Origin of the sequence: Succiniclasticum ruminis DSM 9236 (assembly GCF_900112895.1) — a bacterium.
Lineage (GTDB): Bacteria > Bacillota > Negativicutes > Acidaminococcales > Acidaminococcaceae > Succiniclasticum > Succiniclasticum ruminis.
In genome coordinates, this window is record NZ_FONL01000002.1 from 1 (window position 1) to 115343 (window position 115343).

Below are 115343 nucleotides of genomic sequence, written 5' to 3' on the forward strand. Positions count from 1 at the left end.
CACAGCTCCACTACGTTGCTGGGCTGGGACAAGGCTGTTGCTCCCAACTGGCGGGCCGGTGCGTATGCCGGTTACAGTAAAACGGGTTTTGCGGACAATACGGCAGGCAACGAGCTGAAAGACACACGCATTGGCCTGTACGCCGGTTACAACAAAGCCGGACGGGAAGGTCTGGTGTTCCTGAATTATGGCTGGATGCGCAACAAACTGCACAGGGGCGTTATGGGCATGACTGCCGGTGCGGATTATCACAGCCGCATTCTGGAACTGGGCGGCGAGTATCTGTACGACCTGCATGCGCGGAAGGATGTCCCCTGGCATGTCCGGCCTTATGTGAACATACAGCTGTCCAGGCTGTGGCAGAACGGTTACAGCGAAACGGGTGCCGGCGTATTCAACCAGGTCGTGGAGAGCAAGCACAACGATTATTTCGGCGCAGGGGCCGGGGTAGAGTTCAAACGCTACCTGGCCGGAGGAAATTATGCCGTCCGGGCCGGCATCCGTCACGCCTTTGCCGGCGCGGAACCGGGACTGCGATACAGTTATATGGGCGATCAGGCGAACAGCTACGATATGCGCAACGTGCAGGACAGAACGCACTTTGTTTTATCCATCGGCGGTGAGACGGAACTTGGCAAAGGCTGGAGCATCGGCGGCGATGCCGGCTTTGTGCGGGGCAGTCACGACAAAGACTGGTCCTGCTCTGTAACGGTAAGGCGCATGTGGTAAAACGATAAATAATAAACGTAAGAGGTATCGGATTTTGTCCGGTGCCTCTTTTTTTTAAACAAACTTTATGGTAAAATTATTGGAAAGATATCTTATAGCTGCCGGGTGGTTTGGCAGTTATAAGTTACGGAGGAGGCAGTTTTATGAAACCCAGATATTCTGCTATGCTGTTGGCGTTGTCTCTCGGCATTACGGCATCCGCGTTTGCGTCGACGCCTTATGACGATGTTCCGCTGGATCACTGGGCCTATGACGCGATTGAGACATTAACGGTTCACGGCGTCATCGACGGGTATCCGGACGGTACTTTCAGAGGGAATCAGCCGATTACCCGTTTTGAAATGGCCAAGATGATCCGTAACGCAGTGTTAAGTCAGGATGAGATCCATGACAAAGACAGAAAGCTGCTGGATAAATTAGCCAACGAATATAAAGAAGAACTGAAAGGATTTAACGTCCGTATCGTTGAATTAGAGCGCAGGGTCGGTAATATCCAGTGGAAAGGAAATATCCGCTACCGCTATATTAACGACCATACGTCCGATGGCGGCGGCGGTATGATGGCTCTCTTCGGCGGTGGAGACGGCGGTTCCCGCAAAAAATCTACGCTTCAGTATCTGACCGCTACATTGGAACCTGATATCAAAATTGCCAAAAACTGGACCGGCCATCTGCGTATGAATTACAATCTTGACCTGCAATCCGGCGGCAATTCTACCAATGACACGTTTGGCGGCGGTGGCGGCAACGATATCATGAGCATGTTCATGGGCGGCGGCGGAGGCCGCAAAGTGAAAGAATTTTACCTTGACCGCGCCTTCTTACACGGTGATTATAAGAATCTGCAAATCAATATTGGCAGACTTCCGTATACATCATTTGCTGACAGGGGACTGGTCGTGAATGACAACGTGACCGGCGCCCAGGTTGTGTATGGAACTAAGTATAAAGCCGCTTTAACTGCGGGCCGTGTCAATGCGGATCCTAATGGAACGAAAAACAGCGGTGGCTTCATGGCCATGTTCGGTGGCGGCGGCACTTCCCAGAAAACGCATTATTACGGTGTAGAAGTCTTTACAGCGCCGGGTAAGGCAACGTTTGGCGCGGGTTTCCACCGGTTCGGAAACAGGAATTTTGATGACGGCGGCGGTATGATGGCTCTCTTCGGCGGTGGCGGAACAGAGAAACAGCATGCCAACATCTATTCGGTCGGCGCAAGTTATCAGTTTGACAATATCTTCGGTCTGAATGCCGCGGCAGCATGGAACACCATGAAGGACATGGGTTATGACGGCTCCAAACGTTCCTGGCAGGTTGAAGCCACATTTGGTAAGGAAGATCAGAAGAAGGCGGGTAATGTAACCGGTTATGTTGCCTACAGACATTTGGGCAATTCCGTAAGCTGGCGGCCTGATTATGAAGTGATGAATTCCGGACAGAAGGGCTGGGATGTCGGTGTTAAATATGTAATTTACAAAGATATCGTAGCATCCCTCCGGTACTTCAGAGGCAAGTCGATTAAAGATAATACCGATGAAAATACCTTGTTCGGTGAAGTGTATTGTTACTTCTGATTTAATCCTTTGAGGTGAATCAAAGCCTTATGCTTTCGTGTTCAATCATATATTAAATTCAATAACACGCATACACATTAACAGATACATTATGTAAAAGATACCGGAACTGTTCCGGTATCTTTTTTTGCGTCCTGCACAGGCTACGCCTTGTGGAGCATACAATAAAATAGCGGTTTGTAACTTTTATGTAGATTTGCTATCATAAGTTAAATAATAGCATTGGAATATTTCATTCTTTTGACTTAGCCTGTCGGAAATATTCCTTTGCCTGTTATTTACCGATTTACAACGCGGTCTTACGCGTTGAGAGAGTTTCCCTGATACAGGTCTGTAGCGGGCACCTGTGTTACGGGTCTATTCTCCGGCAGCAGCTTTAAGCGGTTGTTGCTGCTTGTAATTGCCAGAGGAATAATTTTGGGAAGATTTCCTGACATTAATGAGGCACTGCGGCAATTACAACTCCTCTTGCAGGCACTCCGCCATTTTACGGCGGAGTGCTGTTGCGGGGAATTTTTCAGCAAAGATTTGCTGTCAGATATAGTTTTGTTTTGATCTTTGGTATTTAGCACGGAGGTAAAATTCTGCTGCTTGTTTTATCTCCTGCACTAAATATAATCTAAAAGAGGAGGAGTTATAATGGCTCAGTCCACAAAGTGTCTCATTTTGTTAGCCGTAATTGCCTTATTCTTCGTTACCGAAATCATTCCTTTGGCAGTTACCGCTATGGCCGGCTCTATTGCCTGCGGCCTGCTGGGATTTATCCCGGCTAAGCAGGTGTTCAGCGGCCTGTCCAACTCCACCGTTGTTCTGTTCGCCGGCATGTTCGTTGTAGGCGCTGCTATGTTCTACACCGGCCTGGCCCAGAAGATTGGTGAAACTGTAGTAAAACTCACCGGTACCGGTGAAAACAGCCTGATGATCGGCGTTATGCTGGTCGGCGCGGGGTTATCCTCCGTTCTGTCCAACACCGGTACGGCTGCCTGCTTACTGCCTGTAGTATTAGGCGTGTGCGCGGCAGCAAAGATTCCTGCTTCCACCGAGTTAATGCCTCTGGCTTTCGCCTGCGGCCTCGGCGGTATCATCACCCTGGTAGGTACGCCTCCTAACATCATCGCGTCCGGCGCTATGACCCAGGCCGGTTACCGCGCTTTCGGATTCTTCGAATTCGCGAAGATCGGTATCCCCCTGACCCTGGCAGGCCTGATTTACATGATGTTCATCGGCAAACACCTGCTCCCGAAACGGGTCATTTCAGAAGATACGGAAGTTGAACAGGAAATCGAAGCGAACGAAACCTCTTCCAGCAAGATGGTTGTTTCCGGCGTTATCCTGTTAGCCGTAGTTCTGACCATGGCTCTGGGTATCAAAGGCGTTACCCTGGAAATGGCAGCTATCACCGGCGCTATCGTTGCTGTACTGACCGGCTGCTTAACTGAAAAACAGGCCTATGCCTCCATCGACTGGGTAACCATTTTCCTGTTCGCTGGTATGATGCCTGTATCGTCCGCTATGGATAAAACCGGCGCCGGCAAGGTTATCGCTGAATGGGCAGTAAGCCTGATGGGCGGTTCCCCGTCCCCGATGATCGTGACCGCTGTGTTGTTTATCCTGTCCTGCGGCCTGACCCAGTTCATGTCCAACACTGCATCCGCAGCTCTGCTGTGCCCGATCGGTATCGCAATCTCCAAACAGCTGGGCGCTGATCCGGCAGCCGTTCTGATGGCTATCGCCGTTGCAGCATCCTGCGCATTTGCTACTCCGGTAGGCACGCCTCCGAACACCCTGGTATTAGGCCCCGGCGGATTCAAATTCATGGACTACGTAAAAGCAGGTACCGGTCTGGTACTCGTCTGCTTCGTTGTTTCTCTGATCCTGATCCCGATGTTCTGGCCTTTCTTCCCTGGCAAATAATTTGAAAATCAACAAAGCAGCGTAAATTAAATCAGGACGTCGCTTCGTAAGAAGCGCGTCCTGACTTTTTATTTGTGCGTTTATCTGTCTTACAAACCTTTCTTCTGAAGGCAGAGGTCGATAAAATCCTGCAGCGGTCGGCTGATATATATGTTTTTCAGAATGGCAAGCCGGATCATCAGCCTCATATTGATAGGGATGCACAGCAGATGGGAAATATCTTTTCCGGCGAAAATCTTGTCTGCCATCTGTTTCGTACAAAAGCAGGCTCCCTTTCCGGTCAGGCACAGATCCAGCAAAATCTCCGTGCTTTTGGAAATCAGGGCGACATGAGGTATGATATTGTGCTTTTCAAAAAACGAGTCTATCAGTATTCTGCTTTTACTGCCTGACTCCGATAACAGGAAGGGACAGGCGGCCAGCGGACTGAAATCTCCCCGGCCCATCTGTTGTTGTTTCTCCGGTGAAAGCAGTGCGATAGGAATATATAAATAGGGTTCTTCCTCTAAAAAGGGCATGGTCGTGATCAGCGGAATCTCTTCGGGGATGTTTGCGATGAAAAGCTCGATGCGCTTTTCCAGCAGCTGGTTCAAAAGGTCTTCATTGGTAGATTCCGTTATCCGGATACAGATGTTAGGATGCAGTGTACGGTATTCCTCGAGAAGATGCGGCAGCAGGTATCGGCCGCGCATGGGAGTGATACCGATACGAAGCTCTCCCCGGTCATCCATGGCAATGTCATGGAACTGTGTCTGCATGGAACGGTAAAGCCTGTCGAACCTGCCTGCGTAATCGTAAAAGACCTGCCCGGCATAGGTCAGCTGGAAGCAGGGTCTTCGCAGGAACAGTGTGCAGCCCAGTTCTTTTTCCAGCGCGTTCATATGTCCGCTGAGGGCCTGCTGGGTGATGTGCAGTTGCTCTGCCGCCCGGCTGATGCTCTTTTCATTTACCACTTTAAGGAAATATTGCATGGGAAGGATGTTCATAATACATTTTCACCCCTTTTGTTTCACTCCTGTACAGTTTTCTTCTTGTATAATATTTAATTTTTCAACAATTTGCAAGATGGTTTTATAAAACTTTTCCAGGAAATATACTTACAGAACGAAAGAGGGCGTTTGTTTTTCAGATAAAAAGAGAAACCGGCATCCGTTTTAGCGGGTGCCGGTTTTATATGTAAAGATTGTATCCGTAAAGAATTGCTGATTACAGTATTTTGAAGCCTGCCAGAGTTATTTACTTTCTGCTGCTTTCTTAAACGCAACGTTCGCTGCCGCTACAGTCTTTGCGAAATCTTCGTCGCTGTGAGCAAGGGAGATGAAATTGGTCTCAAACTGGGAAGGCGGCAGGTAGATGCCCTGTTCCAGCATGCTGTGGAAGTAGATGCGGAAAGCGTCCTGATCGCAGGCGGTGGCGTCCTCGTAGTTGGTGACTTCCTTCTCGGAGAAGAACACGGTGAACATGGAACCCAGGCGGGGAACCTGCACCGGAACGCCGGCTGCATCGGCAGCTGCTTTCAGCGCGTCTGTCAGTTCCGCATTCCGTTTTGTCAGGGTGGCGCAGACATCATTTTCTTTCATATACGTGAGAGCCGCGATACCGGCAGCCATGGCCAGAGGGTTGCCGGAAAGCGTGCCGGCCTGGTACATGGGGCCTACAGGGGAGACCCAGTTCATGATTTCCCGTTTGCCGCCGTACGCCGCCACCGGCAGACCGCCGCCGATGACTTTGCCCAGGCAGGTGATGTCCGGCTCGATGTGATATAAGGACTGGCTGCCGCCCTGGGCGGAGCGGAAACCGGACATGACTTCGTCAATGATCAGCAGGCTGCCGTATTTCTTTGTCAGCTCGCGGATGGCTTGTAAGTAACCGTCTTTCGGCAGTACCAGACCCATGTTGCCGGGGGTGGGCTCCATGATGACGGCGGCAATCTCTTTGCCTTTTTCCGAAAATACTTTCTCCAGCGCAGGCAGATCGTTGAAAGGAACGGAGAGGGTGGTCTCCGCCGTGCCTTTGGTCACGCCGGGGCTGTCGGGCACGCCGAAGGTGGTGGCGCCGGAACCGGCATGTACTAACAGGGCATCGCTGTGGCCGTGGTAGCAGCCAATGAATTTCACGATGCAGTCCCGTCCTGTATAAGCCCGGGCCAGACGGATGGCGGACATGGTAGCTTCTGTGCCGGAGTTAACCATGCGCACCATATCCATGGAGGGAACCAGTTCACAGACCAGTTTGGCCAGCGCTACTTCCGCGCCGGTAGGAGCGCCGAAGCTGGTGCCTTTGGCAGCCGCTTCCTGCACGGCTTCCGTAACGACCGGGTGGGCGTGGCCTAACAGCAGCGGGCCGTAGGATAAAACGTAATCAATGTATTCGTTGCCGTCCAGGTCGTATAGCTTGCTGCCTTCGCCTTTTGCAATGAAAGGAGGATTGCCTCCCACGCTGCGGAAGGAACGCACCGGGCTGTTGACGCCGCCGGGGATATACTGTTTGGCTTCCGCAAAGACGGAAGAAGATTTGGATAAGGTATTCATTCGCATTCACCTGCTTTTCCAATTTAACTCATATAACATTGACCGGAGCATTCGCAACCGGCCAATTTCATTTTTACTGATTCTCTTTATTGTTCTTTCAGCCACCGCGCCACATCTAAGGCGTGGTAAGTGATGATCATCTTGGCGCCGGCCCGTTTGAAGCTGAGCATGGTTTCCATGACGATGCGCTTTTCATCGATCCAGCCCCGTTCCGCTGCCGCTTTCACCATGGCATATTCGCCGCTGACGTTATACACGCAGAGAGGACGGTTAAAGGTTTCGTGGGCTCTTCTGGTAACGTCCTGATAAGCCAGGGCAGGTTTTACCATGACAATGTCCGCGCCTTCTTCAATATCCAGCGCGATTTCCCGCATGGCTTCGTCGCTGTTGCCCGGGTCCATCTGATATCCTTTGCGGTCGCCTTTGCCGGGAGCGGAATCCGCCGCGGCGCGGAAGGGTCCGTAATAGGCGGAAGCAAATTTGGCGCTGTAGGCCATAATGGCTGTGTTAGTGTAGCCCGCGTCGTCTAACGCTTTGCGCATGGTGGCTACGTACCCGTCCATCATGTTGGAGGGGGCGATGATATCCGCGCCGCACCGGGCCTGGCTGACAGCCAGCTTGGCCAGGTTGGGCAGGGTCTTGTCATTGTCCACGGAGGCGCAGTCCGGGGTCAGAATGCCGCAGTGACCGTGGGTGGTGTATTCACAGAAGCAGGCGTCGGTGATGACCACCATCTCCGGATATTTCGCTTTAATGGCTTTGCTGGCCCGCTGCACCGGTTCGTTGTCGTCCCAGGCGCTGCTGCCTTCTTCATCTTTGTAAGAGGGGAGGCCGAACAGCAGCACGGCGGGGATGCCAAGTTCCACTGCTTCGTCTACGGCTTCCATTACCCGGTCCACAGACCACTGGTAATTGTTTTTCAGGGTTTCAATTTCGTTCTTTACATTTTCGCCCGGTACCACAAACAGGGGGAAAATCAAATCTTTTACGCTGAGGCTCGTCTCCCGGATCAGGCTGCGCAGGTTTTCGGTAGCACGCAGGCGGCGGGGACGGTAAATGGGAAATCCGGTCATGATGTAAACACTTCCTTATCTGTAAAATTTATTCAACGCTTCCACCAGGCCATCGATGGTGTAGGTTTCGGCGCATACGGTCGGTTTCAGTCCGTTCTTCTCCATGGTTTTGGCTGTGATGGGGCCGATGGCGGCCAGGGTAACGTCTTTCAGCAGCTCTTTCTCGCTGTCCAGCGCTTTTAACAGGTTGGTCACGGTGGAGGAACTGGTGAAGGTGATGCAGTCTACCGCTTTATTCTTTAACGCGTCTACCAGTTCTTCCTTGTTTTCGCAGTCGCTGACGGTCTGATACACCGCAACCACATCCACGTCGGCGCCGGCCGCTTTTAAGGAGTCCGGCAGCACGTTGCGGGCTTCTTTGGCCCGGGCCAGCAGTACCTTGCTGCCTTTGTGAAGCTGGGGCAGCAGGGTGTCAACCAGGTCTTCCGCTTTGTAGGAGGCGGGGATCAGATCGGCTGTCAGTCCGTAGGCGTTCAGCATGTCAGCCGTTGCGGAGCCGATGGCCGCGATCTTGCAGTTGGCAAAGGCGCGGGCGTCCTTGCCGTTCTGCAGCAGCCGGTCAAAGAACAGGTCTACACCGTTGGCGCTGGTGAAGATGACCCAGTCATAGGAAGCCAGGTTTTTCTGTGCCGCATCCAGCGGCGCGAAGTCGTCCGGGTCCGTAATCCTGATGGCAGGCACTTCCATCACCCTGGCGCCTTCCATTTCCAGTTTTTCCGTCAGTACGGAAGCCTGGGCCCGTGCGCGCGTTACTACAAAAGTTTTTCCAAAGAGAGGTTTGGTCTCGAACCAGCTGAGGGAGTCCCGCAGTTTTACTACTTCGCCTACGATAAAGATGGCAGGCGGTTTCATGCCGGTGCGTACCACATCTTCATACGCGTTGCCCAGTGTGGTAACGAGGGTACGCTGTTCCGGGTGGGTGCCCCAGCGGATCAGGGCGGCAGGGGTATCGGCCGGCCGGCCGTTTTCGATTAATTTGGCCGCAATGTTCTTCAGGTTTTCCACGCCCATGAGGAAGACCAGCGTATCGACGCCGGTGGCCAGGCCTTTCCAGTTGATGCCGGATTTTTCCCGGGACGGGTCTTCGTGGCCGGTGATCACGGCGAAGCTGGCGGCTACCTTCCGGTGGGTAACCGGGATGCCGGCGTACTCCGGTACGGAGATGGCGCTGGTGATGCCCGGAACGAACTCAAAGGGGAGGTTGTTTTCTTTCAGCAGCAGGGCTTCTTCGCCGCCCCGGCCGAAGACGAAAGAGTCTCCGCCTTTCAGACGGGCTACGGTTTTGCCTTCCGCAGCCAACTTTACTAACAGTTTGGAAATGTCTTCCTGCTTCATCACATGGTTGCTGGAGGCTTTGCCTACGTAGATGCGTTCCGCTTCCGGGTTCACCCAGCTTAAAATGCGGGGGTCGGCCAGACGGTCATACACCACCACATCGCAGGCGGCCAGGCAGTCCCGGCCTTTTAAGGTCAGCAGGCCCGGGTCACCGGGGCCCGCGCCGATCAGATACACTTTACCGGTTTTGTTCATTGCAGTATTCCTTTCATAAAATTTCATCCAAAATCTCTTTGCCGCCGTTGTCCAGCATGCGCTTGCCCAGCGTCTGCCCCAACGCAACAGCGTTTGTTGCGTCGCCGTCGATTTCATCCCTGAGCAGGGTGGAGCCGTCCAGGGAGGCGATGATGGCGGTTACATGCATCTTTCCATTTTCAATAATATCCGCGTGTACGCCGATGGGTACCTGACAGCCGCCTTCCACCAATCCCAAAAAGGCGCGCTCCGCGTCGGTACAGCTTTTGGTAGCAGGGTGGTTCAGGAACTCCAGCATGGCCCGGACTTCTTTGTTATCGGTACGGCATTCGATGGCTAACGCGCCCTGGCCTACTGCGGGAATGCAAAAATCGCAGGGCAGGGTCTCTTTGATCCGGTCCCCGTAACCGAGACGGGTGAGGCCTGCCGCAGCTAAGATGATGGCGTCGTACTGGCCTTCATCCAGCTTGTGCAGGCGGGTGTCCACATTGCCCCGCAGGTCCCGGATATCCAGGTCGGGACGTTTTGCCAGCAGCTGTGCCTTACGCCGCAGGCTGGAAGTACCCAGCACCGCGCCCGCAGGCATCTCTGCAAAAGAATTGTACTTGTTGCTGACAAAAGCATCGCCCACAACAGCACGCTCCGTAATGGCGGTCAGGCAGAGACCGTCCGGCAGCTTTGTGGGCATATCCTTCAGGCTGTGGACGGCCAGGTCAACTTCACCGTCCAGCAGCGCGGTTTCGATTTCTTTGGTAAACAGTCCCTTGCCGCCGATCTTGGACAGGGGAACGTCCAGGATCTTGTCGCCTTTGGTGACGATCTTCTGCAGGCGGACTTCACAGTTGGGATATTCTTTTTCCAGACAGCTTTTGATGTAATTGCTCTGCCAGAGGGCCAGCAGGCTTTTCCTAGTTCCAATAGTTATAATTTGTTTCATCGTCAGGATTATCCTCGTCTTTGTCATCTAACATAAAAAAGCGGCTGATATCTGTTTTCACATGTTCTTCTTCTTCCGTGCCGGCGGCCTTGTTGATGTTGATCATGGGGTCCCGGAGGAACTTGTACATGAGCCGTTCGCTCATCACTTCAATCTTGTGCTGCTGTTCTTCCGTCAGTTCCGGCATCTTGCGCAGGGTCTTGGCCAGGATGCGCTCCCGCAGGAAGTCGAATTTGTCGTGGAGGCGTACCATGACGGGCCGCATGGAAAGATAACGCAGCCGTTCCTTCAGGGTTTCGATGTCTTCTTCAATCAGGAACCTCGCTGCTTCCGCGTCCTGGTTCCGCAGCTCTTTGTTGGTATCCACCACGTTCTTCAGGTCGTCGATGTTGTACAGGACCACTTTGTCCAGGTCCGTAACTTCCGGATCCACGTCACGGGGCACGGCGATATCAATGAGCACCAGGGGATTGGGCTTCACCCGTTCCTCCAGGGCCAGGGCCAGCTGGTCGTGATGGATGATGTAGTGGGTGGCTCCGGTGGAGGTGATGACGATGTCGGCGTTGATTACGTGATCGATAAAGTCATCAAACCGGATGACGGAACCGTTGAACTTGTCTGCCAGTTCCTTTGCGTGATCGTAGCTGCGGTTGGTGACGAAAATGGAAGGGGCGCCTTTGTCCATCAGATGCCGGGCGGTGAGTTCGCTCATCTTGCCGGCCCCGATGACCAGGATATCGGCGGCGCTCAGGTCGCCAACCACTTCGATGGCCAGGTCTACGGCAGCGGAAGAGACGCTGACGCTCCGGTAGGCAATCTGGGTCCGGGTGCGGATCTTCTTGCCTGAGGAGATGGCCTGGTTAAAGATCGTATTGAACATGACAGAAGTGGTGCCTGAGGTACGGGCCAGATGATAGGCGTCCTTTACCTGGCTCAGGATCTGTCCTTCGCCTACGATGAGGGAGTCCAGGCTGCTGGCCACCAGAAACAGATGACGGACGCAGTGGACACCGGTGAGGGTGTAAAAGTATTCTTTATTAAAGGCTTTGCCGGCAATGCGTTTCACCGCATTGTGCAGCGCTTCCATGCCGTCTTCCGGTTCCTGGGCCACCAGATAAAGCTCCGTGCGGTTGCAGGTGGAAAGCAGGACGGCTTCGGAAAAGTCATCGGACTCTTTCAGCAGCCGCAGCACGTGCTTGATCCGGCTGCGTGAAAAATTGAATTTTTCACGGATTTCCACAGGGGCGCTCTTATGGTTCAGCCCCAATACGATTAACTGCATCTAAAATGTTCTCCTTTGCCTGCTGCAGACGGCCTTGCTTGACCAGTTGCAGCAGCTGATTTGTGAGAGTATTTCTCCAGAATTCCTGTCTGGCCCGGGGACCCGGCAGGCGTTGTTTGACGGTTTCCCGCTGTTCATCCAGAAACGCGGCGAAGACGGCCATATCGTCGCCGTACTGTTGCCGCAGATCCTCCAGCAGCAGGTGGGTGAGGCGGGGGTTGCCTCCCGTTGCGGCGGAAAAATGCAGGCTGCCGTTGTCATAGGTTCCCGCTACGGTAAAGTTTCCCGCGTCCGGGTCATCCGCAACGTTCAGCAGGCAGTGGTTTTCCTTCGCTTCCCTTACGACCGCTGCGTTGACATTGCGGTTGTCTGTGGCCGCTATGACCAGGAACGCGTGTCTGATATCGCCTGTTTCGTAATCACGCCGGCACAGGGTCAAAGCAGGAAATGTACTCTGTAATGCTGCGATTTCAGGAAGAATTTCCGGCGCGATGACGGTGACCGCGGCTCCGGCTTCCAGCAGGGATTTTGTTTTGCGCAGCGCCACGCTGCCTCCGCCTACCACAACGCAGCGGCGGTTTTCCATATTCAGCTGTACTGTGTAACGAAACTGATTGTACGCCATACACACTCCGGTCAGATTATACTTCTTCCGCTTTGTCCTAATTTCCGCTTTGTTATAAAAGCAAAACAGAATTGAACTTAAAAAATGTATGTATTCTGTATATAGAAATAGTCATTATATTTTACCACAAAACTTATATTATTGTTACCTGTTTTTGAGCATTTCTTCATAATTTTATAAGGATTTTTTGTGAAATCATTTAAAACAACCGTTCAAACTCATTTCTTAACAAATAACCCGGCGGTGTGTTATAATATAATGAAATGCGGATTATTCATTTCTGTACCTTACTCTCACGCAATATGACTCTCACACAAGCGCGTTTAATCCGTGTTTTCAGTAATAATTACATTTCGGAAAGGACCCAAAATCATGAACATTATTTTCAAACGTAAGAGCGTGCGCACGTATCTGGATATTGACGTGGATGATGTAACAGTGGAGCAGATCATCCGGGCAGGCATGGCGGCTCCTTCCGCCAAGAATCAGCGGCCCTGGGAGTTTTATGTGGTGCGCAATAAGGAAACGCTGGCCAAACTGGCAACCTGTACTCCTTACGCAAGGCCTGTGGCAAATGCTCCTGTAGCCATCGTGGCCTGCTACCGTACCAAGGGTATTTTTGAACCGATGATGACCCTGCTGGATATGAGCTGCTGCTGCGAGAACATGCTGATCCAGGCTGCGGCTTTGGAGATGGGCTCGGTGTGGCTTTCTTTCGCGCCCCATCCGGAACGGCAGGAACCGGCCAAAAAGGTCCTGAACCTGCCGGAAGATCTGGAAGTGTTCGCTGTCCTGCCGGTTGGCTATCCCCAGGGACAGGGCAAGATCATTGACCGTTTTGATCCGGCCCGCATCCACTGGGAAGAGTAAGAAGGCTGCGTGTCTGCCGGTTCACTCACAGAGTAAGCGGCTCTGAGTCTGCCATTTTTAAGACACAAGACGGTGTTATAATTCATATCACAGGAAACAATATGGTATGATGGGAGGTAACCTGTATGAAAAAGAAGATTGCTCTCGCGGTTCTGGCTGCGTCCGTCCTTTTCTCCGCATCCGCTTTCGCGTCGGAGAACGTTCTTGCTCCTTCACCGGTGGGACAGCAGCAGCTGGTTCCTTACGGCGCTGTCAGTAAGGACGGCTATTTTAAAGGCATCCGCCTGGCCGGCAAGGTGAAAGTTGTAAAGAACTTCGGCGATATCAAAGTGCAGGTTGTAAAGAATTTTCCTGACCTGAAAGTGAAAAAGGTATCCAATTTCCCCAACAAGATCGGTGAATGGCAGTTTGTGGAGAATTTCCCTGACTTCACCGTCCAGTTTGTTGACAACTTCCCGGATATCAAAATCCAGTATGTGGATAATTTCCCCGGTGTGCCGTGATAAAGGCCTGAATAATGAACAGTAAGATTTTTAATTTTCATTCTTGCAGATATTTGTTTATAGCGGCTGCATTTGTTGCCGTACACAGCGCGCAGGTGTGGGCTGCTCCTAACGTGCAGGCGGATTCCGCGATCCTGATCAATGCCCGGAACGGCGCTGTGATTTATGAAAAGAATGCGGACACCCGCCGTTCTCCCGCCAGTCTGACCAAGGTGATGACCTGCATCCTGGGCCTGGAAGAAAAAGGCACGGACTCCATCTTCAATATCAGCATGGCTGCTGCCGCTACGGAATACTCGGACCTGGGTATGAAGGGCGGGGAAAAGATAATTTCCGGCGAACTGATGCGGGGCATGATGATGGAGTCTGACAATGGCGCCGCAGTAGTGGTAGCGCAGAATGTCTCAGGCAATATCCTGAAGTTTGCGGACCTCATGAACGCAAAAGCGAAAGAGCTGGGCTGCCGGAAGACCCATTTCAGCAATCCCCACGGGCTGACGGCGAAGTGGCATTACACCACCGCAAGGGATATGGCGAAGATTGCGGCCTATGCCATGAAGAATCCTGATTTCCGGGATATCGTCAGCACTAAGAGTTCGGTCATACACTGGGCATCTCCTTCAAACAAAACATATAAGGCGGATAACACCAACCGGCTGCTTGGTTTCTATAGCGGCGCCAACGGGATCAAGACCGGCTGGACCAGCGCTGCAAAAGGCTGTCTGGCTGCCGCGGCGAAACGTGATGATATCGAACTGATTGCCATTGTACTGAAATCGCCTGACGGGAACTCCCGTTTTGCGGATGCCAGATCGATGCTTGATTACGGTTTTTCCGTAGGCGGGAAGGGCAGAATCGTTGTTGAGAAAGCAGCGAAACCGGCTTCCCAGCGTGTCCCGTCAGTAAAGAAACCAGGGGCTTCGTCCGCGCCTTCCGTATCGAATAAGCCAACAGCGACAAATCAGCCGGTAACAGCGGCGCCTTCCACAACAAACCGGCCCGCTTCCGCAACGGTTCCTGTCGCAACAAATAAGCCGGCGACAGCAAAACCCGCTGTTGTTTCCGGGAAACCGGTACGGATGCCCATAGTACGGAGACCTGGCGCGTAATCCCATTAGAGGTTTAAAGCATGGATAACCAGCAGATTGCCCGTTCCATTCTCGCTGCAGTCGGGCCTGAAAACATAACAGAGGCCTATAACTGTATGACGCGGCTCCGGTTGCGTGTCAGCGCTGTGACCGTGACGAAAGAACAACTGAAAAAGATTGCCGGCGTGAAAGGCGTGATTCTGAACGACGGGGAGATTCATGTAGTTCTGGGCCCCGGCAAAGCGGAAAACGTGGCAAAGGAATGCAAACGGCTGTTGGCAGAGCAGGAGAAGACAAAAGCTGCGGCCCAAACAGTTGGCGCAGAGCCTGCCGCTCTTTCTGCCAGTCATTCTGTCTCTGAAAATCCAAAACCGGCTCCTGCAGAAATACAGAAACCGGAGAACAAAATCGGCGACGGCAAAGCGCTGCATGCCGAAATCAAAAAGAGAAACAGCCGGTCTGTTTTGAAACGCATGCTGCAGCGGGTGGGGCATATCTTTATTCCGCTGATCCCTGCTTTCATCGGCTGTGGTCTGCTTACCGGACTTGTCAGCCTGTTGCTGAAGATCAGTCCTGAGCTGGCAGGCAATTCCTATATACAGTATCTGAAACTGGCGGGCGGTTCCATTTTTACGGTGCTGAATGCTTTTATCGGGTTGTACGCCTGCAAGGAATTTGGCGGCACCCCGGCTTTAGGCGGCGCCATGGCGGCGCTGCTGACTGCTCCCGGTCTGGCGGATATTACCTTTATGGGAAGTCCGCTGATTCCCGGACGGGGAGGCATCTTTGCTTCTCTGCTGGTTGGCGCGGCCACGGCCCTGATTGAAACAAGGCTGCGCAAACGCATTCCCGAATCTCTCAGTCTGTTCCTGACGCCGCTGGTTACGATTACAGTGGTTGCCCTGGCCGGCCTTTTCGTTTTTCAGCCTCTGGGAGGCGTCCTGTCAGATGTGCTTAGTTATTATACAGTACATTCGATCCAGACAGGTGGGGCGGTCACCGGTTTTGTCATCGGCGGTCTCTTCCTTCCCATCGTCATGGTGGGGGTGCATCACGGACTGACCCCGATCCATGCGGATATGCTGGCCTCCATGGGCATGACGATTCTGTTGCCCATCGCGGCTATGGCTGGCTGCGGGCAGGTAGGGGCATCCTTTGCCGTATATCTGAAGAGTAAAAATAAAATGCTGCGGCGCACCATTTTAAGTTCGCTTCCCGTTGGCATGCTGGGTATCGGTGAACCTTTGATCTACGGGGTTACCCTGCCGCTGGGCAAGCCTTTTGTCTGTGCCTGTATCGGCGGCGCTTTCGGTGGCGCCTGGCAGGCGTATCACGGCATCGGTTCCTATGCCCTTGGGATTTCCGGCATCCCCCTGGCAGCCGCTACCAATCATGTACTGTTGTATTTGATTGGCGTTTTGATTGCTTATCTTGCGGGTTTTGCCGCAACCTGGGTGGCAGGCTTTGAGGATCCGCCGGAAGAAGAAAAGTAAAACGAACAAAGCCCTTACGCAATTTGCGTAAGGGCTTTACTTTTATTTAAGCGTTAATTAAAACAGAAAGATTAGCAGGGCCGGGTAAGGCTTTACTGTGCTTCTTCCTCATTAACAATGAACCCGATCCGGCGGTTTGCCGCTTCCTGCTTCTCGTCATCCTCCGGCAGCTCACCGTCCTGGGGCGGTTTCTTTAAAGTGATCAGGCACAGGGTGAACTGGGAGATGTGCTGGATCATCTTCAGGGCTTCCCCGGTGTTGGGGTCGAAGCCGTAAAGCACAATAAGATCCGGGTTCCAGTATCCCAGCCGTTTGATGATGATGGGGCGGTTGGAGAAAGAGGCCAGGCTCATGGCAGCCACTTCGTCCGGGGCCAGGCTTTTTTCAAAGTTGCGGATCAGCTTATTGATCCGTTCGCACATATTGGCAGCCGCGTTTTTACTGATAACGGGATTGTTCATGGCAGGTCCTCCTGTATTTGTATGATTGTCAATATAATTATAGCATGAAAGAACGTAATTAAAAATGTATACATGTATACTTTGCCCTGAAATATAGATTAGTTTTCGTAAAAGTGGTAAAATACCTTTAAATTTAAAAGAAATGAGGGGTAAACGTATGAATCTTTCTGTCCAAATTTTAATCGCGTTAGTGTTGTCTGTATGCGCAGGCCTGGCTCTCGGGCCGGACGGGCTGCCGTTTGTTAACAAATGGATTGCGCCTGTTGGTACTATCTTCATCAACTTCATCAAGATGATGATCGTGCCTGTCGTAACCTGCTCGCTGATCGTAGGCGTCACCAGCCTGGGCGGCGACAGCAAAAAGCTGGGCCGTATCAGCGCCAAGACCATCTGCCTGTATCTGATTACCACCGCCGTGGCCATTGTTCTCGGTTTTGCCGTGGCCGGCATCATCCAACCCGGCGTAGGCCTGGATATTGCCGGAAAGGTTGCGCCTAAGGTGAAAGAAGCGCCGACCTTTATGCAGGTTCTGGTGAACATGGTGCCTACCAACCCGATTGACGCCATGGCTAAAGGCCAGATTCTGCCTGTCATCGTTTTTGCGTTGCTTGTAGGTATCGGCATCACTCAGTTGGATGAAAAGCGTTCCCGTTTCCTGATGGATTTATATGATGCGGGCGCGGAAGTATGCTACAAGATCATCGCCATGGTTATGAAGTTCGCTCCCATCGGCGTGTTTGCGCTGTTGCTGCCGGTTGTCTGCAAAAACGGCCCCAAGGTGCTGCTCCCGCTGTTAAGCGTAATTCTGGCTGTTGCCATCGGCTGTGCCCTGCAGTGCATCCTTGTTTATTCCACGCTGGCTTCTACAATGGGCGGCGTGAACCCGGTGAAGTTCTTCCGCGGCATGTCCGAAGCCATGATGCTGGCTTTCACCACCTGTTCCTCCGCGGCGGCTCTGCCCGTTAACATGAAGAACTGCCAGGAAAAACTGGGGCTGTCCCGTGAAGTGACTTCTTTCGTACTGCCGCTGGGCTGCACCATCAACATGGACGGCACGGCGCTGTACATGGGCGTTTGCTCTCTGTTCGTGGCTAACGCTTTCGGCGTGAACCTGACTTCTTCCGATATGATCATGATCGTCTTCACCGGTACCCTGGCTTCCATCGGTACCGCCGGCGTTCCCGGCGCAGGCCTCATCATGCTGGCTATGGTGCTGCAGGCAGTTCAGCTGCCTATGGAAGGCCTGGCCCTGGTTGCCGGTATCGACCGTGTGCTGGATATGTTCCGTACCTGCGTTAATATCACCGGTGACGGCGCTGTCTGCTGCGTAGTAGATAAGAGCGAACGGAAAAACGCGGCGTAATTGCGGTCAATCATTCTGAATCATAGAATCATAATTTATAATAAATGAATGGGGCGGCGCCTAAAAAACGCCGCCCTAAAATTTTACTGTTTTATATATTTGCATTTTACGTTGGATGTGGTACAATACAAAAATGAGCAACCAACTTTAAAGGAATAAGGAGAGAGAAGTATCCATGCGTATTATTTATAAAACAAATACAACATACAGTGCGGCGGAATTCGGCAAGATGAATCTCGAGATTCAGAAGCACGACAGCAAGTTCAGAAAAGCGCAGTATATTATTGCGGCTATTATTGCGGTGATCATTGCCATCTGCCTGTACAATGCCTGGTATATTGCGGCAGCAGCCATGGTAGCGGTGGGCTTTGCGGTCTTCTTATATATAATTCCCCATAATGTACGCAAACAGGCGGAAAAAGAATTTGGCAAGAGCCGTCTGGAAGGTACGCCCAGCAATATGACGTTCTATCTGGATCATTATGAAGAGGTGAACAAGATGGGCCGTTCTGCCTATAAGTACGTACAGTTGCGCCACATTTATGAAACGCCTACCAATTTTTACCTGATGCTGAACGACAAACAGGGCGCCATTGTGGAAAAAGCCAACTGCAAACCGGAACTGATAAAGTTCATCGGTAAGATTAAGGCACAATATAAGCTGTAAGAGTTAAGAGCAACACCCTCTGTCGGCAAATATGACAGAGGGTGTTTTTATCAGAAAAAGAGGGGATGGAAGATGAAAAAACGGTTGACAGCCCTGGTAATATCATTCCTGTTGGGGCTGCTGTTATTCCATTTCCGGATTCCTATCCCGTTCATGCTGAGCGGAATCATTTCCGCCTCGGTATTGAAATTCTTCATCTGGACGGATATGCGCTGGCCTCTGTTGTGGCGCAATCTGGGACTGCTGGCTGCCGGTTATGGCATCGGCCGGAGCTTTACCCATGAAACACTGGTTCAGATGTCCCAGCATGTTTTGGGTGTCTTTGGGGCTTCCTTTGTGGCCATTGGCATATCGCTGCTGGTGGCCTGGTTCACATATAAACATACCTTTGCCAATCTGCTGAGCTGCATTATGGGCATGCTGCCCGGCGGGCTGAACCAGATGATGCTGCTGGCGGACGAAGATCCCCGGGTGGATGCCAATGTAGTCGTTATGCAGCAAACCATCCGTCTGTTCGGGGTAGTTATCTCCGTTCCTTTTCTGGTGATCCACCTTCTGGGTGCTACAGTAGTTCCTCAGGGGCTGCTGGCGCCTGTGGGGGATAATACGGGACTAACCTGGCTGATTCTGATTCCTGTGGCCGGGTTCGGCTTTGTGGCTGCCAAAAAGCTGAAAGTTCCTACGGCGGCTTTGATTGGTCCGATTATAGCCACGGCGGCTTTTTCCATTATTTGTAACGTACATCTGCAAAAGCCGCCGCCCATCCTCATGAACCTGGCTCAGATGAACATTGGCCTGTACATGGGGTGCATGCTGGACAAGGAACGGCTTTACAGGACAAGGGTGCTGCTGCCTTATGCCATCATTGGGACCCTTCTGATTATCGGCGGAAGCATTGCAGTGGCGGAAATACTGATACGCTATTACGGAATCCCCATTGTGACAGCGTTTCTGGCCATGGCTCCCGGCGGTATGACGGAGATGTGCCTTGCCGGCATGAGCATGGGGGCCGATGTGTCCATTATACTGACGTACCAGATTGTGCGCCTCCTGATGATGAACCTGACGGTTCCGTTTTGTTTAAACAGGTATTTTGATGAGAATTATAAAGGGTAGGGAACCCATTAAAAAAACGCAACGTTCTGTAGATGTAAGAATCAGCAGTGAACGTTGCGTTTTTTGTTTATTAAGCTTTTAGGAAACCTGAACTACTCTTGAAAGCGTAAGAACTGAAAACAAACAATAAAACTATTCTCTCCAGGCGCAGTGTTTCAGGGCGCCTGACCACTGGTTCATCCGGAAAGAACCCCGGAGGGCGGCGTAGATAAAGTTTTCAGCCGTTTCCAGGGCCTCTGTGATAGCCATGCCTTTTGCCAGGCAGGCGGTGACGGCAGCAGAGAAGGTGCAGCCTGCTCCATGGTTATAGGAGTTGGGAACCTTCGGATGACGTTTTTCCGTAAAGGTTTTGCCGTCATAGACCAGTTCTACCGCATCGTTTCCGGGCAGGCGGTCGCCGGCTTTCATAATTACATTTTTGCAGCCTTTCTCATGGATTACAGCGGCTGCCTGTTTCATTTCATCAACGTTAGTTATGGCAGGCATATCTGCCAGGTAGGCGGCTTCCAGCAGGTTAGGCGTCATGACCAGCGCCCGCTTTACCAGCAGTTCTTTAATCGCTGCCGCAGCTTCCGGCACCATGATGGTATCGATGCCTTTGCAGACCATGACCGGGTCGATGACTATATTTTTCAATTCATATTTGTCGATGGTGGCGGCAATCAGCTCTACCAGATCGGCGCTGCCCAGCATACCGGTCTTCATGGCGTCGCAGCCGATGCCCTGCAGGATTGTGACCAGCTGTTTTTCGATGACAGCGGTTTCAATAGGATAAATCTCGTGGGCCCAGTCCGCGTTGGGATTTTGGGCTACGATGCAGGTGAGGGCGGTCATCCCGTACACGCCCAGCTCCTGAAAGGTTTTCAGATCAGCCTCCATACCGGCGCCGCCGCTGGTATCCGACCCGGCGATGGTCATTGCTTTAAACATGGTAAAATCTCCCCTCATTAAAATATTATTTAAAATTGTATTCTGTTACAATCTTTTTCCGGTTAAACAGTACATCCTGCGGATATTCATACAGGCAGATGGCCAGATAAGAACCCGCGATGTTGTACAGGTTATCAAAGCCGCAGTGCTGCAGGGCCATGATGGCATTGTAACTCCGCTGGCTGGACCGGCAGTGGAGGTAGACAGGCCTGTCTTTGGGAATCTCGTCCATACGCTGCCGCAGCTGGCTTAAGGGAATATTGATTGCGTTCAGCAGGTGACCGGCGTTGTATTCACCCGGTTCCCGCACGTCGACGATGCAGGCGTTGCTTTCCACCAGTTCCCGTACCTTGGTCAGGGGAACCTGACGGTACACGCCATGAAGCAGGTTCAGTCCCACCAGCGCGGCCATGTTCACCGCGTCTTTGGCTGTGCTGACCACCGGGGCGTAGCAGAGTTCCATATTCTTCAGGTCTTCCAGCGTGCCGTCCATGGAAATCAGGGCGGCAATCACATCGATGCGGCGGTCCGCTTCACCCTTGCCGATGGCCTGGGCTCCCAGGAGACGTCCTGTTGGCGTTTCAAAGACCAGCTTCACATGGATGGGGTGGGCATCCGGCATAAGACTCACTTTATCGGAAGGGATCACATAAGCAATTTCACAGGGAATGCCCGCTGCTTTCGCCGCTTTTTCGTTCAGGCCGGTGCTGGCAGCCAGCAAAGAGAAGATACGGATGACAGAAGAACCGATAAACCCTTTCTGCTGATTGCGGATCCCGTAAATATGATCCGCCGCGGCCCGTGCTTCCATCTGGGCGGGCCAGGCCAGGGCCAGGCGCATGGGTTTGCGGGTGAGGCGGCTGAATACTTCGATGGCGTCGCCTACAGCATAAATGGAAGGGTCGCTGGTCTGGAAGTTGGCGTTGACTTTGATGCCGCCGGTTTCACCGATGGCCAGTCCGGCGTTTTTCGCCAGGGTGGTTTCCGGACGGATACCCACGGCCATCACTACAGCGTCGGCCTTTACCTGTCTGCCGCTGGAGAGTTCGATAGCATTACTGCCGATCTTTTTCACCCCATCTTTTAAAATCAGGGTCATACCATTGTCCAGCATCTCTTTGTGCAGAATCTGGGCCATGTCATAATCAAACGGTGTCATGACCTGGTCCATGGCCTCGATCAGGGTGACTTTGTAGCCGGCATGCACCAGGTTTTCCGCAATCTCGCAGCCGATAAAACCGCCGCCTACGACAGCAATATCCTCCGCTTTGCGGTCGCGGATGTAAGCGTCCAGCTTTGCGATGTCCACCACATTGCGGATGCCGAAGACATTCTCATTCCGTATGCCTTCGATGGCGCCGGGAAGGATGGGTTCGCCGCCGGGGGAGAGGATCAGGGCATCGTATGTTTCCGTATACTCTTTACCGTCCGGGAGGTTCTTTACCGTTACGGTCTTTTCTTCCCGATTAATGGCAATGACTTCGTTTTCCGTACGCACTTCGATGTTATATTTCTTTTTGAACTGGGCAGGATCCATCATTACAAGATCTGCGCTGTCCGCTACGGTACGGCTTAAGAAATAGGGCAGGGCGCAGTTGGAAAAGGAAACATGGGGCCCCCGTTCCAACACAATGATTTCCGCGTGTTCATCCAGACGGCGGGCGCGGGCTGCCGCCGAAGCGCCTCCGGCTACGCCGCCGACCACTAAGATTCGTTTGCTCAAAACACTTCCTCCTTCTGTCCGTTCATTACGGTGTTCATGAAATTCACGAGGTATGAAACCTGTTCTTTCGTAAATGTTGCAAGATACAACCACTCATTTGTTTAAAAACCGGTATCAGTGCAAGGCTGATACCGGTGACTGCAGCAAAATAATATTACATCAATACAATCTTATTTCTTCAATGCAGCTTTTGTTGCTTCTTTCGCGCAGAAGCCGATGATCTTCTTGCAGTTGCGGGCCCGTTCTTTCATGCCTTCTTTAGTGGATTCATCAAAGGGGAAGCACAGGTCCCGGCATTCGATGGTGCCGTATTCCGTGATTACATTTTTCACATAAACGGCATGGCGGGGATAGATGCCGGTTTCGTCATGATGCAGTTCGTCAACCCGTTCCGCAAAAGTTTCTTTTGCATAAGGATTTTTGCGGCCCTGTTTGCTGCCGATAACAACCATGCCGGCGTTCACCGCGCCGCAGGTGTGTTTGGTAAAGCCCATGCCGCCGCCCATGCCGGACACCAGGGCAATGATTTCAGGGGGATATTCGCTGATCCCCAGGTCCAGGAAACCCTGCAGTACGCATTCGCCGCAGTTCAGACCGTGTTTGAAATGTTCCATGGCATTCTGGGAAGCTTTTTCAGCCAGCTGTTCAATCTCTTCTTCGGTGTAGATCTTCTTTTCTTCCATGATGATTATCCTCCTCTGAGATAATATTTTTATATCCTGACAGTTTTTTCTGCTTTGTTCTGCATTCTCTAATCTGTCTTTCATGAGTATTATATCATATAATCGGTTACATGTAGAAAGATTATAAATAAGTTAAAAAAATTCTTAAAAAGAAAGGAACCACCGGGGTGGTTCCTTAACTGTAAGATTCGGTTTAATTCATTTGTCTTTATTTCCTTGGTCCATGATGGCCGCCGCCCGGTCTGGGTCCGCCGCCGGGACGTGGTCCCCGTGGCGGGGGCCCCGGGTGATGGTGCGGGCGGTCCCAGCCCCATCCCCAGCCCCAGTCCCAGCCGACATATACAGGGACATATACGCGCTGGGCTTCATAAGCGGCGATATCCTGGCTGTCCATAACGGCAAACCGGAGTTTTTCCGTTTTCACGTAGCCGCCGATTTCCACTTCAGCCAGAACATCCGCGTATCCGCGGGCATTGCCGTTAATGATCAGCTGGCCGTTTTCCTCGGTGATTGTGGCTATGTTTTCCGTAAGGCTGGTCAGGGTAAGATCGTAGGGCAGGTTGCCGGGCACACGTACCAGAACCTTTCCGTTTCCTTTTAACGGGATGATTCCGCTGGCGCGGTAAATTTCTACTTTTTTCAGCAGTTTTTCCGTAGAACCTTCCAGCATTTCGAAGTTCCCGTTTTCCGGGAAACGGCGGAATACACAGCTGTTATCCTTCGCGATAAAGTATTCGCCTGCCAGCGTTTCCATATCCGGGGTAAACGCTTTTACATGCTGGAAATAATTGCCTGACAGGCTTTTGTCCATACGGTAAAAATAGGGTTTGCTTGCATCCAGGCCGGTCTTTTGCGGCGACAGGCCTTCCAGCATAGCGACAGCTTTTTCCAGCTTTCTGCCGCTGGTGATGTAATACTGTGACAAGGCTTTTTCTCTGGCAGCCAGACGCACGGCTTCCGTCTGGGAAGCAGGAACCACGGCTCCCTCTTTATATTCCGTATTCACTGTCAGTTTTTGATTTACGGCTGCCGCGCCGGCAGGGATGGGGCAGGCAAGACCTGCTGCCAGGATGGAAACAGCCAGAAGTCCGGTTGCGGTTATTTTCCAGTTTTTCATGGGCGTTACCTCCGTCTGATCTTCGTGATTGCATTTAAAGATACGAACATAAAAAACAACAGACTTTTTTATTCTGGAGATAGTATAATCATTATTTTTGACAAAACTATGACAATTTACTAAAAAAAGAAAATCGGGTAAAATATGTGTTAAAATATGTTTAATAATATTGTATCAGAAACACAACAGAAAAACACCGGCGGAATGTGTCGCGCGCTTGTAATAAAGCAGCCGGATTTCCGCAAAAGTCAATACAAAAGAGGTTACTATGATTGGAAGCCGCGTCATGGCCGTGGGAGATGTGCACGGGCAGTATGAAAAATTAAAAAAACTGATGCGCCGCATCAAATTCGATCCGGCCCAGGACATCCTGGTTTTTCTGGGAGACCTGATTGACAGGGGGCCGGAATCACTGCAGTGCTTCGATTATGTGATGCATCTGCAGAAACAGCATCCTGAGTCCGTTATCTACCTGATGGGCAATCACGAGCGGGAGATGCTGGATTATTTCGATGCGCTGGCAAAAGCAAAGGATGAACTTGACATCCGTCTGCTGAACCGGACCAGTCAGTGGCTCACCTACGGCGGGGACAAGACGCTTCCCCAGCTGCAGAAACTGGGAGGCAAAGCCCTGCAGAACCGGCTGGACTATGCCCGGAACCTGCCCTTATACTACCGCGCCGGCGATTATTATTTCTGTCATGCCGGTGTGGATCCGGATGTACCTCTGGAACAGCAGGAGGAAAAGAACCTGATCTGGATCCGGGAAAAGTTCTATACAGGTTATCATGGCAAAGAAACCATCGTGGTGGGGCATTCACCGATCCAGAATCTGCAATATATGTTTAAAGGCATCACCTGGGATATGTACCCTGTGATCCGGGATAATCATATTATCCTCTGCGATACGGGGTCCTATCTGGAAGGCGGACGCCTTTCCTGTATCGATGTGATTACAAAATATGTCTGGCAGGCATAGAGAAAGACAGAAAGGGATACGATGAAGCATTTGAAGAAACTCACTTTACTGCATTCAAATGATCTGCACGGCGATTTTCTGGTAGAAAACGTGGACGATAAACTGGTAGGCGGCGTGTCCATGCTCTCCGGGTACGTCAATAAGGTTCGCCGGGAAGAAGAAAACGTGATCTATGCCGTAGCCGGGGATATGTTCCAGGGCTCCCTGATCGATTCGGAGTTTAAGGGAGTATCCACCATTGAGATCATGAACCTGCTGGCTCCGGATGTGGTGACCATCGGCAACCACGAAGTGGATTACGGGCTGGCCCATCTTCTGTTTCTGGAAAAATGCGCCAATTTTCCTATCATCAACGCCAATATGTACCTGAAGTCAAATGGCAGGCGCCTGTTCCGTTCCCACCGGATCCTGGAGACCGGAGGTATGAAGGTGTTGTTTATAGGCATTCTGACAGAAGAAGTGTTGCAGAAGACCAAACTGGAAGAACTGATCGGCACTCTGGTGGACATCCATGAAGCCGCGACGGAAGTGGGGCGCATCTGCGACGCCTATCGGACGGAAGATATTGATTTTACGGTGCTGCTGACCCATATCGGCATTGAAGCGGACCAGCAGCTGGCTGCTTTACTGGATCCCCGCTGGGGCGTGGACCTGATTATCGGGGGACACAGTCATACACTGCTGGCAAAGCCTGTTGAAGTAAACGGTATCCCCATTGTACAGGCAGCGTCCGGCACGGACCAGATTGGACGTTTCGATATTATGGTAGATACCGACCGTAACACGATTGACAGTTACACCTGGCAGCTGATTCCCATCACGCCGGAGTATTGCCCGGAGGATGAAGAACTTAAAAATATTATCGGTAAATACAAGCAGATTACGGAAACCAAATACAACCGGATCCTGACCCGCTTCCCGGAACGGTATGCCCATCCTGCCCGCAACCGGGAGACCCCGGTGGGTAAAATCTTTGCTGATGCCTTTAAGGAATCCCTGGGACTGGATATCATGCTGCATGCTTCCGGCAGCCTCCGCGGCCAATACCTTGGACCGGTCATGACCCTGCAGGATTTACAGGAAATGGAACCCTTTGATGAAGAAGTGTACCGGTACGTTGTGACAGGACGTCAGTTCCGCCATATGATGGAATACATGCTGCGGGACGAAGCCTTTGACCCGAATGCCCACACGGAGTTTTATCAATTTTCTGAAGGACTGCGGGTCGTCTATAATAAAACGTTGAAAAAAGTCACCAGTTTAACCATGCATGACCGGGAGATTGGCGAAGAGGAACCGCTGCGGGTAGGCATGCACCAGTTCCATTTTAAAAATCTTCAGACCGGGCTCGATATTTCCGAATCGGAGATTACCCGGAACGGCATGCCGAAGGTTGTCGCCACGCGGAGCCTGGGTCTTTTGGAAGAGTATTTTTCATCCCATCCGCACCTGACGGCGCCGGAAGAACAACGGCTGGTGATTGAAGAGTAAGCGGGATATTTTCTTTTTAAACCCATTTGTTCACTACTTTCTTAAAAGTAAATACAGCGGCGGTAAAGTATTCGCAAAACCGTCTGTGTTTGCTGTTTCATGGACTCATTCGCCTGTGGCTCCGAAACTCGGGCTTCGCCCTCAGACAGTCTCGCCACGGCCGGCTCATTTCGTCTCATGAAACTACGCAAACGCTTCCGATGTTTTGCAGATACTTTACCACCGCTGTTATTTTATTAAGAAATACTATAAAAGGGTTATTTTAAAAACCAGAAATATCCCAGCACCAGAATACCTAAAATGATGCGATAGTAACCGAACACGATAAAATTGTGTTTTTTGATGTAGCTCATCAGGAACCGGATCACGATGATGCTGACGATAAAAGCTACGACGCATCCCACAGCAAGGATCAGGAGCTCGCTGCCATTAAATACAAAGCCCATCCGCAGGATGTATTTGATCAGTTTCAGCAGGGAAGCGCCGATCATGACGGGGATAGCCAGATAAAAGGTAAATTCCGCCGCTACGCTGCGCTCCAGCCCGATCAGCAGGCCGCCGATGATGGTGGAACCGGAACGGGAGGTTCCGGGAACCAGGGACAGCAGCTGGAAGATGCCTACCTGGATGGCTTTCTTATATGAAATATCCTCGACACGTTTCACTTTTCCGGAACCGATGTTGCGGGATTCAATAAGGATAAACAGTATGCCATAGAGAATCAGGGTAATGGCCACCACTTCCGGGGTAAAGAAATGTTCTTCCATCCAGTCATCGAACAGGATGCCGATGACAGCGGCCGGCAGGCAGGCGGCGATAATCTTCCCCCAGAGATTCAGGGTAGGCAGGTCCAGGGTAAGGGAACCGTCCTTCCGTTTCAGCGGCCAGATCTTTTCAAAGTACAACAGGATAACGGCCAGGATCGCGCCCAGCTGGATGACCACTTCAAAGAGTTTATAAAACTCGGCGCTGACGCCCAGATGGATGAATTCGTCCAATAAGATCATGTGACCGGTAGAGGATATGGGCAGCCACTCGGTGACGCCTTCGATGATGCCGAACAATACGGCTTTCAGTATTTCAAGCAAGATAAAATCTCCTTACGCAATTTAATACTTTCCTATTTTACCACATATTGCAAAAATAGCTATACCGTTTTTATTTTTTTTGGAAAAGGCATAAACCGTGTAAAGCAAAGGTTTGTTATTTTGATTGTTAGGAAACGGGAAATCAATCTGATTTCTTTAAAATGTTTCACAAAAAGTTTTAAATAGCAGGGGAAAAGGATATTGCAATTCCTAGTAATTTGGTATATATTATTATATTGAGTTTAAATGGACGGATTTGCTAACCGTATCTTTCGGTTCATGATATAATATAAGAAATACCAGAGATAATAAATGGTAAAGTGAAAAGAGGAGTCAGGTAATGAAAAACTATTCGTATACACCCCAGGGAGTCTGCTCCCGTAAAATTACCTTCGCATTAGACGAAGCGGGTAAACTTCACGATGTAAAATTTACAGGCGGCTGCCCGGGAAATCTGCTGGCCATCGGAAAACTGGTGGAAGGCGCTGACGCGAAGAGCATAGCCGCGCTGCTGCGGGGCAACGACTGTGCCGGACGGGGCACTTCCTGTGCCGACCAGCTGGCAATCGCTGTAGAAGCAGCGCTGCAGGCTGACGCATAAATTGAGTTCTGCATCAACAGAAAGAACAAATCGTGTATTCAGTGAACAACAGATAGTAAATTTGGAGAGGAACCATGCTTGAGTTAAAAGACATCAGTTTTAATGTGCAGGATGACAGTAAAGAGAAAGAGATCATCCGGCATCTGGATCTGAACATTGACGACGGGAAGTTTGTTGTCGTGACAGGTCCCAATGGCGGCGGCAAGTCCACCATGGCAAAGCTCATCGCCGGCATTGAAACGCCGACAGAAGGCAGGATCATATTTAACGGTGAGGACATTACAGGTAAAAGTATTACGGAGCGTGCCAACCTGGGCATCAGCTTTGCCTTCCAGCAGCCCGCCCGGTTCAAAGGAATCACGGTACTGGATCTGCTGCGTATTGCGGCAGGCAAGCAGCTGACCGTCAGCGCCTGCTGTGAGTTTTTATCGGAAGTGGGACTGTGCGCCCGGGATTACATCAACCGGGAAGTGAACGCCTCCCTTTCCGGCGGAGAGTTAAAGCGGATTGAAATCGCTACCGTCCTGGCCCGGGGAACCCAGCTGGCTATTTTCGACGAGCCGGAAGCGGGCATCGACCTGTGGAGCTTCCAGAATCTGATCAGTGTGTTTGAACGGATGCGCACGGCCAATACCCGTTCCATCCTGATTATCTCCCATCAGGAACGGATCCTGCAGATAGCCGATGAGATCGTAGTGCTGGCCAACGGACAGGTAACCAAGCACGGTCCCCGGGAAGAAATTCTTCCGGAACTGTTGGGGACAAGTGACGCGGTCGGCGTATGCGGCTGCCTGAAACGGGGAGGTGCGAACTGTGATTGATGCAATTCAGAAACGACTCCTGGCGGAGATTGCGGATCTCCATACAGTACCTACCGGCGCCTATAATATCCGGGCCAACAGCAAGCTGGCGGCGCGGAACACGACGGCTAATATTGACATTGTTTCCAAGGCGGATGTGAGCGGCATCGATATCCGCATCAAACCGGGTACGAAAAAGGAAAGCGTGCATATTCCTGTCGTGCTCAGTGACAGCGGACTGAAAGAAACGGTTTATAACGATTTTTATATCGGCGAGGACTGCGATGTAGTCATCGTGGCAGGCTGCGGCATCCATAACTGCGGCGTGCAGGATTCCGAGCATGACGGTGTGCACCGCTTCTTTGTAGGTAAAAACAGCAAAGTAAAATATGTGGAAAAGCATTACGGCGAGGGGGACGGCCGGGGCAAACGCATCCTGAACCCGGTGACGGAAGCCTATCTGGAAGAAGGCAGTTCCATGGAAATGGAAATGGTGCAGATCAAGGGCGTGGATTCCACGGTCCGCACCACGAAGGCTGCCCTGGCAGCTAATGCGTCCCTGGTGGTCAGGGAACGGCTCATGACCCATGGGAACCAGAAAGCCAAAAGCATTTATGAAACCTATCTGAACGGAGACGGCGCGGCGGCGGATGTGGTGTCCCGTTCCGTAGCAAGGGAAGAATCTTTCCAGGAGTTTTCTTCCCGCATTACCGGCAACGCGGCCTGCAAAGGGCACACAGAGTGCGACGCCATCATCATGGACAAGGCCCGGGTGCTGGCGATTCCCCAGCTGGATGCCAACAATGTGGACGCGGCGCTGGTACATGAAGCGGCTATCGGCAAGATAGCCGGGGAACAGATCATCAAGCTGATGACCCTGGGACTTACCCAGGAACAGGCGGAAGAACAGATTATCAACGGATTTTTGAAATGAGAAAAGAAAAATATTATTCCATTTTAAATTACGGATGCCAGATGAACGAAAGCGACGCGGAACATTACGCCGGGCAGCTGGAGGAACTGGGTTACGCGCGCACGGAAGAGTTAGTCCGGGCCGACGTGATCCTGGTGAATACCTGCTGCATCCGGGAAAGCGCGGAACTTAAGATTCTGGGAAAAATCGGTGAACTGAAACGTGTGAAGGCCCAACATCCGGGACAGATTATCTGTGTGGCAGGGTGCATGGCCCAAAAGGATGGCGCGGCGCTGGTGAAAAAATATCCCCAGATTGATCTGCTGTTAGGTACTTCGTATGTAAATTCTTTCAAACAGATTTTGCAGGATTATCTGGAAGAACGCAAAAAAGGCGTGTTCACCAGTCTGGAAGTACAGAGCAGTGAGTTTGAAGGACAGCGCGTGCGGGAGAGCGGCTTCAGCGCCTGGATCCCCATCATGTACGGCTGTAATAATTTCTGTACGTACTGTATCGTGCCGTACGTACGGGGCAGGGAACGGAGCCGCAGCATTGAAAATATTCTGGAAGAAGTGCGTTCCGCTGTGGCGTCCGGTTATAAGGAGATCACCCTGCTGGGGCAGAATGTGGATTCCTACGGCAAGGATTTTTTGCGGAACCATGAAGAAGAAAAACTGCTGTCCGTCAGCAGCGCAGTGGGAGAAGGTTTTACCGAAGCCCTAAAGGCGGAACCGTTTGCCGCGTTGCTGAAAGCGGTAGATCAGGTTCCCGGCGTGGAGCGGGTCCATTTTATGACCAGCCATCCCCGGGATATGTCGGAAGAAGTGATCCGGACAGTAGCGCATGGGACGCATCTGTGCGAGCATTTCCACGTGGCGCTCCAGAGCGGCAGCAGCCGGATCTTAAAAACCATGAACCGGGGTTACACACGGGAACGGTTTCTTGAACTGGTAAAGACGATACGTAAATACATACCTCAGGCTGCCATTACCACAGATATCATTGTAGGGTTTCCCGGCGAAACGGATGAAGATTTTGCCGAGACCTGCAGTCTGGTGGAAGAGGTGGGTTTTGATTCCGCTTTTACCTTTATTTATTCCAAACGAAGCGGCACTTCGGCGGCACGGATGCAGGATCAGATTCCGGATGACGTGAAGCATGCCCGGCTGCAGAAACTGATGGATGTGCAGAACAGGCAGTCCCTGTGCATCAACCGGAATTTGGTGGGGCAGACGGTAGAAGTGATGGCGGAAGGTCCTACGGAAAAACATCCGGAGACCTGGAGCGGCCGTACCCGGGGCAACAAACTGGTGCTGTGGCAGCAGAACTATGCAGTTAAAAATGCTGATGGCAGCGAAGAAGCTATACATACAGAAGAGGGAAGCAGCCTTCCCATTCGTCCCGGACAGCTGGTGCAGATTAAAATTGAAAACGCCCAGACTTGGCTGGTGAAAGGATCCAGAATTAATTGATTTCAGGAAATACCATGGCTTAATACATGATTGCAGGAAACACGGAAGCATTTCCGGGAGGAACTATGGCCAATGAATTAACGCCGATGATGCAGCAGTATCTCGATTTCAAAAATCAATACCGGGATGAATTGCTGTTTTATCGCAGCGGCGATTTTTATGAACTGTTTTTTGAGGACGCCAAAACTGCCTCAAGGGAACTGGGACTGACGCTGACAGGCCGCAACGGCGGTCTGGAAGAACGCATCCCCATGTGCGGCGTGCCTTATCACTCGGTGGAACCTTATATTGCGAAGTTGATCAAAAAAGGCTTTCGCGTTGCCATCTGCGAACAGATGGAAGACCCCAAGCTGGCCAAGGGCCTGGTCAAACGGGAAGTCATCCGGGTGATCACTCCCGGTACCGCTTTAAATGAGGCGTTGCTGGAAGAGTCCGGCAACCGGTATCTGGTGTATCTGCAGGAAGACGACGGCGTACTGTGTATGGCCCTGGCGGATGTTTCCACCGGGGAATGCCGCTGGTACACGGCCAATGGCAGCGAGCGGCTGATCTCTGTGGAAGAACAGCTCTTCCGGCTGCAGCCCTCGGAGATTGTGCTGAAAAGCGGTATAGACCAGTGGGACGCGCTGGAAAACTGGCTGAAATCAAAACTGACCGACTGTCTCTATTCGTTTTATGAAGCGGCTAAAGAGCCGGAAGATTATGTCAAACTGCACTTCGGTCCGCTTGAGTTAGATCCTCTGGTCCGGTCCACGGTGCAGAACCTGCTGGCCTATCTCCATGAGACTATGATGACGGATCTGTCCCAGATCAACCGGCTGGAACGGATTACCACGGAACAGTTCATGAATCTGGACGCCACGGCCATCCGGAATCTGGAACTGATTAAGAACATGCGTGACGGCGGCAAGCGGGGCACGCTGCTGGATATTTTGGATTTTACGGGAACTTCCATGGGCTCCCGCTGTCTGAAAAACTGGATCGAGTGTCCGCTTCTGGATATTGTAAAGATTCGGGAACGGCAGGACGCGGTGGAAGAACTGGTACTGAATCCCTCCCTCCGGGCCAGCCTGCAGGAAAGTTTAAAAGAAGTTTTTGATTTGGAACGCATACTTTCCCGTCTGGAAGTAGGCAGCGCCAATGCCCGGGACCTGGTGAGCCTGCGGGCTTCTCTGGCTGCACTGCCGGCGTTGAAAGAAAAACTGCAGGGTGCGAAATCCGGGTTGCTGCAAAAATTATCAGCCAGTATCCACATGCACCGGGAAATCCATGATACCCTGGAAGCGGCCATTGTGGATGAACCGCCTTTTACCGTACGGGAAGGCGGTATGATCAAAGACGGTTACGATCTGGAACTGGACGAACTCCACGACATTGCCCGGAATAATTCCCAGTGGATGGCGAATTTTGAACAGAAGATCAAAGAGTCAACCGGCATAAAAACCTTAAAAGTCGGCTTCAATAAAGTGTTCGGGTATTACATCGAGGTCAGCAAGGGGCAAACGTCCGCCGTGCCGCCGGAATTTGTACGGAAGCAGACTCTGGTCAATGCGGAGCGCTATATCGTTCCGGAACTGAAAGATTTTGAAAACAAGATTTTAAGCGCCAAGGAAAAGATCGAATCCCTGGAATATTATCTGTTTAATAAGATCCGGGATGAAATCCGGAAAGATATTCCGGAGATCCAGGACACGGCCCATGCGCTGGCCCGTCTGGACGTGCTGGCCGCGTTAGCCATGGCGGCGTTTAAATATGATTATCACCGGCCGGAACTGAACAACCGGGGGGAGATCCGGATCCTGGACGGTCGTCATCCCGTAGTGGAACGGCTGCTGGACAAGGAAATCTTTGTACCGAACAATGTAACTTTGAATTCCGCCGACGAACGGATGGTAATCATCACAGGACCCAACATGGCGGGTAAATCTACCTACATGCGGCAGGTTGCCCTCCTGGTACTGATGACCCAGATGGGCAGTTTTATTCCGGCCCGGAGCGCGGATATCTGCGCAGTGGACCGCATCTTTACCCGGGTAGGGGCCAGCGATGACCTGGCTACCGGGCAGAGCACATTTATGGTGGAAATGAACGAAGTGGCCCAGATTTTAAAATACGCCACGAAGAATTCCCTGATCATCCTGGACGAAGTGGGCCGGGGCACCAGCACGTACGACGGCATGTCCATCGCCCGGGCGGTAATGGAATACATTCAGACAAAGATTAAAGCGAAGACGTTGTTTGCCACGCATTACCACGAACTGATCACCATGGAAGACGTGCTGGAAGGGATTAAAAACTATTCTGTTGCCATTAAGGAACGGGGCAACGATATCGTCTTCCTGCGGCGCATCATCCGGGGTGGCACAGACCGGAGCTATGGTGTGCACGTGGCCCGGCTGGCCGGACTGCCCAAAAAAGTCATTGAGCGGGCAGACGAAATTTTGGAAGAGTACGATCGGAACAAAGGTTTTATCTGCGACGGAACTGCAGCCTGCAACAGTGACGGCGTCGCGCAAGGTTCTGTAAAAGAAGAACCTGCCGATCTGGGCATGGGTTCCCTGTTTACAAGCGCCCTGCAGTCGGAACTGCTTCAGCTGGACGTAATGAGCATGACACCCATTGAAGCATTGAACGAGTTATATAAACTGCAGCAGGAAGCGAAAAAGGAAAGCGGTGTAGTATGATTCAGGAAAGGGAAGTCCGGTTACTGGATACCAATACTTCGAACCAGATTGCGGCCGGCGAGGTGGTGGAAAAACCTGCATCGGTGGTAAAGGAACTGGTGGAGAACGCGTTGGACGCCGGGGCGGACAGCATAGAAGTGACGATTTTTGAAGGCGGTACGGAATATATCCGGGTAGCCGATAACGGCTGCGGCATGACGGAGCAGAACGCCCGCATGGCCTTACAGCGTCACGCAACCAGCAAGATCCGGGAAGTGGACGACCTGCGCAGCCTCCACACTTTGGGGTTCCGGGGAGAAGCGCTGCCCAGCATCGCGTCGGTGTCCCGGTTTGAACTGCTGACCAGACCGCAGCAGGAAGAACTGGCCACTTCTATCAAAGTAAATGGCGGTGAAGAGGCAGAATGCATTCAGACCGGCGGACCCGCGGGAACAACGGTCATCGTTAAAGATTTATTCTATAACGTACCGGCCCGCCGCAAGTTTTTGAAAACGGTATCCACCGAAGGCCGGTATATTACGGAAATGCTGACACGCATCGCCCTGGCCCGGCCGGACGTGCGGTTCAAACTGACCAGCAACGATAAAGAAGTGCTGGTGACTCCCGGACTGGGTAATCTGAAAGACACGATTACCGCGCTGTACGGGAAAAAAGTTTCGGACGATCTGCTGCCGGTAAAGCTGGACGGTGTGTTTGCCGGCATTCTGGTGCAGGGATTTATCGGCAAGCCCACGCTGCTGAAAGGTACCCGGGGCTGGCAGACCATTCTGGTAAACGGACGCAGCATCAGCAATCTGATGATCAGCAAGGCTATCGAACATGCCTATCAGTCCCAGATTCCCAAGCGGGGGTTTGCCTTTGCCGTACTGGATATCCAGGTTGACCCGGCTGCCATCGACGTGAATGTGCATCCCCAGAAAAGTGAAATCAAGTTCAGCGACGAAAGCGCCATTTATAAAGCAGTCTTCCGCGCCCTGACCGATGCGCTGACAAAACCGATGCATGCGGAACAGGAAAAAAGTTTGCAGGAACAGAACCGGCAGGCTTTGGCAGCGGTGCTGGAGCGGGCGGAAAAAGGAAATGATTCCATACCGGTACAGGGAAACGTTGCCGGCGCCAATGAAACGGCCAGTCAGCAGACCATGTTCGGCGACATGACGGATGCGGGACGGCAGGGCCATCTGAACCGGGATTTCGGAGAAGACATAAATCGTTACGGTAATTACGAAAACAGGGAAACGCCTTCCGGGAATCATCGGCAAGGCGGAGCCTCTTTTTCCCGTCCCCGTCATGAAATATGGAAGCGACCTGACAAAGCATACGGTGAAGAGTCGCCGAAAGAAGCGGTGTACAGTTTAGGCGAGACACGTCAGCTCATGCACGATCAGGCGCCGTTGCAGGCTGAGAATTCTGTGTCGATGCAGCTTGCAGGACAGGATACGCTGGAAACCATCTGGCCCATCGGGCAGGTGGATAAAACATTTATCATCGCCCAGTCAGAAGATACGCTGTATTTAATTGATCAGCACGCGGCCCATGAGCGTATCTTATATGACCGTCTGGTGCTGACCCATAACGATATTCCGGCCCAGCAGCTGCTGATTCCGTTGTATGTCACGCTGCAGCCGGAAGATGTTGAGCTGTTGGAGCAGCATCATGATGCGTTCTACAAATTAGGAGTGGACATTACCACGGCCGGGGAGAATTCTGTGCGGATTGCCAGTCTGCCCAGCGATATCAGAAATGAAGACGCGGAAGATTTTATCCGCGAAATCGCGCAGTATCTGAGGGAGCACCGCACGCCGGAAGCCAGTGAACTGCGGCAGGACGTACTGCACATGACAGCCTGCCGGGCTGCCATCAAAGCGGGGGAAGTGTTGAATATGCGTCAGATGCGTCAGCTGATCGTCGACCTGTGTAATACGACCCATCCCTTTACCTGTCCCCATGGGCGTCCCTGTATGATCGCCGTAAGCAGCGACGAATTATACAAACTGTTTAAACGTACCGGTTTTGATCTGCCGGGAAAAAATGATGTTCCTTATGATAAATAAATGCGGGGATTATTTTGCAAGAAATCAGATTTGCGGTAACCAGCAACAAAAATGATAATCGGGAACTGATAGAACAGGCGAAAACCTGGGCGCGGCAGTTACAGGTCCCTTATGTAGAACGCTATGATAACGGCTCCCTGGATGCGATGCTTTCGGACCATCGTCTCGATGCGTTGCTGATCGCCGGCAAAAACGGCCCCCAGCTTTATTCACGGGAAGGCATGATGCTATATCATCCGGGGCTGGGCAAGGTGCGCTGGCAGCGTGTCGTGCAGCGTAAGGAAAATGACAATTTTCTAACCGCTATGGATCTTTCTCCGGGCCAGCGTGTGCTGGACTGTACCGTGGGACTGGCGGCGGATGCGTTGCTGGCTTCCCACGCGGTAGGAGAAACCGGAAAGGTTGTCGGGCTGGAAGCTTCGCTGCCTTTGTGGTTTCTTTCCAGCCGGGGCATTATGTTATATAAAAGCAAATTAGCGGAACTTGTGCAGGACCTGCAACGCATTGAAATCATCCATGCAGAGGCTTCCGCATTTTTGAAAACGCTGCCGGAAAACAGTTTTGACGCAGTGTATTTTGATCCCATGTTCCGTCAGCCTGTAAGGAAATCATCGGAGATGGTGCCCCTGCGTCCGCTGGCATTTTCGGAACCGTTAACCTTGGAAATGGTGGAGCTGGCGCTTCATGTTGCGCCCCGTGTCGTGATCAAAGAGCGCAGCGTGGATATATTACAGGAGTACGGCTGTACAGAGTTTGTGGGAACGAAGTACAGCGCTGTCCGGTTTGGAATACGGAAGAGACAGTGAAGAGAGGGTACCAACCTTGCCAAAAGAAACTTTAGTGGTGATCCTGGGGCCGACGGCTACCGGCAAAAGCTATTGCGGTATTGAGCTGGCCCGGCGGTTCTGCGGGGAAATCATTTCCGGCGACAGTATGCTGGTTTACCGGCAGATGAATATCGGAACGGCAAAACCTTCTGAAGAAGAACTGAATACGGTGCCGCATCATCTGGTGAATATCCTGACTCCTGACGCTTCCTACAGCGTGGCGGACTTCCAGCAGCAGGCAACAGAACTGATCCATCAGATTACACGGCGGGGAAACCTTCCCATCCTGGTGGGTGGCACAGGCCTTTACATCAAGGCGCTGCTGGAGGATTACCGGTTCAGCAGCGTGGAAGAAAACCCTGAGCTGCGTCACCGTCTGGAAACCTATGCGCAGGAGCAGGGAAGTACTAAGTTGTTTGACTGGCTGCACAGGGAAGATCCTGCCGCAGCGGCCCGGCTGCACCCCAATGATATCCGCCGGGTGGTCCGCGCGCTGGAGACTGCTTTGTCCGGGGACAGTGTCTCTCAGGAAAAGCAGCATGAACTGAAATACGATGCCACGGTTTTCGGACTTTCCATGGAACGGGATTTTCTGTATGAAAGAATCAACCAACGTGTTGACCGGATGCTGGAAGCAGGTCTGGAAGAAGAGGTCCGGACTCTGCTGAAAGCTGGCGTTTCCACGGGCTGCCTTTCCATGAAAAGCCTTGGATACCGGCAGATGGCGGAGTATCTGACAGGTCAGTGCGATTTTGCCACAGCGGTTGATAATATAAAAAAAGGGACCCGCCATTTTGCGAAACGGCAGATCACCTGGTACAAAAAGATGCCGTACATTCATTGGTTTACGGTTGACAGAAGCCTGAACTATGAAAAAATTGTAGCAGATATGGCAGATATACTTGAGAAAAAAATCAAAAGGATGTAAAATCTATTTATTAACTGACGTATAATAATGATGGATATAAGGAGATTAATACCATGACAAATACAGCTAACAGCAAAAATCTGATGAACCTGCAGGACAGCTTTCTGAATCATGTGCGCAAGGAAAACCTGCCCGTTGTGATTTATCTGGTTAACGGTTTCCAAATCCGGGGACAGGTTCGCGGGTTTGATAATTTTACCGTTATCATTGAAAATGACGGGAAACAGCAGCTGGTGTACAAGCATGCGGTTTCCACGATTTCCCCGGCAGCCAACATTACCATCATGCAGCCAGAAAAAGCTGAGAAGAAAGAGTAATGTTGCTGTGAGAAAGAAGAACAGCGCGCAGGCGTTGTTTTTCTTTTTTGAGGAAGTATCATGAAGAAACAGGGCCCATTCCTGCCGGGCTGAATAAAAAACCGGACAGGAAATTATTTATTGCGTCTGCTGTCCAGCGTTAATAACGAAATACCGGGAGGGAGCTAAGTCATCGTGGATTATCTTGCGTTATTTATGGAATATCTGCAGGTGGAACTTGGCCTTTCGGATAATACCCGGCTTTCTTATGAGCGGGACCTGAGGATTTTCTGCAAGGCGCTTTCGATTTCCGAAGACAAACTGGCGGATGTGCAACGTTCCCAGATTATCGGTTACATCACCAAACTCAAACTGCAGGGCAGGGCGGCTTCGACCATTGCACGTAAGCTTGCAGCCATAAAGGCATTCTACAGGTTTATGATTACGGAGAATTATCTGCAGACTGACCCGGCAGAGGCAGTAGAAGCCGGTACCAAAGGCGTGCACCTTCCGAAAGTGTTAACGGAGGCGGAAGTAAAAGCACTGCTGGAAGCTCCCGATCTTTCTTCAGCGGAAGGTCTACGGGACCGGACGATGCTGGAAATGCTATATGCCACAGGGATGCGGGTCTCGGAACTTGTCACCGTGAAAACTGCCAGCGTCAATCTGTCCATGCGTTACGTGATTGCTTTCGGCAAAGGTTCCAAGGAACGCATTGTGCCTTTGGGCAGTGTGGCAGCCGAATACCTGCAACGGTATATAAGTGAAGCAAGAAGCACGTTTCTGATGGAGAATGAAACAGACCCGGAAACTTTATTTTTGGGTTTGGGAGGACAGGGTCTGACCCGGCAGCGCGTCTGGGAGATCATAAAGCAATACGGGAGGCAGGCAGGGATAACCAAAGCGATTTCCCCCCATGTGCTCCGTCATTCTTTTGCCACACATCTGCTGGATAATGGAGCTGACCTGCGAAGCGTCCAGGAAATGCTGGGACACGCCGACATATCAACGACACAGATATATACACACCTTACGAACAAGCGGCTGCGCGCGGTTTATGAAAAAGCGCACCCGAGAAAATAGTTAAACAGGAAATGAGGAGCATTTATGCGGGATAACGATAATTCCCAGGAAAGCAAAAGCGGCGGCGTGGGAATCTTTATTCTGTTTATTTTAATATTGTTTTTAATAGCGGGAGCTGCCGGAGCCCTCTACGGGTCCCGCATCCAGGAAAAACCGAAAGACCTGTCGGATACATCCGTTAAGTCTTTTGATTTAATGGAAGAATCTAAAATGGCCCACAAGACTGTAGACGATGTGCTTCTCCTGAAACGCGAGAACTGGCAGCTGCGGGATACCGAACGCAGACAGCATCACGACCAGCTGGAATCTACCGGGGCCGATGTTCTCTGGACGGAAAGGGAAGTTGCCGTTGGCGTTCCCGTTACTACAGAACTGGAGGGCGCCTCCCGCTGGGTGCAGGAACGTCTGCAGACTACGGATGTGATTTTTATCAGCGGGGAAGAATCCGAGTGGCACGGCATGGATGCCTGGCGTCTGAACCTTGGCATTGCGGTAAAATCCGGTAAAAACACGGAACGGAAATTTAAAACGGATACGGTTTTCTTTTTTCATCACGGCAACCTGACCAACCGCGACAGGGATATTCCAAAGATTCCCAAAGAAAACAAACACTCTGATGGTGAAAAGGAGAAAACAAAAAGCTAAAGACAGATAATAGCACAAAATTACTGTGTATACGCCATAACAGTTGTTGATAGAACTTAACAATTTGTGTTAGTTTGTAACATCAGATTTATATTTCCCTTTTTGGAGGAAACGATGAACTCGGAAGAAGTAATGCAGAAATACGAGAAATTTATAAATCCGTCCTCGACGCGGCTGTTCCGTTTTATGGGACTGTCCAGCATTGAAGCCCATGCGGAAGGCTGGACCATTACCGATACGGAAGGCAAGTCGTTTATTGACTGTCTGGGCGGTTATGGCATGTTTGCGGTAGGCCACAGGCATCCGAAAGTGTTGGAGGCGGTAGAGCGGGAACTTCATAACATGCCCATGTGCGGTAAAGTCCTGTTCAATGAGCCGGCAGCGATGCTGGCGGAAAAGCTGGCGGAAATCACACCCGGCGCTTTGCAGTACAACTTTTTCTGTAACAGCGGCACGGAAGCGGTAGAAGGCTGTCTGAAAGTGGCGCGTCTGGCTACCGGCCGTAAGAAGTTCGTGGCGGCCCACAACGCGTTCCACGGCAAAACCTTCGGTTCTCTGACAGCCACAGGCCGGGATCTGTACCGTGATCCTTTCAAACCGCTGCTGGATGGCTTTACCCATGTTCCATTTAATGATATTCCCGCGCTGGAACAGGCCGTTGACGAAAATACGGCTGCCGTGATCCTGGAACCGGTACAGGGGGAGGGCGGTATCAATGTCCCGGCTGACGGTTACATGAAACAGGCGGAAGAAATTGCTCATAAAAATGGCGCACTGCTGATTGCAGATGAAGTGCAGACCGGGATCGGACGTACCGGGACCTGGTTCGGCGTGGAACATGACGGGGCGAAGCCTGACCTGATGGCCGTAGCTAAAGCCCTGGGCGGCGGCATTATGCCTATCGGTTCCGTAATCGGGACGGAAGCAGCCTGGCAGGGCCTCATCGAAGCGCCTTTCCTGCACACGTCAACCTTTGGCGGCGGGCAGATGGCCTGCGCGGCCGGTGTGGCGACCTTACAGGTCATCGAAGAAGAAGACCTGCTGCAGCGCAGCGCGGAGACCGGCGCATACTTTAAGAAAGGCATTGAAGCTATTGCGAAAGAATTCCCTCAGGTAATTAAAGAAGTCCGCGGCCGCGGCATGATGATCGGCATGGATCTGGCAAAAGAAGGCGCCGGCGGTATGCTGATGGCGCTGATGATCGATCAGCACATTATTGTAGCATACACGCTGAACAACCCGAAGGTCATCCGGATCGAACCGCCGCTGATCATGCCGAAATCCGTGGTGGACCATGTGCTGGAAGTTTTACGTAATTCCATAAAACAGGTTGCTGAAGTGATCGATGAATTATAAATACGTGTAAATACGCACAGCCCTCCAGGCGTGTAAGAAAAGGAGTTTATATGCCGTTTGTAAAATCGGAGATTGTTATTAAAGGCGAAAAGCAGAGAATTTTTGATGTAATTCAGGATATGGCCTCCTATCCGAAATTTATGAAAAATCTTGTCAGCGTAGAAGTGCTGGAGAAGGGCGAGAACTACGATATTTCCCATTGGGTCTCCAATGTGGACGGCAGAAAGATCGTCTGGACCGAGCGGGATGACTTTTATCCGGAGTCCTTTAAGATTACCTATAAGCAGACTGCCGGTGATTTGAAAAAGATGGAAGGCGCCTGGGAGATGCATGATACGGAAGAGGGTGTCAATGTTTCCCTTGCCGTGGATTTCGAGTTCGGCATCCCCATGATCGCCGGATTGTTAAACCCCATCCTGATCCGCAAGGTACGTGAAAACAGTGAGGACATGCTGCAGGCTATAAAAGGTGAAATTGAAAAATAAAACAAAGTCTGTTATAATGAATTGATATAACTGGTTTTGACTGGAATAATCCTTTTGTTTGCCGGCAGGATGGAAGATGACTGTTTATATGGGATTCCTTTTACAGTCCGGCGATATGAGTTTTGTATAAGGAGCGTGCGAAGAACGATGAGAACAGCGTTTTTAATGACATTACTTACACTGTTGCTGGTTATGGTAGGCGATTTTGCAGGCGGTCAGCAAGGCATGATGATCATGCTTATCTTTTCACTGGCCATGAATTTCTACACGTATTGGAACAGCGATAAAGTTGTGCTGGCCCAGTACAGGGCCCATCAGGTGGATGAGAATTCTGCGCCGGCTTTATACGGCATTGTGAAACGGCTGGCCCAGCGGGCTAACCTTCCCATGCCCAAAGTGTATATTATCGATGATCAGGTGCCCAACGCCTTTGCCACCGGACGTAATCCGCAGCATGCGGCCGTAGCGGTGACCACGGCGCTGATGAATTATCTTACCCCGAAAGAAATCGAAGGCGTACTGGGGCATGAGCTGACCCACGTAAAGAACGGGGATATCCTGATCAGTACCGTGGCAGCCAGTCTGGCCGGTGTGATTACGACAATTTCCCGGTTTGCTTTATGGTTTGGCGGCGGCCGTGACAGGGAAAACAGCAATCCCATTGCCGGCTTGTTTTTCCTGATTCTGGCTCCTATTGCGGCGGCGCTGATCCAGATGGCTGTTTCCCGCAGCCGCGAGTATAAAGCTGATGAAGGCGGCGGCGAATTGTGCGGCAACCCGAACCATCTGGCTGATGCCCTGGAAAAGATTGCCCAGTATTCCACCCGCCGTACCATGCATAACGCTACGGAGGCAACAGCCCATATGTTTATCATGTGTCCTTTCAGCGCGAAAGATATGCAGAAGCTGTTCAGCACCCATCCGTCCACGGAAGAACGCGTAGCGCTGCTGCGCAGACAGGCCGAAGAGATGAGGCGGCAGGGCAAACTGGAAGACTGATTTTCATGATTGATACCGGGCATCCCGTCCGGATCGATAGATTTTGCATTGCATTATATTATTTTATTTTTAAAGGAGAGTAAAACAATGGATCAGAAATCTTTGGTATTAGTAAAGCCTGACGGAGTACGCAAACATTTAATCGGCGAGATCATTGCCCGCTTTGAACGCCGCGGCTTAAAGATCTGCGCGTTGAAAATGCTGGTTATGACCAAGGACCAGGCAAAATACCATTATGCGGAACATGTTGACAAACCGTTCTTCCCGGAACTGGAAGCTTTTATCACCGGCGGCCCGCTGGTTGCCATGATTGTAGAAGGCCCCAACGCCATTAAAGCCATCCGCACCATGATGGGCGTGACCGATCCCATCGAATCCACCCCCGGTTCTATCCGCGGCGATTTTGCTCTGGATAAAGGTGAAAACGTTATTCACGGCAGCGACAGCCCGGAAGCTGCAGAACGGGAAATCAAAAACTTTTTCAAACCGGAAGAAATTTATTAAGATTGAAAAGCTCAGACATGTTTGTCTGGGCTTTTTTCCCCGTACTCTCATTAAACCTGCGGGGATGTGATATTTTGGTTCCATTTGGGAAATGGCAGAAATCATGTCCGCGTACCGTATAAACCGGTACAAGCAAATTGTAAGGAGGTTATGAAGTATGTCGAAAAAAGCTGCAGTCTATACCCGTACAGGTGATAAAGGAACCACCGGTCTGTATACCGGCGAACGTGTATCCAAGTGCTCTACGCGCGTGGAATCCTATGGCAATCTTGATGAAATCACTTCTGCGCTGGGACTTGCCCGATCACTGGTAAAACGGGATGATGTACGAGAAGCTATATTTAATGTTCAGAAGCTGCTGATGTCCATGATGGCAGACGTGGCAAGCTTAAATCTGCCCCAGCCGTATATTACGGAAGAGCATGTGAAACTGTTTGAAAGCACCATCGACAAATTTGACTCGATGCTGCAGCCCCTGAGTCATTTTATTATTCCCGGGGATACTCCCGGGGCAGGCGCTCTGGATATCGCCCGTACTACCACCCGCCGCGCGGAACGCCAGCTGCTGCGTCTGAATGAAACGGAACCGGTAAATCCGCAGCTGCTGATCTGCGTGAACCGGCTGTCAGACCTGTGCTTTATCCTGGCCCGCGTTGAAACGGAAGTAGGCGTAGAAGAGAGTAAATAGTTTTTTGTTACAATCCCCCCCTGGCCAATCCCATAGCAACGTTGCAGTAAAACACTAAATACGTTTACACTAATTTTATGAATCACGCCTCCTGACACATAGTCAGGGGGCTTTTTCTATGGTATAATAAAATAGTTAAAGTTATTTTACCGGGTTGTTTTATGATATCTGTTCTCAGAAGCGAATTCACAGATAAAACTGTTAAACACCGCGTTGACTGAGGGTAGAAATGACACCGGATAAAACGCAGTAACGGGCAGTTCGTCTGGTTCATAGATTATTATCTGCACATACCGTTGCGTCAGTGACAGGAGGATATGCTACAGTGGGCAGGGAGAATAAACTTGTATTGGTGCTGGGCGGTGCCCGCAGCGGGAAAAGTGAGTTTGCAGAAAAATATGTGCTTCACGCCGGGAATCTCTGCGGTTATATTGCTACGGCAGAAATACTGGATGAGGAGATGGCGGAACGGGTTAAACTGCATCGCAGCCGCAGGGAGAAGAGATGGATCACCTTCGAGGCCCCCTATTTTGCAGAACAGGTTTTTCCCGAAGCCGGTGAACGTACAGACGCTATTTTATTTGACGATATCACCATCTATCTGAGCAACATGTTATATGGGAATAACGCGCCGCAAGGTACCACGGCTGAAAAAGCTGACGTAGTCAGAAATCGGATCCGGCGTTTACTGGATGCGGCAAGAGCCTGCGGCAGGACCGTTGTATTCGTTTCGAACGAAGTCGGCAGCGGGATTGTTCCTGATAATGCCATGGCCCGGGAATACAGGGATATTTCCGGCTGGGTGAACCAGCAGATCGGGGAAGCTGCCGACCAGGTTTTTTATGTGGTTGCAGGGCAGGCCGTGGATATCAAACGGCTTGCGTTTCGGTTTGAGTAACAGATTCTGTAAAAAATAAACAGGCAAAAGGAACGGTTATGTCGTTCACCCTGTGTCAGTGTTAAGCTACAGTTATGGAACGGAGCGCTTCTATGTTAGAAGATTTATATATTGAATGCCCAAATGAAAATATCCGGAAGGAAGTACTGAAAAACTGGGAATCCGTGCTGTTGTCGGGTGAAGATTTCGGTATATTGCCAGGCTTGACGGCCGATTACCTGATGATGACGGACGGCCGTGGCATCCGGGGACTGAAACCGGTGATGCTCCTCATGTGCGGCGATCACGGTATCTGTAAATACGGCGTCAGCGCCTTTCCTCAGGAAGTGACCGTGCAGATGATCAACGGTTACGGAAGAGGAACCGCAGGCGCCAATGTCATGGCCCGTCATGCCGGGGCAGGCATGATCGTTGTGGATGTGGGCACAAATTTTGATCTGCATGGCTTCTCCCATGTAAGGCAGTGTAAAATAGCCTGGGGGACGGAAGACTTCACCCAGGGCCCGGCCATGAGTTACGATCAGGCTGTCGCCGCCCTGGAAACCGGTATGCGCATTGCCGATGAAGTGATTGACAATGGATGCAATCTCCTGGAGACCGGGGAGATGGGCATCGCCAATACCACGTCTACCGCCGCCATCGCGGCAGGCTTTCTGGATCTTCCGGCAGAACTGACCGTGGGCCGGGGAAGCGGTATCAACGACGAAAGGATGAAAATCAAGACGGAAGTTGTCCGCAGGGGACTGGAAATCAATAAACCGAAACCCGGAGACGGGCTGGATGTGTTATGCAAGATGGGCGGTTATGATCATGCCGGGCTGGCCGGCATGATGCTGGCAGGAGCGGCCCGTCACGTACCGACCATGATTGACGGCGTGAACGCGACAGCTGCCGCATTGATTGCGTACGGGATCAATCCCCGTTGCGCGGACTATATGTTATGTTCCCACCTTTCTTCCGATTTAAGCGCAAAGAAGATGCTGGAAGTGCTGAAGCTGAAACCCATCGTCCATGCAGGCATGCGTCTGGGTGAAGGCACCGGCGCGTCTCTGGCGATCAGTATTTTGCGCTCCGCATTGGATACATACCGGGAACTGACAGGAGATTGAAATGCCAGAAGAAAATCTGAAGACCAAAGGAACAGAAGTGGAAGAGGAGACCGGGCTCTGGAACCGGTTAAATATTCCTTTGCCGGAACGTTCCACAGGACCCTTCCGTTACCTGCGGGATTTCTTTACCTGCCTGGAATTTTTAACGAGGATCCGGATGACGAAACGGGAGGTCTGGTTCCCGGACGACTTTGCCCGTTCCGTTCCGTATTTCCCACTCGTAGGAGGAATTATGGGCGCCCTGATGTGGGGGGCGGCCCGGCTTGGGATCCAGGCTGGCTTTTCCGGTAATTTACTGGGTGTGTTTCTGGTGCTGGCGGAGCTTTTCTTTATCGGCACGCTGATGTATGACGGCTTTATGGACACAGCGGACGGGATATTCAGCGGAAGGACAAGGGAACGAAAGCTGGAAATCATGCAGGACAGCCACGCGGGTGCCAATGCGGTGATCGGCGCGGTCATCCTGATACTGGCCAAGGTTACCCTGTTCGGTTCTTTTCAACCTGCTGTTCTGGGTCCGTTGCTGGCTGCCATGTATATTATTACCCGGACGCTGATGGTGGTATATATCCTGAGATTTCCCAATGCGCGGCCCGGCGGTCTGGGGGAAATGTTTAAAACCGGCGGCAGTCCCTTCTATATGATACTTGCGTTACTGTTTTCAGCTATCCTGCTATTCCTGTTGGGACCTGTCTGGTGTAAGCTGGCTGTTCTAAGCTGTATTCCCTGTATCGCCCTGGCATTTTACCTCAAATGGAATCTGGGAGGTCTTACCGGCGATACGTTTGGTTTTCTGACGGAATGCGGTAATGTGATCGTACTGTTTTTGGCGTATTATTTTTTAAAATAAAAGGACACGGTTATGCATATTGAAGAACTGATAACGAAGATACAGCCCCTGAGCGGCGATATCATAAAAGCAGCGCAAAAACGGTTTGATAACCTGATCAAACCGGTGGGGTCCCTTGCCCTGTTGGAGAGTATGACAGCCCGTTATGCGGGGATCCTGGGTTCATCGGATAAACAGTTGGTTGTGATCCCGGAGAACCGTCTGCTTTTGCTGTGGGGGGAAATGAAACATGCTGCTGAAATTGAAACGGCGATGTTGAAGAAGAAAGCGGTTTCTGTTTACGCTTCCCATGTCAGTGCAAAAGTCATCCCGCTTCTGGTCATCGGGGAATCCGCTTACGATCTTCTCGAAGAAGGCGCCATGCTCACTGCTGAATATATAGCGGAAGAACAATCAGGTCTGATTTGTCTCGGTACTTTTGAAAAGGAACTGCGGCCGGACTGGCAGGATCTGCCGGAAGAAGAAGACGGCCTGGCATTTCTGGACAGACTGCAATGCCCTGCGGTAGCTGCCATGACCGGCGCCATACTGCAGGCAGCAGGAATGCGTGTTCCGGTAATGCTGGACGGTGTGGCGACCTGTCTGGCCGCTCTTGCGGCCTCCAAATTTAATCCGTATGTACTGCAATACTGTTTTGCGGGGGATGAATCTGCGGAAACGGGAAGCGCTGCTTTACTGCAAAAGCTTCAGCTCCAGGCTCCGCTACGTCTTTCCCTGCATAATGCGGAAGGCGTGGGGGCGCTGACCTGTCTGCGTCTGTTCGACGCCGGTATCAAGGCCTACAGGGAAATGGAGACTTTTGAAGAAGCCGGGGTGCATAATGAAAAAGAAGACTATTCATTAAAAGTTCAGGAAGATAAAAAATTAAAGGGGTAAGGAAAACCGTACAGAAGTTTATTGGAGAAGGGAGCGTCGCGGTCCAGCGCGGCGGAAGGGGGAACATCATGGCAAAACTTTATCTGATCCGTCACGGGGAAACCGATTACAACAATGCTCTGCGTTTTCAGGGGCAGACGGATATCCCGCTGAATCAGAAAGGGATCGAACAGGCAGAAAAAGCGGCAGACTTTTTCAGAGACATTCCGTTGCAGGCAATTTACACCAGTACGCTGATACGCGCCAGAACCACGGCGGAAATCATTGCCGGGGTGAAGGGCATGGAAGTGCAGGAAACGGATGCGTTGCGGGAGATGAGCTTCGGCATCTGGGAAAACATGAACAGCAAAGATATCCAGAAGAAATATGCGAAAGAATGGAAAGATTTTTTTGCCAGTCCTGCCAGGACAACGATCCCGCAGGGCGAAAGCATGTTGGATGTGCAGAAACGAGCCTATCCGACAGTACAGGAAATTTTAGACAGGTACCCGGAAGGTGATGTGGCTTTTGTGGCCCATGGCGGGATCATCCGCGTGCTGATGTGTACCATGCTCGGTCTGGACCTGAACCGCGCCTGGCATTTACATGTGGGCAACGCTTCCATTACGTGTTTCTACTATTGGGGACGCTCTTACACCCTGGATTATGCAAACCTGACCCGGTATTGACCGGCAGGCAAAGTTTGTCCCGGAGACTTGGCGCGAAATTATAAAAATAATGTAGCAGATTTCACATTTGCTCTGCATAAATAACAACATATAGTGCTGAAATTATTAAAATAGTAAATTTTACTAAAATTGTAACCAATAATATTGCAAATATGCATTGACAAGTTTTTTATTTTTGGTATACTTCAGCTTAGGATATCTCAAGGCCGGCTTAGTTTATTGTTTCGTTTTCTCGCTTTTTTTCTAAGTACATCAAAAGGAAGAAGCGGTACAGTAAGAAGTTAGTTGTTCCTATGGGGTACAAAGAAAAAGGAGTGACAAAACCATGTTTGAAGACAAGACCCTGAAATGCGTTGAATGTGGAAATGATTTTGTGTTTTCCGCGTCAGAGCAGGAATTCTATGCTGAAAAAGGTTTCACCAATGAACCGAAGCGCTGCTCTGCCTGCCGTGCTGCCCGTAAAGCCCGTATGAACGGGACCCAGCCGCGGGAAATGTTTAAAGCTGTTTGCGCCGACTGCGGTAAGGAAACGGAAGTTCCGTTCCGTCCTTCGGAAGACCGCCCAGTTTATTGCTTTGACTGCTTTAACAAACGCAAAGCTGGTCATTAAGCGCGATAAAAATTTTTACAAAACCAGTAAAATCGCCCCTTAGAGACCCATAGTATCCGAAACCGACTGTTGAACAGACAGTCGGTTTATTTTTGTTTCTATTGAAATGCTTTTATGATATAATTAATAAGATATAAGGCTATGTTATCAAGATTCTGTAAAACTACCCGGCTGCATACAGGGTTGAATAGTTGCTGTGTTTTGTTCATGCAGTTTTGTGTTCAATTCAATAAGCAGCCACAGATGTGTCATTTCTCAGAAAGGGGTATTCCTATTTTAGAATTTAAAGAAGTTGCGGTAAAAGACCGTGACCTGTTCGAAACCTATTTGAACAAACCGGAGCATTTCGGTTCGGAATGCGCATTTACCAATCTGTACATCTGGAGAGATTATTACCGCACATGGTGGGCGGAAAAATACGGTTTCCTGCTGATCAAAGTGGAGCTGGAAGGGGAAACCTATTTCCTGCAGCCTTTCGGAGGCAGGGATGAGGACCTGCCGCTGCTGGCGAAAGAGATCCGGGAAGAACAGGGAGGTCCCTTTGAATTCCGCGGAATTTATGAGTGTTCCCTGGAACGGTTAAGCTGCCTGAAAGGCGACCGGGATTTCGTGGAGAACCGGGACAGCTGGGATTATGTGTATCTGCAGGAAGACCTGGCGACACTACGGGGGCGGCGGTATCACGGACAGAAGAACCATTACAATTCCTTCAAACGGGAGAATCCGGACTATGTATTTGAAATGATCAATCCAGAAAACTTTGCCGAGTGCCTGAATTTTGGCGAAGAATGGTGCAAAGCCCGGATGGACACGGATCCCAGTATTATCTGGGAGATTCGCGCGCTTCAGGAAGCCTTTGTGAATTTTGAAGCCCTGGGATTGCGGGGCGGGGCGATCCGCGTAAACGGAAAGATCGAAGCCTTCGGCTTTGGCAAGGCTATCAACGGGGAAGTCTGCGATGAAAACGTGGAAAAGGCCAATCCGGATATCCGGGGCCTGTACGCGGCGATTCAGACCGAATGCGCTAAATACGTATGGCCGGACATGAAATATATCAACAGGGAAGAAGATATAGGGCTGGAAGGCCTCCGCAAGGCAAAAGAAGCGCTGCATCCGGCGTTTATGGTGAAAAAATACAGTTTGCTTGTCAAATAATGATTTGAGGAATCTATGAACTGCAAAATTGTTACAGCGGCAGAACTGCCCAAGGTCATGGCGCTTTGGGACTACTGCTTTGAAAAAGAAGAAGACCCGTTCTTCCAATGGTATTTCCGGGAATACTGCCTCCGTCACAACCTGATTCTGGGCGGTTTTTCCGAAGAGGACGGGCATTTGCAGAACATGCTTCACCTGAATCCCTACAGTATTTTAATGCGGGGACAGGAAGAGCGCGTTCCGTATATTGTAGGCGTGGCGACAGACCCGGCAGACAGGGGGCATAACCTGACTAAAGCACTGTTGCAGTCCGCTTTCCGTCTGATGCGGAAAAAAGACTGCGCTTTTGCCCTTTTGATGCCTGTCCATGCCGGGATTTATCAGAAATATGACTTTGCGTTTTGTTACCGCAAGCATGTGTATGAGATGCCGTTAGGCAAACTGGCTGTGCCGGTTCCCTCCGGGAAACTGTGGGTGAAGCATTACCGTTCTTACGACAGCGCGCTGTTTGAAGATTTATACGCAGCGTTAGCTGAGGGCTATAACGGGCTGCCAATCCGGACGGACTTCCAGTGGGAAAAACTGCTGACGGTGCATCAGCTGGAGAAGGTGCAGGCAGCAGTAGTCTGTCACGGAAGCGAGCCCAGAGGCTACATGTTTTATCAGATTACAGATGACAGGACATTCCATATTCAGGAACTTGTGGCTCTGACTCCGGACGCCAAATGGGCGCTCCTGCGCTACGCCGGCGGTCATCTTTCGACAGCGGATAAACTGTATTGGGAAGCCATGGAAGACGACCTGACCTGGCTTGATTTTCCTGATGCGGACAACTCCGGACGGGTAAAGCCTTTTATGATGGCCCGTTGTTTTGATGCTGTGCAGGCACTGGAACGGTACGAAGTGCCGGAAGGCTGTCCGGAGGGTCGGATTACACTGCTGCTGCAGGACGACTTACTGGAAGAGAACAACCATCTTGTGACCTTAACCGCAGATACAGGCTGTCTGTATCTGGAGAAGGCTGCAGGCGACGCGGACGCAGTGGTTCCCATGGGCGCGTTTACCCAGCTTTATTTCGGCGCGTTTACTTTCAGCCAGCTGGTTGAGGCCGGCAAAATAAGGATGCGGACTTATACGCCTGAACTGCTTTCGTTCCTTGACGCGTTGTTCCCCAGGTGTGTTAATTTTATTAATGAGTATTATTAAGTCTTATAAACACTGTTTTAACATTTTTCTTTTCACGGAGGCCGGAAAATGAGTGAGATCAGACGTATTTATGTAGAGAAGAAGGACGCCTTTGCCGTAGAAGCAAAAGGTTTGCTGGCAGACCTGAAGAATAATCTGCTGATGGACGGACTGGAAAAAGTCCGCATACTGGCCCGCTATGACGTGATGGGCCTTACGGATGAAGAATTTGAACAGGCGTTACAGTTAGTTTTGTCCGAACCGCCTGTTGATACGGTGATGGAAGCACTGGCGACCGCTGCCGATGAAAAAGTATTTGCGGTAGAACTGCTGCCCGGCCAGTATGACCAGCGGGAAGACTTCGCAGCCCAGTGTATCCAGCTGATTACCCAGAAAGAAAAACCGCTGGTGGCTGCTGCCAAGGTGTATGTGTTAAAAGGCAGCCTGACCGATGCTGAATTTGAAAAAGTAAAAAAATATCTGGTGAATCCCATTGAAGCCAGGGAAGCGGCGCTGGAAAAGCCGGAGACGCTGGAAGATACCTGGGAAGAACCGGCGGACGTGGAACGGCTGGAAGGCTTTCTGGATCTTTCGGAAGCGGACATTGCCGCCATGCAGAAAAATCTGGGGCTGGCCATGAGTGTGGAAGATCTGCTGTGGATCCAGAAATATTTTAAGGAAGACGAAAAGCGTGTACCTACCATTACGGAAGTACGCGTGTTAGATACGTACTGGTCCGATCACTGCCGTCACACCACCTTTATGACCAATCTGGACAAGGTGGAGATTGAGCCGGGATATTACACGAAACCCATTGAAGACGCCTTTAAACAGTATCTGTCCATCCGGGACAAAGTGTACGGAAAGAAAACCGACCGTCCCATCACCCTGATGGACATGGCCTGCATCGCTACGAAAAAATTAAAGAAAGAAAACAAATTTCCGGACAATGATGACTCTGAGGAAATCAACGCCTGTTCTATCGTTGTTCCGGTGGATATTGACGGAAAGAAAGAAGACTGGCTGGTTATGTTTAAGAATGAGACGCATAACCATCCCACGGAAATCGAGCCCTTTGGCGGCGCGGCTACCTGTCTGGGCGGCGCCATCCGCGATCCGCTGTCAGGCCGTGCCTATGTGTATCAGGCGATGCGTATTACCGGCGCCGGCGATCCCCGTACGCCCATTGAAAAAACGCTGGCGGGTAAGCTGCCCCAGCGCAAGCTGACCATCGGGGCGGCGGCCGGTTATTCTTCCTACGGCAATCAGATTGGTCTGGCCACCGGACAGGTGCAGGAATATTATCACGACCGTTTTGTGGCCAAACGTATGGAGATCGGTGCGGTCATGGGTGCTGCTCCCAAGAGCGCGGTGATCCGGGAGCGTCCGGCGGCAGGTGATATCATCGTACTGCTGGGCGGACGTACGGGCCGTGACGGAATCGGCGGGGCAACCGGTTCCTCCAAGGAGCATACGGTTGACTCCCTGGCAACCTGCGGCGCAGAAGTGCAGAAGGGTAATCCGCCAACAGAGCGAAAGATCCAGCGCCTGTTCCGTAATCCCGAAGTCACGGTGCTGATAAAACGCTGCAACGATTTCGGTGCCGGCGGTGTTTCCGTAGCGATCGGCGAACTGGCGGAAGGGCTGAAGATCAATCTGGACAAAGTAACCAAAAAATATGCCGGTCTGGATGGAACGGAACTGGCTATTTCCGAATCCCAGGAACGTATGGCGGTTGTGATCCGGAAAGAAGACTGGGAAAAATTCACCAAGTTTGCAGATGAAGAAAACCTGGAAGCCACCATTGTGGCAGAAGTTACGGAGGAACCCCGTCTCGTCATGTACTGGCGGGGGGATAAGATTGTAGATATCTCCCGCAAGTTCCTGGATACCAACGGCGTGGCCCAGCATGCGGAAGTATTAGTGAAAGATATTACCGGCGCCTCTGTGTTTGATAAGACGCCGGAGGTTGTAGAAAAGGCATCGGATCTGAAAGACGCCTGGCTGAAAAATATAAGCCGGCTGAATGTCTGCAGCGAAAAAGGCCTGAGCGAACGGTTTGACTCCACCATTGGCAGAGCTACGGTGGAAATGCCGTTTGGCGGAAAATACCAGCTGACGCCGGCGGAAGGCATGGTGGCCCAGATTCCCGTATTGCACGGGCACACCGACGCGGCTTCCCTCATGACCCACGGTTACAATCCGGAAGTGGCCTGCTGGAGCCCATTCCATGGCGCTATGTATGCGGTTACGCAGTCGCTGGTGAAAGCAGTTGCCTTAGGGGCGAACCCCGACACCATTCGTTTCACGTTGCAGGAATACTTCCAGGGCATGAGAGCCAAAGCGGACTGGGGTCTGCCCTTTGCCGCGCTGTTAGGCGCCAACACGGTACTGAACAGTATGGAGGTTCCGGCGGTAGGCGGCAAGGACAGCATGTCCGGCAGCTTTATGGATTTGCATGTACCTCCTACGCTGGTATCTTTTGCGGTGAATGTCATTGACGGAAGAAAAGCGGTTTCCAGCGAATTTAAGGAAGCCGGGGACAAAGTCGTGTTCCTGAGCACGCCGTTGCTGGAAGGGGATGTACTGGACTTTGCAGCATTGCGGAAAAACCTGCGCAGGGTACATCAGCTGATTCTTGACGGGAAAATCAAAGCGGCGGCCGCTGTAGAAGAAGGCGGCATTGCCGCGGGCATTACCAAAATGACATTGGGCAACGCGCTGGGTTTCCGTTTTGTGAAACCGTTCCCCCATACAGAAAGCCTGTTTACGCTACAGCCCGGCGGCATGCTGCTGGAAGTAGCGAAAGATGCCGATCTGGATACGCTGTTCGGCGAACTGGACTGCCTGCCGCTGGGTACCGTTACGGACAACGCGGATATTACGGTAAACGATATTACCCTGACGAATGCGGAACTGGTAAAAGCTTACACCGAAACACTGGAGCCCATTTTCCCGGCCAAAGCGCCGGTATCCGAAACACCGGAAGATTTACTTGAGCAGCCGTTGTATAAACGGGAACTGCCATTAACGGCACCGGTGAACATCGCCAGACCGAAAGTGTTTATTCCCGTCTTCCCGGGACAGAACTGCGAATACGATACGGCCCGGGCCTTTGATCTGGCAGGGGCGGAAAGCAAAATATTCATCATCCGAAACCTGACAGCCCAGGCTATCGAAGAAACGATCCAGGCGATGGTGAAGGGGATCAAAGAATCCCAGATCATCATGCTGCCGGGCGGCTTCAGCGCCGGTGATGAACCGGACGGAAGCGGCAAGTTCATTGCCACCATGTTCCGGAATCCGCGCATTGCCGAAGCGGTGAACGATCTGCTGCAGAATCGCGATGGTCTGATGCTGGGTATCTGCAACGGCTTCCAGGCGTTGATCAAATTAGGACTGGTGCCTTACGGTGAAATCCGTCCGCTGGAAGAGAATTCGCCCACGCTGACCTTCAACACCATCGGGCGCCATGTGTCCCAGATGGTTTATACCCGTATCACTTCCAACAAATCCCCCTGGCTGAACATGACGGAGCCGGGAGATGTGCATGCCATTGCCGTGTCCCATGGTGAGGGCCGTTTCTATGCGCCGGCCGAAACGATTCGCGAATTGTTCCGGAACGGGCAGGTAGCTACACAATACGTGGATCTGAACGGCAATCCCACCATGAACAGTCCGGAGAACCCCAACGGCTCCCTGTATGCCATCGAAGGCATCACCAGTCCGGACGGACGCATTTTGGGTAAAATGGGTCACAGCGAACGATATATTCCCGGCCTGATGCAAAATATTTACGGTGAAAAAGAGCAGTATATTTTTGAAAGCGGCGTAAAGTACTTTAAATAATGATTATCAGTAAAGTTCACAATTTGAATTGCGCGGAGTTTTTTATAAAAAGCAAAAATTCTCAATAGAAACGTCTCAAACATGCATGGTTGTCGGTTGCGCAAACTGACGTCACATAGACATCTTTCTGTCAAAACGTGCCTTTCGAATTACAAAAGTTCACAAACTTTTGTCAAAAATGTGTTATAATGTGAACTATAGGAATATACATTTTGGAGATTTATATAAAATTGCAGTAATTGTTTAGTTGCTTTTACCTGTTTTTTTATGTATCTCAGAAATTGGAAAACAAATTATCTGAGAGGTGTCTAAATGAGTTTTAAGAAGCTTGCTACGATTGTTGCAGCTGCTGTGTTGTCCTGCTTTTCGTTTTCAACAGCGTTTGCTGATTTTGCGGTTGGTGACCGCGGTCCGGAAGTGATTGATATCCAGAAACAGTTGGCAGCTCTCCAGTTTAACGTAGGGACTGTTGACGGTGTGTTCGGTCCTGCTACGGAAAAAGCGGTAAAGGATTTTCAGGCGGCCAAAGGTTTGAATGCTGACGGCATAGTTAATGATGCTACGTACCGTAACCTGATGAATAAAGAAATGCCTCCCGACCGTTACGGTAATCACATGATGACCCGCACCATCCTTAAAACAGCTTACAGCATGCTGGGTGTTCCTTATATGTTCGGCGGTATGTCTCCCGGCGGCTTTGACTGTTCCGGTTTTGTGTGTTATGTGTTTGGCAGGGCCGGTATATCCCTGCCGCGTATGGCAGATACCCAGTATGAGGCTGTTACCCATATTTCCAGGGGAAACCTGCGGACAGGCGATTTGGTATTTTTCGAAACCTATTGCCCCGGACCTTCCCATGTAGGTATTTATGTCGGGGACGGTAAATTTATTCATGCCTCAAGCAGTAAGGGCATTTCCGTTGCGGATGTTTTCACCGGTTACTGGGGCGCCAGATATCTTGGAGCCGGCAGAGTGTACAATTGATCAGGCATATGTGTAATTACGGTTTTGAACAGGCAGACCTTTCCGGGTTTGCCTGTTTTTCTGTTTATCTGTGACGCTTTTTCGACATTTTTGTAAATCTTTTGTGAGATGAAACCGTTGGCTCTGTTTTCCGCGTCTTTTATATTGTATAATATGTACTGAAAGAAGGGGTGAAAACATTGCTTTATTTCAACAGACGCGGTCATGTTTGTTTTTTGATTTATAAACAGAGTAAAGGAGAAAGCTATGTCTAAAATTTTGATTGCGGATGATGAACCCCAGATCCGGGAGATTCTGCGCGTGTATTTTGACAAGGAAGGATTTGCGGTCGTAGAAGCAGAAGATGGGCAGCAGGCCCTGTCGATGATTGAAAAGGAAAAACCGGACCTGGTCTTGCTGGATATCATGATGCCTGTATTGGACGGCATAACGGCCTGCGAAGAGATTCGCCGTCGCTACGATATTCCGATTATTATGCTGACAGCCAAGGATGAGGATGACGACCGCATCCTCGGATTGGAAAAGGGTGCTGACGATTACATTACCAAACCCTTTAACCCGCGTGAGGTCGTAGCGCGCGTTAAAGCCGTGCTGCGCCGTTCCGGCGGTTTCCAGAAACTGAGCGACAAACGGAAGGTGGAGTACGAAGGTCTTACTATTGACAGGGAACGGATGCAGGTCACTGCATGGGGCAAACCGGTCACATTTACCACGAAAGAGTTTGAACTGCTGTATTACCTGGCATGCTCGCCGGGCAAGGTGTTTTCCCGCAACCAGTTGCTGGAATCCATCTGGGGTTATACTTATTTCGGGGATACCCGTACCGTGGATACCCACATTAAACGCATCCGGCAGAAACTGGCAATTCCGAAAGATTCCTCCTGGGATATTGAAACGGTCTGGGGCGTAGGCTACAAGTTTGAGTTGAAAAAGAAACCGGCTGAACCTGCCAAGGCATAATTTTTTTGAGGTGCAGTGTGAATAAATCCCTGAGTACCCGGCTGATGTACAGCTTTATGGCCATCATCGTTATTGTGGTGGTCGGTATCACAGCCGGTACTTCCTATTTAATCGCGGATTACTTTTTTAAAATTAAAGAAGAAGAACTGGCCCAGAAAGGTCATGAGATGGCAGATACCGTGGAATACTTTGTAACAAAAGATAACAACCGGTATATGCTGATGCGCTATCTCATCGCGGTAGACAGGCTGGTCGGCGCCCGCGTCTGGCTGTTCGATAATGATTATAATCTGCTGGCTGCTTCCAATATCGCCGCTGATGTGGATGCCGCAGGCAAAACAGAGTCCGGCAGCAACAAAGTCGGAACCGGAAAGCCGGACGTTTCCATGCCTGCCCCTGCGGACCGCATACCTGTATATGAATACACGACCCGTCTTTCGGAAGAAATCAAACGCGGCCAGGTTTCCCGTAATGTTAATAAGATATTGAAAGACATTTACCGTGGGGAAAGTGTGCGTTCCCAGATTTACCACCCATATTTTAAACAGCAGGTAATCCTTGTAGGCGTACCCTATGGGGATAAACTCCATCCCCGGGGCGCAATCCTGATGGCGGAGCCTTTAAGCGGTTTCGGCGGTTTTTTGCGCAACGTGTACATTTTCACGATTATTGTCGGCCTTTTGGGACTGCTGCTCAGTTTGTTTATGGTACGGAGCCTGTCCCGGCAGATCGTTAAACCGCTGCTTTCCATGAAAGACGCCACTATTGCCATCGCCAAAGGCAATTATTCCCGCAGGGTAGAGGTTGAAAGCGAAGACGAAGTTGCCGAGCTCGGCAAAGCAATCAATCATTTAAGTACAGAATTGAGTAATTACCTGGGCAAGCTGGCGCGTATGGAAAAAATCCGCCGCGACTTTGTGGCCAATGTGTCCCATGAGCTGCGGACGCCCATTACAATCATCCGGGGCTATAATGATATTGTCAGTGACAGCCTGGAAACCGGTGACCCGAATAAACGTTACTGCGATCTGATTGGAAGCGAAACAACCAGACTGGAAAGGCTGGTGCGCGGGTTGCTGGACATCAGCCGTCTGCAATCGGCCGAAAAACTGAAAGTCTCCGATACGGAACCGCTGCCCCTGGCCGAGATTATCCGTAATGTTGCGGAAAAACTGAAGGTGAAAGCGGAACCGAAACATATTACGTTAAAGTTGCAGTTGGAAGAAGACTTACAGATTCTGGGCAACGGTGACCAGATTGTCCAGCTGATTCTGTTACTGGGCGACAACGCAATCAAGTACTCGCCGGAAGGAAGTTATGTACGCTATGAAACAAAGCTGCAGACAAACGGCTCCGTTGAAATGAGCGTAGTGGATAACGGTCCGGGGATTCCGGAAGAAGACCTGCCGTTTATCTTTGAACGTTTCTATAAAGTGGACAAATCCCATGCCCAGAGTTCTTTAAAAGGCACGGGGCTGGGACTGGCTATCGCCAAAGAAATCGTGCGTATGCACGGCGCGCAGATCGAAGTTTTCTCGCAGATGGGTATGGGGACCCGTTTTGTAATAACGTTCCCTGCAGAGACGGTCGTCTGTGAGGAAAGGCGGTCATGATGCTGGAAACGTTAAATCCTGAATACCGGTTTTCTTCGCTGGTAAAAATCACCCCGGAGTGGATGAAAAGGCATCAGTACCAGGTCCTGCTTGCGGATATTGATAACACTTTACTGCCCCGTAACAGCAGCGTTGTACCGGAAGCGTACATAAACTGGCTGGTCAGGATGCAGCAACAGGATATTGTGGTTGTACTGGCTACCAATAACGGGGGAAAAAGGACGAACGCAATTGAAAAGCAGCTGACCGATAACGGACTGCAGATCCCTGTCCTGACTTGGGCGGGAAAACCTTTTCCCCGGGCCTATGCCGGAGCAATCCGCCTGCTGGGCAAATCTCATAAATCACTTAATGTTGATGCCGTGACGCAGTCCGCAGCTGTCCTGGCTGCCGGTGACCAGTTGTTCACCGATGTACTGGGTGCTCACTGGTATAACTTTCCTGCAGCCTGGCTGCGCCCGATTACCAGGAATGATTTCATCGGCACAAAGGTGCTCCGGCTATTGGAAAAGTGGGTTGCCTGGTATTTGACGAAAAAGGAAATTCTTCCCGAAGAAGATAAAGATATTTAAAGAAAGCAGGTTTGAAAAATGAAATTAGCGCTGGTCCAGATGGAAATCAAAGAACGGAACTGTGCGGGGAATACAAAGCATGGTCTTACGCTTCTGGAAGAAGCGGCAAGGCAGAGCGATCTGGTTATTTTACCGGAAATCTGGACGACCGGATATTCGCTGGGGCATCTTAAAGAAGAAGCTGTGTCACTGGACAGCCCGCTGGTGGAAACACTGCGCGGGATTGCCGTGAAGTATCAGTGTTCATTATTGCCCGGTTCGCTGCCGGTTCTGAAAAACGGACTGGTATATAATATGATTCCGGCGATCAACAAAGAAGGAAAGATTGTTCACCAATACGGTAAAGCGCACCTGTTCGGCATGTTTGAAGAAGAAAAGTTCTTTGCTCCCGGGGATGCCTTTGATGTGTTTGACCTGGACGGTGTCTGTTGCGGATCTACGATTTGTTACGATTTGCGTTTTCCCGAGTTTTACCGTTATCTGGCACTGCAGGGCGCGCAGCTGATCGTCTGTCCCGCTGAATGGCCTTCCCGCAGGGGTGACGGGTTCGATCTGCTGTCCCGCGCCCGGGCTTTTGAGAACCATGTGTATGTGGCGGCAGTGAATTGTGTCGGCACTTTTAAGGGAGATCCTTTTTACGGGCATTCCCGCGTCGTCGACCCGATGAACAATATCCTTGCGGAAGGCGGCAGCAGCGAAGAGATAATTTATGCGGAAATCGATCTGGAAAGGGTAGCAAAGGTGCGCAGGACGTTGAATGCCCTGACTGATGTGCGCTTTACGATTCAAAAACCGGGTGAGAATAAATGAAAATTATTTCTCTGTCCATAATCCTGGCTCTCTCACTTTTTTCCATGCTGCCTGTTTCCCGGGCGGCAAAAGCAGTGCCGAAAGACGTGAATTCCCTTTTAGGCCTGTATTACGGAAACGCTTCAGTTTTTCTGCTGCGGGAAGAAAAGGGCATTTTGCAGATTGTTTACAACACGGATCCGGAAGACAGGGATTTCAGCTATGCTAATATTTTTCCGCTGAAAAAAGTTCACTTTGACTCTTATTCGATGAATGAGGAAGGCCCGTTGCTTTCCGCAGAAGCTGCTGTCCATTTTGAACGGGATTCAGACGGCAACGGGATTGTCTGCAAGATTGGCGGCAAGCGTTTTACCAGGGATTTTTTCCCCGGAGAAGGCAGCAAAGTAACACGGATTGAAGGGAACGCTGATTATCAGTCTCTGAAAGACACTGCGCCCAATGCTGTTATGCCGGCAAAGCTGCAGCAGGGGCAGCAGGGCCGGCTCGTTCGTATCCGGTCCGCCGTTCCCAACGTTAAATTTGATTTGCGTTATGCGGATTCAAACAATATATTTGGGGTTCCTCTTTTTGAAGCAACGGAAGCCTTTGCGGAAGCGGAAACGGCCTCTGCGCTGAAAAAGGCAGCCGAAAAGCTGGCCGCGAGGGGATATGGCCTGTTGGTCTGGGAAGGTTACCGGCCCTGGTATGTGTCCAAACTTGCTTCCGACCTGCTGCCGAAAGATAGGAAAGGCATGCTGCCTGCACCCGATAAAGGGGAAGACCGTAACACAGGACGCGCAGTGGATGTAAGCCTGTATGACCTGAAAACCGGGGTAGCTGTGAACATGATCAGTGATTTTGATGAAGTATCTGTCCGCCAGTATCCGGGCTTCACCGGTGGCACGGAAAGGCAGCGCAACTTACGGGATATGCTGGCTGCAGTGATGAAGGAATGCGGTTTTATCCAGGGTAAAGAAGAATGGTGGCATTTTACGCTTGGTGATACGGTCAGATGGCAACATCTGAATATTCCCTATGGGCAGATAAAATAAAATGTGCTAAAATATTTGACGTATGTAAATTGATATTTCTGTACGGAGGAAAAAACGATGACAGTATATGATTGTGCGAACGAACTGGCAAGGGAAATGCGGGCAACCCGTGAGTTTGCCGTGTTAAAAGAAGCAAAGGAAAAATTATCCGCGGAACCGGATACCAAAGCGCTTATCGCCCGGTTCATGCAGCTGGGGCAGGAAGTAGAGATTGCGCGTTACCAGAAAAAAGAAATTCCGGCGGAAAAGGAAGCGCAGTTCAATGACATGATGCGGACTCTTAGCCTGAATCCGCTGGCAGTGAATTATCTGAACGCCTTCCAGCGTTTCCAGCTGATGTTCCAGGATGTGTCAAAGACCATTACGGATGTGGTAAAGGAAGTTGCGGAATAAAATGCTGAATCAGAACACTCTTTCTCGTTTAAAATCAGAAATTGCCGGTCAGGTACGTCTGGATGAGCCCATGTCGGCACACACATCGTTCCATATCGGCGGTCCGGCCGACGCGCTGGTGATTCCCGCGGACCTGGATGATGTTCGAAAAATTTTGCGCATTGCCCGGGAGGAACAGACCCCGCTGACGGTGATAGGGAACGGTTCCAATCTTTTAGTCCGGGACAAGGGTATCCGCGGTATTGTACTGAAACTCGGCAATGCATTGAAGCGCTGGGAACAGGACGGAGCAACTTTTGTCTTTGACAGCGGCGTATCCCTGGCACAGTGCTGCCGTATCATCGGAGAAGCCGGATATACAGGCATGGAATTCGCAGTTGGTATCCCCGGCAGTCTCGGTGGCGCCGTCTTTATGAACGCCGGCGCTTACGACGGGGAAATGAAAGATACGGTGGTATCCGTCCAGGTAATGACACGGACCGGGGAAATAAAAACGCTGGACAGGAATGATCTGGATTTTTCATACCGTCATTCTGCGCTGCAAAATTCAGATTCTATTGTACTTACAGTAACATTGCGGGTAAACAAGGGCGACAAGGCAGCGATACTGGCCAAAATGGATGATTTCAGCCAGCGCCGTATCAGCAAGCAGCCATTGGATATTCCCAGCGCCGGCAGTACTTTCAAACGTCCTGAAGGGCGGTTTGTCGGGCAGATGGTGGAACAGTCCGGACTGAAAGGCTTCCGTATCGGCGGGGCAGAAGTTTCCGTCAAACACGCGGGGTTCATTGTCAATGCGGATCATGCTACCGCTGCAGATGTATTGCAGCTGATTGAATATATCCGGAATAAAATTCTGGAAGATTATAATGTTGCTTTAGTACCTGAAGTTTTGGTTTTAGGAGAAGAATGACAAATATTTACGACGTGATTAACGAATTATACAATGACGATGAAGGCTGGAATACAGTCCTGGAACGAAGATATGCGGAGCAGTTTTTAAGGACAGAGGCCTTTCATGGCGCTTCAGATGATGAACTGCTGGAAATTTGGCAGCAGGTCATGTACCTGCTGATTTACTGCGGGAACACATCTTACCGGATCGGTGACATGACCGCCGAGGATTTTATTTATTGCATCAGCTGGTGCCAGCGGAATATCGGCGATTTTGAGCTGGATTACGACAATGTAGATTATTTCCTGTCTGTTATCCAGCGCCTGCTGACTTTTTTAAAGCAGAAAAAGGCCATAAGCAGTGATACGGCACCGGCTAAATGCCGTTTGAAGCTGTTGGGGACGGATGGCAGACTGCTGCTGTTCCGGAATGACGGATCCCTACCGGAAGAATATGAGAATTTCCGTACCAACCGGGAGCCCGATCTGGAAACGAAAGTCTTCATGCAGTTGGGGCAAAAGCTTGCCGTACTGTCTGATATGATGCAAAAGTATTTTGGCGATGCCCGCTTCAGCCTGGACCGGCGCCGCGCCAGTTATGCCTTTTTCGGTACGGACAGGGAACCGGAAACGGATATGGAAAGACCGGAACTGTTTGCATCCTTCTGGGAATATTTTATTTTTGATTACCATTTAAGGGATACGGACGAAAGACCGATCGAACATTTTTATATGTATTACAAGAATCACCCGGATCCTCAATATGGCAAAACCAATAAGGCTCTGACCGAGCTTCTGGCATCGATGCGGAAGATCCAGCTGATGGTTTTTACCATCGAAAGAGAAGAAGCTGACGGGTGGTTCAGCTGCAGGGACTTTTTTTCAGGAAGTATTTCAGAACTGAGCCTGCCAGTTGACGAGACCGTGGACATTCGGAATCTTTTGTGTATTGCCCATGTGTTTGAGGACGGCAACCTGATCACCGAATATCTTCGCAGCGTTATTGTAGCGCCGCCCGTACAAAAAGCCCTTTACAACCGTCTTTCGGAATTTCTTGCATATTACAGGGTTGCCCATCCTGATGCGGACTGGGAGCAGTTTGTTAATGCCAATCCGGCCCTTGTTATGCATATGGTTGCCTATGCAGGGATTCCGGATACGGTCATGCAGCTGGTCCATCCTTCCGAAAAGGCGAAAAAGTATAAACCCGCAGCAATCAGAATAGATGACCCGGTACATCAGTTCCTTTCGCAGTTTGGCAAACTGCTGCATCTGTCATGGCAGGACCGGAAGAACCTTACACAGATGTGGGGGGATTTTTATGACCTTCGCCCCATAGCCTGTTTCAGGGATGAAGATTATATGATATGGGCGCTGTCAGTACTGGAAAATTATATGAAGATAACGAAGACATTCCTGCTGGATGTGGTTCCCTATGCGGAAAAGGTCCACATTAATACTAAAACTATTGCGGAACGAACTGCTGTAATTCAGGATGTACTGCACCTGGAACCTTTTGACCCGCGTTACATAAGTGAAGATGCTTTTATGAATATGGTATTTTCGTAAGGAGGAGAATCCATGTTATGTGAATTCTGCCGGCATGAGTTTGATGACAGTCTCACTGAATGCCCTTATTGCCACAAAAAGGTTGATATTGAAGCAAAAAGCCTGACCAGGGAAGAAAGGGATAACTTTGCGGGAACAACCATTGAAATGGAAGGTTCTTCCGGCGAGGACGGCTACACAAAGCGTGCCGAATACCAGGAGAAGGACAGTTATTCCCGGCAGGAAGATACTTTTCACAGGGCCGACAGTCCATACGAAGATAACAGGGATTCTTCAGGCTTTAAGGTGTACCGGCTGGGAGGAGGTCTGCTGACCTGGATCATATTTGCCCTGATCGTATTAGGGATTATCTTTTTTGTTCTTCCGGCTTTCTTGTTTATAGGAATTGTGGGCGCGGTAGCAGGCGCGATTATTATCCTGCTGTCAAGACTGTTTCAATAAATTGCGAATGACAATATGTCAGAAAGGGGAAACACATGAAAAACAGATTCTGTGAATTGTTAGGAATCCGGTATCCGATTGTGCAGGGAGGCATGGCCTGGAGCAGCGACGGAGTATTGGCCGCCGCCGTCTCGGAAGCTGGCGGGGCCGGTATTATCGGTACTGGGGGACGCACCACGGAATGGGTAGCGGAAGAAATCAAAAAGGCGAAAAATCTTACGAATAAACCTTTTGGAATTAATCTGATGCTGATGGCGCCTAACGTAAATGAAATTGCGGATCTTGTCTGTAAAGAAAAAGTTGCGTTTATTACCACCGGTGCCGGTAACCCGGTACCCTGGATCGAACCGATGCATAAAGCCGGAATCAAAGTGATTCCCGTAGTACCCAATGTTAAACTGGCTAAACGGATCGCAACTTCGGGAGCTGACGCAATGGTAATCGAAGGCATGGAAGGCGGCGGGCATATCGGGACCCTGACCACTATGGCCTTACTTTCCAATGTGCTTAAAGAAAAATTTTCCATACCTGTGCTTGCGGCAGGCGGTATTTCCGACGGTCGTGCCATGGCAGCAGCCCTGCTGATGGGTGCAGACGGCGTGCAGATGGGCTCCCGGTTCCTGCTGACAACAGAATGTCCCATCCACGAGAAAACAAAAGAAATGATTGTCAAGGCTACTGATACTGACAGCGTGGTAACCGGTTATTCCAGAAATATGGGCGTACGCTGTCTGAAAAATGCATTTACGCAGAAGTATCTTGAAGCAGAAACGAGTGGCGCGCCAAAAGAGAAACTGATGGAACTGGGTACGGGAACTTCCCGTATGGGCATGAAGGAAGGCGACATCGAAAATGGCAGCGTCATGGTAGGCGAGAGCCTGAACGTTTTGAATGAGGTACTGCCGTGCAAAGATATAATTGAAAAGATCATTGCAGATGCAAAAGCAACGCTTGCGAAAGGCGCTTATATCGAATTGTAGTTAATATTAAGGAATCACCGATTTATTCCCGGACAATTGCATAGCACGTTTATCAGTGTTTCCCTAAAGAAAAAAGGACCGGAGCATTATCTCTGAATCATTTCGGCAATCCGCTGATCGGACTGCCGGACAGATATGCTCCGGTCTTCAGTTTTATTTACTTGACTTTACATGTCTTTGGTAATTTGTAAAAGGGTATCAATCTGAATAGTATTGCGGATACAGCTTCAGTTACCGGTTCTCAGGGTCTGGCCTGCGGCTTTATTACCGTGGCTGCGGCGGGGCTGCGGCCATGTGAGTTATTGTCAGCAGAATGTTGGGGCTTAATCTCTTTTGCCGGCTCCTGCTGCTTCTCTTCATTAACTGTCTGTGAATGTTCTTTTATGGTTTGTTCAGAATCCTTTGTGGTTTGTTTATGTTCAGCGGTTTTATTAACCGGTTTAACAGTCTTATTAACTTTTGGGAGCTTCAGATGACTGTCGTCGGGTGTGATGACCTGGACTTTGGCCTCTTTGCGGCCAAATTGCAGAGCTTTTTTATGCGATTCCATGAATAAATCCACATGCCTGTTATAACCCGGATTCATCCTGTCCTGTACATAATACTTGTGACCTTCGTAAATGATAACACTTCCAATCGGCACAAAATTAGTCGCACAGGTGTATCCTTCTTTCGCTTTTTCGCCGCTGGCGGTGACCCGTGAACCGGTTTCATGAGGAGTATAGGCGGACATGGATACCGTTGTCCAGAAAATGGCGGCAAGTGAAATTACACGATAAAAGGAATACATGTCATGTTTCATTTAAAACAACCGCTCCTGTACCAACAGTTTGTCTTTCATTTCTTTATAATCCAGTGAATAATACGTAGTCATCTGCGCTTCCCGGCAGTCGGTGCCGAAAGCCCTTTTGCTGAGGCTTAATACCGGAGGCGCCTGAATGCGTTTGGCAACCGCAAGTCCGGTAAACAAGCCGTACCAGCGTTCCAGGTCCTGACAAAAAGCAGCATGACTGGGAAAGAGCCGGGCAATAAGACCTTCATCGCAGCCTAAAAAAGCTTCCAGGTCCTGATCGATATAGTGTTTCAGGATGTCTGCAGGGGAGATCTTTTCCCAGTTTTCAACAAAAGCACGCAGCAGATAATCGTGGTATTCATAAACCAGCGGATCTCCGCCGTTGCCTACCGTCTGTTCCTGTGACAGTTCGGCGCTGGGACGGATCGTAAAAACAGGTTCGGGAATTACCCTGCGTTTATAAACATACTCATTAATGTATCTTCCGAGGGCATAGACCTGATATTTCCACAAATCTCCCATTGGACAAAAAAGACCAATCAAATCGCCATAAAAAGTACCGTAACCCACAGTAATTTCCGCTTTGTTGGCGTTGCAGCTGATACCGCCTTTAAATGCGGCGGAAAAACCGGCCAGAATCCGGGAGCCCCGGTCGCGGGCCTGTATGTTTTCATACATGATCCCGTTCAGTTCTACTTTGAAATCCCGATTGGTGGTGTAATTGTGGATAGGAGTATAAAGCTGTTCAACTGTATGCGAAACACTGTCGTTGATAGGTACGATGGTGTAACAGCAGCCCAGGTTTTCCGCCAGTTGCTGCGCCAGATTTTTGGTCAGTTCCGAATTATAGCGGCTTGGCATATTAACAAGTAAAACCTGGTGCGGTCCCAGGATATCCGTGAACAGGGCAGCGGTAACGGCGGAGTCAATTCCACCGGATGCGCCTAAGACCATACGTTTGATACCTGTTTGTTTCAGGAAAAGCCCGGTGCCGTAACGAATGGTCTTATAAATAATGGCAGTTTCGTCATCCTCTGTGGCGATCAGCTCATCTTCTGCCGAATAGGCTCGTATCTTTTCGGTATCTTTATCCCAGGAGAAAATCAGTAGTTTTTCTTCGAACATAGGGGCTGCTGCCTTGACCATACCGTCAGGGCCGTAGACACAGCTCTGTCCGTCAAAAGTGTAAATATTTTTGCCGGTGTTCTGAATCCCTGTATGATTGCAGTATACAACCGGCATCTGCAATTCTTTTGCCTGTTTACCAAATATAATATGCCGTTTGCTGTTTTTTCCAAGGGTAAAAGTCGAACTGGATAGATTGCATAAAATCTCGGCGCCGCCTTGTTTCAGCATAAACGGTACGGAAAGGGGAGTCGCTTCCGTCCAGGTGTCTTCGCCCAGCAGAAGGCCCAGTTTGTATTTAACGTTACGTATTGTCGCGGTTACCGAGCCCATTCCGTTTTTCAGAGAAATGCGTTTATCTTTCAACAGCGTTTCCTGTCCTGAAAAATATCTGGGGTCGTCGAACTGGCGGTAAGCGGGAAGGGCTGTTTTTGCAACATAATCCAGACCCTGTTCTGTTGAAATCAGCTTTCCGTCCAGTGCAGTAAAGGCAGCGTTATATTTACGTACATGACCGTCTTTGTTTTTCCGTTTCCAGTCGATAGCCACATTACCGAAAACAACAGTGATTCCCTGTGTTGCGGCAATGACCTGCTGTCCGTAAGTCTCACAGTCTTTCAGGAACGCGTTCTGTTCCCATAGGTCACCAATCAGGGCGCCGGGTATGGCCAGTTCGGGAAACACTAAAATATCAACAGATTCTTTTCTCGCCAGATTAATTAACTGCAACATTTTTTTAGTGTTCAGATCCGGCCGGCCGGCGATGATTTCAATTTGTCCGCAGGCAATTTTCAGTGCCATTTTCACGCCTCTTTCTGCAAAAGTCATATGCGATGTATTAATTAATAATATTGTAGCAAGAAAAGCTGATTTTGAAAAATAAAAAATGAAAGATATGTTGTAATTAATGCTGGAGAATTCAATAATATAATGATCTATATTAATTATAACAGAGACATTTGCGTTTTTCAAAAATTTGGTTTACTATATATAAGCGCGGGAGGTATTTCTTTTGAAAAAGGTTAAGAAAACAAATGCAGCCCGTATTCTGGACGAGCTGCAAATCAAATACGAATTGAAAACGTATCCTGTTGATGAAGAGCATCTGGATGCCGTTCATGTGGCAAAAGAAGTCGGCATGCCTCCGGAACAGGTGTTTAAAACGCTGTGCGTGCGCGGCGATAAAACGGGCGTTATTTTTGCGGTTATTCCGGGAAACGGGGAACTGGATCTGAAAGCGCTTGCCAGAGTCAGCGGCAACAAGCGCTGCGAAATGGTGCATCTGAAAGAAGTCCTGCCGCTGACAGGTTATATCCGCGGCGGCTGTTCGCCACTGGGAGCCAGAAAAGACTACCCTGTCTTCATGGATGAAACCTGCCGGCTGTTTGACCGCATCGCCATCAGTGCAGGCCTGCGTGGCATGCAGATACTGGCCGCTCCCGGGGATCTGGTCCGTGCAACCGGGGCCGCTGTAGACTCATTAATCATGTAATTATTCCTGCAGCTGAGCCGGGAATCAAATCTAAGCATCATCGTATAACAAATATAAAAATAGATGACAAGGAGAAAAAGATGTTATTTGTAAGTACAAGGGGGCAGGTTGAGAAAGTATCTTCTGCCCATGCCATCAAAGAAGGGCTGGCCGGTGACGGCGGGTTATTCGTTCCCCAGAGTTTTCCGTATCTTTCCCAGGAAACGATTTTAGGCATGCACGCACTGCCATATGAACAGTGCGCCGCGAAAATACTGGGATGCTTCCTTACGGATTACAGCGCGGAAGAACTGGCAGAATGCACTGCGGCAGCCTATTCTTCCGAAAAATTCGGGGAAGACCCTGCGCCGCTGCGCAAGGTGGCGGAACGGACCGATGTATTGGAATTATGGCATGGCCCTACTATGGCGTTTAAGGATATTGCCCTGCAGATCTTACCTCATCTGATGACGAAAGCACAGGAAAAAACAGGATCGGATATCCGGATTGTGATTCTGGTTGCTACGTCCGGGGATACAGGCAAAGCAGCTCTGGAGGGTTTTGCGGATGTTCCCGGCACGGAGATTATCGTTTTCTATCCCGAAGACGGAGTCAGCCAGGTGCAGAAGCTGCAGATGGTGACCCAGGCCGGCAGCAATACAAAAGTGTTCGGCATCCTCGGTAATTTTGACGATGCCCAGCGGGGCGTAAAAGAAATTTTCGGTGATGCGGAACTGGGTAACGAACTGAAAGAATGCGGCTGGACATTCTCTTCCGCCAACTCGATCAACTGGGGAAGACTGGTTCCTCAGATTACATACTATTTTAAGGCGTATGCTGATGCTGTAGCCAATGAACGCATCCAATTTGGGGAAAATATTATTTTTTCTGTTCCTACCGGAAATTTCGGCGATATACTGGCAGGGTATTACGCAAAAAAGATGGGGCTGCCGGTAAAGCACTTTATCTGCGCCTCCAATTCCAATAATGTTCTGAGTGATTTTATCAATACCGGCGTGTATAATAAAAACCGCACGCTGAACAAAACGGTTTCTCCTTCCATGGACATTCTGGTTTCCAGCAATCTGGAACGGCTGCTGTTTGACCTGACGGAAAATGACGCAATACAGGTTGCGGAATGGATGAAACAGCTTAATACAGAAGGAACATATCAGGTTTCCAAAGATGTGGCAGACCGTGTACGCGAATTGTTTTTCGGGGCATGGATCGACGAACAGGAAACCGTAGACACCATTGGACGGGTCCACAATGATTTTGAATATCTGATCGACCCGCATACGGCGGTAGCCTGGCGGGCAGCTGAAAAATACCGTCTGCTGAGCAGCGATGACAGTTACATTGTCGTTTTATCTACTGCAAGTCCATATAAATTCTGCTCGACTGTTCTGGAGGGAATCGGCAAAGCAGCCGGGTTAGATGAAACGGATCCTTTTGCCGCGGCGCACAAGCTTGCCGAAGAAACGGAAACCTTGATACCGCCGCAGGTTACGGCTCTGGAAACCATGCCCGTCCTCCATAAGAATGTCATTGCGGCGGGAGAGATGGCACAGAATATTAAAGAGACATTAGGAATCAAAGGATAAAAATATCTGAAATTAGTAAAAAAGTCTTGCCCGATGGCAATGACTGTGTTATAATGCTTCAAGTGTTTCAATACACACGCAGTCGGATGGGGACTGTCCGTGAAAACGGTGAACCCGAATACAAAGAAGGCTGCGGAGGAAAAAACAGGAGGAAAGAACATGAGCAGTATTATTTCAATGAAACAGTTGCTGGAAGCCGGCGTACACTTCGGTCATCAGACCCGTCGCTGGAATCCCAAAATGGCGAAGTACATCTTCACCGAACGTAACGGTATCTACATCATCGACCTGCAGAAGACCGTTAAAAAAGTTGACGAAGCGTACAACTTTATCCGTGAAACTGCACAGAACGGAGGCAGCATTCTGTTCGTCGGCACTAAAAAGCAGGCTCAGGAAGCCATGCGCGAAGAAGCTGTCCGCTGCAACCAGTATTATGTTAATGAACGTTGGCTGGGCGGCATGATGACCAACTTCAAGACTATCCAGAAGAGGGTAACCCGTCTGCGTCAGCTGGAAAAGATGGAAGAAGACGGAACTTTTGACGTTCTGCCTAAAAAAGAAGTGCTGGGTCTGCGTCATGAAATGGAAAAACTGAACCGGAATCTGGGCGGCATCAAAGAAATGAAAAAATTGCCGGCAGCTCTGTTTGTAGTTGATCCCCGCAAAGAACACATCGCGGTTCTGGAAGCCCGCAAGCTGAATATTCCTATCGTTGCTACCGTAGATACAAACTGCGATCCTGACGAAGTGGATTACGTAATCCCGGCTAATGACGATGCCATCCGCGCCGTACGCTTACTGGCCAGCAAGATGGCTGACGCTGTTCTGGAAGGACGCCAGGGCCAGCAGACCGCTGAAGCGGAAACTGCCGACGTTCCGGCAGAAGAAACTGCTGCAGAGGCTGAATAATTTTACATCTGGTTTTCGGTTCCGAAACCTTTATGTGATGCTCTCGAAAGGGAACCCGTCGTGGTTCCCTTTATTTTACTGTAAAATAAACATTAAACTTTTTGATATTCAGGAGGATTAAAATATGGCACAGATTACGGCTGCAATTGTTAAAGAACTGCGTGAACGTACCGGCGCAGGCATGATGGACTGCAAAAAAGCCCTCGTAGCTACCGAAGGCGATATGGAAAAAGCAATTGACTTCCTGCGTGAAAAAGGCCTGTCCCAGGCTGCAAAGAAAGCCGGCCGCGTAGCAGCAGAAGGCGCTGTAGTAGCCTATGTTGCTGAAGATGGAAAAACCGGCGCAATCGTAGAAGTTAACTGCGAAACCGACTTTGTAGGCAAAAATGAAAACTTCCAGGCACTGGCGAAATCCATTGCCGAACTTATCGTGAAAACAAATCCGGCTGATGTGGATACCCTGCTGGCTTCCGAACTGGATGGCAAAGCAGTAAAAGATGTTGTTACTGAAGCCATTGCAAAAATCGGTGAAAACATTTCCGTTCGCCGTTTTGTCCGTTATGAAAGCGCAGAAGGCCTGGTTTACAGCTACATTCACGGTGGCGGCAAGATTGGTGTTCTGGTTGACATGAAGGGCGGAGACGCTGAGCTCGGCAAAGATGTTGCCATGCAGGTTGCTGCTGCCAATCCCCAGTTCTTAAACCGCAATGAAGTTCCTGCTTCCGAACTGGAACACGAAAAAGAGATTCTGACCGAACAGGCCCGCAACGAGGGCAAACCGGAAAATATCATCGCCAAGATGGTAATCGGCCGTATCAACAAATACTATAAGGAAGTCTGCCTGGTTGACCAGGAATTTATCCGTGACGGTGATCTGACCATCAGCAAACTGCTGAAATCCAAGAATGCGGATGTTGCCCGTTTCGCCCGCTTCCAGTTAGGTGAAGGCATTGAAAAGAAGAAAGAAAACTTCGCCGAAGAAGTTGCTGCCTTTGTAAATAAATAATCCGGTTTTATAAAAAGACTGCAAATCCGTTGCAGTCTTTTTTTATAGGCTGGATTACAGGCAATACAAACAATAATGTTGGCGTTTTTTCACAAATTCAGTGGCATTTATGGTGTTCTGCTATTTTTCAAAAGCGCAGGATGTGGTATAATGTTATGAGTAATTTCTGCAAATACCATCTTTCCGTAATTTAGTTAGCGAATGACTATAAAGATAATTAGGAGGGTGTCGGCGTGGCGAATGAAGCTAAATACAAACGTGTTGTGTTAAAACTGAGCGGTGAAGCGCTTGCAGGGGAAAAAGGGTATGGTATTGACCCGAATGTGGTTAATTCCATCGCCGGACAGATCAAGGAAGTACTAGACTGCGGTCTGGAAATTGCTGTGGTTAACGGCGGAGGTAATATCTGGCGCGGTCTGTCTGGTGCCAACAAGGGCATGGACAGGGCAACGGCCGACTACATGGGGATGCTGGCCACAGTCATTAATTCCCTGGCATTGCAGGATGCACTGGAGCAGATTGGTGTTCCCACCCGTGTTCAGACCGCAATTGAAATGCGGCAGATTGCGGAACCTTATATCCGCCGCAGAGCAGTACGCCATCTGGAGAAAGAAAGGGTAGTCATATTTGCCGCGGGAACCGGTAATCCTTATTTTTCAACAGATACCACTGCAGCGCTGCGGGCTGCGGAAATTGAAGCAGATGCGATCCTGATGGGGAAAAACGGGGTAGACGGAGTGTATGACGCGGACCCGGCAACCCATCCGGAAGCAAAGAAGTTTGATCACCTGGATTATATCGATGTGATCAACAGACATCTGAGCGTGATGGACACCACAGCTATCAGCTTATGCATGGATAATAAGATTCCCATTATTGTTTTTAATATTGAGACAAAAGGAAATATCTTAAAAGCAGCAATGGGAACAGTAACCGGTACAACGGTAGGAGGTAAATGATCATGGCTACGATTGAGGAACTCTTGACAACAAACGAAGAAAAAATGAAAAAAACAATTTCCTATCTTCGTGAGGATCTGGCCGGCTTGCGGGCAGGCCGGGCAACTCCGGCGTTGCTGAATAAGATTACAGTGGATTATTACGGAACTCCCACGCCCATCAACCAGGTTGCCAACATCGGTGTGCCGGAACCCCGCATGATTGTAATCACCCCCTGGGAGAAAACTATGATCAAAGCGATTTCCAAGGCAATCATGACGTCGGATTTGGGTCTGAACCCCAACACAGACGGCTCCGTAATCCGTTTAAACCTTCCCCAGCTGACGGAAGAACGCAGAAAAGAACTTGTAAAAACCGCCAATAAGCGTACGGAAGAAGCCCGTGTAAGCATCCGTAACATGCGCCGTGATATTATCGACGGCATCAAGAAGGCTGAAAAAGCGAAGGAAATTACCGAAGATGATTCCAAGGACGGTCAGGATAAGGCGCAGAAACTGACCGACAAGATGATGAAAGAAATCGATAAAGTAATCGAAGCGAAAGAAAAAGAAATCATGGAAGTGTAACCATATGCCAGATGTTCTTGCCCTGCCGCTTTCTGAAGCGGTAAAAATGCTGCAGGCTGCCGGCTGGGATTATCAGGTGGTACGTATTTCTTCCGCATACCGGCATGACAATACAGATAATTGCCGTATGGAAGAGTATGTTGTCAGGCAGCAGGAGCTGGCTGACCATAGAATGCTTTTGAGTACAATTATGAAGAGGAGAAAGGAGGTGCTCGAGCATGGCTTATAAAATTGATACCGACGCTTGCGTAGGCTGCGGCACTTGTGCCAGCACTTGCCCCGTTGGCGCACCGAAAGAAAATGGTGAAGGCAAATACCAGATCACTGCCGATGAATGTGTAGAATGCGGCGCTTGCGCAGCTAACTGTCCGGTTGGCGCTATTTCCCAGGAATAATTTTTTGCGACAAAACTCCCCTTCTGTTTCTGCAGGAGGGGAGGCACATTTTTCTTTATGATCAAGGATGTTAATCTATGTTTAACACTTTATTTTTAAAGCCGGTTCGTTCCATGCCCGCCAAAGTCTCGATGAATGTCGACGGTCTGGATATGGATAATATCCCGCAACATGTGGCAATCATAATGGACGGTAACGGACGCTGGGCCAAAGCCCGCGGCAAAATCCGTACACAGGGCCATAAAGTGGGCGCCGAAACGCTTAAAACCATTGTACGGGCAGCCGATACGCTGGGAATCAAAGCCATTACAGCGTACGCTTTTTCTACAGAGAACTGGAAGCGACCCGTAACAGAAGTGCATTTTATTATGGAGTTGTTAAGCCGGTATCTCACTTCTGAGATTGAAGAGTTTAAGGAAAACAATGTGCAGGTCCGGTTCATGGGCTCCAGGGAAGGGCTGCCTGATATAGTAACAGAAAAGATGGACCACGCTATTGAAGAAACTAAGAATGATACCGGGATCATTTTAAATCTGGCAATTAATTACGGTGGGCAGGCAGAAATCTTACATGCAGTCAAATCCATTGCGCAGCAGGTTGCAGACGGTACGCTGAAGGTTGAAGACATTGATGCTCCCGTATTTGAAAATAATTTATATTCCAAAGGGCTTCCGGCCCCTGATTTACTGATCAGGACAGGCGGGGACCTGCGGGTCAGCAACTTTTTATTATGGCAGATTGCCTATTCAGAAATCTGGACAACTCAGGTCTTCTGGCCTGATTTTACCCCCGATATGCTGGTTGAAGCCATTAAGATGTATCAGAAACGGGAACGCCGGTTTGGCGGGCTTGTCCAGAAATAACGCAAAGGTTGGATTAATTTTGTTTAAACGTATTTTAACGGCAATTGTGGGAATTCCGGTTGCTGTTTTTCTGGTGACAAAGGGCGGTCTTTTATTTGCTGCCGCTGTTTTTATTTTGGCGTTGGCGGCCTGGCGGGAATACGCCCGGATGGCCGGTGCCAAAGATGTTCATACTTACATACTGACGTCGTTTCTTCCTTCCATGCTGCTGGTTTGCGCAGCAGGTCTCGGTAAAGTCGGATATTTTATGCCGATATTGACATTTGCAGTGCTTGGCATTTTATTTGAAGGGCTTTACCGGCACTGCAAATGCGGTGAACTAAACTGGCCGCTGCACGTTTCCAACTCACTGCTGGCATTGTTATATGTGGGACTGTTATTTGCACATATTCCCCTGATCCGTGAGTATTCCCCGGAGACTGTCAATTATTTGGGAATGGATTTTTCAAGGGGTGAACTTGCGTTGTGGATGGTATTGCTGGGCACCTGGGCAAGCGATACATTTGCCTATTTCTTTGGTATTGCTTTCGGAAAACATAAATTTTGTTCTGTAAGTCCGAAAAAATCAATGGAAGGCGCTGTTGCCGGCTTTATCTTTGCTTTTGCGGTAACAGGAGGAATTGCGTATCACGGGCTGCATACCGGACTGCTGCCAGCGGTCTTAACAGGATTAACGGTAGCGTTTTTCGCTCCTGTCGGAGATTTGATCGAATCCGTGCTAAAACGTTCTTTTGACATTAAAGATTCCGGCAATTTCTTTCCCGGCCACGGCGGAGTGTTAGACCGTTTTGACAGTCTGTTGTTTGCCGTACCTGCTGTATATTATGTAATGAAACTAATGGGTATTTAGCATTTCGGGGTTTACAATGAAAAACATTTCTGTATTGGGCAGTACCGGTTCTATTGGCAGGCAGACACTGGAAGTTGCGGCTGCCAATCCGGAAAAACTGAAGATCCGGGTACTGGCGGCACACTCGAGTGTAAGCCTTATGCTGCGGCAGATTGAGGATTTTCATCCGGATTTTGCGGTTTTAACAGACAAGAAAGCTGCTGCGGAGTTGCAGCGGCAATACCGCGGGAAAACGGAAATCTTAAGCGGTCAGGAAGGCTTGCTTGCCGCTGCCACTTATGAAAATGTGGATACTGTACTGGGCGCTATGGTTGGTTACGCCGGTCTTCGTCCTACATTGGCCGCCATAAAAGCGGGCAAGGATATTGCCCTTGCCAATAAAGAGACACTGGTGGCCGCAGGCCATATTGTCATGCAGGCCGTAAAAGATAACAACGTAAGCCTGCTGCCCGTTGATAGTGAGCACAGCGCTATATTCCAATCTCTGCGGGGAGGGTATCATCCCTGTCTTTCTTTTGCGGAAAAGGAAAGGAATAACAGTGAAGTCAGACGTCTGATACTGACTGCTTCCGGGGGACCTTTCCGGGGTAAAACCAGAGAAGAACTGAAGCATGTTACTCTTGCCCAATGCTTAAAACATCCGAACTGGAGCATGGGTAAAAAGGTTACCATCGACAGTTCTACGCTGGCTAATAAGGGCCTGGAAGTCATGGAAGCCCACTGGCTGTTCAACATGCCCTATGAGAAAATCGATGTCGTCATCCATCCCCAGAGCATTGTCCATTCCCTGGTTGAATTTAAGGATGGAGCGGTGATTGCCCAATTAGGCATACCAGATATGAAGTTGCCGATTCAGTACGCGCTTTCGTATCCGCAACGGTTTGACTGTAGTTTTGGCCGGCTGGATCTGCTGCAATGCGGTAATCTGACCTTTGAAGCGCCTGACAGTGAAGCCTTTCCTTGCTTGCAGACCGCCATTGACTGCGGTAAGACGGGAGGAAGCCTGCCGTGTGCTTTTAATGCCGCGAACGAAGAATGCGTAACGGCATTTTTAGAAGAAAAAATTTCATATCTGGATATCCCGGAAATCGTAAAACGTGTTGTAGACTCCCATGTCGTCATTCCGCGTCCCTCTCTGGATGAAATCGAGGAAACGGACCGGACTGTCCGCATAAAAACAAAAAAAATGATCAGTCTCCAATAAATAATTTGCGATTAAAGTATTAAAGATGCATAAAACAGCCTGACAGGTTACAGGTTGTTTATATAAACATGGTCTGCACAGTTTTGTCCATACGCAGACTTAATAGTTTTAATATAAGGAGTTTTGCATTTGTTAACGGTATTAGCTTGTATTTTTGTATTTGGTATATTGGTTACGGTGCATGAATTCGGTCATTTCATCACAGCCAAGCTGACAGGGATGAAAGTGGAAGAGTTTTCCATCGGGTTCGGCCCGAACATTTATCAGCGACAGGAAGGGGAGACGCTGTATTCATTACGCATGCTTCCCTTGGGCGGTTATAATAAAATCGCCGGGATGGACCCGGAAGACCCCGAAGATCTGGAACGGGGTTTTAATTCCAAGCCGGTTGCCTCCCGAATGCTGGTCATTTTAGCCGGCTCCCTGATGAATTTTGCTTTACCGGTGCTGATTTTTTTTGGTATTTTTCTGGCATATGGCATGGAAGTGCCGCAAAACACACCCGTGTTAGGCCAGATAGTGGAAGGATATCCTGCGGCGCAAAGCGGATTAAAAGAAGGAGACAAGGTCCTTTCCATCAACGGACAGCCGGTCAGCCAATGGACGGATATACGAACCCGTCTTGCTGACGCAGGAACAAAACCTGTACCTTTTGAGATTCAAAGGGATAAAGAAAAGCTGACGGTGACAGTTACCCCTGTTTTAAATCCGGAAACAGGAAAGCCATTTATCGGCGTGGTCTCCTCTCTGAAAAAAGTTCAGCTGACACCCTGGCAGGCTGCAGTTTCTTCTGTTACCGCCACCAAAAACATCATTAAAAACATGTATGCTTCGCTGTATCATATGGTGACCGGAAAGACTAAGGCGGAATTATCCGGTCCTGTGGGCGTGGCAAAGATGGCAGGACAGGTAGCCCACAAGGGATTTGACATGCTGCTTCAGTTTACTGCCATGCTGAGCCTGAATCTGGCAATTATCAACTTGTTACCGCTGCCTGCACTGGACGGCGGACATTTTCTGATTTTGTTGATAGAGGCCGTTACAGGTCATAAGTTAGGGAAAACTGCCATGCAGAATATCCAGAAGGTTGGCGTAGCCATGATTTTAGCAATCACTATTTTTGCTACGTTTAAAGATTTGACTCGCTGAAAGTTTAATCATTTTTATTTGTTTCGCTATTGTTAAGACTATATCCGTTAAGAAGGTGACCCATGAAACGTAGAATTACCCGGCAAATTTATGTTGGGACTGTTGCGATTGGCGGAGATGCTCCTATCGCCGTCCAATCGATGACTAATACCAAAACACAGGATGCCAAGGCTACGCTGGAACAGATTCATAAGCTGACAGATGCCGGCTGTGATATTATACGCTGCGCCGTGCCGGATATGGATGCTGCCCTGGCGTTAAAAGAAATTGTGCAAGGCAGTCCCATACCTGTCATTGCCGATATCCATTTCGATTACCGGCTTGCCCTGCAGGCCATTGAATCCGGCGTGCACGGACTCCGGCTGAATCCTGGCAATATCGGCGGAACCGAAAAGGTGAAAGCGGTAGTAGAAGCTGCCAAACCGAAAAACATTCCGATCCGTATCGGCGTGAATGCCGGTTCGCTGCCGAAAGACTTACTGGAAAAATACGGTCATCCCACGGCAGAAGCTTTAGTGGAAGCGGCCTGGAGGCACATCCGTATTCTGGAAGAGATGGATTATCGCAATATAAAGATATCCCTGAAATGTCATGATGTTCCTCTTACGCTGGCAGCTTACAGACTGCTGGCATCCCAGTGTGATTATCCCTTACATGTGGGGATCACGGAAGCCGGTACGGTGAATTCCGGAATCATTAATTCTGCAGTAGGAATCGGCACGTTACTCGCAGAGGGCATTGGCGATACAATCAGAGTTTCACTGACCGGCGATCCGGTAAATGAGGTGAAGGTTGGTTTTGAAATATTAAAATCGTTAGGCCTGCGTTCATATGGCCCGACACTGATCAGTTGTCCGACCTGCGGACGTACCAGTATTGATTTGGAAAAACTGGCAACCACTGTAGAGGCAAGGCTGGCAGATATTAAAGATTCCATCAGTGTTGCTGTCATGGGCTGTATCGTAAACGGACCCGGGGAGGCCCGGGAAGCCGATGTGGGAATTGCCGGCGGCAAAGGAGAAGGACTTGTTTTCCGCAAGGGACAGATTATTAAAAAAGTTCCGGAAGAGTGTCTGGTCAACGAGTTGTTTCATGAGATTGATAAAATTTTAGATGAGAGGAAGAATAAATAAATGTTAGTCAGCAAATTATACGCACCTACCTTACGTGAAGTCCCGGCAGAAGCAGAAATCCCCAGCCATAAACTGATGCTGCGGGCGGGTTATATGAGAAAATCCGCTACCGGCATGTATTCCTATCTGCCGCTGGCGCAGCGCGTCCTGCAGAAAATCGAAACGATTATCCGGGAAGAACTGAATGCCATTGACTCCCAGGAAATCCTGATGCCGATTGTACAGCCTGCGGAAATCTGGCAGCAGAGCGGCCGCTGGGATGTATACGGTGCAGAGATGTGGCGCCTGAAAGACCGGCACGGACATGATTACTGTCTGGGACCTACCCACGAAGAAATGATTACGACACTGGCCCATATGGATGTGAATTCGTACCGACAGCTGCCTCTTTCTCTCTACCAGATCCAGGATAAATTCCGGGATGAACGCCGTCCCCGTTTCGGTCTGATGCGCAGCCGTGAATTTATAATGAAGGACGCCTACACATTTGATAAAGACGAAGAAGGACTGAACAAATCCTATCAGGATATGTACGATGCGTACAGTAAGATTTTCACCCGCTGCGGTCTTACGTTCCGTCCGGTTGAAGCGGACAGTGGTGCCATCGGCGGCAGCGGTTCCCACGAATTTATGGTGCTGGCTGATTCCGGGGAAGCGGAAATCAGTTACTGCACGCAGTGCGATTATGCGGCAGATACAGAAAAAGCGGAACTGAACCTGATCGAAGCATCTGCAGAAGAAGTTCTTCCAAAAGAAAAAGTTGTTACACCGGACTGCAAAACCATTGCGGATGTCTGCGCGTATTTAAAATCACCTGTAGAAAAATCGGTAAAAGCGGTTGCGTACCAGAGCGAAAAAGGACTGATCCTCTGCTTTGTACGGGGCGATCACGAAGTCAATGATATCAAAGTCATCAACACCTGCGGCGTCAACCAGCTGGAAATGGCTCCCGCCGAACTGTTGGAAGCAGCAGGAACTACAGGCGGTTACATGGGCCCCTGCGGAATCGATCCGGAAAAGGCCATTGTTGTCTGCGATCAGTCCGTAATGAAGATGCACAATTTCTGCTGCGGCGCCAATGAAGAAGGATATCATTTTATCAATGTGAACCCGGGACGTGATTTTACACCGACATTTGTTGCCGATATCCGTCTGATGCAGGAGGGGGACCCCTGTCCGCGGTGCGGCGGAAAGATTGCCAAAGCACGTGGCATTGAAGTAGGACAGGTATTCAAACTGTTTACAAAATACAGTGAAAAACTGAACGCGACCTATCTGGATGAAAATGGCAAGGCAAACCCGATGTTCATGGGCTGTTACGGTATCGGCGTAGGCCGTACCATGGCGGCCGCCGTAGAACAGAATAACGATAAGGACGGTATCATCTGGCCGGTGGAAATTGCTCCGTATCATGTGATTGTAGTTCCAATCAACATTAAGGACGAAGCGGTTAAAGAAAAAGCTTTTGCTGTCTATGCCGAGCTTAAAAAGGCCGGAATAGAGGTAATTCTGGATGACCGCGACGAACGTCCCGGCGTCAAATTTAAAGATGCGGACCTGATCGGTTATCCCGTACGTGTTGTACTTGGCAAAAAGACGCTGGATAACGGGCAGATCGAAGTGAAAGCCCGTAAGACCGGCAGTATACGGATGTTGCCTGCGGATGATTTTGTTGACGGAATCAGGGCTATACTGGAAGAACTGAAAAAGTCGTAATAAAGGTTTTATTGGAAGAACCAAATAAGTAATCCCGGGGTGATTGAATTGGAAGCATGGCTGACTGATTTTATGAATTCCATTCAGGGTGAAATGGTACTGCGCCTGCTGCTGGCTGCTGCATTTGGCGGTATCGTAGGTATGGAACGCGGCAGTGGTGACCGCCCGGCCGGATTTCGTACACATATTCTGGTATGTGCGGGCTCTGCACTTATTATGCTGGTGTCCATGTATGGTTTTGAAGGCTTTGATAAGGTGCCTTTTGAATATCCTAAAAACAGGGATTCGGCCCGGATTGCCGCACAGGTGGTTAGCGGCATCGGTTTTCTTGGCGCCGGTACGATTCTGCATGAGGGTATCACCGTGCGCGGGCTTACTACAGCCGCCAGTCTCTGGATGATTTCCGCCATAGGTCTGGCTACAGGGGCCGGCATGTATTCAATAGGCGCGGCAGCTACGCTTATTACGTTTATCACACTAACCGCTTTTCACAGTGTTGAAAAACGGTTTGCTGTAGTCAACAGCAAATCCGATAAAAAATATATCCGGGTTGTAACCGCGAATATCCCGGGTACTGTTGCCCGGGTTGCAACTTTTCTTGCCCAGAACGATATTAAAGTAAAAACAATCAACGTTCAGAACAGTGCATTAAGCGATAAAGTTGTACTGGAATTATATCTTAAATTCAACAAGGAAACAGATCTGGCGCTCATCATGAACGGACTGCAGCAGATTGAAGGAATTAAATCAATAGAGAATATTGGATAGCTTTAATGAGGAGTATATATGAAACCCTCTTATTATTTGGAGCCTGATGCGGAAAAAATGCGGTCTTTTTTCCGCTCTTTTTCTTTACATAAGGATTTAACTACTGATTTGGAGAGAATCAGCATCAATAGAATATGGATCGATGAAACCGAAAACGGCTGGGAGTTAGAGTATTCTTCCCCTGTGCAGCCGGATTCCAATTTGCTGGATACGCTTTCAGAGCATATTAAAACTTCATTTAACCTTAAAAAGCTGGCATGGAAACGGTTACAGGATGCTATAGTTTCGGTATCTGTACCTGCTACAGATATAATACAAGCTGATTCCGAAACTGACGAGGCTAACCCTGTTTTTGATCTGGATATTCCTGTAGAGGAAATGCCTCCGGATGCAGATTGTGAATCGGTTTCCGGTATCGAAGAAGATGAAACTTATTTACAGGCTTATAATGCCTTATATGGGAATAAATACGCTGACGGGTGCCTGTTTGGTAAAAATTTCAAGGCAAATGATATTGTTCCTCTGAACAAACTGACGGAAGCCCGTCGTCATGTTGTGATTCAGGGGCATATCGGTACACAGCGGGATAAAGATGATAAGCTTGTAGCCTATACGGAACGGGAAGTCAGGGGACGCAATAAAGATGCTTCCCGGTTACTGGTCCAGTTCAACGTTGTGGATGCGGATGGCGGCATTTACGTTAAGGTTTTCTTTGATGACCACGACGACGGAAATGGGTTTAAAAAACAACTGAAACCGGGCATGGAATTACAATTGCTGGGAAATGCCGAGCCTGATCAGTACAACCACGATGCTATGACATTTTCACCGATTGCCATAAAGAAAATCGAGACTCATCAGAGAGAAGATCATGCGCCGGTGAAGAGAGTAGAATTGCATTGCCACACTAAAATGAGCAAACTGGATGCAATCACAGACGTAAAAGACCTTATTAACACAGCAATCCGGTTTGGCCATAAAGCGCTGGCAATTACAGATCACGGAGTAATTCAGGCATTCCCGTTCTGTGCCGACGCTGTGGAAGATGCAGGCAGTGATTTAAAACTTATTTACGGCTGCGAGGGGTACCTGGCTTCCGATGCTGACGGCAAAATCATGATGGAAGGCTTGCCTCATACGCATAGAATCCAATCAAATCATATTATCATTCTGGCCAAAGATTATATCGGACTGCGGAATTTGTATAAACTGATTACTCTGTCCCATCTGAGTTATCTGAATGGCAGCGGGGTCCGCGCCCGTCCGCTGATTCCCAGAAGTGTACTGGAAGAACTGCGTGAAGGGCTTTTGCTGGGCAGCGCCTGTGAAATAGGTGAGTTATATCAGGCGATAGAAAAGGGAAAATCCGAAGAAGAATTACTGAAAATTGCGGATTTTTATGATTATCTTGAAATACAACCCCTGGGCAATAACGCATTCCTGGAAAGGGAAGGGCGTTTTACCCATGAGCAGCTGATTGAAAACAATAAGCTGATTTACCGTTTGGCTAAAAAACTGGGCAAACCGTGTGTGGCAACCTGCGATTCGCATTTTCTGGAACCGGGGGATGCTAAAACACGCGCTATTTTGCAGTACAGCCAGGGATATAATGACGCGGATATGCAGGCACCGCTGTTTTTCCGCACCACAGAGGAGATGCTGGGGGAGTTTGCATATCTTGGCAAAGAAATCGCCTATGAGGTCTGTGTCACCAATCCAAATCTGATTGCGGACCGGATCAGCCGGATCAAACCGGTTCCGGACCGGGATCAGTTGTATTCACCTGTATTGCCGGGTGCAGAAGAAGAAATCGTGAATTTATGTTATGAAAAAGCGCACCGGTATTATGGAGATACGCTGCCTAAAATTGTGGAAGACCGGCTGAAGATGGAGCTGGATGCCATTATCGGCAACGGCTATGCCGTTTTATATGATATTGCCCACAAATTGGTTAAGCACTCCATGGACGAAGGCTATCTGGTTGGCTCCCGGGGCTCAGTAGGTTCCAGCCTGGTTGCCTGTATGACAGACATTACGGAAGTGAACCCTCTGATACCTCATTACCGTTGCCCAAAATGCCGGCATACAGAGTTTTTCGAACACGGTGAATATGCCAGTGGTTTTGACATGCCACCCAAAACCTGTCCCGACTGCGGGACGGATATGGCGCGTGACGGTCACAATATTCCCTTTGCGGTATTCATGGGATTCCACGGCGACAAGGTACCGGATATAGATTTGAATTTTTCTGATGAATATCAGCACAGGGCCCACAAATATACGGAAGAATTATTCGGACGCGACAATGTCTGCCGCGCTGGTACCATTGCCACAGTTGCACCGAAGACAGCCTGGTCTTATGCCAAAAAATATTTTGAAGAACATAATATACCTGCACATCCGGCGTATGTTGAAAGCTTCATTGCCGGCCTGAATGGCGTTAAGCGCACGACAGGACAGCATCCGGCCGGAATCATGGTTATCCCAAGAGATATGGATATCCATTACATAACGCCCATGAGCCATCCGGCTGATGATAGAAGCAGCAGTATAATCACCACACATTACGATTATCATTCTATTAACGACCGGCTGGTAAAACTGGATATCCTGGGACACGTTGATCCCACCATGATCAAGCGGCTGGAAGAATTTACCGGCATCAATGCGCTGGATATTCCCGTAGGCGATCCGGATACTATGTCAATCTTTTCTTCCACGGAGAAACTTGGTGTGACTCCGGAACAGATAGGTACGAACGTGGGTACGCTGGGCATTCCGGAGTGCGGAACCCGTTTTACGCTGGATATGATCCATGAACTGAAACCCAGACTTTTCAGCGACATTGTCCGTGTATCCGGTTATTCCCACGGTACCAATGTATGGATCGGCAACGCCAAAGATCTGATAGAATCCGGCCATCCTGTGGAACAGACCATTTCCACCCGGGATGACGTGATGACCTCATTGATAGCTAAAGGTGTAGATCCGGCTATCGCGTTTAAAACCATGGAATACGTCCGCAAGGGTAAGGCTGCCAAAAAAGGACTGGAACCGGCAATGCGGGAAGCCATGGAAAAAGCCCATGTGCCTGACTGGTATATGAAATCCTGCGAGACCGTCCAGTACCTGTTCCCCAAAGCCCATGCTGTGGCATATGTATTAAATGCTTACCGGATAGCCTATTGCAAAGTCCATCATCCCCTGGCGTACTACGCCGCGTACTTTTCCCAGCGGGCCGATGTGGACGCGACTTATATCGCCAAGGGGGAAGCGTACATCCGGCAGTACATTAAAAATGTGGACTTACAGGGCAAAGATGCGAAAGCTGTAGATAAAGATAACGTGATTTACCTGCAGCTGGTTCTGGAAATGCTGGCAAGGGGTTTTGTATTTTATCCCATTGATCTGTATAAATCGCATGCCTGTCAGTTCCGACCTGAAGACGACAAAGGGATACGTATCCCGTTATGCTGTCTGCCGGGTGTAGGCAAAGGTGTAGCACGCACGCTTTCACTGACTGTAAAAAACAATTCACGCGAGTTTATTTCCCAGGAAGACCTGCTTTCCTGCTGCAGACAGACAGAACAGATCGTGTTGGATAAAACTGCCAGACGGGAAGAACTGCTGCCGGAAGAAGAAGAGTTAGGACATGTGGGACAGACCGCTTTGGATGCTTTGGCGGAGTACGGAGCGCTTGGCAATCTGCCGGTCAGCAATCAGATGGATCTGTTCAGTTTCTCCTAAACTGGTTCTTTGCACAGGAATTTATATTTTATTACAAAATCCTGCAGATTCTTTCAAAAATAATTTGCAATTATGTTTTTTGATGATATAATAAGTAAAGAAAATTTATGAAGTTCTTAGAAAGAGTGGGCGCAAAACCCGCTCTTTCGTTATATTGGAATATTTTATACAGGGAGTGAAGCTATGAAACGTGAGGAAGTGGAGAAGTTTATTACGGAACTGGTCACACCTATATTACAAGATACTGACATTACGCTGGTTGATGTGGAATATGTGCGCGAGAAAGACTGGTATCTCCGTATTTTTATTGATAAACCGGAAGGCATTGAGATTGACGACTGTCAGTTTGTAAGCGAAAAGCTGGCAGAAATTCTGGATGAGAAAGACCCTATCAAAGAAAAGTATTATCTGGAAGTCTCATCTCCGGGTATTGACCGTCCGTTAAAAAAGGATAATGATTTTGAGACAAACTATGGTAAAAAAATAGATATCCAGTTCTTTGCTCCCTTTGAAGGAAACAAAGAACTGACCGGCGTCCTGCTTTCACACACGGAAAACGTTATTGAAGTGAAACGAATTGTGAAAGGCAAAGAAGATAAAAATCCAATTACGATAGATCGCAAATTGATTGCAGTAATCAGACCGCATATTGACTTTTAAGGAGGAATTTCAAAAGTGAGTTCAGAGTTCGTACAGGCAATTGAAGCTTTGGGAAAAGAAAAAGGTATCAATTCAGATGTTTTGTTCCAGGCTGTTGAAGAAGCTGTGGTAAGCGCATATAAAAAGAATTACGACAGTTCACAGAACGTGCGTGTGGAGATGTCAAAAGCTACCGGAGAGTTTCATGTGTTCGAGCAGCGTAAGGTTGTTGAACAGGTAATGAAACCCCATGATGAGATTTCTTTGGAAGAAGCGCTGAAAATGAATCCAAATTACATTTTGGGTGATATTGTCGAACAGGAAGTCTTTCCTAAAAACTTCAGCCGCGTCGCCGTGCAGAATGCCAAGCAAATCATCATGCAGCGCATCCGGGAAGCGGAGCGGAACATGGTCTATGACAAGTTTTCCGAACGGGAAGACGATATTGTAAACGGCATGATCCAGCGTGTTGAACGCGGTACCGTCTATGTGGATCTCGGTTCAACGGAAGGGCTCCTGATGGCAAATGAGCAGGTTCCAGGTGAACGCTATATGCCCCATGACCGCATGAAGTTTTACATCATCGAAGTCAAAAAGACAGGAAAAGGGCCCCAGATCATGCTGTCCCGCACACATCCAGGTCTGCTGACAAGGCTGTTTGAACTGGAAGTTCCGGAAATTCACGACGGTATCGTAGAACTGAAGTCCATAGCGCGGGAAGCGGGAATGCGGTCCAAAATCGCTGTTTTTTCCAACGATGAAAAAGTCGATCCTGTTGGTTCCTGCGTAGGCCATAAAGGCATGCGGGTGCAGAACATTGTAAATGAACTTCGCGGCGAAAAAATCGATATCGTAAAATATAATACAGACCCGGCGCAGTATGTGGCTAATGCGTTGTCACCGGCCCAGGTTGTCAGTGCAACAGCCAGTGACACAGAAAAAATCTGCTGGGTCGTCGTTCCTGACTACCAGCTTTCGCTGGCCATCGGCAAAGAAGGACAAAACGCCCGTCTTGCTGCCAAACTGACCGGCTGGAAAATAGATATCAAACCGGAATCTCAGGTGGAAGACGCTGAGACGGTTCAGGAAGGGAGCGGTGAAGAGGCGTGAAAGTAAAGAAAATTCCGCAGCGCAAGTGCGTAGGCTGCGGAGAAATGAAGTCCAAGAAAGAGCTGATCCGCGTCGTCCGTTCTCCCGAGGGAGATATCTCCCTGGACCTTACCGGTAAAAAGGCCGGCCGTGGCGCCTATGTCTGTCCGGATAAGGAATGCATAACCAAAGCATATAAGGGTCACCGGCTGGAAAAAGCCCTGGAAAAACAGGTGAATGATGACGTATATAAGAAGCTCCTGGAGGAATTGAAGCATGAGTGAAAAAGATGTGGCCGGTGCGTTAGGCCTTGCACAAAAAGCAGGTAAAATTTCTTCCGGGGATCTTGGTGTAAAAGACGCGCTGTCCGGTGGCAAGGCTAAACTTCTGGTCATTGCCGCCGATGCATCTCCCAATACCGTAAAAGAACTGAAATTCCTGGCAGAAAAAGCGTCTGTACCGGTTATCTCATGTATGAAGCGCACTGAGTTGGGGCTCTGCATCGGAAAGGCGCCCAGGGCAGCTGTAGCTGTAATGGATAACGGGTTTGCCGGGCTGATTATGAAAAAATGGAACATGTGATAGAAGCTGGAGGTAGTTGAATGGGGAAGAAACGTATTTTTGAGATTGCAAAAGAATATGGGGTAAAAAGCCCTGAAGTCATAGAATTGCTGGCAAAGCACAATATCAGCAAAACAAATTTCAGCAGTGTGGATGACAGTGAAGCCGCTATTATTCATGCGGCATTTGCAAAAAAACAGTCTGCACCGGCCAAACCGCAAAAACCGGAGCCGCAAACGGCAGGGAATGTGGAAAAGTCAAAACTGGCTGCACCTCCGGTTCCGCCGAAAGCAAGAGCGGAAAAGGCAGAGCGTCCTTCCATGATTGTAAAGCCGGTCATCATGACCGTCGAGACAAATGCGGAGGGCAAAAGCACGATAACCCACAATGCCCTGCAGAAAGACAAAACCGCCAAACCGTTGCCAACGGAAAACAAACCGGATAACCGGAACATGACTGTAGCTCCGGTTCAGACACCTAACAACGATGGAAAAAATAAATATCGCAATGTGCCGAACAATAAGAATATTGCGCGTAAAGATGTTCCTGCTTCCGAAACAAAACAACCCGACAGGACCGCAGGCAATCTGCCGCAGCCGAACGCAAACCGCAATGTGAATCAGAACAGAAACATGCCGAACCGGCCGGCAAACGCTCAGGGAATCAATAACCGTCCGGACCAAAACCTGAACTACAACCGCCAGGGTGGAGGGTTTAACCGGGACCGTCAGGGACAGCAGGGCCAGGGTCAGGGTTTTAACCGCCAGGGTGGAGGGTTTAACCGGGACCGTCAGGGACAGCAGGGCCAGGGCCAGGGCTTCAACCGTCAGGGCGGAGGCTTCAACAGAGGCGACCGTCAGGGACAACAAGGACAGGGCCAGGGCTTTAACCGTCAGGGCGGAGGCTTCAACCGGGACCGTCAGGGACAGCAGGGCCAAGGCTTCAACCGTCAGGGCGGAGGCTTTAATAAAGATAAAGACGCAAATCAGGGTAATAAATTTGGAGGAAACCGCCCGGGCAACCGCAACAATAACACGGCTAAAAAACCTGCCGGTGCTTTTGAAGAGATTCCACGTGGTAAGGAAAGCCGGGAAAAATATAATAAAAAGCACGAAAAACAGCTGAAAGGTTCCTATGCTTCCCGTGACAGCCGTCCTATGCGCAGCGCAGACCATATGCGTCCCACAAAGCATCTGAAATCCAAATCCGGTGTTCCGGTGCGCAATGATCAGCCGGCTGCAGTAATACGTCCCACTATGGTACAGATTGCTGAATCCATCAATGTTCAGGAATTTGCCAAACTGATCAAACGGGAAGTAGCGGAAGTAATCAAGTGTCTCTTCCTGTTAGGAGAAATGGTAACTATCAACCAGGATATCGATTTCGACACCGCAACGCTGGTCGGTAACGAATTCGGGGTCGATGTGCAGCCGCTGCCTCCGGAAGAAGATCCAACCGAGATTCCGGAGATTGAAGATAATCCGGAGGAGCAGATTGTACGTCCGCCGGTTGTTACGGTTATGGGCCATGTCGATCATGGCAAAACCTCCCTGTTGGACGCCATCCGCAAGACTCATGTAACGGCCCGTGAAGCAGGTGGCATCACCCAGCATATCGGCGCTTATACCGTAAATGCAGGTGGTAAGAAGATCACATTTCTGGATACGCCGGGCCATGAGGCGTTTACAGCCATGCGTGCCAGAGGCGCACAGTGTACAGACATTTCCGTTCTGGTCGTAGCGGCAGACGACGGCGTTATGCCCCAGACAGTTGAAGCGATTAACCATTCGAAAGCTGCCGGCGTGCCTATTATCGTAGCTATCAATAAAATGGATAAACCGGCTGCAAATCCGGAACATGTCAAGAAACAGCTTTCCGAGATGGAACTGATTCCGGAAGATTGGGGCGGGGATACCATTATGGTTCCCGTATCGGCTCGTTCCCATCAGGGTATTGACGATTTGCTGGAAATGATCCTCCTGGTAGCGGAAGTCAAAGAACTGAAAGCCAATCCGAAACTGCCAGCCCACGGTACTATCGTTGAGGCAAAACTGGATAAAGGCCGCGGACCGGTTGCTACTGTACTGGTACAGCGGGGCACTCTGACCATCGGCGACTATATTATCGCAGGAACAGCCCACGGCCGGGTGCGCGCCCTGATCAACGACCGGGGTGAAAAAGTACGCAAAGCCGGTCCTTCTACACCGGTAGAAGTATTAGGTCTGAATGAAGTTCCTCAGGCCGGCGACATTCTGGATGCGGCAGATGAAAAGATTGCCCGCAGCGTAGCGGAGAAACGTATCGCCAAAGCAAAAGCAGAGCAACAGAAAGCCGCCAAGGTATCCCTGGATGATATCTTCAGCCGCATCAAAGAAGGCGAACTGAAGGAACTGAATATTGTTGTCAAGGCGGATGTACAGGGTTCTGTGGAAGCTTTGTGCGCGTCCCTTGTCAAGATTCAGAATGAAGAGGTTAAAGTATCTGTTGTGCATTCCGGCGTAGGCGCTATCAATGAATCGGACGTCATGCTGGCTTCTGCGGCAAACGCCCTTATCATCGGCTTCAATGTGCGCCCGGATGCGAATGCCCGCAAGATTGCGGAAAGCGAAAAGGTGGATATCCGTCCGTACCGTGTCATCTATGATGCCATCAATGACGTGGAAGCTGCCATCAAGGGCATGCTGGCTCCCAAATTCGAAGAAGACGTAATCGGTCGCGTGGAGGTTCGCCAGGTCATCACCATTTCCAAGATGCTCATTGCCGGCTGCTATGTTATCGAAGGCAAAGTTACAAACAATGCCAAGATCCGTGTGGTCCGGGACGGTATTGTCATTGCCGAGGACGAGATGGAATCCCTGCGCCGTTTCAAAGACGACGTGAAAGAAGTTGCCGCCGGATACGAATGCGGTATCACGCTGGCCAAATTCCATGACATCAAAGAGAATGACCAGTTTGAAGTTTATATTATGAAAGAAGTTGCTCCCGAATAAGGATATTGTAAAGGTGAATTATGGCCAGATTACGAGTTGAAAAAGTTCAGGAAGCTATCCAGCATGAGATTTCCAACATGCTTCTGCTGGATATCAAAGATCCCCGTATCAAACTGGTAACGGTTACGGGCGTGAACCTGACAGATGATATGAGCCAGGCGAAAGTTTTCGTAAGCCTGTACGGTTCTGCAGAAGAACAGGAGCAGGCGTGGAAAGCATTGAACAAAGCAAAAGGCTTCATGAGAACAGAAATCGCAAAACGCATCCGTCTGCGTTTTGCTCCGGAGCTGATATTGGAGAAAGATACTTCCTGGGAATACGGCGAGCATATCGACAGTCTGCTGCGCCAGATCAAAGAAAATGAAGGAACAAAAAATGAGTAAGAACTGTTCATTAGCGGAAACCGGTGAACTGTTGAAAGCGGCAAAAAAACTGGTGATCGTCAGCCATGTCAGTCCTGACGGCGATACTCTCGGCTCGTCCCTTGCCCTTATGCATGCGTTGTGTATGCTGGGTAAAGAAGTCATTATGAACGTTGACGACGACATTTCCACTGTCTATTCGTTTCTTCCCGGAATTGCTGAATACCGTCGCTTTGCGCCAGAAGAATCTGTAGATGCGGATCTTCTGGTAATTGTCGACGCCAGTTCGGCAGACAGGGCAGGCAATGCTCTGGACGTTGTCAAATCTCCTGCCGTTCTCAATATTGACCACCATAAAACAAATACACGGTTTGCGGATTATCTGTATTTGGACTCCGATGCCGCAGCAACAGCTGAAATTATATATAGCCTGCTGCTGGAGATGGGAATCAAACTTACCAGGGACATCGCGACCTGTATTTACGAAGGGATATATACCGATACCGGTTCATTCAAATACTCTAACACGACCTCAAGGACTTTGAAAACAGCAGCTGCCTTACTGAACTACGGGGTCAATCCCAGCCTGATTTCGGATAACATGGAATTAAAATCCCGTTCACAGGTGGAAATGTTGCGTAAAGTACTGGAAACACTGACATTTTTAAAAGACGGAAAGATTGCTTATATTGAAATCCCTCTGGAATTATATGATCATAATGTCGAAACTGACACTTTTATCTCGTACCCCCGATATGTGGAAGGGGTGGAAATCGCCTTGCTTTTTAAGCAGGTTGAAGCGAACCTTACCCGTGTAAGCTTCCGTTCTAAAGAAATTGATGTGGCAAAGGTTGCGTTATCCTTTGGCGGCGGCGGTCATAAGAAAGCTTCCGGCTGCAGCATTTACGCTCCGCTGAAAGAAGCTGAAAAAGTGATTCTGGAAGCAGTCGGGGAATTGTTTATATGACGGACGGTATTGTAAACGTACTCAAGCCTCCCGGCATGACCTCTCATGATGTAGTCAGCCGGATCCGCCGGATTTACGGGATAAGGAAGGCCGGTCATTCCGGAACGCTGGATCCGGATGCTGCCGGTGTGTTACCTGTTTTTATCGGTAATGCGACCCGTTTGCTGGAATATGCGGCAACAGCAACGAAGCGTTACCGTGCGGAAGGGATGTTTGGCATTCGCACGGATACCGGTGACGACAGCGGAAACATATTGGAAACAAAACCCGTTCCGGCTATTTCTGCAACGGAATTCGAAAACGTTTTACAACAGTTCCGTGGGAAGATTTTACAGGTTCCTCCCATGTATTCCGCATTGAAGGTCAACGGGAAAAAACTGTATGAGTACGCTAGAGAAGGCATTATAATAGAACGCCCCGCCAGGCCCGTAGAAATTTTCCGCCTGGATTGCGTAAAGCTGTATCCACCGTATTTCAGTCTGGATATCGAATGTTCCAAGGGAACGTATGTCCGCACCTTGCTGGAAGATATAGCTGCTGCTCTGGGAACCTGTGCCTGTATGACCTTTTTACTCCGGACGAGAGCCGGAGATTTTTCTATTAAGGACTCCCATACATTAGATGAGATAGCGGAAAATCCGGACAGGATACTGCTGCCTTTGGAAACCGCCGTCCGCAAAACCGGGAAATTATGTGTTAATGAACTGCAGGCCTTCCGTATCACCAACGGAGTCCGGACAACGGTAAAAGGTACAGCCGCCGGAACATACTCTCTTTATTTGGCTGATGCATTTCTGGGAATGGTGAATGTAGAGGACGAAATAGTGAAACCGGAAAAAATACTTGTCCAGGTTAAACAACCGCCGGAGCCAGTTTGAAAAGACATATCATTGCTGTTTCGGGAAACACAGGATTGAAAGAGCCGGGCAGTCGTATGATGTCTGTTGAAACATTTGACAATTATGGAAATCGTTAAGCGTTTGTATTTGGAAAAAACAGAAAAGGAATCCTTTCAAAAAACGCCCTGCGTGATTGCCATGGGGACCTTTGACGGTCTTCATAAAGGGCACCGCGACGTGATTGACGCCGCTGCGGCCTATGCCCGTAAAAACCGGCTGCGGTTGGCTGTTTTCACGTTCAGTAATCATCCTTATGCCGCCATCCGGCCTTCGGCGATTCCACAGGCGTTGATTTCCCCTGAAGAAAAGGTAAGGCTTTTGAAACGCTGGGGGGTAGATTTGCTGATCGATGTTCCCTTTAACAGGCAGTTGTCACTTTTATCTCCGGAAGAGTTTTTGCAAAAACTGAAACAGTTCAATTTTTCCTGCCTTGTATGCGGAACGAATTTTACCTACGGTTTCAGGGGCACAGGGAATACGGAAATATTGAAGGAAAGCGGCAAAGAAGATGGCTTTGATGTGATTGTAAGGCCGCTTCTCAAATATAAGAACCGGATTATCAGCAGCACACGGATACGCCGGGCCATTTCTGAAGGCAACCTTCGTGACGCGGAAAACATGCTGGGCCGTTTCTGCAGCGTCCAGGGAATTGTACACAAAGGTTTTCAACGGGGAAGGACGCTGGGCTTTCCTACCGCAAACCTGTATGTGAACCGGAACGGTTCCGCGTTGCCTCCTGCCGGTGTTTACGCTTTGCAGGTGCGTGACGGTGAAAGGATTTTTAACGGGGTAGGGAATCTGGGCATGAATCCCACTTTTGACGACGTGGTCCGCGAAGTGCTTGAGGTTCACTTGTTTGGCTGCAATGAGGATCTCTACGGTCATGTTCTTGAAACGGCGTTTTGCAGGTTCATCCGTAATGAGCGCAGGTTTTCTTCATTAGATGAACTAAAAGCACAGCTGGAAAAAGACAAAGCGGACGCCCTTGCCTGGTTTTCCGCCCAGAACCATGAACAGTAAATTATTTTTCAAAAAAAGATTTGCATTATATTTATTTCTGTGCTAGAATATCTCAGTATCCTAACCGGAACTACGTAGAGCGCTTCTCCAACGCCTTCCTGGTCCCGGCCGGACAATTAAAATTTATGGAGGTTTGTTATCATGTTAACAACAGAAGAAAAACAGGCGATTATCAAAGAACATGCCCGTCATGAAGGCGACACCGGATCTCCGGAAGTACAGATTGCGGTTCTTACCACCCGCATTGCTGCTCTGACCGAGCACCTGAAATCCAACAAAAAAGATCATCATTCCCGTCGCGGTCTGCTGAAAATGGTTGGTCAGCGTCGTGGCCTGCTGAACTATCTGCAGAAGAAAGACATTGAACGGTACCGTGCAATTATTGCCAAACTGAATATCCGTAAGTAATCTTTGTAAACAAAAGGCCCGCTTGAAAAAAGCGGGTCTTTTTTTGCTTTTTTACAATGTACATTTGTGTTTTTTTTGAAATTTATGTATAATATAACAAGACATTTCGGAGGACGTATGGAAACTAACTGGGAAGGCAAAATCTGTTCGGTCAGGAAGCATAGTGCTGCGGATAATGCCGGCATCAGGGCAGGAGAATCCCTTTGTGCCGTCAATGGTATGCCTATGCGTGACATACTGGATGTCAGCTTTGCTGCCGCTGATTTTGAACCGTTGCTGTCTGTGAAGGGAACAGACGGATCCGTACGTGAAGTAAGGGTATCGAAAGCAATTGACGAAGAACTTGGACTTTCCTTTGAAAGCGCAGTGTTTGACAAGGTACGTATCTGTCATAATCACTGTGTGTTCTGCTTTGTTGACCGCATGATCCCCGGTCTCCGAAAGGGTCTGTATATCAGGGACGACGATTACCGGTTATCTTTTTTATACGGCAATTTCGTCACGCTGACCAATTTAACAGAAGATGATTTTGACCGCATCATCCGGAATCATATGTCCCCCCTGTATGTGTCCGTCCACGCAACAGACCCGCAGGTACGTCAGGCAATGATGAAGAACTGGCATTCCGGGGAGATCATGGAAAAACTGCAGCGTCTGTTTGCCGCAGGCATCCATATCCATGCGCAGATTGTCTGCTGCCCCGGTTGGAACGACGGCACAGTTTTGGAAAAATCTTACCGTGACCTGGTGGCTTTATCGGATTACGTAGAAGACATGGCCATAGTCCCGGTAGGTATTACAAAAAATAAAAAAGGATTGCCCGACTTAAATTTGTTTACCAGAGAAAGCGCTGCTGCTGTAGTCGAAACAGTAACCCGCTGGCAGGAAGACTGCCGCCGGCGTCTGGGGCGTTCTTTCGTTTATCTGGGCGACGAGTTTTATATACTGGCAAATCAGAAGATGCCTCCCGTTGACTGGTACGACGGATTTCCCCAATTGGAGAACGGTATCGGGCTGACACAGAACTTTCTGTCCGAATGGGAAAAGGCTGTCCGGCGTCACAGGGATGATTTGCACCCGGCGCATAAAGATTACGTCATTCCCGTCGGTGTTTCCGCTGCGACTTTACTCCAGCAGGTGATACAGGAATTTAATTTCCGTTATCACACAAACAACCGCATTATCCCGGTTGTCAATGATTTCTTCGGGCATACCGTTAATGTAACAGGTTTATTGACAGGTACAGATATTCTGGCCCAGCTTCCGAAAGAAGCTCCTGTGATTCTGCCTGCAGTAGTGTTGAATCAGGACAATCTGTTTCTGGACGATATGCCGTTAGATGAATTTATACGCCGAAGGGGCAGGGACGTCAGAATCGCCAAAGGCGCAGCTGAATTATATAACCTGCTGTTGGAACAGCCGCTGTCGCATAAAGACATCACTGCCAGGAATTCAGTTCCGGAACGGAAAACAATCTCTGCCAAAAATAATACAGAATATGTGAAACAGTTTTCATAAGCGAGGCGTATTGGATATGAAAAATTTCGGCATGCTGCATGTCTATACCGGAACCGGCAAAGGCAAAACTTCTGCCGCCCTTGGACTTGCGCTACGGGCCATTGGCCATGGAGCCAGAGTCATCATGATCTGTTTCATGAAAGGCGACGCTACCTACGGGGAAGCCCGGGCTTTTCATTTCCTTCCCAACTTTACCCTGAAACAGATGGGGCGGGACAGTTTTGTAAACTTTCGCAACCCGGATCCCATTGACGTAAAAATGGCACAGGATGCCTGGGAAGAAGGAAAACGCGTTTTATTAAATCATGAAACGGATGTTTTGATCCTGGACGAAATCAATTTAGCCATGGCTAAGAATCTGATTGATACGAAGAAAGTTGTCTCGTTCCTGCATAATTACCGCAAAAATACAGAAGTTGTCTGCACCGGAAGGGAAGCACCGGCGGAACTGATTGACGAAGCGGATCTGGTAACAGATATGCAGGAAGTAAAACATTATTTTACGCTAAAAAATATTACCATACGGGACGGTATAGACCATTAACCCGGTTATGAAGTTATAATTGTTTTTTATTGAAAATATCATTAGTTATATATTTGTGATAGATGTTTTTATAAACCTTTACAAGAAAGTATGAGGATCTTTGCACTATGTCAAAACCTATTGTCGCCATTGTTGGAAGACCGAATGTGGGCAAGTCCACCCTGTTCAACGTATTGGCCAATGAACGAATTTCCATTGTAGAAGATATCCCCGGCGTGACCCGCGACCGTTTGTACGCAACCTCTGAGTGGCTTGACAGGGAGTTCGTTATTATCGATACCGGCGGTATCGAAATAGCCAACACTGACAAAATTGCCGTTTCCATACGGGAACAGGCACAAATCGCCATTCGTGAGGCTGATGTTATTTTGTTTGTCTGTGACGCCCGCACCGGTATTACAGACGAAGACGCAGAAGTTGCGAAATTATTGCGTAAATCCAAAAAGCCAATCATCCTCGCTGTAAATAAAGCGGATTCCTTTAAACAGGAAATGGAAATCTTTGAATTCTATAATCTTGGATTAGGCGAACCGATTCCTATTTCCGCGACAAACCATCTGGGGCTTGGCGATATGCTGGATTCCGTCATGGATAAAGTTCAGCAGACTGTGCCTCAGTTAAATGATGAAGACGAGGATGAAATCAAGGTCGCCCTGATCGGCAGGCCTAACGTAGGAAAATCTTCCATCTTTAACGCGCTGGTGGGGGAAGAACGCTCCATTGTCAGCGACCAGGCGGGTACTACCCGTGACGCAATTGATACCCCGGTAGTAAAAGACGGGCAGCGTTACCTGTTTATTGATACGGCCGGTATGCGCCGCAAAGGCAAAATTGAAGAACTGATTGAAAAGTACAGTATCGTCCGTTCCCTTCGTGCCGTTGACCGTTCCGATGTTGTTCTGATGGTCATCGACGCAGTGGACGGTGTCACCGAGCAGGATAAAAAAATTGTCGGCTACGCCCATGAAGCGGGCAAAGGTATCATCCTTGTTGTAAACAAATGGGATCTGTATAAAAAAGATACCGGTTCCACTCTGCGCTACACGGAAGAATTACGGAAAGAACTTGTCTTTCTCCAGTACGCTCCGGTTGTTTATGTTTCGGCAGTCACCATGCAGCGCATCCACCGGCTGCCGGAAGTCATCAAATATGTGGCCGAGCAGAACGCAATGCGCATCTCCACGTCTGTCATCAACCAGATTATCGAAGACGCCTGCGCCATCAATCCGCCGCCCACAGACAAAGGACGCCAGTTAAAGATTTATTTTGTAACACAGGTTAAAATCAAGCCGCCGACCTTTGTACTGTTCGTCAACAATCCTGAAATCATGCACTTCTCCTATCAGCGTTATCTGGAAAACAAACTACGGGAAGCTTTTGGTTTTGAAGGTACGCCTATCCAGATGATTATCCGTGCAAAAAATGAAGAAGATCTGTAACCTTTTAAGAGTAACAGCATGTCAGAGATTTTTTATCCCGGAAAAATAGATTAAAGGAGTTCCTGCGCATGAATTATCTGTTAACCGCCGGCGGTTTCCTGCTGGGGTATGTGTTTGGTTCTATACCTTGCGGATTATGGCTGGTGCAGGCATTTCACGGAATTGATATCCGAAAATACGGAAGCGGTAATATCGGAACGACAAATGTCTTCCGCACAGTCGGACCGAAAACAGCGGCCGCCGTATTGGCAGGGGATATGATGAAAGGTATATTGGCTTTACATATCATTTCTAAGTTTTCTGCAGACCCGGTTATTGTGGCAGTGACTGCACTGGGCGCGTTACTGGGACATAACTATTCGCTGTTTCTCGGTTTTAAAGGCGGAAAGGGCGTAGCGACCGGCCTGGGATTGTTTCTGTATATGCTTCCCTGGGGAGCGGCGGCCGGACTTTGTGTATGGATTATCATTGTCCTGATAACCCGTTATGTATCCCTGGGTTCTGTAATTGCAGCAATTGTCGCCGCATCGGCCGGATGGTATCTTAACTATCCCGCGCCCTTTGCTGTATTCGGAACACTGGCATGCCTGTTTGTCATAATCCGCCACAAGGATAATATCAGACGGTTATTAAATGGGACTGAAAGTAAAATCAAACCCGGTCATCTGAATGACAATAAATAGTTAGAGGAAGGAGTCAGGAACATGGGACGAACCAGGAATATCGATCTCAACGCAGCAGCAAGCAAACCAGGTTATGAAACAACATCTTTCTATCTTGTAAAAGAAGATATTTTACCGGAAGCTATTAAGAAGACCATCAAGGTGAAAGAGATCCTGAAACGTGGCGAAGCAAAAACCATTAACGAGGCGGTAGAACGGATGAATCTTAGCCGGAGCGCTTATTATAAATATAAGGATTATGTTTTCCCGTTTTATGAAGCCAGCAGGGACAAAATCATCACCCTTTCCTTGTTGTTGGAACATAAAGCCGGCGTACTGTCCCGTGTCCTCAACCTGATTTCGACAGATTCCGGAAACATCATGACCATCAACCAGGGAATCCCCCTTCAGGGCGTAGCCAATACTACCATTTCTATTGAAACAAAGAATATGACAGTGGATCTGGAAGCATTATTGGATAAACTGCGCATGATTGACGGTGTAAAACGGTTGGAGGTTTTAGGACAGGTGTAAGGAGGTTGTCCTCAGTTTTTCTTTCCCGGCAAGTCTGATTCTCCGCACCGGATATTTTTAATCATTATTTTTTTATAAAATATATTTGAGGGAGAAGGTATTAAAACATTATGAAGAATACTGTTAAGATCGGCCTGTTAGGCTGTGGCACCGTCGGCGGCGGCGTGATCATCGTCCTGAACGAAAACAAAGAGGACATTGCAAGGAAAGCCGGCTGCGCCGTTGAAGTGAAGACCGTTCTGGTCCGGGATAAGTCCAAATTAAAACCGGAAATTGAAAAATACAACATTGGATATACCGACAATCTGGACGATATTTTAAACGATCCGGAAATTGATATAGTGGTCGAACTGATCGGACGTGTGCATCCTGCCAAGGAATATATAGAAGCAGCGTTACAGCATGGCAAACATGTGGTAACCGCTAACAAAGACGTGTTGGCAGAATACGGCAAATCTCTGTTTGCGTTGGCTGCGGAAAAACAATTGGATTTCCAGTTTGAAGGCGCAGTGGGTGGCGGCATTCCTATCATTCGTCCGTTACGTTCCTGCCTCGCCGGCAATAAAATCTCCCGCGTCATGGGCATTGTGAACGGTACTACCAACTACATGCTGACCCGGATGACCGAAGCGGGACTTTCTTACGAAAACGCTCTGAAGGAAGCTCAGGCAAAAGGTTATGCGGAATCCGATCCCACAGCGGACGTGGAAGGTATCGATGCTGCCCGCAAAATCACCGTGCTGGCCTCTCTTGCCTTCAACACTGCGCTGACTCTGAAAGATGTGCACATAGAAGGCATCGACAACGTAGAAGCCTGTGATATCAGTTATGCCCGTGAACTGGGATATGTAGTAAAACTGCTGGGCGTGGCCAAAAATGATCCGGAAAACGGAATTACCGCCAACGTTTATCCTGTCATGCTGCCGAAGAATCATCCGCTGGCCAGTGTAAACGATGTATATAATGCCATCTACGTGAACGGCGACGCAGTAGGAGACGCAATGTTCATGGGCCGCGGTGCGGGCCGGCTCCCCACCGCCAGCGCGGTCTGCGGCGACATCATCGATACAGTCCGTAACATTTGCCATAACGCCTGCGGACGTGTCTCCGGGAATCTCTTTGTTGAAAAGAAAATGTGCCCGCCCGAAAAAGAAATGGAACCCTGCTACTTCCGGCTGCTGGTAAACGACCGGCCCGGCGTACTTGCCGCTATCGCATCCACTTTTGCCGCCCAACAGATGAGCATCGCTTCCGTAATTCAGAAAGCCGTGGTGGAAAACGGTCTGGCCGAACTGATCATCATCACCTACAAAGTCAGCAGATTAAGTCTGGATTTGTCGTTGCGCACTCTGCAGGTATTGCCTGTTGTAAAAAAGGTTTGCAGCGTGTTGCGGGTAGAGGATCCTAACTTATAAAAAGCTGTCTGGTTGTATTATTCAGGCCGTTTCGTAAAAAATATTATTCCGCCTGACTACAGGTATGATTGGAGAATTATGAAAAAATCTGTTACCGTCCGGGTACCGGCTACCTCTGCAAACTGCGGTCCCGGTTTCGACAGCCTCGGGCTGGCATTAACGCTATATAATGAATTCACCTTTACCGTCTCTGATGAGCAATACGGCTTTTCCCTGAAAGTGGAAGGGGAAGGCAAAGACAGTTTTCACGCATCCGGGCGTAATATGGCATTTGCGTCGTTCCTGTCCCTCTGGAATAAATTGACAGACCACAGGCGTATCGGGCTTGACGTACAGATGAAAAACCAGGTTCCCAAAAGCCGGGGACTGGGAAGCAGTTCAACGGCCATTGTGGCCGGTGTAACAGCCGCCAGCATATTGAGCGGCGCCAATCTGACCCAGGATGAAATATTACAGGAAGCCAATAAACTGGAAGGGCATCCGGACAACGTTGCACCTGCCATCTACGGTGGTTTTACCATCAGTTTTCAGGAAAACGGCGTGGCTCATACCCTGCGAACCATCCCTAAAATGCCCCTGCAGTTTATCGCAGTAGTGCCGGACATGCAGCTTTCCACACATCTGGCGCGGGAAGCGATTCCAAAAGTTATCGCCCATCCCGATGCGGTGTTCAATGCTTCCCGTACTGCTTTGCTGACAGCCGCTTTGCTGGAAGACCGTCCGGAATTGCTGGAGTTTGCGCTGGAAGACAAATTGCACCAGCCATACCGGGCGAAACTTATTCCGGGGCTGCCTGAAGTGTTTGCTGCAGGAAAAGCAGCCGGAGCATATCAATGCATCATCAGCGGATCCGGTTCTACGTTGCTGGCATACGCTTCGCCGGAAAAAGACGGGGACGCTATCGGAAAAGCTATGGTAGGCGCCTTCGCTTCCTGCGGACAGACAGCAGTCTATCATATTCTGCAACTGAACACCAAAGGAACAGAAGTTTTACATGTTGAACTGTAAAGTTTTTCGCGGCAGTGTTTTGGGTGCTGTTTCTGTATTAATTGTTTTTTATTAATGTTGCCGTTGTATAGTATAAAAAGTGGTTGACAGAAACGCATTTCTATACTAAAATATCCTATGTATTCGGGGCGTGGCTCAGCTTGGTAGAGCGCTTCCTTGGGGTGGAAGAGGTCGCTAGTTCAAATCTAGTCGCTCCGACCAATTAAAAAAACGTTGGGAATCCGCATAATAAGCGGGTTCCCAATTTTTTTATATTGCCGTAATAATAAGTGCAATTTAAACCGATTCAACCTATAAAGTATAGGTCGTACCAAATTTCGTACTTTTTTTGTACCAGACTACGCATGGTTGACGCTTATTCTTCGTTTAAAACTGACTCAGCTTTCTCAAATCCTTCCTTGGAAAGAGATGCATAAATATTAAGAGTTGTAGCCGTCTTGGAATGTCCAAGCAGCCTGGAAATCGTTTTTATGTCCACACCTTTGACAAGCAGGTACGTGGTGAAGAAATGCCGCAGACCGTGGGGTGTGACACGTTCAAAGCCATACCTTATCCTGTATTTCCTGAGCCAGTGGCTGAAGGAATCCGGGTAGGGAAGGCTGCCGTCTTCCTGTTTCACAATCACATATTTCTGTACCTTCACAAGATCCGGACGCTGTTTCGTCCAGGCCTCGAAGGACGCTTCGCAGTATTCCTTCCAGTAACGGAGCATATCCAGTACCTTGCCTGGCATAATCACCTTGCGCATACTGCTGCGCGTTTTGGTCTCTTTCGCAACACGGCCTTTCCCGGTAACCCTGACCTCCGCTTTCCTGATGTGTATCCGTTTGTTGTCAAAATCAATGTCGTCCCATGTCAGGGCAAGTATTTCCTCCGTGCGCAGTCCGCACCACGTTATAAGGTTTATGAAAACCTTGTAATGGTATCTGACATCCTCGTTCCGGTTAATATGGTTGATGAAACCGATAATATCCTCTATGTCAGGGATCTCCACCTGACTGTACGGATCCTTGGGAAGCCTTGTCATACGGTTGGTGACCGTATCCGTCAGGTAGCCTTTCCTGTCCGCCCACCTGATTGCCTGTATCAGAAGGGACTGGATCCTGTAGGTGGTATTCCTGCTCAGTTTGCGTATCTCGGAGCCGTCCGAACCCCGTATATAGCTGACTTCCTCATCATGACGGTTTGTGGATTCCGCCAGTTCCCTTGAAAAGGCGTCCAAGCGCTGCAATGTGAGTTCACTGATGGTCCGGTTGGCAAAGGCCTCATCGATGCGTGGTCGGCGGTTGTTGTAATTCTCTATGGTCTTGGCTGCACGTCCCGCCAGTTTCATATCCTCTATATACAGGTCCAGCAGTTCGGAGACAGTCATTTTACGGCTGTCCATTTCTTTTTTCGTCATGGGGTTCTCGTTTTGGACTTCGACGATGAACTGCCGCAGCATGCGTTCCGCGGCAGCCTTGCTGTTCGCCCTTACACGTCTGCTGCGGGTGTGGGTGACCCCGTCAGCATCCTCTTTTGTATAAACACGCAGGTCGTACCTTCCGTCACCATAATCCCTGATTTTTGTCCTGATCCGTTTTTTTTCCCTCATAATATCTCCCGGTGTAACAAAAGCCCCACAGGTAATCCTGTGGGGCCTGTTGTTTCAAATCGCCTTCATACGCTTGAAATGCGCTATTTTTTCCCGTCTCGGCTCCTTGATCATGGACACGTCCAGTGATTCCGGCAGTTCAACCTCGGGAACTTCTGCTTCTTCATTACCGTTTTCCGCACCGTCTTCTGTACCGGCAAAGGTTTTCGAATGTTTCCTGAAAAACTCGTCCACCATGGGCAGGTAGTAATAAATACAGTGCATGCCCTCCAGCATTAAATACTTCAGCCCGTAATTCTTGCGCAGAAGCGTTATGAAGTACGTGGATGTACCGAGATATTCCGCCAGCCGTTTCTCGTTCATTATGAGGCCAACAGGGGCGTTTGCGGGGGTCTTTTCCAACGGAAGGATGTTTGCCGCAATTTCATTCACAATTGTTGTTTCGTTCATTATCTGTCACCCCTGTCCTCTATGTTTTTTACCATAATGCGCCAGTTTTTCTTGTTCAGCAGCGGAAACCTTTTAGAGGGATTCATTTTGCAGCATTCGTTGTACGCCCAGTTGATCGCTTCATCGAAGCTTGTAAAGTTTTCAACTACCACTGTAGGCGCGTGAAAGAACTGCTTGCCCCGTTCATAGTCGTTGGAATTGGTGTAGGCGGCATAGCTGTACATATCGGCAACAGCGATTATAACCCGTCTGGGCACTGGCGGGGGATCTGACTGACGGACCGGAACCGCATTGGACTGGTTGCGACTGTTATCGGCAATCATATTTATTCCGTTGTTTTGTTTTCCCAAAGCCTGACCAATGCGGATACCGTTTTCCATTGATTCCTTCAGGGCCTTGGGATATTTCTCCATAACCTCGGCAAAATTGATTACAACCTTGACCTCGGCATTCTTCATATCTTCCGGGGTTATCAGGGTAACCTTGTTGTTGTTCTCGTCGTAATAATAATTGGTATTTTCGTTGATTGTGTTACTCATGGTATATTCCTCCCATTTTTTAAATTCAGGCCAAATTCCAGGCCCGTTATAAACATTTCCCTGCAGTCCTCCCGGTAATCTTCCCAGATCCGGGACACCGAGAGATTCTGCTTTAGGTAAGGCACACATTCCTGCGTGCCTGAAAGCCGGTCATACGGCTGTAATACCATTGTATTACACAGCTGATATCGGTTTCCCGGGGCAGGGTATGCAGCCCCATACCCGGCGGCTGTCGGTAAGTAAAAAACGCAGCCGTAGTCTGTATTGCCATCGCCGTTCCCTGCCTTTATGCTGCTTCCGTCAATTTTCAGTACCTTCCTTCTCCGGTATTTTCTTCTCAGCAGGAGAGGGAAGCCTTTCTCTTTGGCCAGCGTATCATAATAATTTTTCAGTTCTTCCAGATCTGACGGCGATTGGCTGAACTGATGCCCGTCCCACGGCGACGTGCAGCAGAGAAGGGCGTGGGAATGCGGATGTTTCGTGTTCGTGTGGACTGCGAACATATAAGGGTAGCCCCTGGGATCTGACAGATGGTCCAGAACCTTCCGGGTAAATTCCATCATCGCTTTTTCTTCCAGCCAGCTGTCGCCGAAGGAAAATACAAAATGCTTGAACAAGCGTGTATCAGGCGGCTTGTGAAAACGTTCCGTAATAGATTTCAGATGTTCCACAGGGTCGTTTCTGCTAAGGCCTGAATAATGCTGCAGGTACTGATTGGTAGCCCTTGGGCTGGTAATGTATTTCAGGCTCTTCTCAAACCGCTGTAGATTTGCGTTTTTGTAATTAATGGCAACTAGGATCGCGGGGTTTCGTTTTGCGAATCCGGGATCCCCGATGCCAGGTTTTGGCAGCACAGTTTCCATAACACTTTCACCTCCTTCCGGATGACGAGGTTGGTCTGGTAATCGTCGGCCGCATCGTCATTGTCGACAAGATAATAAAGGTACCGTATTTGTTTCAGCACATCCTGAGAAGCGAGTACGCCCGGCGATGGGGCACCCTGATTATCGTTGGATATGCGGGATTCCAGCGCCTCGCGTACCAGCGTTGAAATGGAAATACTGCTCAGATCAGCATATTTTTTAGCTTTCTCCTTCAGTTCCAGAGGTATGCGGACGCTGATTGCGACGTCATGATCCATCACTTAAAACCTCTGCACCAATTTCAGACCGACTACGCAGGCCCTGGGATTCTTGTCGCCGTAAAGGCGCGCGCGTTTTTTTGAAAAGCCGTACTCCATCAGCTGCCCGCTGAAGATATCGTCCGGGACCGCACGGATGCCTGCATCATCGCAAAACTGCTTGTAACGGTTGTACAATTCTTTAGAGTAAACGGCTGCACCGTCCGACCTGATGACACACGTCGCATCATTAATAAACGCTGACACGGAATTGGTCATCAGGCTGTAGTTTTCAATAATCGCCCTGGTTTCCGGGTCATCCGTGAACTGATAGTTGTTGCTTACGATGTCCCGGCCCTTGATTATCGCAAGAGACATGATCGCGTCCCGTTCCTGCCACAGACGGTCATCCAGATCAAGAACCCATTGCTCACGGGGAATTGTCTCGCCAAACTTCAGGACCTGCAACCGCTGAAGCAGGGCGCCCCCGTGGTCCAGCTCGACCGGCAACGGCATGACATTGCTTGCGAACATCGCCTTGATGTTAGGCCTGAGCACGAACGACGGTTTGTTTTTTTCTTCCGCGACGATTTCCTCGCCAGACAGCACTTTTTTAAGAATGTCCAGATTTTCAATGCTGCGGCCCAGCTCGTCGTTCAAGATGTAGTTCGTGTGCATCAGCATGGAAGAACGGAAACGCTGGCCAAGATCTGAGAAGCGGAGCGGGGAGTAGTTATCATCACCGACAAAACGTTTCACGAAGTTCAGAAGACGCGATTTTCCGCAGTTTGCAGGCCCCAACAGAATAAAGGCTTTCTTGGCGCCGCTAAGATTGGAAATCATGTACGTCATCATCTGGCAAAGTAACGCGAGTTTTTTTTCCTTGTCCGGCGGCAGCGTGGAATCAAGATCAATGCCAAGACTCAGCCTGAGATAATTCCGAAAGTCCGGAACCTGCTTCCAGCCGGCTTTTTCAATGAAAGAAAAGTCCGCGGCCCACGGTACAAAATCCTTTTTGCCGAAATCCGACAGTTCCAGCGTACGAAGATCCAAACATTTCCCGCCAATCATCGGCAGCAAGAAATCTTCCAGCGTACAGGCAGGCAGTCTGAAAACGGGATCCGTAAAGAGCGCATCCAGGATTTCATTGCATACAGCGATAATTTCCTTGCGCTTTGCCGGGGAGTACTTGAACTCCGAAGCGTTGCGGTCAACGGGCAGGTAATCCTGCAACAGAGCTGGCAACGCGGATTTCTTTTTGTATCGGTCCCATACCATGGAAACCGCGTTAAAGCGGTACAGGTAAAAATTATCCGTACGGTAGTTGTCGTTCGCTTCAATCTCGGTCAGGAAGGCGTTTACAAGTCTTTCAATACTGCTTCTGTCTTCTTTTTCCATAAAAAACACCACCTTTTTTAAAATAATTAGGCGAAAAGGGCAGGGCCGGCGCTTAATCCCGGGAACCAGCTAACTGCTGTATTGTTTCAGAAACGTTCGAAAAACCGGCTTATGGGATGAACCGCTATTCGCCACAATTCGAAACACTTTTCTTTTTGCCTGTTTCCAGTATAAGGGCAGAAAAATTTTAATTCATGAAATGGAGATACTTAAAAAAACTGCCGCATAATTCCAATGGTGGAGGTTTTTGGCAACGACGAGCTATTTTCAAGTGTTCCCGGTTGCTGTAAAATTAGTATGACAGTGAAATTAAAAAAGCCTGCACTATCTATGCAGGCAGGTAACGATGTAATAATTTGCTGTTTAATATCTTTTGCTGCCGATTGGGGCAGGGAAACGGAGTGCTTATGAGAAATATGTTCGGCTACGGAACAGACAAAATCAAAACGGAATTAAAGGCGGGGAACAGGACCAAAGCAAAAATGATTTTAAAGCAGGTTATCCGTAATTTCCCGTTAATCAAAAAATCTTTGGGAATTAATAATGAAATAGAGGATTTGGAACTGTTTGCCAAGAAGATTTCCGGCATGGATTCAAAAGCTTTGCTTGAGATGGCTGTAAAAGCGTGTGAGCCGTATCTTGTGCCTGAAGATTCCATAGTTAAATTTTTTTATCCGCCTGAAAAACAGAAGGATTTTCTTAAAATTAAACACTTGAACCGCAGGTTTATTGTTGATGAATCAATTGCTGAATTATTAACTGAGTGGGATGAAAAAGACAGGTGTTTTTATTTTTATCCCGGAAATTATTGTCCTGATGACGAATTTAAGCAATCGGTCCGCATCTGGCTCTTAATGTCGGCACTGTATTCTGGTTCGCTTAAAATTGGCGAATCCTTTGAAAACATCATGCGGCCTTTAAATCTCGATGATGACACCTGCAAAAGGATTAAAGAGTATTTCCATAGCAAATACTATAATAATAAAGGAAAACTTGCTAAAAAGAGCGCGAATTTTTTTTATAACGGCCAAACGGCTTTCGTTGACTCCTTTTATGATATAATGGTCGCCAACGGTTTTTTAAATCCCGGATTGAAGGCGAATGGCACTATAGTTTCAAGAAACACAAAGAATGAACAACAAAAATACTCAGACAGGCTTCCAGATAACGTCACCCCCTCATTTTCATGGAATAGTGCAAGAACGAAATGTGCTATCGGTTACGATTACTGCGGTCTGGATTTTCAACTCATTACTCAATACCTGATAGAAAGGAAAACCGCATCCAATTTCGCCCAGCATAAACAGGAACTGTGCGTATTTTCGGAAGACCTTGGCAAATTCTTCCCTGTAATAGACAAAGAGCTGCCAGAAAGTTTGCAACGTGCACTGGCGTTATATCCCTTATCACATTTAAGAACAAAATTATTGGAGCCCTTGATAAATATTAACAATTCTTCCCGTTGTTCTGCTCCTTCAAGGGAAGAATGGGATAAACTGGCCGATGTACTGAATTATCAGACGACAGTCTACTTCCCTCTGTCAGATACGCTTTTTCACTTGTTTTTAAAGCTTAGATACAGAAACTTTGGAGAACGTAATGTGTTAACGGATCAGCTTAGAAATCTGTACGAAACATTAATTTTCCAGAAAAACAACAAAAATGTCGTCAGGGTAGCCTATGGTGAGGTTCAGACAGTTAAACTGGAAATCAAGTTGACCGACGGATCGGTTTTCGCGGTTGCTTTGAACAGAAGAATTCCGGAGCGTGACGACATAAGAACTGAGGACAATTTACTCAATCCTGTAGTTGTTACAAATGGCGGAACTCGTAGTTTCGCTTCATGTCTTGAAGACGCCTTTGGAAAGGATTGCGGTATAATAAAAGAAATTCCCGAACAGATCTTTGCGGATTATATTAAAGCTGTGTTCGGAAAATGTGACGGATTCATCTATGATTCATCATTTGAGAGTGTTTGCGCTACCTGCAGAGAGGAGATCTTTAAAGATTTTAAAAATATCAATAGAATCAGCAGCCATTGTTTTGAGAAATTTATTTATAATATCTGCGATCATTTCCAAAAGTACGAATATGAGTACCTGTTTCACTATAATATGGAGACGGGGTTTACCCCGATCTTTGGGCTTCAAAGAAAAAAACTGTACGGTATTACTGCTGACGAACTGGAAAGAGAATTGGGATGTATATTTGCTAGATTCCAGACCGATTTTTTTGTCTTTGATGAAAAATCCAGAAATTACAAAGAATATGCAAAAATGATTGCAAACGCAAAACGGACGCTGAAAACCATCAAGTCTTTGATCGACAGAAACTGGCAACAGTTATACAGACTGTGCTCGTATTTAAAGGATTTAGCTAAAATTAAGGACTATCATTTACCGGTGGAATCAATAACCGAAAAAACAGTTTACTCAGCAATAAGGGATATGGAATTTAATACGGATCAAAATTACTATGATACTATAATTAAAACAACAGAAAATATTACAAAAATGATAAATGAATTTGATTCATACCCTAATAACGATAAGTACCGTGACAGTCTCAAAGATTACAAAAGCACATTAGAGAAAAATGATTATAAATTTGACCTCAAAGCAAGTATTCTTTCCAGCTTTGACAAAGTTATGGATTTTCTGTCTGATAATGATGAAGATAGTTCCAATGAGAGACACAACATCAGGTTATCTCTCGACAGCATGAAAACGCAATATCAGGAAATCCGTAAAATCTTCAAAGATAGCATGAATTTTGACATTTCCAATCTTAGCGCCGGAAGGCAGCAATTTTATGCAGAAATGAGCAACCTTTTACAGAACTATGAAGGCAACAAAAAAGATATTGTAAACAAATTTATGATTTTCAACACACATGATCCTGTACAGTTAACCAAAGCCATTGATTATTACAACCATCTAAATTCCAAGGTTTTAAAGTCCCTGCATGATTTTAACAGTGTAATCAGTAATCTGGAAAACAATCCCAAAATGGCTAAAGACTACCGGCAGCAAGATAACTATATAGAGTATTTGTCTCAGTTTCGCAACCTTTGATCAAAAAGAAAGACAGGGAAGATATTCCTCCCTACCTTTCTTGTTTCATAACTATGCAACCCTCCCGTGCTTTTTCTGGCATTCCATGCACAAGGGCCGTTTATACCGCGCCATGCTGTAATTCAGGACTTTTTCACTGATCTCCCGCCCGCAGCCAGAACATACGGCAACATCCTCGTCTGCCGGTGCAGAACTACCGGGCGGAACAGGGGAGGGGGCAGGCCTTGCTGCAGCTGTGCGCTGCGGTTCCGCAAAACTGTTTTCGTCAGTCCGTATATCCGCTTCCGGATCGTCGCCGGTAGAAATGGCCATGGACAAGAGGTACGCGTACTTGATGGCCGCTGTTTCCGCTTTCATTACAGCCTTGTCACCAGCGTCCTGACCCGTGCCGATACCGTATAAATCAATGGACTCACCGGATTCGCTGTCGATCAGCAGGATATTGCATCCCACCGTAACCTGATGCTCCACATTGCCTCTTGCATTGGTCACATCGTAACTACTGAGTATAGCCGGGGTTACGACGCTTGAAATCCTTTCCGGAAAGCTTGTCAGAATAGATATCTCTTTCATCAGGAACATACTGCTTCAGACTGTCAATCTGCCTGTCCAGGTTTTGGTCTTTGGAACTGACCCGGATATAACCGAATATTTTTACTGTGTTCAAATACAACACCTCCTTCGAGGATATAATATGTATTTGAATAATGACGAATTAGCAAATAAATAAGACAGAAACCCTTCAGACCGCTGCTGCATCAAATCAGCCACACGGAGGTTTCTGCCTTCTAAGCATATAATACCATATTGGTTTAAAGAACACAATAAACATGAATAATATCCATAAAAGTCCATCTATTTATCGCATATACACAGAAATGAGTTTTGGACTTTTGTGGATAGTTTTTTTGCTTGGATCCGACCACTCGGAAAAGTACACTTTTCTGGAGAAATGCATAGAGCAAAAAGTAAATCCCCTGCCTGTCGCTTAAATTCGAAGCGTTGGGCAGGGGGGATTAATTCTTGATTGTTTGTAACACAGTTACAACCATGTTACTGCGCCGCTGCGGATGTCGTATACGGCACCGCTGATTGTCACACTGCCGATTTCCGGATGGTTGGCAAATTCATTTTTCAGTCGTTCAACGGCATGCATCACATTCAGGCAGCAGGCTTTATATGGATCGCGTTCATTACCGACAGCTTCCAGGATATCATCAGTGATGTATTTGATAAACCCATCGGTGCTGCCAGAAAGAGCTGCAGTCACGGCTCCACAGCCAGTATGGCCGAGAACAATAATCTGATTGCAATCCAAATGCCCTGCTGCATATTCGATGCTGCCCAATTGATGGTTATCCAGCACATTACCCGCGACGCGGATCACGAACAAATCACCAACCGTAGCACTGAATATTTTTTCCGGGATGACGCGCGAGTCCGAACAGCAGATGACGATGGCGTAAGGATGTTGTCCATGTTCTGCCGTTTTCTTTCGCAGGGCGCTGTCTGATGTTTCGATAAATCTTTTGTTTCCTTCATTAAGCTTAACGCGGATATCGTACATGGTTGCAACCTCCATCAGCTAATTATAGTCATTTTGTTAATTATATCATAGTTTAATCAAGGGCGAAGGAGACAATTTAAAAATGTCGCCATCATGGCGACCACGACCATAAAAAAATGTGCTATATTAACCATGCAAGCGAGAACAAATAGTAAGCAAATTGTTAAAATTGTGCGCGTGAGAAAAAATGGAGATATCGCTCATCCCTGTAGTTGCTATAACAGTCGGAATATACACTTATACAAAAGCTAAAAAGAATAGGATGGCACAGGCTATAGGCGCAGCGATAATGCCCGGATTATTTATTGGCGCACTTATCTGGTGTCTTATAAGTGGATATTTCGGTATCATTTTTCTGGATATTGCGATAGCTGTCATTTTAATCGCTTACTTATATTTTGGATTCATACGTTTCAAATAAATTTGCTGGCTTCACATATTATTATAACGGTTGTGCATTGCGGGACACTGGTCGTACGGATTCACCTCCTGCTAAGCATTTGCTGTAGTCCAGCATACTTGCTCGAAACACGAGTTGCGCTGGATTTAGAGCAGAGCCGTCCGCTTCTATTCCATAGCTTGTAAAGCGACCGACAAGACGGCTCTGCTTCAAAGGTGTTTGTCCTTTTTCAGCCAGATCGATACTCCGGCAGCGTTAAGGGTGAGCGCATTAAATACCTTTACTACTTCTTTTTTGTACTCGGTAAGTCTGAGTGGGTAAAGGGTTTTATTTACTGTAGACTACAGACCTAACATTCGCCGCACTGCTTAACCTAGCGGCAGAGGCGTTGGGGCATAAGGTGGAAATTATAATGAAAAGTTGGTTTCTTTGTGTTGTTTTGTTTTTGATTAACAATGTAGCATTGGCAAGACCGGCAATGAGTGATGTGTATGATAGTTCAGGAGACGTTTTTTCATATATCGCCTTTTTTGCATTTTTATATGTGGCGGGATGGATCATAAAAAAGATAACTGGAATAAAAGACGATAGCAACACTATAGGGTACGGACTTCTTGCTTTAATTGTTATAGTTGGTATTGTCATTGTCTATGGTTTTGGAACTGCGTTTATAGGCGTAGCAAAAAAATATCCGTTACTTGCTATCGCAGTAGTTGCTTTTTACTGGTGGGCGTTAAAAAAGAAATAACCACTTTGATAACATCAACAAAACTCGTATCCGATACAACGAGAATAGAGCATCGTAAAACCCTGCAACGGAATATATGTAAATAGAGAGCAGAACCTCATATAAGCAACCGTTTTTAAAAATATACATATAAATAGGAAGAAATTATTAATTTTTACTTGCTATTTCTTGCTTAATCTGCTAAAATAGAATTGTAAAAAGAAACTTAAAATGTTCTCGAATACAATTACATACGTGAACCCAATTGACCATAAAGAGTGCGCGAGAGACAAGCTCGGTGACCGCACAGCAACCTGACCGGAAAGGTCAAGGTGCTAAAGCTTGAACGATGGGAACAAAGCATATGGAGCCCATCGTGACGATGGGCTTTTTTATTGAACGGATAGAACAGCCCGAAAAGGCTGTTCTTTTTTTTATAAGAAGCCTGTCGTTCACCGCACTCCCTCCGGCTGCCGGCCGAAGTATGGTCAGCAAAGACGACAATTAAAAGAAAGGATGTGCTGTTATGAAAGCAAAAATCAACGTGGAACTCTACAACGAAGACAAGTCGAACTACGCTCCGGTCTTCCCAATCGACCCGGAAGACAAACGGGCGTGCAGGGGAACCCGGTGCCGCAGGTTCGCCACCTGGCAGCCGCTCATGGGATACGGCTCAAGCCCTGCCTTTACGTTCCGGGACGTCGTCTATACAGGCGGCAGCATCGATAAATATCTGGGATACCGCCCTGTCTGGTGCGTTCCCGCTGACTCCCTGGGTCAGCTTTTCGCGGAAAGCGCCCTGTGCGTCCCGAACCTTCCGGAAAAGCTTTGCTTCTTTGAAACGGACGATTATTACCAGATCGACAAGCCGCGCTGGAAACGATTCGACAAGCAGCGCAGGCCGGAAGATAAGATCGAGGATTTCTTCTGCCCCCCGCAGGATGAACGGTGTGCCGAATATATCGTAAGGGAGATTCCCGCCGACGCGGTCGTATTTAACCTTATGTCGCCCAATGGGGCAATGGAACAGGGCCCTTTCGGCGGTCTGCCGGAGGAAATCCGTTCCCCGCTCCTGCTGCAGTACCGGCAGTATTTTAAGGCGTGCGGGGAAAAGCTGGGGGCAACGATGGCATACCGGCATCAGTTCCTGTGGCAGCATCTGTTCGACACGGGGCTGAAGGATCTGTTTATCTGCATCGCTCTGCCGGCAGCCTATATGTGCTGGCGCATGCTGCAGCAAAACGATTCTCCCTCTGTTCTGAACGGCTTGTGCAGTGACGAAACTCCCAACTTGCTGATCCATGTCATGGCAGGCTGCAAGTTCAGCCCCGCTACGCTTTACAAAGCCCGGGAATGGTTTGTGGACTGGTGCGGAGGTACTGCCATTGCCTTTGATCTGCCCGCGTATCTGGAAAAATATGGGGAACTGGCCGACTACGAAAAGAATTTCATCGAAATTTATAACCTGTACGCGGACAAGCTGGGGCTCAGCCGGTTCCGGCTTCCGGACGGTCCCTGCTTCTGCGGCAGCGGGAAGTGGTTCCGTGAGTGCCACATGGGGCGCGTGTCCGAACTGCTTTGAGAACCATTGGACAGGATTCTGGTTTGAACGAGAAGTCCGAAAACAAGGATGAACAAAATGGCATCAACAGGAATTCGGATTAAACTTAATCCCAGATGGCCGAAAGACTGGAAAGAGCGGTTGGAACAGCAATAGATCAGGGCTTATAAGAAAGAATAGAGTTGTGGGGGCAAGGAAACGGATTCCGAAAAGAAGGCGCAAATTGTTTGGGAAGCATGGGAGTATTGGGACAAACGCAGGGAGAAACTGGGGATAAAAGACACGGAAGACGAAGAAAACTTATAATATTTAGTCAGAGGAAGGAGCGGAACATTATGGCATTGAATCTGACAGTGACAACAAAGCGGGAGAAGAGCTCAAGTAGTGCGATAATTATCTTAAACGCCGACTTGCCGAAGAACTGGAAAGAGAACTTGGCCGCGCAGAAAGACCAGAAGTACCAGGAACTGGAAAAGTTGTGGTACCAGGAAACCTATCCGGAAATCAAGAGGCAGCGGAGCAGGGAACTGGATCAATACTGGGCGAAACGGAGAGTGGAACTGGGCTTTACGGAACCGGAGGAATAACAAAAAATGGAAGGAAACTTAAATATGAAAACCTGTGATATCCGTGATTATAATCTGGAGACTGGTAAAAATTACTATCATGGGACAGGTGTTGAAAAGAACTACAGCAAAGCAGCAGAAATATTCAGTAGGCTTGCGGAACAGGGTGACGCAGATGCCCAAAATTATTTAGGCGTTATGTACGAGAACGGGCAAGGTGTAAAGAAGGATTATGTTAAAGCTGCAGAATGGTTCAGTAAAGCAGCTGGGCAGGGATATGCGCTTTCCCAATATAATTTGGCAATAATGTATGAGCGTGGCAAAGGTGTGGAATACAATGCTGCCAAAGCAGCTGAATGGTATGAAAAAGCAGCCGGGCAGGGGGATGCAAGCGCGCAGAACAATTTGGCTTTTCTGTACAGACAAGGATACGGCGTGCCAAAAGATCCTGCCAAAGCTGTGGAACTGTATGAAAAAGCAGCCAG

109 protein-coding genes, 1 tRNA gene, 1 pseudogene and 1 riboswitch (1 of these 112 running past the window's edge) are annotated in these 115343 nt (G+C 49.1%); of the genes and pseudogenes, 87 read left to right on the forward strand and 24 right to left on the reverse strand.

The genetic code is table 11. The features are described from left to right. The 3 genes from BM159_RS01980 to BM159_RS01990 all read left to right on the forward strand — a co-directional run. A partial coding sequence (locus BM159_RS01980; protein ID WP_143089377.1) for an autotransporter outer membrane beta-barrel domain-containing protein occupies positions 1 to 729 on the forward strand: 729 nt, incomplete at its 5' end. A 143-nt stretch (positions 730 to 872) separates the two neighbouring features. Continuing rightward, a complete protein-coding gene (locus BM159_RS01985; RefSeq protein WP_093912595.1) occupies positions 873 to 2303 on the forward strand; it encodes an S-layer homology domain-containing protein in 1431 nt (476 codons plus the stop codon). 639 nt (positions 2304 to 2942) lie between these two features. Then, entirely contained in the window at positions 2943 to 4217 is a 1275-nt protein-coding gene (locus BM159_RS01990) for an SLC13 family permease (protein ID WP_093912596.1), read from the forward strand. 89 nt (positions 4218 to 4306) lie between these two features. Here the strand turns inward: BM159_RS01990 and BM159_RS01995 are convergent, their stop codons facing one another. The 7 genes from BM159_RS01995 to BM159_RS02025 all read right to left on the reverse strand — a co-directional run bounded on the left by BM159_RS01995 (position 4307) and on the right by BM159_RS02025 (position 12195). After that, entirely contained in the window at positions 4307 to 5203 is an 897-nt protein-coding gene (locus BM159_RS01995) for a LysR family transcriptional regulator (RefSeq protein WP_093912597.1), read from the reverse strand. 246 nt (positions 5204 to 5449) lie between these two features. Further along, positions 5450 to 6748: a glutamate-1-semialdehyde 2,1-aminomutase gene (hemL, locus tag BM159_RS02000; RefSeq protein WP_093912598.1), complete on the reverse strand. Its 1299-nt coding sequence runs from the start codon at positions 6746 to 6748 to the stop codon at positions 5450 to 5452. An 86-nt stretch (positions 6749 to 6834) separates the two neighbouring features. Further along, entirely contained in the window at positions 6835 to 7821 is a 987-nt protein-coding gene (gene hemB / locus BM159_RS02005) for a porphobilinogen synthase (protein WP_093912599.1), read from the reverse strand. 15 nt (positions 7822 to 7836) lie between these two features. Then, entirely contained in the window at positions 7837 to 9378 is a 1542-nt protein-coding gene (cobA, locus tag BM159_RS02010) for a uroporphyrinogen-III C-methyltransferase (protein WP_245763614.1), read from the reverse strand. Then, entirely contained in the window at positions 9365 to 10288 is a 924-nt protein-coding gene (gene hemC, locus BM159_RS02015; protein ID WP_093912600.1) for a hydroxymethylbilane synthase, read from the reverse strand. The genes cobA and hemC overlap by 14 nt, the downstream gene beginning before the upstream one ends. After that, complete coding sequence (hemA, locus tag BM159_RS02020; RefSeq protein ID WP_093912601.1) at positions 10260 to 11570, reverse strand: glutamyl-tRNA reductase; 1311 nt, start codon at positions 11568 to 11570, stop codon at positions 10260 to 10262. Before hemA ends, hemC begins: the two co-directional genes overlap by 29 nt. Beyond that, positions 11539 to 12195 carry a precorrin-2 dehydrogenase/sirohydrochlorin ferrochelatase family protein gene (locus tag BM159_RS02025; RefSeq protein WP_093912602.1) on the reverse strand — a complete coding sequence of 219 codons (657 nt, stop codon included), beginning with the start codon at positions 12193 to 12195 and terminating at the stop codon, positions 11539 to 11541. Before BM159_RS02025 ends, hemA begins: the two co-directional genes overlap by 32 nt. A gap of 372 nt (positions 12196 to 12567) precedes the next feature. Between BM159_RS02025 and BM159_RS02030 the strand changes: the two genes are divergently transcribed. The 4 genes from BM159_RS02030 to BM159_RS02045 all read left to right on the forward strand — a co-directional run bounded on the left by BM159_RS02030 (position 12568) and on the right by BM159_RS02045 (position 16149). Next, a complete protein-coding gene (locus tag BM159_RS02030; protein ID WP_093912603.1) occupies positions 12568 to 13065 on the forward strand; it encodes a nitroreductase family protein in 498 nt (165 codons plus the stop codon). Between the two features lie 125 nt (positions 13066 to 13190). Further along, complete coding sequence (locus tag BM159_RS02035; protein WP_218149479.1) at positions 13191 to 13568, forward strand: 7(1) septoil knot domain-containing protein; 378 nt, start codon at positions 13191 to 13193, stop codon at positions 13566 to 13568. Positions 13569 to 13621: 53 nt separating this feature from the next. Continuing rightward, positions 13622 to 14677, forward strand: a complete 1056-nt coding sequence (locus tag BM159_RS02040) for a D-alanyl-D-alanine carboxypeptidase family protein (RefSeq protein WP_218149480.1) — start codon at positions 13622 to 13624, stop codon at positions 14675 to 14677. A 20-nt stretch (positions 14678 to 14697) separates the two neighbouring features. Continuing rightward, positions 14698 to 16149 (forward strand): PTS transporter subunit EIIC, encoded by a 1452-nt coding sequence (locus BM159_RS02045; protein ID WP_093912605.1) that lies wholly within the window; start codon positions 14698 to 14700, stop codon positions 16147 to 16149. 92 nt (positions 16150 to 16241) lie between these two features. On the opposite strand, the gene BM159_RS02050 is transcribed toward BM159_RS02045, so the two are convergent. After that, the gene (locus BM159_RS02050) at positions 16242 to 16610 is read right to left on the reverse strand and encodes a hypothetical protein (RefSeq protein ID WP_093912606.1); all 369 of its coding nucleotides are present in this window, start codon (positions 16608 to 16610) and stop codon (positions 16242 to 16244) included. A 157-nt stretch (positions 16611 to 16767) separates the two neighbouring features. Between BM159_RS02050 and BM159_RS02055 the strand changes: the two genes are divergently transcribed. From BM159_RS02055 to BM159_RS02065, 3 genes are all read left to right on the forward strand, one after another. Beyond that, on the forward strand, positions 16768 to 17973 hold the full coding sequence (locus tag BM159_RS02055; protein WP_093912607.1) for a dicarboxylate/amino acid:cation symporter: 1206 nt from the start codon (positions 16768 to 16770) through the stop codon (positions 17971 to 17973). A 175-nt stretch (positions 17974 to 18148) separates the two neighbouring features. Further along, positions 18149 to 18640, forward strand: coding sequence for a YcxB family protein (locus BM159_RS02060; RefSeq protein ID WP_093912608.1), 492 nt, complete (start codon positions 18149 to 18151; stop codon positions 18638 to 18640). 72 nt (positions 18641 to 18712) lie between these two features. Further along, positions 18713 to 19756 (forward strand): AbrB family transcriptional regulator, encoded by a 1044-nt coding sequence (locus tag BM159_RS02065; RefSeq protein WP_093912609.1) that lies wholly within the window; start codon positions 18713 to 18715, stop codon positions 19754 to 19756. A 132-nt stretch (positions 19757 to 19888) separates the two neighbouring features. On the opposite strand, the gene thiD is transcribed toward BM159_RS02065, so the two are convergent. The 4 genes from thiD to BM159_RS02085 all read right to left on the reverse strand — a co-directional run bounded on the left by thiD (position 19889) and on the right by BM159_RS02085 (position 24209). Continuing rightward, positions 19889 to 20686 (reverse strand): bifunctional hydroxymethylpyrimidine kinase/phosphomethylpyrimidine kinase, encoded by a 798-nt coding sequence (thiD, locus tag BM159_RS02070; protein ID WP_093912610.1) that lies wholly within the window; start codon positions 20684 to 20686, stop codon positions 19889 to 19891. Positions 20687 to 20711: 25 nt separating this feature from the next. Beyond that, a complete protein-coding gene (locus tag BM159_RS02075) occupies positions 20712 to 22409 on the reverse strand; it encodes an FAD-dependent oxidoreductase (RefSeq protein WP_093912611.1) in 1698 nt (565 codons plus the stop codon). Positions 22410 to 22579: 170 nt separating this feature from the next. Further along, positions 22580 to 23092 (reverse strand): C-GCAxxG-C-C family protein, encoded by a 513-nt coding sequence (locus BM159_RS02080; RefSeq protein WP_177205859.1) that lies wholly within the window; start codon positions 23090 to 23092, stop codon positions 22580 to 22582. Between the two features lie 208 nt (positions 23093 to 23300). Further along, positions 23301 to 24209, reverse strand: coding sequence for a hypothetical protein (locus tag BM159_RS02085; protein WP_093912613.1), 909 nt, complete (start codon positions 24207 to 24209; stop codon positions 23301 to 23303). A 268-nt stretch (positions 24210 to 24477) separates the two neighbouring features. Between BM159_RS02085 and BM159_RS02090 the strand changes: the two genes are divergently transcribed. Both BM159_RS02090 and BM159_RS02095 read left to right on the forward strand, forming a co-directional pair. Further along, positions 24478 to 25188: a metallophosphoesterase family protein gene (locus BM159_RS02090; protein ID WP_093912614.1), complete on the forward strand. Its 711-nt coding sequence runs from the start codon at positions 24478 to 24480 to the stop codon at positions 25186 to 25188. Positions 25189 to 25209: 21 nt separating this feature from the next. Next, complete coding sequence (locus BM159_RS02095) at positions 25210 to 26679, forward strand: bifunctional metallophosphatase/5'-nucleotidase (protein ID WP_093912615.1); 1470 nt, start codon at positions 25210 to 25212, stop codon at positions 26677 to 26679. Positions 26680 to 26936: 257 nt separating this feature from the next. Here the strand turns inward: BM159_RS02095 and BM159_RS02100 are convergent, their stop codons facing one another. Continuing rightward, the gene (locus tag BM159_RS02100) at positions 26937 to 27767 is read right to left on the reverse strand and encodes an undecaprenyl-diphosphate phosphatase (RefSeq protein ID WP_093912616.1); all 831 of its coding nucleotides are present in this window, start codon (positions 27765 to 27767) and stop codon (positions 26937 to 26939) included. A gap of 340 nt (positions 27768 to 28107) precedes the next feature. Between BM159_RS02100 and BM159_RS02105 the strand changes: the two genes are divergently transcribed. From BM159_RS02105 to BM159_RS02280, 36 genes are all read left to right on the forward strand, one after another. After that, positions 28108 to 28368 carry a TIGR03905 family TSCPD domain-containing protein gene (locus BM159_RS02105; RefSeq protein WP_093912617.1) on the forward strand — a complete coding sequence of 87 codons (261 nt, stop codon included), beginning with the start codon at positions 28108 to 28110 and terminating at the stop codon, positions 28366 to 28368. A 74-nt stretch (positions 28369 to 28442) separates the two neighbouring features. Beyond that, the gene (locus BM159_RS02110; protein ID WP_093912618.1) at positions 28443 to 29189 is read left to right on the forward strand and encodes an ABC transporter ATP-binding protein; all 747 of its coding nucleotides are present in this window, start codon (positions 28443 to 28445) and stop codon (positions 29187 to 29189) included. After that, the gene (locus tag BM159_RS02115; protein ID WP_093912619.1) at positions 29182 to 30102 is read left to right on the forward strand and encodes a SufB/SufD family protein; all 921 of its coding nucleotides are present in this window, start codon (positions 29182 to 29184) and stop codon (positions 30100 to 30102) included. The genes BM159_RS02110 and BM159_RS02115 overlap by 8 nt, the downstream gene beginning before the upstream one ends. Beyond that, positions 30099 to 31553, forward strand: coding sequence for a tRNA (N6-isopentenyl adenosine(37)-C2)-methylthiotransferase MiaB (gene miaB / locus BM159_RS02120; protein ID WP_093912620.1), 1455 nt, complete (start codon positions 30099 to 30101; stop codon positions 31551 to 31553). The genes BM159_RS02115 and miaB overlap by 4 nt, the downstream gene beginning before the upstream one ends. A gap of 65 nt (positions 31554 to 31618) precedes the next feature. Continuing rightward, positions 31619 to 34237, forward strand: a complete 2619-nt coding sequence (gene mutS / locus BM159_RS02125; protein WP_093912841.1) for a DNA mismatch repair protein MutS — start codon at positions 31619 to 31621, stop codon at positions 34235 to 34237. After that, positions 34234 to 36291 (forward strand): DNA mismatch repair endonuclease MutL, encoded by a 2058-nt coding sequence (gene mutL / locus BM159_RS02130; RefSeq protein WP_093912621.1) that lies wholly within the window; start codon positions 34234 to 34236, stop codon positions 36289 to 36291. The genes mutS and mutL overlap by 4 nt, the downstream gene beginning before the upstream one ends. A gap of 14 nt (positions 36292 to 36305) precedes the next feature. Then, the gene (locus BM159_RS02135) at positions 36306 to 37097 is read left to right on the forward strand and encodes a class I SAM-dependent methyltransferase (RefSeq protein ID WP_093912622.1); all 792 of its coding nucleotides are present in this window, start codon (positions 36306 to 36308) and stop codon (positions 37095 to 37097) included. A gap of 16 nt (positions 37098 to 37113) precedes the next feature. Further along, positions 37114 to 38046, forward strand: coding sequence for a tRNA (adenosine(37)-N6)-dimethylallyltransferase MiaA (miaA, locus tag BM159_RS02140; RefSeq protein WP_093912623.1), 933 nt, complete (start codon positions 37114 to 37116; stop codon positions 38044 to 38046). A gap of 53 nt (positions 38047 to 38099) precedes the next feature. Continuing rightward, positions 38100 to 38363: an RNA chaperone Hfq gene (gene hfq, locus BM159_RS02145; protein ID WP_281243262.1), complete on the forward strand. Its 264-nt coding sequence runs from the start codon at positions 38100 to 38102 to the stop codon at positions 38361 to 38363. A 171-nt stretch (positions 38364 to 38534) separates the two neighbouring features. After that, positions 38535 to 39425, forward strand: coding sequence for a site-specific tyrosine recombinase XerD (gene xerD / locus BM159_RS02150; protein WP_342745741.1), 891 nt, complete (start codon positions 38535 to 38537; stop codon positions 39423 to 39425). Positions 39426 to 39449: 24 nt separating this feature from the next. Continuing rightward, positions 39450 to 40070, forward strand: coding sequence for a hypothetical protein (locus BM159_RS02155; protein WP_093912625.1), 621 nt, complete (start codon positions 39450 to 39452; stop codon positions 40068 to 40070). 114 nt (positions 40071 to 40184) lie between these two features. Then, a complete protein-coding gene (locus BM159_RS02160; protein WP_093912626.1) occupies positions 40185 to 41426 on the forward strand; it encodes an aspartate aminotransferase family protein in 1242 nt (413 codons plus the stop codon). A 50-nt stretch (positions 41427 to 41476) separates the two neighbouring features. Next, positions 41477 to 41911 carry a type II toxin-antitoxin system RatA family toxin gene (locus BM159_RS02165; protein WP_093912627.1) on the forward strand — a complete coding sequence of 145 codons (435 nt, stop codon included), beginning with the start codon at positions 41477 to 41479 and terminating at the stop codon, positions 41909 to 41911. 147 nt (positions 41912 to 42058) lie between these two features. Beyond that, the gene (gene htpX / locus BM159_RS02170; protein ID WP_093912628.1) at positions 42059 to 42910 is read left to right on the forward strand and encodes a zinc metalloprotease HtpX; all 852 of its coding nucleotides are present in this window, start codon (positions 42059 to 42061) and stop codon (positions 42908 to 42910) included. A gap of 87 nt (positions 42911 to 42997) precedes the next feature. After that, the gene (ndk, locus tag BM159_RS02175) at positions 42998 to 43414 is read left to right on the forward strand and encodes a nucleoside-diphosphate kinase (RefSeq protein ID WP_093730586.1); all 417 of its coding nucleotides are present in this window, start codon (positions 42998 to 43000) and stop codon (positions 43412 to 43414) included. A gap of 157 nt (positions 43415 to 43571) precedes the next feature. Further along, on the forward strand, positions 43572 to 44102 hold the full coding sequence (locus BM159_RS02180; RefSeq protein ID WP_093912629.1) for a cob(I)yrinic acid a,c-diamide adenosyltransferase: 531 nt from the start codon (positions 43572 to 43574) through the stop codon (positions 44100 to 44102). 325 nt (positions 44103 to 44427) lie between these two features. Next, complete coding sequence (gene cobU, locus BM159_RS02185) at positions 44428 to 45000, forward strand: bifunctional adenosylcobinamide kinase/adenosylcobinamide-phosphate guanylyltransferase (RefSeq protein ID WP_093912630.1); 573 nt, start codon at positions 44428 to 44430, stop codon at positions 44998 to 45000. Between the two features lie 92 nt (positions 45001 to 45092). After that, positions 45093 to 46109, forward strand: coding sequence for a nicotinate-nucleotide--dimethylbenzimidazole phosphoribosyltransferase (gene cobT / locus BM159_RS02190; protein ID WP_093912631.1), 1017 nt, complete (start codon positions 45093 to 45095; stop codon positions 46107 to 46109). Position 46110: 1 nt separating this feature from the next. Then, entirely contained in the window at positions 46111 to 46959 is an 849-nt protein-coding gene (locus tag BM159_RS02195; protein WP_093912632.1) for an adenosylcobinamide-GDP ribazoletransferase, read from the forward strand. A 12-nt stretch (positions 46960 to 46971) separates the two neighbouring features. Beyond that, positions 46972 to 47835, forward strand: coding sequence for a nicotinate-nucleotide--dimethylbenzimidazole phosphoribosyltransferase (locus BM159_RS02200; protein WP_093912633.1), 864 nt, complete (start codon positions 46972 to 46974; stop codon positions 47833 to 47835). A 68-nt stretch (positions 47836 to 47903) separates the two neighbouring features. Further along, positions 47904 to 48503, forward strand: a complete 600-nt coding sequence (cobC, locus tag BM159_RS02205) for an alpha-ribazole phosphatase (RefSeq protein ID WP_093912634.1) — start codon at positions 47904 to 47906, stop codon at positions 48501 to 48503. A 325-nt stretch (positions 48504 to 48828) separates the two neighbouring features. Continuing rightward, positions 48829 to 49113, forward strand: a complete 285-nt coding sequence (locus tag BM159_RS02210; protein WP_093912635.1) for a zinc-ribbon domain containing protein — start codon at positions 48829 to 48831, stop codon at positions 49111 to 49113. Between the two features lie 243 nt (positions 49114 to 49356). Further along, positions 49357 to 50268, forward strand: coding sequence for a DUF2156 domain-containing protein (locus tag BM159_RS02215; RefSeq protein WP_093912636.1), 912 nt, complete (start codon positions 49357 to 49359; stop codon positions 50266 to 50268). 15 nt (positions 50269 to 50283) lie between these two features. Then, positions 50284 to 51474, forward strand: a complete 1191-nt coding sequence (locus BM159_RS02220) for a GNAT family N-acetyltransferase (RefSeq protein WP_093912637.1) — start codon at positions 50284 to 50286, stop codon at positions 51472 to 51474. Between the two features lie 48 nt (positions 51475 to 51522). Continuing rightward, positions 51523 to 55302, forward strand: coding sequence for a phosphoribosylformylglycinamidine synthase (locus BM159_RS02225; protein ID WP_093912638.1), 3780 nt, complete (start codon positions 51523 to 51525; stop codon positions 55300 to 55302). A 312-nt stretch (positions 55303 to 55614) separates the two neighbouring features. Next, complete coding sequence (locus BM159_RS02230) at positions 55615 to 56286, forward strand: C40 family peptidase (protein WP_093912639.1); 672 nt, start codon at positions 55615 to 55617, stop codon at positions 56284 to 56286. A gap of 246 nt (positions 56287 to 56532) precedes the next feature. Next, complete coding sequence (locus tag BM159_RS02235; RefSeq protein ID WP_093912640.1) at positions 56533 to 57246, forward strand: response regulator transcription factor; 714 nt, start codon at positions 56533 to 56535, stop codon at positions 57244 to 57246. Between the two features lie 17 nt (positions 57247 to 57263). Continuing rightward, on the forward strand, positions 57264 to 58859 hold the full coding sequence (locus BM159_RS02240) for a sensor histidine kinase (protein ID WP_093912641.1): 1596 nt from the start codon (positions 57264 to 57266) through the stop codon (positions 58857 to 58859). Further along, positions 58856 to 59431, forward strand: a complete 576-nt coding sequence (locus BM159_RS02245) for a YqeG family HAD IIIA-type phosphatase (protein ID WP_093912642.1) — start codon at positions 58856 to 58858, stop codon at positions 59429 to 59431. The genes BM159_RS02240 and BM159_RS02245 overlap by 4 nt, the downstream gene beginning before the upstream one ends. Before the next feature lie 18 nt (positions 59432 to 59449). Then, on the forward strand, positions 59450 to 60241 hold the full coding sequence (locus BM159_RS02250; protein WP_093912643.1) for a carbon-nitrogen family hydrolase: 792 nt from the start codon (positions 59450 to 59452) through the stop codon (positions 60239 to 60241). Beyond that, positions 60238 to 61272, forward strand: coding sequence for a M15 family metallopeptidase (locus BM159_RS02255; protein ID WP_093912644.1), 1035 nt, complete (start codon positions 60238 to 60240; stop codon positions 61270 to 61272). Before BM159_RS02250 ends, BM159_RS02255 begins: the two co-directional genes overlap by 4 nt. Positions 61273 to 61329: 57 nt before the next feature. After that, entirely contained in the window at positions 61330 to 61665 is a 336-nt protein-coding gene (locus BM159_RS02260) for a YlbF/YmcA family competence regulator (protein ID WP_093912645.1), read from the forward strand. Between the two features lies 1 nt (position 61666). Beyond that, a complete protein-coding gene (gene murB, locus BM159_RS02265; RefSeq protein WP_177205860.1) occupies positions 61667 to 62578 on the forward strand; it encodes a UDP-N-acetylmuramate dehydrogenase in 912 nt (303 codons plus the stop codon). Beyond that, positions 62575 to 64128: a hypothetical protein gene (locus BM159_RS02270; protein ID WP_093912646.1), complete on the forward strand. Its 1554-nt coding sequence runs from the start codon at positions 62575 to 62577 to the stop codon at positions 64126 to 64128. The genes murB and BM159_RS02270 overlap by 4 nt, the downstream gene beginning before the upstream one ends. A gap of 12 nt (positions 64129 to 64140) precedes the next feature. Next, positions 64141 to 64569, forward strand: a complete 429-nt coding sequence (locus BM159_RS02275) for a hypothetical protein (protein WP_093912647.1) — start codon at positions 64141 to 64143, stop codon at positions 64567 to 64569. 35 nt (positions 64570 to 64604) lie between these two features. After that, positions 64605 to 65549 (forward strand): nitronate monooxygenase, encoded by a 945-nt coding sequence (locus tag BM159_RS02280; protein ID WP_093912648.1) that lies wholly within the window; start codon positions 64605 to 64607, stop codon positions 65547 to 65549. Positions 65550 to 65790: 241 nt separating this feature from the next. Here the strand turns inward: BM159_RS02280 and BM159_RS02285 are convergent, their stop codons facing one another. Beyond that, a complete protein-coding gene (locus BM159_RS02285) occupies positions 65791 to 66351 on the reverse strand; it encodes an RlpA-like double-psi beta-barrel domain-containing protein (protein ID WP_093912649.1) in 561 nt (186 codons plus the stop codon). Next, complete coding sequence (nadE, locus tag BM159_RS02290) at positions 66352 to 68268, reverse strand: NAD(+) synthase (RefSeq protein WP_093912650.1); 1917 nt, start codon at positions 68266 to 68268, stop codon at positions 66352 to 66354. 211 nt (positions 68269 to 68479) lie between these two features. On the opposite strand from nadE, the gene ybaK reads away from it, so the two are divergent. The 34 genes from ybaK (at position 68480) to BM159_RS02460 (ending at position 102063) form a co-directional block, all read left to right on the forward strand. Next, the gene (ybaK, locus tag BM159_RS02295) at positions 68480 to 68959 is read left to right on the forward strand and encodes a Cys-tRNA(Pro) deacylase (protein WP_093912651.1); all 480 of its coding nucleotides are present in this window, start codon (positions 68480 to 68482) and stop codon (positions 68957 to 68959) included. Between the two features lie 80 nt (positions 68960 to 69039). After that, positions 69040 to 70542, forward strand: a complete 1503-nt coding sequence (thrC, locus tag BM159_RS02300; RefSeq protein WP_093912652.1) for a threonine synthase — start codon at positions 69040 to 69042, stop codon at positions 70540 to 70542. A 159-nt stretch (positions 70543 to 70701) separates the two neighbouring features. Further along, on the forward strand, positions 70702 to 71451 hold the full coding sequence (gene rpsB / locus BM159_RS02305) for a 30S ribosomal protein S2 (protein WP_093912844.1): 750 nt from the start codon (positions 70702 to 70704) through the stop codon (positions 71449 to 71451). A 124-nt stretch (positions 71452 to 71575) separates the two neighbouring features. Next, positions 71576 to 72457, forward strand: a complete 882-nt coding sequence (gene tsf, locus BM159_RS02310; protein ID WP_093912653.1) for a translation elongation factor Ts — start codon at positions 71576 to 71578, stop codon at positions 72455 to 72457. A gap of 233 nt (positions 72458 to 72690) precedes the next feature. Then, complete coding sequence (gene pyrH, locus BM159_RS02315; protein ID WP_093912654.1) at positions 72691 to 73416, forward strand: UMP kinase; 726 nt, start codon at positions 72691 to 72693, stop codon at positions 73414 to 73416. A gap of 2 nt (positions 73417 to 73418) precedes the next feature. Continuing rightward, positions 73419 to 73982 carry a ribosome recycling factor gene (gene frr / locus BM159_RS02320; protein ID WP_093912655.1) on the forward strand — a complete coding sequence of 188 codons (564 nt, stop codon included), beginning with the start codon at positions 73419 to 73421 and terminating at the stop codon, positions 73980 to 73982. A gap of 4 nt (positions 73983 to 73986) precedes the next feature. Continuing rightward, a complete protein-coding gene (locus BM159_RS02325; RefSeq protein ID WP_093912656.1) occupies positions 73987 to 74211 on the forward strand; it encodes a PASTA domain-containing protein in 225 nt (74 codons plus the stop codon). Continuing rightward, complete coding sequence (locus BM159_RS02330) at positions 74201 to 74377, forward strand: 4Fe-4S binding protein (protein WP_093912657.1); 177 nt, start codon at positions 74201 to 74203, stop codon at positions 74375 to 74377. The genes BM159_RS02325 and BM159_RS02330 overlap by 11 nt, the downstream gene beginning before the upstream one ends. A 77-nt stretch (positions 74378 to 74454) precedes the next feature. Then, positions 74455 to 75240, forward strand: a complete 786-nt coding sequence (locus BM159_RS02335) for an undecaprenyl pyrophosphate synthase (protein ID WP_093912658.1) — start codon at positions 74455 to 74457, stop codon at positions 75238 to 75240. Continuing rightward, positions 75122 to 76090 carry a phosphatidate cytidylyltransferase gene (locus tag BM159_RS12115; protein WP_245763621.1) on the forward strand — a complete coding sequence of 323 codons (969 nt, stop codon included), beginning with the start codon at positions 75122 to 75124 and terminating at the stop codon, positions 76088 to 76090. The genes BM159_RS02335 and BM159_RS12115 overlap by 119 nt, the downstream gene beginning before the upstream one ends. 16 nt (positions 76091 to 76106) lie before the next feature. Then, positions 76107 to 77294 carry a 1-deoxy-D-xylulose-5-phosphate reductoisomerase gene (locus tag BM159_RS02345; RefSeq protein WP_093912660.1) on the forward strand — a complete coding sequence of 396 codons (1188 nt, stop codon included), beginning with the start codon at positions 76107 to 76109 and terminating at the stop codon, positions 77292 to 77294. A gap of 129 nt (positions 77295 to 77423) precedes the next feature. After that, the gene (gene rseP / locus BM159_RS02350; RefSeq protein WP_093912661.1) at positions 77424 to 78443 is read left to right on the forward strand and encodes an RIP metalloprotease RseP; all 1020 of its coding nucleotides are present in this window, start codon (positions 77424 to 77426) and stop codon (positions 78441 to 78443) included. Positions 78444 to 78505: 62 nt separating this feature from the next. Beyond that, the gene (gene ispG / locus BM159_RS02355) at positions 78506 to 79576 is read left to right on the forward strand and encodes a flavodoxin-dependent (E)-4-hydroxy-3-methylbut-2-enyl-diphosphate synthase (protein WP_093912662.1); all 1071 of its coding nucleotides are present in this window, start codon (positions 78506 to 78508) and stop codon (positions 79574 to 79576) included. Beyond that, positions 79577 to 81292 carry a proline--tRNA ligase gene (locus BM159_RS02360; protein WP_093912663.1) on the forward strand — a complete coding sequence of 572 codons (1716 nt, stop codon included), beginning with the start codon at positions 79577 to 79579 and terminating at the stop codon, positions 81290 to 81292. A gap of 39 nt (positions 81293 to 81331) precedes the next feature. Then, positions 81332 to 82060, forward strand: coding sequence for an MgtC/SapB family protein (locus BM159_RS11895; RefSeq protein WP_177205861.1), 729 nt, complete (start codon positions 81332 to 81334; stop codon positions 82058 to 82060). Between the two features lie 108 nt (positions 82061 to 82168). After that, a complete protein-coding gene (locus tag BM159_RS02370; RefSeq protein WP_177205862.1) occupies positions 82169 to 85807 on the forward strand; it encodes a PolC-type DNA polymerase III in 3639 nt (1212 codons plus the stop codon). Between the two features lie 183 nt (positions 85808 to 85990). Beyond that, positions 85991 to 86467, forward strand: a complete 477-nt coding sequence (locus BM159_RS02375) for a ribosome maturation factor RimP (RefSeq protein ID WP_093912665.1) — start codon at positions 85991 to 85993, stop codon at positions 86465 to 86467. A gap of 15 nt (positions 86468 to 86482) precedes the next feature. Then, on the forward strand, positions 86483 to 87556 hold the full coding sequence (nusA, locus tag BM159_RS02380; protein ID WP_093912666.1) for a transcription termination factor NusA: 1074 nt from the start codon (positions 86483 to 86485) through the stop codon (positions 87554 to 87556). Continuing rightward, on the forward strand, positions 87553 to 87819 hold the full coding sequence (gene rnpM, locus BM159_RS02385) for an RNase P modulator RnpM (RefSeq protein WP_093912667.1): 267 nt from the start codon (positions 87553 to 87555) through the stop codon (positions 87817 to 87819). Before nusA ends, rnpM begins: the two co-directional genes overlap by 4 nt. Beyond that, a complete protein-coding gene (locus BM159_RS02390; protein ID WP_093912668.1) occupies positions 87812 to 88117 on the forward strand; it encodes a L7Ae/L30e/S12e/Gadd45 family ribosomal protein in 306 nt (101 codons plus the stop codon). Before rnpM ends, BM159_RS02390 begins: the two co-directional genes overlap by 8 nt. 20 nt (positions 88118 to 88137) lie before the next feature. After that, complete coding sequence (gene infB, locus BM159_RS02395; protein WP_093912669.1) at positions 88138 to 91086, forward strand: translation initiation factor IF-2; 2949 nt, start codon at positions 88138 to 88140, stop codon at positions 91084 to 91086. A gap of 20 nt (positions 91087 to 91106) precedes the next feature. Next, positions 91107 to 91469, forward strand: a complete 363-nt coding sequence (rbfA, locus tag BM159_RS02400) for a 30S ribosome-binding factor RbfA (RefSeq protein WP_093912670.1) — start codon at positions 91107 to 91109, stop codon at positions 91467 to 91469. Beyond that, positions 91462 to 92415 carry a DHH family phosphoesterase gene (locus BM159_RS02405; RefSeq protein WP_093912671.1) on the forward strand — a complete coding sequence of 318 codons (954 nt, stop codon included), beginning with the start codon at positions 91462 to 91464 and terminating at the stop codon, positions 92413 to 92415. The genes rbfA and BM159_RS02405 overlap by 8 nt, the downstream gene beginning before the upstream one ends. Then, positions 92412 to 93293 carry a tRNA pseudouridine(55) synthase TruB gene (truB, locus tag BM159_RS02410; RefSeq protein WP_093912672.1) on the forward strand — a complete coding sequence of 294 codons (882 nt, stop codon included), beginning with the start codon at positions 92412 to 92414 and terminating at the stop codon, positions 93291 to 93293. Before BM159_RS02405 ends, truB begins: the two co-directional genes overlap by 4 nt. Before the next feature lie 84 nt (positions 93294 to 93377). After that, a complete protein-coding gene (locus tag BM159_RS02415) occupies positions 93378 to 94334 on the forward strand; it encodes a bifunctional riboflavin kinase/FAD synthetase (RefSeq protein WP_093912673.1) in 957 nt (318 codons plus the stop codon). A gap of 141 nt (positions 94335 to 94475) precedes the next feature. Beyond that, positions 94476 to 94742: a 30S ribosomal protein S15 gene (gene rpsO, locus BM159_RS02420; protein WP_093912674.1), complete on the forward strand. Its 267-nt coding sequence runs from the start codon at positions 94476 to 94478 to the stop codon at positions 94740 to 94742. 117 nt (positions 94743 to 94859) lie between these two features. Next, positions 94860 to 96260, forward strand: a complete 1401-nt coding sequence (locus BM159_RS02425; protein ID WP_177205863.1) for a DUF512 domain-containing protein — start codon at positions 94860 to 94862, stop codon at positions 96258 to 96260. Between the two features lie 16 nt (positions 96261 to 96276). Beyond that, positions 96277 to 96804, forward strand: a complete 528-nt coding sequence (locus tag BM159_RS02430) for a cob(I)yrinic acid a,c-diamide adenosyltransferase (protein WP_093912676.1) — start codon at positions 96277 to 96279, stop codon at positions 96802 to 96804. A gap of 107 nt (positions 96805 to 96911) precedes the next feature. Continuing rightward, complete coding sequence (gene der, locus BM159_RS02435; protein WP_093912677.1) at positions 96912 to 98243, forward strand: ribosome biogenesis GTPase Der; 1332 nt, start codon at positions 96912 to 96914, stop codon at positions 98241 to 98243. 68 nt (positions 98244 to 98311) lie between these two features. Further along, positions 98312 to 98926 (forward strand): glycerol-3-phosphate 1-O-acyltransferase PlsY, encoded by a 615-nt coding sequence (plsY, locus tag BM159_RS02440; RefSeq protein WP_093912678.1) that lies wholly within the window; start codon positions 98312 to 98314, stop codon positions 98924 to 98926. A 21-nt stretch (positions 98927 to 98947) separates the two neighbouring features. After that, positions 98948 to 99439, forward strand: a complete 492-nt coding sequence (locus BM159_RS02445) for an ACT domain-containing protein (protein ID WP_093912679.1) — start codon at positions 98948 to 98950, stop codon at positions 99437 to 99439. A gap of 110 nt (positions 99440 to 99549) precedes the next feature. Beyond that, a complete protein-coding gene (locus BM159_RS02450; protein WP_093912680.1) occupies positions 99550 to 100854 on the forward strand; it encodes a homoserine dehydrogenase in 1305 nt (434 codons plus the stop codon). A 78-nt stretch (positions 100855 to 100932) separates the two neighbouring features. Then, positions 100933 to 101862, forward strand: a complete 930-nt coding sequence (gene thrB / locus BM159_RS02455) for a homoserine kinase (protein ID WP_093912681.1) — start codon at positions 100933 to 100935, stop codon at positions 101860 to 101862. Between the two features lie 124 nt (positions 101863 to 101986). Next, positions 101987 to 102063, forward strand: a tRNA-Pro gene (locus BM159_RS02460). Between the two features lie 154 nt (positions 102064 to 102217). Here BM159_RS02460 and BM159_RS02465 read toward each other — a convergent pair. Genes BM159_RS02465 through BM159_RS02490 form a run of 6 tightly spaced genes read right to left on the reverse strand, consistent with a single transcriptional unit; the run spans position 102218 to position 106963 of the window. Continuing rightward, positions 102218 to 103456, reverse strand: a complete 1239-nt coding sequence (locus tag BM159_RS02465) for a tyrosine-type recombinase/integrase (protein WP_093912682.1) — start codon at positions 103454 to 103456, stop codon at positions 102218 to 102220. 54 nt (positions 103457 to 103510) lie between these two features. Then, positions 103511 to 103906, reverse strand: coding sequence for a hypothetical protein (locus BM159_RS02470; RefSeq protein WP_093912683.1), 396 nt, complete (start codon positions 103904 to 103906; stop codon positions 103511 to 103513). Further along, positions 103906 to 104445, reverse strand: a complete 540-nt coding sequence (locus tag BM159_RS02475; protein WP_093912684.1) for a hypothetical protein — start codon at positions 104443 to 104445, stop codon at positions 103906 to 103908. The genes BM159_RS02470 and BM159_RS02475 overlap by 1 nt, the downstream gene beginning before the upstream one ends. Beyond that, complete coding sequence (locus BM159_RS02480; protein WP_143089378.1) at positions 104442 to 105308, reverse strand: relaxase/mobilization nuclease domain-containing protein; 867 nt, start codon at positions 105306 to 105308, stop codon at positions 104442 to 104444. The genes BM159_RS02475 and BM159_RS02480 overlap by 4 nt, the downstream gene beginning before the upstream one ends. Beyond that, a complete protein-coding gene (locus BM159_RS02485; protein WP_093912686.1) occupies positions 105239 to 105586 on the reverse strand; it encodes a DUF6290 family protein in 348 nt (115 codons plus the stop codon). The genes BM159_RS02480 and BM159_RS02485 overlap by 70 nt, the downstream gene beginning before the upstream one ends. A gap of 3 nt (positions 105587 to 105589) precedes the next feature. After that, complete coding sequence (locus BM159_RS02490; protein WP_093912687.1) at positions 105590 to 106963, reverse strand: DUF5906 domain-containing protein; 1374 nt, start codon at positions 106961 to 106963, stop codon at positions 105590 to 105592. Between the two features lie 407 nt (positions 106964 to 107370). On the opposite strand from BM159_RS02490, the gene BM159_RS02495 reads away from it, so the two are divergent. After that, positions 107371 to 110037 (forward strand): hypothetical protein, encoded by a 2667-nt coding sequence (locus BM159_RS02495; RefSeq protein ID WP_093912688.1) that lies wholly within the window; start codon positions 107371 to 107373, stop codon positions 110035 to 110037. Between the two features lie 51 nt (positions 110038 to 110088). Here the strand turns inward: BM159_RS02495 and BM159_RS02500 are convergent, their stop codons facing one another. The 3 genes and pseudogenes from BM159_RS02500 to BM159_RS02510 all read right to left on the reverse strand — a co-directional run bounded on the left by BM159_RS02500 (position 110089) and on the right by BM159_RS02510 (position 111604). Then, entirely contained in the window at positions 110089 to 110610 is a 522-nt protein-coding gene (locus tag BM159_RS02500; RefSeq protein WP_177205864.1) for a single-stranded DNA-binding protein, read from the reverse strand. Further along, positions 110561 to 110746, reverse strand: a pseudogene (locus tag BM159_RS02505) (recombinase family protein); the annotation flags it as partial. The pseudogene BM159_RS02505 and the gene BM159_RS02500, both read right to left, overlap by 50 nt. A 333-nt stretch (positions 110747 to 111079) precedes the next feature. Beyond that, positions 111080 to 111604, reverse strand: coding sequence for a carbonic anhydrase (locus BM159_RS02510; RefSeq protein ID WP_245763617.1), 525 nt, complete (start codon positions 111602 to 111604; stop codon positions 111080 to 111082). Between the two features lie 812 nt (positions 111605 to 112416). On the opposite strand from BM159_RS02510, the gene BM159_RS02520 reads away from it, so the two are divergent. From BM159_RS02520 to BM159_RS02535, 4 genes are all read left to right on the forward strand, one after another. Continuing rightward, entirely contained in the window at positions 112417 to 112752 is a 336-nt protein-coding gene (locus tag BM159_RS02520; RefSeq protein ID WP_093912693.1) for a hypothetical protein, read from the forward strand. Positions 112753 to 112997: 245 nt separating this feature from the next. Continuing rightward, positions 112998 to 113087, forward strand: a riboswitch (SAM riboswitch). Positions 113088 to 113257: 170 nt separating this feature from the next. Next, the gene (locus BM159_RS02525) at positions 113258 to 114313 is read left to right on the forward strand and encodes a hypothetical protein (RefSeq protein ID WP_093912694.1); all 1056 of its coding nucleotides are present in this window, start codon (positions 113258 to 113260) and stop codon (positions 114311 to 114313) included. Positions 114314 to 114627: 314 nt separating this feature from the next. After that, positions 114628 to 114879, forward strand: a complete 252-nt coding sequence (locus BM159_RS02530; RefSeq protein ID WP_093912695.1) for a hypothetical protein — start codon at positions 114628 to 114630, stop codon at positions 114877 to 114879. Positions 114880 to 114903: 24 nt separating this feature from the next. After that, positions 114904 to 115343, forward strand: the beginning of a protein-coding gene (locus BM159_RS02535) for an SEL1-like repeat protein (protein ID WP_177205865.1). 574 nt of this gene lie beyond the right edge of the window; the window shows 440 of its 1014 coding nt (coding positions 1–440); it begins with the start codon at positions 114904 to 114906; the stop codon falls past the right edge of the window.

Bases quoted from the DNA above. Each gene is read 5' to 3' on its own strand.
- BM159_RS02280 (WP_093912648.1), top strand. From the start codon at position 64,605: ATGAAAAACAGATTCTGTGAATTGTTAGGAATCCGGTATCCGATTGTG.
- tsf (WP_093912653.1), top strand. From the start codon at position 71,576: ATGGCACAGATTACGGCTGCAATTGTTAAAGAACTGCGTGAACGTACC.
- BM159_RS02210 (WP_093912635.1), top strand. From the start codon at position 48,829: ATGTTTGAAGACAAGACCCTGAAATGCGTTGAATGTGGAAATGATTTT.
- BM159_RS02235 (WP_093912640.1), top strand. From the start codon at position 56,533: ATGTCTAAAATTTTGATTGCGGATGATGAACCCCAGATCCGGGAGATT.
- BM159_RS02510 (WP_245763617.1), bottom strand. From the start codon at position 111,604: ATGTACGATATCCGCGTTAAGCTTAATGAAGGAAACAAAAGATTTATC.
- BM159_RS02390 (WP_093912668.1), top strand. From the start codon at position 87,812: ATGAGTGAAAAAGATGTGGCCGGTGCGTTAGGCCTTGCACAAAAAGCA.
- htpX (WP_093912628.1), top strand. From the start codon at position 42,059: ATGAGAACAGCGTTTTTAATGACATTACTTACACTGTTGCTGGTTATG.
- BM159_RS02110 (WP_093912618.1), top strand. From the start codon at position 28,443: ATGCTTGAGTTAAAAGACATCAGTTTTAATGTGCAGGATGACAGTAAA.
- ndk (WP_093730586.1), top strand. From the start codon at position 42,998: ATGGATCAGAAATCTTTGGTATTAGTAAAGCCTGACGGAGTACGCAAA.
- BM159_RS02490 (WP_093912687.1), bottom strand. From the start codon at position 106,963: ATGGAAAAAGAAGACAGAAGCAGTATTGAAAGACTTGTAAACGCCTTC.
- BM159_RS02215 (WP_093912636.1), top strand. From the start codon at position 49,357: ATGTGTCATTTCTCAGAAAGGGGTATTCCTATTTTAGAATTTAAAGAA.
- BM159_RS02105 (WP_093912617.1), top strand. From the start codon at position 28,108: ATGAAAAACTATTCGTATACACCCCAGGGAGTCTGCTCCCGTAAAATT.
- BM159_RS02220 (WP_093912637.1), top strand. From the start codon at position 50,284: ATGAACTGCAAAATTGTTACAGCGGCAGAACTGCCCAAGGTCATGGCG.
- BM159_RS02225 (WP_093912638.1), top strand. From the start codon at position 51,523: ATGAGTGAGATCAGACGTATTTATGTAGAGAAGAAGGACGCCTTTGCC.
- BM159_RS02520 (WP_093912693.1), top strand. From the start codon at position 112,417: ATGAAAAGTTGGTTTCTTTGTGTTGTTTTGTTTTTGATTAACAATGTA.
- BM159_RS02045 (WP_093912605.1), top strand. From the start codon at position 14,698: ATGGATAACCAGCAGATTGCCCGTTCCATTCTCGCTGCAGTCGGGCCT.
- BM159_RS02335 (WP_093912658.1), top strand. From the start codon at position 74,455: ATGTTTAACACTTTATTTTTAAAGCCGGTTCGTTCCATGCCCGCCAAA.
- hemL (WP_093912598.1), bottom strand. From the start codon at position 6,748: ATGAATACCTTATCCAAATCTTCTTCCGTCTTTGCGGAAGCCAAACAG.
- truB (WP_093912672.1), top strand. From the start codon at position 92,412: ATGACGGACGGTATTGTAAACGTACTCAAGCCTCCCGGCATGACCTCT.
- BM159_RS01995 (WP_093912597.1), bottom strand. From the start codon at position 5,203: ATGAACATCCTTCCCATGCAATATTTCCTTAAAGTGGTAAATGAAAAG.
- thiD (WP_093912610.1), bottom strand. From the start codon at position 20,686: ATGTTTAAAGCAATGACCATCGCCGGGTCGGATACCAGCGGCGGCGCC.
- BM159_RS02065 (WP_093912609.1), top strand. From the start codon at position 18,713: ATGAAAAAACGGTTGACAGCCCTGGTAATATCATTCCTGTTGGGGCTG.
- BM159_RS02160 (WP_093912626.1), top strand. From the start codon at position 40,185: ATGAACTCGGAAGAAGTAATGCAGAAATACGAGAAATTTATAAATCCG.
- BM159_RS02375 (WP_093912665.1), top strand. From the start codon at position 85,991: ATGAAACGTGAGGAAGTGGAGAAGTTTATTACGGAACTGGTCACACCT.
- BM159_RS02060 (WP_093912608.1), top strand. From the start codon at position 18,149: ATGCGTATTATTTATAAAACAAATACAACATACAGTGCGGCGGAATTC.
- BM159_RS02475 (WP_093912684.1), bottom strand. From the start codon at position 104,445: ATGAGTAACACAATCAACGAAAATACCAATTATTATTACGACGAGAAC.
- BM159_RS02180 (WP_093912629.1), top strand. From the start codon at position 43,572: ATGTCGAAAAAAGCTGCAGTCTATACCCGTACAGGTGATAAAGGAACC.
- BM159_RS02525 (WP_093912694.1), top strand. From the start codon at position 113,258: ATGAAAGCAAAAATCAACGTGGAACTCTACAACGAAGACAAGTCGAAC.
- mutL (WP_093912621.1), top strand. From the start codon at position 34,234: ATGATTCAGGAAAGGGAAGTCCGGTTACTGGATACCAATACTTCGAAC.
- BM159_RS02500 (WP_177205864.1), bottom strand. From the start codon at position 110,610: ATGAAAGAGATATCTATTCTGACAAGCTTTCCGGAAAGGATTTCAAGC.
- BM159_RS02425 (WP_177205863.1), top strand. From the start codon at position 94,860: ATGGAAACTAACTGGGAAGGCAAAATCTGTTCGGTCAGGAAGCATAGT.
- BM159_RS02250 (WP_093912643.1), top strand. From the start codon at position 59,450: ATGAAATTAGCGCTGGTCCAGATGGAAATCAAAGAACGGAACTGTGCG.
- BM159_RS02025 (WP_093912602.1), bottom strand. From the start codon at position 12,195: ATGGCGTACAATCAGTTTCGTTACACAGTACAGCTGAATATGGAAAAC.
- BM159_RS02485 (WP_093912686.1), bottom strand. From the start codon at position 105,586: ATGGATCATGACGTCGCAATCAGCGTCCGCATACCTCTGGAACTGAAG.
- BM159_RS02260 (WP_093912645.1), top strand. From the start codon at position 61,330: ATGACAGTATATGATTGTGCGAACGAACTGGCAAGGGAAATGCGGGCA.
- BM159_RS02415 (WP_093912673.1), top strand. From the start codon at position 93,378: ATGGAAATCGTTAAGCGTTTGTATTTGGAAAAAACAGAAAAGGAATCC.
- BM159_RS02030 (WP_093912603.1), top strand. From the start codon at position 12,568: ATGAACATTATTTTCAAACGTAAGAGCGTGCGCACGTATCTGGATATT.
- BM159_RS02450 (WP_093912680.1), top strand. From the start codon at position 99,550: ATGAAGAATACTGTTAAGATCGGCCTGTTAGGCTGTGGCACCGTCGGC.
- BM159_RS02445 (WP_093912679.1), top strand. From the start codon at position 98,948: ATGGGACGAACCAGGAATATCGATCTCAACGCAGCAGCAAGCAAACCA.
- BM159_RS02085 (WP_093912613.1), bottom strand. From the start codon at position 24,209: ATGAAAAACTGGAAAATAACCGCAACCGGACTTCTGGCTGTTTCCATC.
- cobT (WP_093912631.1), top strand. From the start codon at position 45,093: ATGTTAGAAGATTTATATATTGAATGCCCAAATGAAAATATCCGGAAG.
- BM159_RS02095 (WP_093912615.1), top strand. From the start codon at position 25,210: ATGAAGCATTTGAAGAAACTCACTTTACTGCATTCAAATGATCTGCAC.
- ispG (WP_093912662.1), top strand. From the start codon at position 78,506: ATGAAACGTAGAATTACCCGGCAAATTTATGTTGGGACTGTTGCGATT.
- infB (WP_093912669.1), top strand. From the start codon at position 88,138: ATGGGGAAGAAACGTATTTTTGAGATTGCAAAAGAATATGGGGTAAAA.
- BM159_RS02495 (WP_093912688.1), top strand. From the start codon at position 107,371: ATGAGAAATATGTTCGGCTACGGAACAGACAAAATCAAAACGGAATTA.
- BM159_RS02325 (WP_093912656.1), top strand. From the start codon at position 73,987: ATGCCAGATGTTCTTGCCCTGCCGCTTTCTGAAGCGGTAAAAATGCTG.
- cobA (WP_245763614.1), bottom strand. From the start codon at position 9,378: ATGAAATTTTATGAAAGGAATACTGCAATGAACAAAACCGGTAAAGTG.
- plsY (WP_093912678.1), top strand. From the start codon at position 98,312: ATGAATTATCTGTTAACCGCCGGCGGTTTCCTGCTGGGGTATGTGTTT.
- rpsO (WP_093912674.1), top strand. From the start codon at position 94,476: ATGTTAACAACAGAAGAAAAACAGGCGATTATCAAAGAACATGCCCGT.
- der (WP_093912677.1), top strand. From the start codon at position 96,912: ATGTCAAAACCTATTGTCGCCATTGTTGGAAGACCGAATGTGGGCAAG.
- BM159_RS02245 (WP_093912642.1), top strand. From the start codon at position 58,856: ATGATGCTGGAAACGTTAAATCCTGAATACCGGTTTTCTTCGCTGGTA.
- BM159_RS02050 (WP_093912606.1), bottom strand. From the start codon at position 16,610: ATGAACAATCCCGTTATCAGTAAAAACGCGGCTGCCAATATGTGCGAA.
- BM159_RS02090 (WP_093912614.1), top strand. From the start codon at position 24,478: ATGATTGGAAGCCGCGTCATGGCCGTGGGAGATGTGCACGGGCAGTAT.
- BM159_RS02405 (WP_093912671.1), top strand. From the start codon at position 91,462: ATGAGTAAGAACTGTTCATTAGCGGAAACCGGTGAACTGTTGAAAGCG.
- BM159_RS02155 (WP_093912625.1), top strand. From the start codon at position 39,450: ATGCGGGATAACGATAATTCCCAGGAAAGCAAAAGCGGCGGCGTGGGA.
- BM159_RS02230 (WP_093912639.1), top strand. From the start codon at position 55,615: ATGAGTTTTAAGAAGCTTGCTACGATTGTTGCAGCTGCTGTGTTGTCC.
- thrB (WP_093912681.1), top strand. From the start codon at position 100,933: ATGAAAAAATCTGTTACCGTCCGGGTACCGGCTACCTCTGCAAACTGC.
- rbfA (WP_093912670.1), top strand. From the start codon at position 91,107: ATGGCCAGATTACGAGTTGAAAAAGTTCAGGAAGCTATCCAGCATGAG.
- murB (WP_177205860.1), top strand. From the start codon at position 61,667: ATGCTGAATCAGAACACTCTTTCTCGTTTAAAATCAGAAATTGCCGGT.
- BM159_RS02480 (WP_143089378.1), bottom strand. From the start codon at position 105,308: ATGGAAACTGTGCTGCCAAAACCTGGCATCGGGGATCCCGGATTCGCA.
- hemB (WP_093912599.1), bottom strand. From the start codon at position 7,821: ATGACCGGATTTCCCATTTACCGTCCCCGCCGCCTGCGTGCTACCGAA.
- hemA (WP_093912601.1), bottom strand. From the start codon at position 11,570: ATGCAGTTAATCGTATTGGGGCTGAACCATAAGAGCGCCCCTGTGGAA.
- BM159_RS02465 (WP_093912682.1), bottom strand. From the start codon at position 103,456: ATGAGGGAAAAAAAACGGATCAGGACAAAAATCAGGGATTATGGTGAC.
- BM159_RS02360 (WP_093912663.1), top strand. From the start codon at position 79,577: ATGTTAGTCAGCAAATTATACGCACCTACCTTACGTGAAGTCCCGGCA.
- hfq (WP_281243262.1), top strand. From the start codon at position 38,100: ATGACAAATACAGCTAACAGCAAAAATCTGATGAACCTGCAGGACAGC.
- BM159_RS02470 (WP_093912683.1), bottom strand. From the start codon at position 103,906: ATGAACGAAACAACAATTGTGAATGAAATTGCGGCAAACATCCTTCCG.
- BM159_RS02330 (WP_093912657.1), top strand. From the start codon at position 74,201: ATGGCTTATAAAATTGATACCGACGCTTGCGTAGGCTGCGGCACTTGT.
- BM159_RS02165 (WP_093912627.1), top strand. From the start codon at position 41,477: ATGCCGTTTGTAAAATCGGAGATTGTTATTAAAGGCGAAAAGCAGAGA.
- rpsB (WP_093912844.1), top strand. From the start codon at position 70,702: ATGAGCAGTATTATTTCAATGAAACAGTTGCTGGAAGCCGGCGTACAC.
- BM159_RS02430 (WP_093912676.1), top strand. From the start codon at position 96,277: ATGAAAAATTTCGGCATGCTGCATGTCTATACCGGAACCGGCAAAGGC.
- BM159_RS01985 (WP_093912595.1), top strand. From the start codon at position 873: ATGAAACCCAGATATTCTGCTATGCTGTTGGCGTTGTCTCTCGGCATT.
- cobC (WP_093912634.1), top strand. From the start codon at position 47,904: ATGGCAAAACTTTATCTGATCCGTCACGGGGAAACCGATTACAACAAT.
- nadE (WP_093912650.1), bottom strand. From the start codon at position 68,268: ATGGCACTGAAAATTGCCTGCGGACAAATTGAAATCATCGCCGGCCGG.
- BM159_RS02195 (WP_093912632.1), top strand. From the start codon at position 46,111: ATGCCAGAAGAAAATCTGAAGACCAAAGGAACAGAAGTGGAAGAGGAG.
- mutS (WP_093912841.1), top strand. From the start codon at position 31,619: ATGGCCAATGAATTAACGCCGATGATGCAGCAGTATCTCGATTTCAAA.
- BM159_RS02255 (WP_093912644.1), top strand. From the start codon at position 60,238: ATGAAAATTATTTCTCTGTCCATAATCCTGGCTCTCTCACTTTTTTCC.
- frr (WP_093912655.1), top strand. From the start codon at position 73,419: ATGGCTACGATTGAGGAACTCTTGACAACAAACGAAGAAAAAATGAAA.
- BM159_RS01990 (WP_093912596.1), top strand. From the start codon at position 2,943: ATGGCTCAGTCCACAAAGTGTCTCATTTTGTTAGCCGTAATTGCCTTA.
- BM159_RS02035 (WP_218149479.1), top strand. From the start codon at position 13,191: ATGAAAAAGAAGATTGCTCTCGCGGTTCTGGCTGCGTCCGTCCTTTTC.
- BM159_RS02345 (WP_093912660.1), top strand. From the start codon at position 76,107: ATGAAAAACATTTCTGTATTGGGCAGTACCGGTTCTATTGGCAGGCAG.
- BM159_RS02275 (WP_093912647.1), top strand. From the start codon at position 64,141: ATGTTATGTGAATTCTGCCGGCATGAGTTTGATGACAGTCTCACTGAA.
- BM159_RS02270 (WP_093912646.1), top strand. From the start codon at position 62,575: ATGACAAATATTTACGACGTGATTAACGAATTATACAATGACGATGAA.
- BM159_RS02200 (WP_093912633.1), top strand. From the start codon at position 46,972: ATGCATATTGAAGAACTGATAACGAAGATACAGCCCCTGAGCGGCGAT.
- miaB (WP_093912620.1), top strand. From the start codon at position 30,099: ATGAGAAAAGAAAAATATTATTCCATTTTAAATTACGGATGCCAGATG.
- BM159_RS02530 (WP_093912695.1), top strand. From the start codon at position 114,628: ATGGCATTGAATCTGACAGTGACAACAAAGCGGGAGAAGAGCTCAAGT.
- thrC (WP_093912652.1), top strand. From the start codon at position 69,040: ATGTTATTTGTAAGTACAAGGGGGCAGGTTGAGAAAGTATCTTCTGCC.
- BM159_RS02080 (WP_177205859.1), bottom strand. From the start codon at position 23,092: ATGGAAGAAAAGAAGATCTACACCGAAGAAGAGATTGAACAGCTGGCT.
- hemC (WP_093912600.1), bottom strand. From the start codon at position 10,288: ATGAAACAAATTATAACTATTGGAACTAGGAAAAGCCTGCTGGCCCTC.
- BM159_RS02285 (WP_093912649.1), bottom strand. From the start codon at position 66,351: ATGAAACATGACATGTATTCCTTTTATCGTGTAATTTCACTTGCCGCC.
- BM159_RS02055 (WP_093912607.1), top strand. From the start codon at position 16,768: ATGAATCTTTCTGTCCAAATTTTAATCGCGTTAGTGTTGTCTGTATGC.